The 109,166-nt window shown below is 72.2% G+C and carries 104 protein-coding genes, 6 tRNA genes and 1 pseudogene; 61 read left to right on the forward strand and 50 right to left on the reverse strand.

The window, feature by feature from the left end:
- Positions 1 to 767 (forward strand): annotated as a pseudogene (locus tag EAD89_RS22365) (type I glutamate--ammonia ligase); the annotation flags it as partial.
- A gap of 78 nt (positions 768 to 845) precedes the next feature.
- Positions 846 to 1,361 (forward strand): hypothetical protein, encoded by a 516-nt coding sequence (locus EAD89_RS22370; protein ID WP_121656893.1) that lies wholly within the window; start codon positions 846 to 848, stop codon positions 1,359 to 1,361.
- Between the two features lie 104 nt (positions 1,362 to 1,465).
- On the opposite strand, the gene EAD89_RS22375 is transcribed toward EAD89_RS22370, so the two are convergent.
- Positions 1,466 to 2,095, reverse strand: a complete 630-nt coding sequence (locus tag EAD89_RS22375; RefSeq protein ID WP_121677089.1) for a TetR/AcrR family transcriptional regulator — start codon at positions 2,093 to 2,095, stop codon at positions 1,466 to 1,468.
- 389 nt (positions 2,096 to 2,484) lie between these two features.
- Here EAD89_RS22375 and EAD89_RS22380 point away from each other — a divergent pair, with 389 nt between their 5' ends.
- Positions 2,485 to 2,814, forward strand: a complete 330-nt coding sequence (locus tag EAD89_RS22380; protein ID WP_121656895.1) for a TraR/DksA C4-type zinc finger protein — start codon at positions 2,485 to 2,487, stop codon at positions 2,812 to 2,814.
- A 50-nt stretch (positions 2,815 to 2,864) separates the two neighbouring features.
- Here EAD89_RS22380 and EAD89_RS22385 read toward each other — a convergent pair whose 3' ends face one another.
- The 4 genes from EAD89_RS22385 to EAD89_RS22400 form a co-directional block, all read right to left on the reverse strand.
- Complete coding sequence (locus EAD89_RS22385; protein WP_121656896.1) at positions 2,865 to 3,107, reverse strand: potassium transporter TrkA; 243 nt, start codon at positions 3,105 to 3,107, stop codon at positions 2,865 to 2,867.
- Positions 3,108 to 3,130: 23 nt separating this feature from the next.
- The gene (locus tag EAD89_RS22390; protein WP_121677090.1) at positions 3,131 to 3,943 is read right to left on the reverse strand and encodes a rod shape-determining protein; all 813 of its coding nucleotides are present in this window, start codon (positions 3,941 to 3,943) and stop codon (positions 3,131 to 3,133) included.
- Positions 3,944 to 4,008: 65 nt separating this feature from the next.
- The gene (locus EAD89_RS22395; RefSeq protein ID WP_121656897.1) at positions 4,009 to 4,218 is read right to left on the reverse strand and encodes a hypothetical protein; all 210 of its coding nucleotides are present in this window, start codon (positions 4,216 to 4,218) and stop codon (positions 4,009 to 4,011) included.
- 218 nt (positions 4,219 to 4,436) lie between these two features.
- Positions 4,437 to 5,015 (reverse strand): alpha/beta fold hydrolase, encoded by a 579-nt coding sequence (locus EAD89_RS22400; protein ID WP_121677091.1) that lies wholly within the window; start codon positions 5,013 to 5,015, stop codon positions 4,437 to 4,439.
- Between the two features lie 312 nt (positions 5,016 to 5,327).
- Between EAD89_RS22400 and rph the strand changes: the two genes are divergently transcribed.
- Together rph and EAD89_RS22410 are read left to right on the forward strand one after the other, a co-directional pair.
- Positions 5,328 to 7,925 carry a rifamycin-inactivating phosphotransferase gene (gene rph / locus EAD89_RS22405; protein ID WP_121677092.1) on the forward strand — a complete coding sequence of 866 codons (2,598 nt, stop codon included), beginning with the start codon at positions 5,328 to 5,330 and terminating at the stop codon, positions 7,923 to 7,925.
- Between the two features lie 168 nt (positions 7,926 to 8,093).
- Positions 8,094 to 8,780 carry a DNA alkylation repair protein gene (locus EAD89_RS22410; protein ID WP_121677093.1) on the forward strand — a complete coding sequence of 229 codons (687 nt, stop codon included), beginning with the start codon at positions 8,094 to 8,096 and terminating at the stop codon, positions 8,778 to 8,780.
- Positions 8,781 to 8,813: 33 nt separating this feature from the next.
- Here the strand turns inward: EAD89_RS22410 and EAD89_RS22415 are convergent, their stop codons facing one another.
- Positions 8,814 to 9,206 carry a nuclear transport factor 2 family protein gene (locus tag EAD89_RS22415; RefSeq protein WP_121656901.1) on the reverse strand — a complete coding sequence of 131 codons (393 nt, stop codon included), beginning with the start codon at positions 9,204 to 9,206 and terminating at the stop codon, positions 8,814 to 8,816.
- A gap of 15 nt (positions 9,207 to 9,221) precedes the next feature.
- Positions 9,222 to 9,749, reverse strand: a complete 528-nt coding sequence (locus tag EAD89_RS22420) for a DUF2231 domain-containing protein (protein WP_368666176.1) — start codon at positions 9,747 to 9,749, stop codon at positions 9,222 to 9,224.
- Between the two features lie 313 nt (positions 9,750 to 10,062).
- Between EAD89_RS22420 and EAD89_RS22425 the strand changes: the two genes are divergently transcribed.
- The 3 genes from EAD89_RS22425 to EAD89_RS22435 all read left to right on the forward strand — a co-directional run bounded on the left by EAD89_RS22425 (position 10,063) and on the right by EAD89_RS22435 (position 13,995).
- Positions 10,063 to 11,469, forward strand: a complete 1,407-nt coding sequence (locus EAD89_RS22425) for a glycosyltransferase family 39 protein (RefSeq protein WP_121677094.1) — start codon at positions 10,063 to 10,065, stop codon at positions 11,467 to 11,469.
- A 194-nt stretch (positions 11,470 to 11,663) separates the two neighbouring features.
- The gene (locus EAD89_RS22430) at positions 11,664 to 13,118 is read left to right on the forward strand and encodes an alkaline phosphatase PhoX (RefSeq protein WP_121677095.1); all 1,455 of its coding nucleotides are present in this window, start codon (positions 11,664 to 11,666) and stop codon (positions 13,116 to 13,118) included.
- Positions 13,119 to 13,311: 193 nt separating this feature from the next.
- Positions 13,312 to 13,995 carry a DUF4386 domain-containing protein gene (locus EAD89_RS22435; RefSeq protein ID WP_199733594.1) on the forward strand — a complete coding sequence of 228 codons (684 nt, stop codon included), beginning with the start codon at positions 13,312 to 13,314 and terminating at the stop codon, positions 13,993 to 13,995.
- A gap of 65 nt (positions 13,996 to 14,060) precedes the next feature.
- Here EAD89_RS22435 and EAD89_RS22440 read toward each other — a convergent pair whose 3' ends face one another.
- Both EAD89_RS22440 and EAD89_RS22445 read right to left on the reverse strand, forming a co-directional pair.
- On the reverse strand, positions 14,061 to 14,531 hold the full coding sequence (locus tag EAD89_RS22440; RefSeq protein WP_121677097.1) for a VTT domain-containing protein: 471 nt from the start codon (positions 14,529 to 14,531) through the stop codon (positions 14,061 to 14,063).
- Positions 14,528 to 15,121, reverse strand: a complete 594-nt coding sequence (locus tag EAD89_RS22445) for a CDP-alcohol phosphatidyltransferase family protein (protein WP_121677098.1) — start codon at positions 15,119 to 15,121, stop codon at positions 14,528 to 14,530. The genes EAD89_RS22440 and EAD89_RS22445 overlap by 4 nt, the downstream gene beginning before the upstream one ends.
- A gap of 140 nt (positions 15,122 to 15,261) precedes the next feature.
- Between EAD89_RS22445 and EAD89_RS22450 the strand changes: the two genes are divergently transcribed.
- Positions 15,262 to 16,368 carry a sensor histidine kinase gene (locus EAD89_RS22450; protein ID WP_147458856.1) on the forward strand — a complete coding sequence of 369 codons (1,107 nt, stop codon included), beginning with the start codon at positions 15,262 to 15,264 and terminating at the stop codon, positions 16,366 to 16,368.
- Positions 16,365 to 17,012 carry a response regulator transcription factor gene (locus tag EAD89_RS22455; RefSeq protein WP_121677100.1) on the forward strand — a complete coding sequence of 216 codons (648 nt, stop codon included), beginning with the start codon at positions 16,365 to 16,367 and terminating at the stop codon, positions 17,010 to 17,012. The genes EAD89_RS22450 and EAD89_RS22455 overlap by 4 nt, the downstream gene beginning before the upstream one ends.
- Before the next feature lie 52 nt (positions 17,013 to 17,064).
- Here EAD89_RS22455 and EAD89_RS22460 read toward each other — a convergent pair whose 3' ends face one another.
- Complete coding sequence (locus EAD89_RS22460) at positions 17,065 to 18,051, reverse strand: helix-turn-helix transcriptional regulator (RefSeq protein WP_121677101.1); 987 nt, start codon at positions 18,049 to 18,051, stop codon at positions 17,065 to 17,067.
- Positions 18,052 to 18,328: 277 nt separating this feature from the next.
- On the opposite strand from EAD89_RS22460, the gene EAD89_RS22465 reads away from it, so the two are divergent.
- Positions 18,329 to 18,856 carry a hypothetical protein gene (locus EAD89_RS22465; protein ID WP_147458857.1) on the forward strand — a complete coding sequence of 176 codons (528 nt, stop codon included), beginning with the start codon at positions 18,329 to 18,331 and terminating at the stop codon, positions 18,854 to 18,856.
- A 104-nt stretch (positions 18,857 to 18,960) separates the two neighbouring features.
- Here EAD89_RS22465 and EAD89_RS22470 read toward each other — a convergent pair whose 3' ends face one another.
- Both EAD89_RS22470 and EAD89_RS22475 read right to left on the reverse strand, forming a co-directional pair.
- Positions 18,961 to 20,493: an LPXTG cell wall anchor domain-containing protein gene (locus tag EAD89_RS22470; RefSeq protein WP_158610767.1), complete on the reverse strand. Its 1,533-nt coding sequence runs from the start codon at positions 20,491 to 20,493 to the stop codon at positions 18,961 to 18,963.
- A 200-nt stretch (positions 20,494 to 20,693) separates the two neighbouring features.
- Entirely contained in the window at positions 20,694 to 21,356 is a 663-nt protein-coding gene (locus EAD89_RS22475) for a GyrI-like domain-containing protein (protein WP_121677104.1), read from the reverse strand.
- 88 nt (positions 21,357 to 21,444) lie between these two features.
- Here EAD89_RS22475 and EAD89_RS22480 point away from each other — a divergent pair, with 88 nt between their 5' ends.
- The gene (locus tag EAD89_RS22480; protein WP_121677105.1) at positions 21,445 to 22,332 is read left to right on the forward strand and encodes a LysR family transcriptional regulator; all 888 of its coding nucleotides are present in this window, start codon (positions 21,445 to 21,447) and stop codon (positions 22,330 to 22,332) included.
- Between the two features lie 30 nt (positions 22,333 to 22,362).
- Here the strand turns inward: EAD89_RS22480 and EAD89_RS22485 are convergent, their stop codons facing one another.
- A complete protein-coding gene (locus EAD89_RS22485; protein ID WP_121656916.1) occupies positions 22,363 to 22,785 on the reverse strand; it encodes a VOC family protein in 423 nt (140 codons plus the stop codon).
- A gap of 375 nt (positions 22,786 to 23,160) precedes the next feature.
- On the opposite strand from EAD89_RS22485, the gene EAD89_RS22490 reads away from it, so the two are divergent.
- On the forward strand, positions 23,161 to 23,844 hold the full coding sequence (locus tag EAD89_RS22490; protein WP_121677106.1) for a GNAT family N-acetyltransferase: 684 nt from the start codon (positions 23,161 to 23,163) through the stop codon (positions 23,842 to 23,844).
- A gap of 25 nt (positions 23,845 to 23,869) precedes the next feature.
- Here the strand turns inward: EAD89_RS22490 and EAD89_RS22495 are convergent, their stop codons facing one another.
- The 3 genes from EAD89_RS22495 to EAD89_RS22505 form a co-directional block, all read right to left on the reverse strand.
- Positions 23,870 to 24,823: an NAD(P)-dependent alcohol dehydrogenase gene (locus EAD89_RS22495; protein WP_121677107.1), complete on the reverse strand. Its 954-nt coding sequence runs from the start codon at positions 24,821 to 24,823 to the stop codon at positions 23,870 to 23,872.
- Between the two features lie 203 nt (positions 24,824 to 25,026).
- A tRNA-Val gene (locus EAD89_RS22500) sits at positions 25,027 to 25,098 on the reverse strand.
- Positions 25,099 to 25,148: 50 nt separating this feature from the next.
- Positions 25,149 to 25,799, reverse strand: coding sequence for a TIGR02611 family protein (locus EAD89_RS22505; RefSeq protein ID WP_233578931.1), 651 nt, complete (start codon positions 25,797 to 25,799; stop codon positions 25,149 to 25,151).
- A gap of 273 nt (positions 25,800 to 26,072) precedes the next feature.
- Here EAD89_RS22505 and EAD89_RS22510 point away from each other — a divergent pair, with 273 nt between their 5' ends.
- Entirely contained in the window at positions 26,073 to 26,504 is a 432-nt protein-coding gene (locus tag EAD89_RS22510; RefSeq protein ID WP_007457244.1) for an SsgA family sporulation/cell division regulator, read from the forward strand.
- Positions 26,505 to 26,619: 115 nt separating this feature from the next.
- On the opposite strand, the gene EAD89_RS22515 is transcribed toward EAD89_RS22510, so the two are convergent.
- The gene (locus EAD89_RS22515; protein ID WP_121656994.1) at positions 26,620 to 27,396 is read right to left on the reverse strand and encodes a glucose 1-dehydrogenase; all 777 of its coding nucleotides are present in this window, start codon (positions 27,394 to 27,396) and stop codon (positions 26,620 to 26,622) included.
- Positions 27,397 to 27,605: 209 nt separating this feature from the next.
- On the opposite strand from EAD89_RS22515, the gene EAD89_RS22520 reads away from it, so the two are divergent.
- The 4 genes from EAD89_RS22520 (at position 27,606) to EAD89_RS22535 (ending at position 29,934) form a co-directional block, all read left to right on the forward strand.
- Positions 27,606 to 28,562, forward strand: a complete 957-nt coding sequence (locus EAD89_RS22520) for a helix-turn-helix transcriptional regulator (protein WP_121677157.1) — start codon at positions 27,606 to 27,608, stop codon at positions 28,560 to 28,562.
- A 43-nt stretch (positions 28,563 to 28,605) separates the two neighbouring features.
- A complete protein-coding gene (locus EAD89_RS22525) occupies positions 28,606 to 29,061 on the forward strand; it encodes an Rrf2 family transcriptional regulator (protein WP_121656930.1) in 456 nt (151 codons plus the stop codon).
- Positions 29,061 to 29,597, forward strand: coding sequence for a GNAT family N-acetyltransferase (locus EAD89_RS22530; protein WP_121656931.1), 537 nt, complete (start codon positions 29,061 to 29,063; stop codon positions 29,595 to 29,597). Before EAD89_RS22525 ends, EAD89_RS22530 begins: the two co-directional genes overlap by 1 nt.
- 157 nt (positions 29,598 to 29,754) lie before the next feature.
- On the forward strand, positions 29,755 to 29,934 hold the full coding sequence (locus EAD89_RS22535) for a DUF4236 domain-containing protein (protein ID WP_121656932.1): 180 nt from the start codon (positions 29,755 to 29,757) through the stop codon (positions 29,932 to 29,934).
- A gap of 69 nt (positions 29,935 to 30,003) precedes the next feature.
- On the opposite strand, the gene EAD89_RS22540 is transcribed toward EAD89_RS22535, so the two are convergent.
- Positions 30,004 to 30,894, reverse strand: a complete 891-nt coding sequence (locus tag EAD89_RS22540) for a hypothetical protein (protein WP_121677109.1) — start codon at positions 30,892 to 30,894, stop codon at positions 30,004 to 30,006.
- A 24-nt stretch (positions 30,895 to 30,918) separates the two neighbouring features.
- The gene (locus tag EAD89_RS22545; protein WP_121677110.1) at positions 30,919 to 31,440 is read right to left on the reverse strand and encodes a VOC family protein; all 522 of its coding nucleotides are present in this window, start codon (positions 31,438 to 31,440) and stop codon (positions 30,919 to 30,921) included.
- Positions 31,441 to 31,489: 49 nt separating this feature from the next.
- Here EAD89_RS22545 and EAD89_RS22550 point away from each other — a divergent pair, with 49 nt between their 5' ends.
- Positions 31,490 to 31,951 carry a MarR family winged helix-turn-helix transcriptional regulator gene (locus EAD89_RS22550; protein ID WP_121656996.1) on the forward strand — a complete coding sequence of 154 codons (462 nt, stop codon included), beginning with the start codon at positions 31,490 to 31,492 and terminating at the stop codon, positions 31,949 to 31,951.
- Between the two features lie 57 nt (positions 31,952 to 32,008).
- Complete coding sequence (locus EAD89_RS22555) at positions 32,009 to 33,700, forward strand: tetratricopeptide repeat protein (protein ID WP_121677111.1); 1,692 nt, start codon at positions 32,009 to 32,011, stop codon at positions 33,698 to 33,700.
- Positions 33,701 to 33,720: 20 nt separating this feature from the next.
- Here the strand turns inward: EAD89_RS22555 and EAD89_RS22560 are convergent, their stop codons facing one another.
- Entirely contained in the window at positions 33,721 to 35,085 is a 1,365-nt protein-coding gene (locus EAD89_RS22560; RefSeq protein WP_121677158.1) for a cell wall metabolism sensor histidine kinase WalK, read from the reverse strand.
- A gap of 149 nt (positions 35,086 to 35,234) precedes the next feature.
- Positions 35,235 to 35,891: a response regulator transcription factor gene (locus EAD89_RS22565; protein ID WP_121656936.1), complete on the reverse strand. Its 657-nt coding sequence runs from the start codon at positions 35,889 to 35,891 to the stop codon at positions 35,235 to 35,237.
- A 95-nt stretch (positions 35,892 to 35,986) separates the two neighbouring features.
- Here EAD89_RS22565 and EAD89_RS22570 point away from each other — a divergent pair, with 95 nt between their 5' ends.
- Positions 35,987 to 37,114 (forward strand): sigma-E factor regulatory protein RseB domain-containing protein, encoded by a 1,128-nt coding sequence (locus EAD89_RS22570; protein ID WP_121677112.1) that lies wholly within the window; start codon positions 35,987 to 35,989, stop codon positions 37,112 to 37,114.
- Positions 37,115 to 37,216: 102 nt separating this feature from the next.
- Here the strand turns inward: EAD89_RS22570 and EAD89_RS22575 are convergent, their stop codons facing one another.
- Positions 37,217 to 37,852: an SGNH/GDSL hydrolase family protein gene (locus EAD89_RS22575; protein ID WP_121677113.1), complete on the reverse strand. Its 636-nt coding sequence runs from the start codon at positions 37,850 to 37,852 to the stop codon at positions 37,217 to 37,219.
- Positions 37,853 to 38,000: 148 nt separating this feature from the next.
- Here EAD89_RS22575 and EAD89_RS22580 point away from each other — a divergent pair, with 148 nt between their 5' ends.
- The gene (locus EAD89_RS22580; RefSeq protein ID WP_121677114.1) at positions 38,001 to 40,295 is read left to right on the forward strand and encodes an ATP-binding domain-containing protein; all 2,295 of its coding nucleotides are present in this window, start codon (positions 38,001 to 38,003) and stop codon (positions 40,293 to 40,295) included.
- Positions 40,296 to 40,374: 79 nt separating this feature from the next.
- Here EAD89_RS22580 and EAD89_RS22585 read toward each other — a convergent pair whose 3' ends face one another.
- The gene (locus EAD89_RS22585; RefSeq protein ID WP_121677159.1) at positions 40,375 to 40,794 is read right to left on the reverse strand and encodes a hypothetical protein; all 420 of its coding nucleotides are present in this window, start codon (positions 40,792 to 40,794) and stop codon (positions 40,375 to 40,377) included.
- A gap of 191 nt (positions 40,795 to 40,985) precedes the next feature.
- Between EAD89_RS22585 and EAD89_RS22590 the strand changes: the two genes are divergently transcribed.
- Positions 40,986 to 43,028, forward strand: a complete 2,043-nt coding sequence (locus EAD89_RS22590) for a glycerophosphodiester phosphodiesterase family protein (RefSeq protein WP_121677115.1) — start codon at positions 40,986 to 40,988, stop codon at positions 43,026 to 43,028.
- 188 nt (positions 43,029 to 43,216) lie between these two features.
- Positions 43,217 to 43,594 (forward strand): hypothetical protein, encoded by a 378-nt coding sequence (locus EAD89_RS22600; RefSeq protein ID WP_121656941.1) that lies wholly within the window; start codon positions 43,217 to 43,219, stop codon positions 43,592 to 43,594.
- Between the two features lie 72 nt (positions 43,595 to 43,666).
- Here EAD89_RS22600 and EAD89_RS22605 read toward each other — a convergent pair whose 3' ends face one another.
- The 3 genes from EAD89_RS22605 to EAD89_RS22615 form a co-directional block, all read right to left on the reverse strand.
- Entirely contained in the window at positions 43,667 to 44,629 is a 963-nt protein-coding gene (locus EAD89_RS22605) for a sporulation protein (RefSeq protein ID WP_121677116.1), read from the reverse strand.
- Positions 44,630 to 44,894: 265 nt separating this feature from the next.
- Positions 44,895 to 45,671, reverse strand: a complete 777-nt coding sequence (locus EAD89_RS22610) for a DeoR/GlpR family DNA-binding transcription regulator (protein WP_121677117.1) — start codon at positions 45,669 to 45,671, stop codon at positions 44,895 to 44,897.
- A gap of 36 nt (positions 45,672 to 45,707) precedes the next feature.
- The gene (locus tag EAD89_RS22615) at positions 45,708 to 47,711 is read right to left on the reverse strand and encodes a beta-galactosidase (protein WP_121677118.1); all 2,004 of its coding nucleotides are present in this window, start codon (positions 47,709 to 47,711) and stop codon (positions 45,708 to 45,710) included.
- Positions 47,712 to 47,995: 284 nt separating this feature from the next.
- On the opposite strand from EAD89_RS22615, the gene EAD89_RS31145 reads away from it, so the two are divergent.
- The 8 genes from EAD89_RS31145 (at position 47,996) to EAD89_RS22650 (ending at position 55,731) form a co-directional block, all read left to right on the forward strand.
- Positions 47,996 to 48,346, forward strand: coding sequence for a hypothetical protein (locus EAD89_RS31145; protein ID WP_233578932.1), 351 nt, complete (start codon positions 47,996 to 47,998; stop codon positions 48,344 to 48,346).
- A 15-nt stretch (positions 48,347 to 48,361) separates the two neighbouring features.
- Complete coding sequence (locus tag EAD89_RS22620) at positions 48,362 to 49,324, forward strand: ABC transporter substrate-binding protein (protein WP_233578934.1); 963 nt, start codon at positions 48,362 to 48,364, stop codon at positions 49,322 to 49,324.
- A gap of 21 nt (positions 49,325 to 49,345) precedes the next feature.
- Entirely contained in the window at positions 49,346 to 50,302 is a 957-nt protein-coding gene (locus tag EAD89_RS22625) for a carbohydrate ABC transporter permease (protein ID WP_121677119.1), read from the forward strand.
- Entirely contained in the window at positions 50,299 to 51,210 is a 912-nt protein-coding gene (locus EAD89_RS22630; protein WP_121677120.1) for a carbohydrate ABC transporter permease, read from the forward strand. The genes EAD89_RS22625 and EAD89_RS22630 overlap by 4 nt, the downstream gene beginning before the upstream one ends.
- Positions 51,207 to 53,345, forward strand: a complete 2,139-nt coding sequence (locus tag EAD89_RS22635) for an alpha-galactosidase (RefSeq protein WP_121677121.1) — start codon at positions 51,207 to 51,209, stop codon at positions 53,343 to 53,345. Before EAD89_RS22630 ends, EAD89_RS22635 begins: the two co-directional genes overlap by 4 nt.
- A 104-nt stretch (positions 53,346 to 53,449) precedes the next feature.
- Positions 53,450 to 53,851 carry a YciI family protein gene (locus EAD89_RS22640; RefSeq protein ID WP_121677122.1) on the forward strand — a complete coding sequence of 134 codons (402 nt, stop codon included), beginning with the start codon at positions 53,450 to 53,452 and terminating at the stop codon, positions 53,849 to 53,851.
- Positions 53,852 to 53,875: 24 nt separating this feature from the next.
- On the forward strand, positions 53,876 to 55,204 hold the full coding sequence (locus EAD89_RS22645) for an RNA polymerase sigma factor (protein ID WP_199733596.1): 1,329 nt from the start codon (positions 53,876 to 53,878) through the stop codon (positions 55,202 to 55,204).
- 206 nt (positions 55,205 to 55,410) lie between these two features.
- A complete protein-coding gene (locus tag EAD89_RS22650; RefSeq protein ID WP_121677123.1) occupies positions 55,411 to 55,731 on the forward strand; it encodes a multidrug efflux SMR transporter in 321 nt (106 codons plus the stop codon).
- 54 nt (positions 55,732 to 55,785) lie between these two features.
- Here EAD89_RS22650 and EAD89_RS22655 read toward each other — a convergent pair whose 3' ends face one another.
- A complete protein-coding gene (locus EAD89_RS22655) occupies positions 55,786 to 57,132 on the reverse strand; it encodes a cellulase family glycosylhydrolase (RefSeq protein ID WP_121677124.1) in 1,347 nt (448 codons plus the stop codon).
- Between the two features lie 380 nt (positions 57,133 to 57,512).
- Between EAD89_RS22655 and EAD89_RS22660 the strand changes: the two genes are divergently transcribed.
- Positions 57,513 to 58,475, forward strand: coding sequence for a TIGR03557 family F420-dependent LLM class oxidoreductase (locus tag EAD89_RS22660; protein WP_121677125.1), 963 nt, complete (start codon positions 57,513 to 57,515; stop codon positions 58,473 to 58,475).
- On the forward strand, positions 58,472 to 59,317 hold the full coding sequence (locus tag EAD89_RS22665; protein WP_121677126.1) for an alpha/beta fold hydrolase: 846 nt from the start codon (positions 58,472 to 58,474) through the stop codon (positions 59,315 to 59,317). Before EAD89_RS22660 ends, EAD89_RS22665 begins: the two co-directional genes overlap by 4 nt.
- A 171-nt stretch (positions 59,318 to 59,488) precedes the next feature.
- On the opposite strand, the gene EAD89_RS22670 is transcribed toward EAD89_RS22665, so the two are convergent.
- From EAD89_RS22670 to EAD89_RS22695, 6 genes are all read right to left on the reverse strand, one after another.
- On the reverse strand, positions 59,489 to 60,298 hold the full coding sequence (locus EAD89_RS22670; RefSeq protein ID WP_121677127.1) for an endonuclease/exonuclease/phosphatase family protein: 810 nt from the start codon (positions 60,296 to 60,298) through the stop codon (positions 59,489 to 59,491).
- Between the two features lie 8 nt (positions 60,299 to 60,306).
- Entirely contained in the window at positions 60,307 to 61,797 is a 1,491-nt protein-coding gene (locus tag EAD89_RS22675; protein ID WP_121677128.1) for a phosphatase PAP2 family protein, read from the reverse strand.
- Between the two features lie 79 nt (positions 61,798 to 61,876).
- Positions 61,877 to 62,878, reverse strand: coding sequence for a YihY/virulence factor BrkB family protein (locus tag EAD89_RS22680; RefSeq protein ID WP_121677129.1), 1,002 nt, complete (start codon positions 62,876 to 62,878; stop codon positions 61,877 to 61,879).
- Complete coding sequence (locus tag EAD89_RS22685; protein ID WP_121677160.1) at positions 62,871 to 63,875, reverse strand: diacylglycerol kinase family protein; 1,005 nt, start codon at positions 63,873 to 63,875, stop codon at positions 62,871 to 62,873. The genes EAD89_RS22680 and EAD89_RS22685 overlap by 8 nt, the downstream gene beginning before the upstream one ends.
- 108 nt (positions 63,876 to 63,983) lie before the next feature.
- Entirely contained in the window at positions 63,984 to 64,562 is a 579-nt protein-coding gene (locus tag EAD89_RS22690; protein WP_121677130.1) for a Clp protease N-terminal domain-containing protein, read from the reverse strand.
- Positions 64,562 to 64,798 carry an HTH domain-containing protein gene (locus EAD89_RS22695; RefSeq protein WP_121656959.1) on the reverse strand — a complete coding sequence of 79 codons (237 nt, stop codon included), beginning with the start codon at positions 64,796 to 64,798 and terminating at the stop codon, positions 64,562 to 64,564. The genes EAD89_RS22690 and EAD89_RS22695 overlap by 1 nt, the downstream gene beginning before the upstream one ends.
- 166 nt (positions 64,799 to 64,964) lie before the next feature.
- On the opposite strand from EAD89_RS22695, the gene EAD89_RS22700 reads away from it, so the two are divergent.
- The 5 genes from EAD89_RS22700 (at position 64,965) to EAD89_RS22720 (ending at position 72,055) form a co-directional block, all read left to right on the forward strand.
- Complete coding sequence (locus EAD89_RS22700) at positions 64,965 to 65,825, forward strand: universal stress protein (RefSeq protein WP_121677131.1); 861 nt, start codon at positions 64,965 to 64,967, stop codon at positions 65,823 to 65,825.
- Between the two features lie 72 nt (positions 65,826 to 65,897).
- The gene (locus EAD89_RS22705; protein ID WP_121677161.1) at positions 65,898 to 68,291 is read left to right on the forward strand and encodes a phosphoketolase; all 2,394 of its coding nucleotides are present in this window, start codon (positions 65,898 to 65,900) and stop codon (positions 68,289 to 68,291) included.
- A 10-nt stretch (positions 68,292 to 68,301) separates the two neighbouring features.
- Positions 68,302 to 69,147, forward strand: coding sequence for a universal stress protein (locus EAD89_RS22710; protein ID WP_121677132.1), 846 nt, complete (start codon positions 68,302 to 68,304; stop codon positions 69,145 to 69,147).
- A gap of 142 nt (positions 69,148 to 69,289) precedes the next feature.
- Positions 69,290 to 70,285 (forward strand): nitroreductase, encoded by a 996-nt coding sequence (locus EAD89_RS22715; protein ID WP_233578937.1) that lies wholly within the window; start codon positions 69,290 to 69,292, stop codon positions 70,283 to 70,285.
- A 138-nt stretch (positions 70,286 to 70,423) separates the two neighbouring features.
- A complete protein-coding gene (locus EAD89_RS22720; protein WP_233578952.1) occupies positions 70,424 to 72,055 on the forward strand; it encodes a GAF domain-containing sensor histidine kinase in 1,632 nt (543 codons plus the stop codon).
- 10 nt (positions 72,056 to 72,065) lie between these two features.
- Here EAD89_RS22720 and EAD89_RS22725 read toward each other — a convergent pair whose 3' ends face one another.
- Positions 72,066 to 72,704, reverse strand: coding sequence for a response regulator transcription factor (locus tag EAD89_RS22725; RefSeq protein ID WP_121656963.1), 639 nt, complete (start codon positions 72,702 to 72,704; stop codon positions 72,066 to 72,068).
- A gap of 212 nt (positions 72,705 to 72,916) precedes the next feature.
- Between EAD89_RS22725 and EAD89_RS22730 the strand changes: the two genes are divergently transcribed.
- On the forward strand, positions 72,917 to 73,891 hold the full coding sequence (locus EAD89_RS22730; RefSeq protein ID WP_121677134.1) for a nitroreductase: 975 nt from the start codon (positions 72,917 to 72,919) through the stop codon (positions 73,889 to 73,891).
- A gap of 18 nt (positions 73,892 to 73,909) precedes the next feature.
- Here EAD89_RS22730 and EAD89_RS22735 read toward each other — a convergent pair whose 3' ends face one another.
- Positions 73,910 to 74,902: an NAD-dependent epimerase/dehydratase family protein gene (locus EAD89_RS22735; RefSeq protein ID WP_121677135.1), complete on the reverse strand. Its 993-nt coding sequence runs from the start codon at positions 74,900 to 74,902 to the stop codon at positions 73,910 to 73,912.
- 237 nt (positions 74,903 to 75,139) lie between these two features.
- On the opposite strand from EAD89_RS22735, the gene EAD89_RS22740 reads away from it, so the two are divergent.
- Positions 75,140 to 76,732 (forward strand): IPT/TIG domain-containing protein, encoded by a 1,593-nt coding sequence (locus tag EAD89_RS22740; protein WP_147458858.1) that lies wholly within the window; start codon positions 75,140 to 75,142, stop codon positions 76,730 to 76,732.
- A 127-nt stretch (positions 76,733 to 76,859) separates the two neighbouring features.
- Here EAD89_RS22740 and EAD89_RS22745 read toward each other — a convergent pair.
- Positions 76,860 to 76,934, reverse strand: a tRNA-Val gene (locus tag EAD89_RS22745).
- Positions 76,935 to 76,981: 47 nt separating this feature from the next.
- A tRNA-Gly gene (locus EAD89_RS22750) sits at positions 76,982 to 77,054 on the reverse strand.
- Between the two features lie 147 nt (positions 77,055 to 77,201).
- On the opposite strand from EAD89_RS22750, the gene EAD89_RS22755 reads away from it, so the two are divergent.
- Positions 77,202 to 77,444, forward strand: coding sequence for a DUF6458 family protein (locus tag EAD89_RS22755; protein WP_121677137.1), 243 nt, complete (start codon positions 77,202 to 77,204; stop codon positions 77,442 to 77,444).
- A gap of 305 nt (positions 77,445 to 77,749) precedes the next feature.
- A complete protein-coding gene (locus EAD89_RS22760; RefSeq protein ID WP_121677138.1) occupies positions 77,750 to 78,484 on the forward strand; it encodes a GNAT family N-acetyltransferase in 735 nt (244 codons plus the stop codon).
- A gap of 25 nt (positions 78,485 to 78,509) precedes the next feature.
- On the opposite strand, the gene EAD89_RS22765 is transcribed toward EAD89_RS22760, so the two are convergent.
- Entirely contained in the window at positions 78,510 to 79,262 is a 753-nt protein-coding gene (locus EAD89_RS22765) for an alpha/beta fold hydrolase (protein ID WP_121677139.1), read from the reverse strand.
- Between the two features lie 63 nt (positions 79,263 to 79,325).
- On the opposite strand from EAD89_RS22765, the gene EAD89_RS22770 reads away from it, so the two are divergent.
- Positions 79,326 to 79,853 (forward strand): PadR family transcriptional regulator, encoded by a 528-nt coding sequence (locus EAD89_RS22770; protein ID WP_121677140.1) that lies wholly within the window; start codon positions 79,326 to 79,328, stop codon positions 79,851 to 79,853.
- 59 nt (positions 79,854 to 79,912) lie between these two features.
- On the opposite strand, the gene EAD89_RS22775 is transcribed toward EAD89_RS22770, so the two are convergent.
- From EAD89_RS22775 to EAD89_RS22785, 3 genes are all read right to left on the reverse strand, one after another.
- Positions 79,913 to 79,987 (reverse strand) — tRNA-Val (locus tag EAD89_RS22775).
- Positions 79,988 to 80,001: 14 nt separating this feature from the next.
- Positions 80,002 to 80,072: transfer RNA gene (locus tag EAD89_RS22780), tRNA-Cys, on the reverse strand.
- Positions 80,073 to 80,106: 34 nt separating this feature from the next.
- Positions 80,107 to 80,179 (reverse strand) — tRNA-Gly (locus EAD89_RS22785).
- Between the two features lie 457 nt (positions 80,180 to 80,636).
- On the opposite strand from EAD89_RS22785, the gene EAD89_RS22790 reads away from it, so the two are divergent.
- From EAD89_RS22790 to EAD89_RS22800, 3 genes are all read left to right on the forward strand, one after another.
- Positions 80,637 to 81,239 (forward strand): TetR/AcrR family transcriptional regulator, encoded by a 603-nt coding sequence (locus EAD89_RS22790; RefSeq protein WP_121677141.1) that lies wholly within the window; start codon positions 80,637 to 80,639, stop codon positions 81,237 to 81,239.
- A gap of 91 nt (positions 81,240 to 81,330) precedes the next feature.
- A complete protein-coding gene (locus EAD89_RS22795) occupies positions 81,331 to 81,909 on the forward strand; it encodes a TIGR03086 family metal-binding protein (RefSeq protein WP_121677142.1) in 579 nt (192 codons plus the stop codon).
- A 256-nt stretch (positions 81,910 to 82,165) separates the two neighbouring features.
- On the forward strand, positions 82,166 to 85,096 hold the full coding sequence (locus tag EAD89_RS22800; protein WP_121677143.1) for a M36 family metallopeptidase: 2,931 nt from the start codon (positions 82,166 to 82,168) through the stop codon (positions 85,094 to 85,096).
- Between the two features lie 128 nt (positions 85,097 to 85,224).
- On the opposite strand, the gene EAD89_RS22805 is transcribed toward EAD89_RS22800, so the two are convergent.
- Positions 85,225 to 86,088, reverse strand: a complete 864-nt coding sequence (locus EAD89_RS22805; protein ID WP_233578939.1) for a hypothetical protein — start codon at positions 86,086 to 86,088, stop codon at positions 85,225 to 85,227.
- 150 nt (positions 86,089 to 86,238) lie between these two features.
- Between EAD89_RS22805 and EAD89_RS22810 the strand changes: the two genes are divergently transcribed.
- From EAD89_RS22810 to EAD89_RS22830, 5 genes are all read left to right on the forward strand, one after another.
- Entirely contained in the window at positions 86,239 to 86,907 is a 669-nt protein-coding gene (locus tag EAD89_RS22810; RefSeq protein WP_121677145.1) for a methyltransferase, read from the forward strand.
- Between the two features lie 9 nt (positions 86,908 to 86,916).
- Complete coding sequence (locus EAD89_RS22815; protein WP_121677146.1) at positions 86,917 to 88,107, forward strand: cytochrome P450; 1,191 nt, start codon at positions 86,917 to 86,919, stop codon at positions 88,105 to 88,107.
- A 24-nt stretch (positions 88,108 to 88,131) separates the two neighbouring features.
- Positions 88,132 to 88,980: a polysaccharide deacetylase family protein gene (locus tag EAD89_RS22820; protein WP_121677147.1), complete on the forward strand. Its 849-nt coding sequence runs from the start codon at positions 88,132 to 88,134 to the stop codon at positions 88,978 to 88,980.
- Between the two features lie 89 nt (positions 88,981 to 89,069).
- Positions 89,070 to 90,002: an ATP-binding cassette domain-containing protein gene (locus tag EAD89_RS22825; RefSeq protein ID WP_121677148.1), complete on the forward strand. Its 933-nt coding sequence runs from the start codon at positions 89,070 to 89,072 to the stop codon at positions 90,000 to 90,002.
- Positions 89,999 to 90,799 carry an ABC transporter permease subunit gene (locus tag EAD89_RS22830; RefSeq protein WP_121677149.1) on the forward strand — a complete coding sequence of 267 codons (801 nt, stop codon included), beginning with the start codon at positions 89,999 to 90,001 and terminating at the stop codon, positions 90,797 to 90,799. Before EAD89_RS22825 ends, EAD89_RS22830 begins: the two co-directional genes overlap by 4 nt.
- A 29-nt stretch (positions 90,800 to 90,828) precedes the next feature.
- On the opposite strand, the gene EAD89_RS22835 is transcribed toward EAD89_RS22830, so the two are convergent.
- From EAD89_RS22835 to EAD89_RS22850, 4 genes are all read right to left on the reverse strand, one after another.
- Positions 90,829 to 91,506 carry a response regulator transcription factor gene (locus EAD89_RS22835; RefSeq protein ID WP_121656980.1) on the reverse strand — a complete coding sequence of 226 codons (678 nt, stop codon included), beginning with the start codon at positions 91,504 to 91,506 and terminating at the stop codon, positions 90,829 to 90,831.
- A complete protein-coding gene (locus tag EAD89_RS22840) occupies positions 91,503 to 93,089 on the reverse strand; it encodes a sensor histidine kinase (RefSeq protein WP_121677150.1) in 1,587 nt (528 codons plus the stop codon). Before EAD89_RS22840 ends, EAD89_RS22835 begins: the two co-directional genes overlap by 4 nt.
- A 60-nt stretch (positions 93,090 to 93,149) precedes the next feature.
- Positions 93,150 to 93,854: a dethiobiotin synthase gene (gene bioD, locus EAD89_RS22845; protein ID WP_121677163.1), complete on the reverse strand. Its 705-nt coding sequence runs from the start codon at positions 93,852 to 93,854 to the stop codon at positions 93,150 to 93,152.
- Positions 93,855 to 94,107: 253 nt separating this feature from the next.
- Positions 94,108 to 95,244, reverse strand: coding sequence for an 8-amino-7-oxononanoate synthase (locus EAD89_RS22850; protein WP_121657003.1), 1,137 nt, complete (start codon positions 95,242 to 95,244; stop codon positions 94,108 to 94,110).
- Between the two features lie 242 nt (positions 95,245 to 95,486).
- Between EAD89_RS22850 and bioB the strand changes: the two genes are divergently transcribed.
- The 3 genes from bioB to EAD89_RS22865 are packed head-to-tail and all read left to right on the forward strand — an operon-like array spanning position 95,487 to position 97,193.
- A complete protein-coding gene (gene bioB / locus EAD89_RS22855) occupies positions 95,487 to 96,482 on the forward strand; it encodes a biotin synthase BioB (RefSeq protein WP_074318140.1) in 996 nt (331 codons plus the stop codon).
- 5 nt (positions 96,483 to 96,487) lie between these two features.
- Positions 96,488 to 96,682, forward strand: coding sequence for a hypothetical protein (locus tag EAD89_RS22860; RefSeq protein WP_121677164.1), 195 nt, complete (start codon positions 96,488 to 96,490; stop codon positions 96,680 to 96,682).
- 4 nt (positions 96,683 to 96,686) lie between these two features.
- Positions 96,687 to 97,193, forward strand: a complete 507-nt coding sequence (locus tag EAD89_RS22865; RefSeq protein WP_121677151.1) for a GNAT family N-acetyltransferase — start codon at positions 96,687 to 96,689, stop codon at positions 97,191 to 97,193.
- 24 nt (positions 97,194 to 97,217) lie between these two features.
- Here EAD89_RS22865 and EAD89_RS22870 read toward each other — a convergent pair whose 3' ends face one another.
- Positions 97,218 to 97,745 carry a DUF488 family protein gene (locus tag EAD89_RS22870; RefSeq protein WP_199733595.1) on the reverse strand — a complete coding sequence of 176 codons (528 nt, stop codon included), beginning with the start codon at positions 97,743 to 97,745 and terminating at the stop codon, positions 97,218 to 97,220.
- 138 nt (positions 97,746 to 97,883) lie between these two features.
- On the opposite strand from EAD89_RS22870, the gene EAD89_RS22875 reads away from it, so the two are divergent.
- Positions 97,884 to 98,858, forward strand: coding sequence for a hypothetical protein (locus tag EAD89_RS22875; RefSeq protein WP_121677153.1), 975 nt, complete (start codon positions 97,884 to 97,886; stop codon positions 98,856 to 98,858).
- Positions 98,859 to 98,918: 60 nt separating this feature from the next.
- Here EAD89_RS22875 and EAD89_RS22880 read toward each other — a convergent pair whose 3' ends face one another.
- Positions 98,919 to 101,615: a glycoside hydrolase family 9 protein gene (locus EAD89_RS22880; RefSeq protein WP_233578941.1), complete on the reverse strand. Its 2,697-nt coding sequence runs from the start codon at positions 101,613 to 101,615 to the stop codon at positions 98,919 to 98,921.
- 211 nt (positions 101,616 to 101,826) lie between these two features.
- Between EAD89_RS22880 and EAD89_RS22885 the strand changes: the two genes are divergently transcribed.
- From EAD89_RS22885 to EAD89_RS22895, 3 genes are all read left to right on the forward strand, one after another.
- Positions 101,827 to 102,384, forward strand: coding sequence for an isochorismatase family protein (locus tag EAD89_RS22885; RefSeq protein WP_233578948.1), 558 nt, complete (start codon positions 101,827 to 101,829; stop codon positions 102,382 to 102,384).
- A gap of 234 nt (positions 102,385 to 102,618) precedes the next feature.
- Positions 102,619 to 104,184 carry an aldehyde dehydrogenase family protein gene (locus EAD89_RS22890; RefSeq protein WP_121656987.1) on the forward strand — a complete coding sequence of 522 codons (1,566 nt, stop codon included), beginning with the start codon at positions 102,619 to 102,621 and terminating at the stop codon, positions 104,182 to 104,184.
- Between the two features lie 90 nt (positions 104,185 to 104,274).
- Positions 104,275 to 104,673, forward strand: a complete 399-nt coding sequence (locus EAD89_RS22895) for a VOC family protein (protein ID WP_121677154.1) — start codon at positions 104,275 to 104,277, stop codon at positions 104,671 to 104,673.
- A gap of 15 nt (positions 104,674 to 104,688) precedes the next feature.
- Here EAD89_RS22895 and EAD89_RS22900 read toward each other — a convergent pair whose 3' ends face one another.
- Both EAD89_RS22900 and EAD89_RS22905 read right to left on the reverse strand, forming a co-directional pair.
- The gene (locus tag EAD89_RS22900) at positions 104,689 to 105,750 is read right to left on the reverse strand and encodes a GNAT family N-acetyltransferase (RefSeq protein ID WP_121677155.1); all 1,062 of its coding nucleotides are present in this window, start codon (positions 105,748 to 105,750) and stop codon (positions 104,689 to 104,691) included.
- Positions 105,751 to 105,842: 92 nt separating this feature from the next.
- On the reverse strand, positions 105,843 to 106,547 hold the full coding sequence (locus tag EAD89_RS22905; RefSeq protein ID WP_121677166.1) for an amino acid-binding protein: 705 nt from the start codon (positions 106,545 to 106,547) through the stop codon (positions 105,843 to 105,845).
- Between the two features lie 145 nt (positions 106,548 to 106,692).
- Here EAD89_RS22905 and EAD89_RS22910 point away from each other — a divergent pair, with 145 nt between their 5' ends.
- Together EAD89_RS22910 and EAD89_RS22915 are read left to right on the forward strand one after the other, a co-directional pair.
- Positions 106,693 to 107,772: a phosphotransferase family protein gene (locus EAD89_RS22910; protein WP_121656991.1), complete on the forward strand. Its 1,080-nt coding sequence runs from the start codon at positions 106,693 to 106,695 to the stop codon at positions 107,770 to 107,772.
- Positions 107,772 to 108,992 carry an acyl-CoA dehydrogenase family protein gene (locus tag EAD89_RS22915; protein WP_121677156.1) on the forward strand — a complete coding sequence of 407 codons (1,221 nt, stop codon included), beginning with the start codon at positions 107,772 to 107,774 and terminating at the stop codon, positions 108,990 to 108,992. The genes EAD89_RS22910 and EAD89_RS22915 overlap by 1 nt, the downstream gene beginning before the upstream one ends.
- Positions 108,993 to 109,166: the final 174 nt, after the last annotated feature.

The following is a 109,166-nucleotide window of genomic DNA, read 5'->3' on the forward strand; positions in this document are numbered from 1 at the left end:
GCCAATCCGAGATCAACTACCGGTTCTCCACCCTGCTGCACGCCGCCGACCAACTCCAACTGTTCAAGTACATCGTCAAGAACGAAGCCTGGGCCAACGGCAAAACCGCCACCTTCATGCCCAAGCCGCTGTTCGGTGACAACGGCTCGGGCATGCACACCCACCAGAGCCTCTGGCTCAACGGCGAACCGCTGTTCTACGACGAGACCGGCTACGCCGGCCTGTCCGACACGGCCCGCTGGTACATCGGTGGTCTGCTGCACCACGCGCCGTCGCTGCTGGCCTTCACCAACCCGACGATCAACTCGTACCGCCGCCTGGTGCCGGGCTTCGAGGCGCCGGTCAACCTGGTCTACTCCCAGCGCAACCGCTCGGCCTGCACCCGCATCCCGGTCACCGGCGCGAACCCGAAAGCCAAGCGCGTCGAGTTCCGCGTCCCGGACCCGTCCGCCAACGTCTACCTCGCCTTCTCCGCCATGATGATGGCCGGCCTCGACGGCATCAAGAGCAAGATCGAGCCACCGACGCCGATCGACAAGGACCTCTACGACCTCCCACCCGAGGAGTGGGGCGACGTCAAGCAGGTCCCCGACTCCCTCGCACAAGCGTTGGACTCCCTCGCCCACGACCACGACTACCTGCTCGACGGCGGCGTGTTCACCTCCGACCTGATCACCACCTGGATCGACTGGAAGCGCACCAACGAGGTCCAACCCACGGCGCTGCGTCCGACTCCGCACGAGTTCGCCCTCTACTTCGACTGCTGACCCGGCCGGACGTGCGGCAGCCGCCGCGGGCCCTTTGGCGGGCAGGAAGGACAGCTCGCCGGGTGGCAAACTCTGCCCATGACCCGCTTCGGCATCCAGGACTACCAGCCGCAGTGGCTCAACGGGCGCAGCGACATCACGGCCACACACGCCCGACGCCTGGGTGGGCTGGTCGGCCTCGCCCTCCAGCACGCCTGGCTGGTCTGGGACCTCGACCATGACGAGTGGTTCACCGATGCACCCGTCCTACTCGACTTCGGAGCCGAGCAGGTTGAGATCGACCATCAGAAGTTCGACGACCTTTCCGTCACCTGGAACACCATCAACCCGTCCCGGGCGATCGAGGATCCCTACTTTCACCTCGCCTGGCGACCGGAACCATTGCCAGATCTCGTGGACCTGCCTGGCCGCACGCTGCGCCACGTCGAACTGCTCGAATGGATCGGAGGCGAGACTGACCTTGCCAACGGCAGTGTCGCGGTCGGCTTCGACTTCGCTACGGCATGGCTGACCGTCTTCAACGCCTTGGACGAGAACGGGTTCGAGCACCAGCCACCAGAGCCGGGCTACCGGCGTTACCGCATCGACCCCTGACCAGCGACGAGGAGTCTGCTCCTGCCGTCATCAACTGCTGATGGCGCGTCGGGTAGCGCCACCGCGTGGTCCCGGGGTGCTCTCCCACTCCGCGGCCGGATTCGTCATCTCGGCTTGTGGACGTGCGGCGCAGGCTCCTCAAGAGGGGTGCGCCCGGGGGCGCGTATCCCGTCGAGCAGGATGGTGACGACTCGACGCCACCCCTCGGGTCCGGCGTCCACGCCGAGGCAGTGGTCGGTGTCCAGCGCCGCCCGCGAGCAGATCAGGATGTCCTGCCAGGTCACGTCGGCACGCAGGGCGCCGGCGTCGCGGGCCCGCTCGGTGAGCCGTGCGACAGCGTCCTGTAGTGCGGCGGTCCGCTGTGCGAGCTCGGGCGACGGCGGCCGTTCGCACGTCGCGGTGACCTCGGCCAGGCCGCGGCTGTCCCGGTGCGCTCCGGCCAGCTCCATCACGAACTCCGCCAGGCCCGCCCACGGGTCCGGACGCTCCAGGCAGACCTGCGCGGTGTCGCACAACTCGTCGTAGAGGCCGAGCACCACGTGGTCCAGCAGCGCTTCCTTCGTCCCGAAGCGCCGGTACAGGGTGCCCACTCCCACGCCCGCCGCCGTCGCGATGTCCAGGGCTGAGACGTCGAGCCCGCGGGAATCGATCGCCTTTCGCGTCGCGACGATCAGCTGGCGTCGGTTGCGCTGTGCGTCCGCGCGGACGCCGTGCGCGGGGTCCCGTTCGGGCATCCGCAGAGATTATCATTAAGCGGACGCGAGTCGTCCGATTTGCGGTCGTTGGACCGCGCGATGCGGAGGTTGGTCCCGGCCAGCGGACGTTGGCTTTCGGCCAGCGCCGCCCTATGGTGGAGGCATGCCGCCGGTGACGTTCCGCTCGCCCGCCGTCACTGATGTGGCGGCATTCGGTGCTGTCCGCGTGGCGGCGGCGCACCGGATGGCCGGGATGCGGGTGCCGGTTGTCCGTGCGCTGCACATCGCGCCCACGCACAGGCTGTCGAGCCCGGCGCGAACCGGCCGAGGCCCTCCCGCGGCACCGTTGCACCCCAGAACGGCCGCCAGGGCGAAGCTATTCAGCTTCGGCCCTTTTTCTTTTTCCGGTTCCTTGTGAAGGGCAGACCATGAGCATCGATCATCGTACGGTTGACCAGAAATGGCTCGCTGATCTGCGAGCGTCCCTGGCGGACGACTTCGCCACGCAGACGGCTCGGCTGCGGGAACTGACCGAGCTCAACGCGGACACCGGCGACCCCAGCGAGGCCCACCACCGCGCCGCGCTGCTGGTGGCCACCCGCCGCAACATCGAGCAGATCACCGGTGCGCTGCGCCGGATCACCGACGGCACCTACGGCGCCTGCGAGAAGTGCGGCAAGAGCATCCCGCCGGAACGGCTTGAGGTCCTCCCGCACGCTCGCTTCTGCGTGCCATGCCAGGAAAAGCACAACGGGTGACGCCCGACGTGGCTGCCGTGCCACGCGGGTGGCACGGCAGCCACAAGCCGTTACGCGCCAGATGGTTCCGCGACGGTGACGACCTCCAGGATGCCCAAAAGCCCGGCGAGAGCCATGGCCTCGGATCGGGTCAGGGTCAGACAGCAGGTGGCGTCGGGATCGTCCGGGGACTCATAGACAAGATCCCGCCGGCCGCCGGGATGGTGCGTGACCACGCCGACGCGGCGGCCTTCGGCGGTGGTGAACATACGGCGTACCCCGATACCGGGCAGCGGGGTCAGTTCGACATACATGACGACTCCGGAAGAGAAGCGGCTCAGCGGGTCAGCAGCAGGCGCAGGCCGGCGAGCGTGGCCAGGTGTGGTTCGGCGGGCAGGGTCACCGTGCGGCCGGTCATCGCGGCCAGTCGGGCGGCGAGATCCGGATGAGTGGCACCGCCGCCGGTGAGCAACAGCCGGCGGACCGGTTGCGGTCCGGCGCCCAGACGTCGTACGCAGGCGACGATCGCCGGGATCTGATCGACGGTGTTGGTCGCGTCCGCGCGTTCGGCAGCTACGACCGTTCCGTCGGTGATGCGGGCGACCTCGGTACGCCCGCCACCCACGTCCACGGCCAGCACATCGTCCCAGTCGGGACCGGGACAGCAGGCGAGCGCCGCCGCGAGTGGTTCCTCGACTGCGGCGACCCGCCCACCGGTTGCCCGCCGAACCGCCGCGATCAGCATGTTCTTCTGTCGGATCGTGGCGGTGGCCGGGACACCGACCAGGACCGGGGATTCGTCAGCACGGGACCGGCCGGTGGCGGCGCTGAGCACGCGCACCAGGTACACGCAGGCGAAGAAGTCGTCGACCACGCCGTCACGAATCGGCCACGTCGGCTTCCCACCGCCGGAGGCGACCGCGTCGAGCGCGGCGCGACCGACGACATGCCGCCCGGACGGTCCCGGCGCGACGACGGCGGGTGCGGTGACGACCGAGCCGCGAACAGGGCTCCAGAGCCGCACGGTCGACGTGCCCAGATCGAGAGCGAGAGGATGGCGTACGCCCCGGCGGGCATACGCGCCGGGGGTCAGCATGTGCGCCGCCCCAGCGTCGGGGTGGCGGCACGTGTCGAGGGCGAAGACGGGCATGCGGACAGGCACGAGGTGGGCACGATGCTCCGAGGCGGGGACCGGCGGAAGCCGGGGCGAGTGGGTCAGGCGATGGCGCGCGCGAGGCGCGGCGGAGCACGGTCCGCCGACCAGGCAGGCACGCAGCCGGGGATCGCCCGTCGTGCGGAGCGGAACACGATGCACAGCCCGATCGACCGGGTGGCGGAGAGCACCATCACGATCACGGCAAGCACCAGCATCGTCGGCAGCGGCATGCGCTGGCCGACGCGTCGAAGGGTGCGCCGATCGTGCATGTCGCAAACCATAGCCGTCGCCCAGCGTGTCGGCCACATCCGCACCATGTGACGGCAACGGCCATGCCATTGCCCGCAACTCCGAGCGAACCGGCTCGGGTCCGGCGCGGCAGCGGCGGTGGGGCGGAGCGCTGGTGACCCTCTACATTGCCCTGATTCTGGCGACGATCGCCGTGGGCTTCGTCCTGCACGCCCGCTTCCGGTGAGCGGACCCTTCGCTATTCCCGGGCGACGGGTCCGCGGTCGTCCAGCTTGATCGCCTCCGCGACCTCGCTCAGGTCGTTGTTCAGCTGGTGGTCGCGCCCGGGCAGCCGGTGCGGCAGTGCCTGCGGGATGACGTGCGCATACAGGTCAGCATGCGACGGTGGAGCAGTCTCGTCCTGGAGTCCGTGGAACACGTGCACCGGCACGCCGTGCGGCAGCCTCGCGCCGAGGTCGTGCGGCAGCTCGAACTCGTCGCCGGGCCAGCCGCCCGCACCGACGAACGGAGCGGCGATGAGCGCGATCATCTTGAGCTCCCGCTCCGGTGGCCGCTCGGCGAGGGCGTTGATGAGGATCGTCGCGCCGACTGAATGGCCCGCGACGACCGCCCCGTCGCCCAGGGCCGCGATCTCCCGTCGGATGGCCGCGCTCCAACTGGCGTAGTTCGGGTCGTCCTCGTCGGGCATGCGCGGGTAGCGGACCTCGTACCCGTTCCCGAGCTCCCGCCTCAAGCTGTCGACCAGCTCGTTGTCCCATTCGTCGTGCGTGCCCGCGCCGCCGCCCTGGATGAACAGGACCTGTCCGATCCCGGCCATGACGGTCCTCCTTCATATCCCCGACCGCGCCCTGACACAGGCCGACGCCACCGTTTTCGAGAACGATTTCTGGCCGCAACGCGCGACAATGAAGAAAGTAATCCCACTTAAACGTATATCGCACCGGGGGACTTGCCGCAAGACCCGGGTCTTGCCGCAGAATCGTCGGCCGAAGCCATGAGCGGCCGAAGAAATGGGGCACGACGTGCGTGTGTTGGTGTCGACCTACGAGGGGCGCGATGTCGTCGAACCGCTACCGGCGTCGAGAGGACGGCAGGAAGAAATGAGGGCGGCGGCCACGGAGGTATCGCGATGAGCGAGCAGTACGTGCGGGGTCTCCAGGACCTCGACGAGACGCAGGTCGGGATCGTCGGCGGCAAGGGCGCGCACCTGGGGGCGCTCTCGCGGATCGGCGGCGTCCGCGTACCGGCCGGCTTCTGCGTGACGACGGACGCCTTCCGGCGGATCGTGGCCGAAGCCCCGTCGATCGACGATCGGCTCGATCAGCTGTCGCGCCTCAACCCGGACGACCGGGAGGGGATTCGCGCCCTCAGTGCGGAGATCCGCCGTACCCTCGAAGGAATCGTGGTCCCCGACGATGTGGCTGCGGCGATCACCCGGGCCCTCGCCGCGCTCGATGAGCGGGCCGCCTACGCCGTCCGATCCAGCGCGACGGCCGAGGACCTGCCGACAGCCTCCTTCGCCGGCCAGCAGGACACGTACCTGAACGTCGTGGGCCCGGCGGCGATCCTCCAGCACGTCAGCCGGTGCTGGGCCTCGCTGTTCACCGAGCGGGCCGTGACCTACCGTCAGCGCAACGGCATCGACCACCGCACGGTCCACATGGCCGTCGTCGTGCAGCAGATGGCCTTCCCGCAGGCGGCCGGGGTCCTGTTCACGGCCGACCCCGTCACGTCCAACCGGAAGGTCGCCCGCGTGGAGGCCAGCTTCGGCCTCGGCGAGGCTCTGGTCTCCGGTCTGGTGAACGCGGACGCCTACACGGTGCGGGACGGTGTGATCGTCGACAAGGCGATCGCCACCAAGCGGCTCGCCATTCACGCCCTGCCCACCGGCGGGACGGCGGAGCAGGCGATCAGCTCGGACCGGCAGGAGCAGCCGACGCTGACGGACGAACAGGTCGTGCGACTGGTGCGGCTGGGCCGGCGGATCGAAGCACACTTCGGCCGCCCGCAGGACATCGAGTGGTGCCTGGTCGACGATGACTTCCAGATCGTGCAGAGCCGGCCGATCACCACGCTGTTCCCCGTCCCCGAGACCAGCGACGCGGGGAACCACGTCTACGTCTCGGTCGGTCATCAGCAGATGATGACCGACGCCATGAAGCCCCTGGGCGTCTCCATGTGGCAGCTGACGGCCATGGCGCCGATGCACGAGGCCGGCGGGAGGCTGTTCGTCGACGCCACCCCGCGCCTGGCCTCGCCCGCGGGCCGCGCCGGCTTCCTGGACCTGGTGGGACGGGGTGATCCGTTGATCAGGGACGCGCTGGAAACCGTCCTCGACCGCGGCGACTTCATCCCGACGCTCCCGGACGCCGCTCCCGGCGGGCCACCGGCCAGCGGCGCGCCCGCCCAGATCGAGAACGATCCGGGCATCGTCACCGAGCTGATCGAGCGCAGCCAGGCTTCCATCGCCGCCCTACGGAGTGACATCCGGACGAAGAGCGGACCGGGGCTGTTCGACTTCCTGCTGGAGGCCTTCCAGGAGCACAAGCGAGTCCTCGCCGACCCGCTGAGCATCCAGGCGATCATGGCGGGGATGGAGGCCACCTGGTGGCTCAACGACCAGCTCCAGGAATGGCTGGGCGAGAAGAACGCGGCCGACACCCTCACGCTGTCGGCCCCCGGCAACATCACGTCAGAGATGGGCCTGGCGCTACTCGACGTCGCGGACGTGATCCGCCCCCACCCGGAGGTGGTGGCGTTCCTGCAGGAGGTCGAGGACGACGGCTTCCTTGACGAGCTGCCGAAGCTCGCGGGCGGGGGCGAAGCGCGCGACGCCATCGAGGCCTACCTCGACCGGTACGGCATGCGCTGCGTCGGCGAGATCGACATCACGAGACCGCGCTGGAGCGAACGCCCCGCCACGCTCGTGCCCCTGCTCCTCGACAACATCAAGCTCTTCGAGCCGGGCGCCGCCGAACGGCGCTTCGAGCAGGGGCGGCAGGAGGCGCGGAAGAAGCAGGAGGACGTGCTGGAACTCCTGCGGGCCCTGCCGGACGGGGAGCAGAAAGCCGCCGAGGCCAAGCGGATGATCGACCGGGTTCGGACCTTCATCGGCTACCGGGAGTATCCGAAGTACGGCATTGTCAGCCGCTACTTCATCTACAAACAGGCCCTGCTGGACGAGGCCGAGCGCCTCGTACAGGCCAACGTGCTTCGTGAGAGGGAGGACATCTTCTACCTCACGTTCCAGGAGCTGCACGACGTCGTACGCACGAACCAGGCTGACGATCAGCTCATCCAGCGGCGGAAGGAAGCGTTCAGGTCGTATCAGGCGCTCACACCGCCCCGGGTGCTCACGTCGGAAGGTGAGGGCATCACCGGGGCGTACCGACGCGACGACGTGCCGACCGGCGCGCTGGTCGGCCTCCCGGTCTCCAACGGCATCGTCGAGGGACGGGCTCGCGTCATCCTGGACCTGACCGAGGCCGACCTTGAACCAGGCGACATCCTGGTCACCGCCTACACCGACCCGAGCTGGTCGCCCCTGTTCGTCGCGATCGAAGGGTTGGTGACGGAGGTGGGCGGCCTCATGACCCACGGTGCGGTGATTGCCCGGGAGTACGGCCTGCCCGCCGTCGTCGGTGTGGAGCACGCGACCAAGCTGATCCGGGACGGGCAGCGGATTCGCGTGCACGGCACCGACGGGTACGTGCAGATCCTGTCGTGACGGGACAGCAGGCCTCGATCTTGTCGCCGCCGACGCCGCCGTGGCTCCGCCCCAACGGCGCAGGGCCATCCTGCCCGTTGGGGCGGTCGTCGATGTCGACGACGACCTCCACCGGTGGCGCCCTTCCGTCGTAGGCTGCGTCTCGCACGCGATGGACGGGAGGCTGCGGTGGCCGAGACGACGCCGAGCGGGACGACGGTGGCCGAGGTGCTGGCCGAGCTGGCCGCTCTCGAGGACCCGAAGATACGCGAGGTGAACGAGAGACACGGTGACGACCACGGTGTGCACCTCGGCAAGCTGCGCGCGCTCGCGAAGCGCCTGAAGACGCAGCAGGAACTCGCGTGCCACCTGTGGGCGACGGGCGACACCGCGGCGAGACTGCTGGCGATTCTGATCTGTCGACCGAAGGCGTTCGAGCGCGCCGAGTTGGACGTCATGTTGCGCGAGGCGCGCGTACCGAAGGTGCACGACTGGCTCGTGAGCTACGTGGTGAAGAAGAATCCGCACTCCGAGGAGCTGCGTGTGGCCTGGTCCGCCGATCCGGATCCGGTGGTCGCGAGCGCCGGCTGGGCGTTGACCACCGAACGTGTGACGAAGAAGCCGCAGGGCCTCGACCTTCCAGGCCTGCTCGACGTCATCGAGGCGGAGATGAAGGACGCCCCGGACCGCCTGCAGTGGGCGATGAACCACTGCCTGGCTCAGATCGGGATCGACCACGCCGAGCACCGCGCCCGTGCACTGGACATCGGTGAACGCTTGGAGGTGCTCAAGGACTATCCGACCTCCCCCGGCTGCACGTCTCCGTTCGCACCCATCTGGATCAACGAGATGGTGCGCCGCCAGCACGACGGCTAGGAGGTGACGCCGCGACCGGACCGATGCCTCGGGTCACGGTCCGTCCGGCGGGTTGGCCGGTTGCTGTCCTGGCCAGAACGGCCACTCCTCGAACGACCGGCACCGTCCATCCTCGGCGAATCGCATGATCCACAGGTCGCGGTACTCCTGGTCGACCGGATCGCCGTAGTGGACCTCCAGGCGCGCCACCGCGGTGTCGCCGTCCACGGCGACGATCTCCCTCGTCATCTCGAACACCTCGTCGGGGCCCCTGCGCTGCTCTTCCCACATCCGGGCGATGGCCGGCAGGCCGACGACGGGCGTCCAGTACGGCCCCTGCTGGTAGCTCGCATCCTCGGCGAAGAGCGTGCCCAGCGCGTTCGTGCCCGGCGTACGCCACGCCCGCTCGTAGGCGGCGAGCCAGTCGTCGACGTGCTTCCTGTCCACGGCGCGGCGCCGGGGTCAGGCGCCGCGTGCCGGCGCGCGGCGCAGCGAGCTGGGCGCGTTCACCCCGGCGTTGTCGCTCACGCTGATGCCCAGCCGCTCGACCAGTTCCCCGCCCAGCCAGGCGGTCACCCCGGAGAGGATGATGCCCGCGAAGCTGAGGATCAGCGCGCCGGCGTTCGGTTCCCAGTTGTCCCGGGACAGACGCACCAGCCAGCTCACCGCGAACAGGATCACGACCACCAGGTTGCCGGTGCCGTGCGCCGCGCCGATCCGCTTGGCCCGGGTGCCGGCCGGGATGGCCCGCCAGTCGATGAAGCCGAACAGGGCGGCGACCACGCCGCCGATGACACCCGCCGCGATGGTGTACGCGGCGGAGATCTGGAATCCGGTTCGGTCGGTGATCAGATACAGGATGTCGAAGATGACCGACGTCGCGAGGAGTCCCAGCGGGAACACGATCAGCATGGGATGGATCCCGTGACCCATCGCCTTGGCTCGACTCTCCACTGCAACCTCCTGTCGGGGTACCAACCGCACCCGCATACCCGGACCGGACGCCGATACACCTGGCGGACGATCCGGTTCAGCGGGCTGACCGGACGCCCGGGCGGACGTTGCCGGCACCTGCCGTTCATTAGCCGTCATGCCGGGCGACATCGTGCGCTCTTCAACGATGGCTAGCGTTCGCGCGGCCGTGGCCCGCCCTTGAAGGAGAACCGTCATCACCGCCAGTTGGCCCCTGCACCGCACCGGCGCCATCGCTGCCCTGCCCGACCTGCCTGAAGCAGCCAAGGGAGCGCAGTCGCCAGGGGCGGACGTGGCGGACCAACCCCCGCGAGCGCATACGGCGGTCGGCGTGGCAGGTCTGGCTCTGCCCGGTCTGGTCGCGGCGGCGCTGGGTCTGTGGCGTCTGACCGGTGCGGCGTTGTGGGCTGACGAACTCGCCACCTGGGGCGCTGTACGGCTGTCGTGGTCCCAGTTGTGGCAGCTCTCGGGGTCGGTGGACGCGGTGCTCACCCCGTATTACGGGCTCATGAAGGCATACACAGCCGTGGCGGGCACCTCGACCCTCGCGCTACGGCTGCCCTCCGCCGTCGCGATGACCCTCTCCACGGTGGTGGTGACCGTGCTCGGCCGGCGGGTGGGCGGGAACGCGACGGGCCTGCTTGCCGGGCTGATCTTCGCGATTCTCCCGGTGACGTCGCGCTACGCGCAGGAAGCACGGTCGTACGCCGCGGTGATTCTCGGTGCCGCACTCGCCGTACTGCTCCTGGTCATGTCGTTGGAGCGTCCCACGCGTGCTCGGCTCATCGGCTACGCCGCCGCCGTCGGTTTCGCCGGCATGCTGCATCCGCTCAGCGGACTGCTCATGATCGTCGGGCACGCCACGGCCGTGGGTTGGTGGCAGCTCGGACACCGCACCGACGGCTGGCGAACAACGCGGTGGTGGGCGACGGCGGCCTTCGTCGGCGCACTGCCAGCCCTTGCCCTGTCCGTTCGGGGCTCCGGGCAGACAGCGCAGGTCTCCTGGATCGCCCTGGTCGACCTCAGCGCCCTGCAGGAGTTCCCGGAACGGCTCTTCCACTCCGCGGCCGTCGGCGGGTTCGTCCTCGTGCTGGCGGTGCTCGGCGTACGCCGCGACTCGGCCCACGTCTGCCTGGCCACCGCGGCGTTCGTTCCGGCGGTCCTGCTGTTCCTCGTCGGCACCCAGGTCCAGGTGTGGACAGCCCGGTACGTCCTGGTGGTGCTGCCGGCAATGGCCATCCTCGCGGCGTCCGCCCTGACCCGGATCGGCCGGGCGCATTCGATCGTCGCCGTCTGCCTGGCCACGACCCTGGCCTGTCCCGCACAGGTCACCGTCCGCTCCCAGGCTGGCCACAGCCAGGACTCGTTCCGCATCGCGGCGGTCATCGGCCCCCGATACCGCCCTGGTGACGTGGTCGTCTTTCCCGACAGCCACCCGAGCATCCCCTGGTCCCCGCGGGACATCTACGAGCGCTACCTGCCTACCCCTCGCCCGCCTGATGTGCTGCGTACCGCCCGACAGCGCACCAACGGCCAGTTCTTGGCGACGGAATGCCCCGATGCGGTCTGCCTGGGCACCCCGCCCCGGATCTGGGTCGTCCGCGTCGACAACGCGACCGACCCGATGAAGGACATGGCACCTGGAAAACAGGAACGGATCCGGAAGGACTATCGGCCCGCACAGCGTTGGCAGTACGCGCTGTTGGGCATCAGCCTTCTGGAACGCATGCCGAGTTGACTGGTAACCCCACCGCCGCTCGTCCGGAACGGCCCGTGTCTCGGCAAGTGGATACGCCGCTGGCTGGCGAAGCGTGAGTGGCGCTGATTCTTCACTCCGATGTCACCAATCCATCCCGAAGGCGACGTGTCGGCGTCTGTCCGCGGGGGTTGGCTGTCATTCGTCGCACTTGCCCTGACCAGGAGCTGATCCGCGTGCCTTCCTCTCGTCGTACCTTCCTCGCCGGTGGCGCCGCCGCCGGCGTGGGCCTCGCCATCGCCGGCGGCCTGCCGTCCCTGGCGCAGGCCAAGCCGGGCCGGCCGCACCCGCCGGTCAAGGCCGGTCCCGTGCCCTTCCCGCCGCTCGTGGACGACCCCGACGGCATCCTGGCCCTGCCCGAGGGCTTCAGCTACACCGTGGTCACCCGGACGGGTGTCACCCGGCTCGACCGCGGCCAGGGCGTGACCCCGGCCGACCACGACGGCATGGCCGTCTACGACGCCGGACACGGCCGCTACACCCTGATCCAGAACCACGAGATCGACCCGGGCGCCGAGTTCGGCGTGCCGCACGTCAAGGGCACGGTGTACGACTCGGGCGCCGTCGACGCCGGCGGTTGCACGGTGATCAAGACGGACCGTGCGGGCCGGAACCTGGGTGAGTTCGTCGCCCTCTCCGGCACCATCTCCAACTGCGCCGGCGGGCCGACCCCCTGGGGGACCTGGCTCACCTGTGAGGAGACCGAGGACCGCGCGGGCGACGACTGGGAAGAGGGCGGCCGGTCCGGCGTCTACCAGAAGGATCACGGCTACGTCTTCGAGGTCTGGGCCGACGGCAGCGCGGACCCGCGGCCGATCAAGTGCCTGGGCCGCTACTCCCACGAGGCCCTGGCGGTCGACAAGGACCGGACCAGCGTCTACCTCTCCGAAGACGCCGACGGGCCCAACGGCCTCTTCTACCGTTGGACGGCGCCGCGCGGCGTCAAGCTCGGTCCCGGCGTGCTCACCCGCCTCGCACCGAACGCCGGCGTCCTCGCCGCCATGCAGATCATCATGGACGACGGCTCCGTGCTGCCGGACGTCGCCTACCTGACCTCCGCCCAGTTGGGCCGGCCCTTCCCCGTGCGGTGGATCGAGGTGCCGGACCGCGACGCGCGCCACAAGTCCGTACGCGAGCAGTTCGCCGACGGCCAGGTGACCCGCGGACGCAAGTTCGAGGGCGTGTGGGGCACCGACGAGGGCGTGTACGTGGTCAACTCCTACGCCTGGGACGAGGGTGACCTGCCGGCGGACGCGGCTCCGCACGACGGCATGGTCTGGTTCTACAACTACGAGGCCCAGACCATCCAGCTGGTGACGTACTTCCCGCACCAAACCGCCTCGGAGGAGGGGACGTCGGTCAAGTACACCGACCTCACCTTCGACGGCCCGGACAACGTGACCGTCACCCCGTGGGGAAGCCTCGTGCTCGCCGAGGACGGCTCGGGCGCCTCCCACGTGCTCAGCGCGGTCCCGGGTGGGCCGACGTACGCGATCGCCCGCAATCAGCTCAACGACTCGGAGTTCTGCGGGCCGACCTTCACGGCCGACGGCAAGGTGCTCTTCGTCAACATGCAGGATCCCGGCCTCACACTGGCCATCACCGGCCCGTGGGAGAAGTACCTGGGCTGACCGAGCCACTTCGAACGGGTGGGGGTCCGGCGATCCGCCGGGCCCCCCGCCGCTCTCTCCGACCCCACCTGATCGACCCGTTGACAGGTGTACGCCGTACACCTACCGTGAGTCCAGATGGTGTACGGCGTACACCACGACGAGAGGGTGGTGGCTCATGAGTTCCAGGAGTAGGACCGCGACTGTCGCGGGTGTGTTGTTCCTGATCACCGAGATCGCCGGGATCACCGGCCTGGCGCTGTACCAGCCCGTACTGTCCAACGAGAACTATGTCGGGGGCGCCGGGGCCGACACCCGGGTGCTGGTGGGAGCGTTCAGCGAGCTCATCGTCGTCATGGCCGTCATCGGCACCGCGGTCACGCTGTATCCCGTGATCAAACGGCAGAACGAGGGCATGGCCCTCGCCCACGTCTGCGGTCGCCTCCTCGAAGCCGCGGTTATCACCGTCGGGATCGTCAGCGTCGTGTCGATCGTGACGTTGCGACAGGACGGCGCGGGCCCGAGCACCGACGACGGCGCGCTCGCGGCGGTCGGGCAGTCGCTCGTGGCCATCCACGACTGGACGTTCCTGCTCGGTTCCAACGTCATTCTGGGCGTGAACAGCCTGCTGCTGGCCTACCTGGTGTACCGGTCCCAGGCGGTGCCACGGATCATCGCCCTCCTGGGTCTCGTCGGTGGGCCGCTCGTCACCACCTCCGCGGTTGCGGTGATGTTCGGGCTCTACAGTCCGCTCGACCACGCGATCGCCGCGCTTCCCGTGTTCGCGTGGGAAGTCAGCCTCGCCGTCCACCTCATCGTCAAGGGGTTCCGGTCCCCTCCCGCCATCCCCCGCAACACCGGCTCGGTAGCGGCGACCAGCACGCTGTCCCAAGCCTGAGAGCGGCGTCAGCGGTCCCGGGTGTTGTCTCCTCCATGCGGCGGCTGGATGTCACGCAGGCGGGGCTAGGCGAGCGCCGCCGGCAGGGCGAGGAGCGCGAAACGGATCACCCGCCCGAGGAGGCACGAGACCGCGAACTCCCAGTGTCGAAGTCCTGCGGTGCCGGCGGCGAGGCTGACCACGGCCAGCGGCGGAACCCCGACTGCGGCGGCGACGAGCACCGTCGGCAGGGCGGTGCGGCGGCGGGAGAGCCAGCGCCGGATCCGCCCGGCCCAACGGGTGGCCCGGGTCGCCGCGCGACCTGATCGAGTCCGTCGCGCGAGCTTCCGGGCCAGCCGTCCGGTTCCGCGACGCGCGGCTTCGAACAGGAGCAGTTTGCCGGCGGTCTGCCCGAGCGCCAGAGCGAGTACGGCGACCAGAGCGTGGCCGCCACGGTGCCCGGCGACCACGGCGTAGGCCTCGGCGTTGACGACCGGGACGAGGGCCGAGGCGAGACCGTACCCGAGCGCCACCACCGCCTCGCCGAGACTGCTCACGCCCGGCCGTCCCGGTTAAGCAGCCGGGCCACCGCTGCGGCTGACCACAGCTTGACCGCGACGACGGCCACGGCTACGCCCAGCGCGAGCTGGTACTGCCCGAACGCGACGGCGCCGATCACCCCGGCGGTGTTGGCGGCCTTGGCCAGGGGCGACCAGTTCAACGCCCATACCCGCCGGTCGACCAGGTGGAAGTAGTTCGGGCTGAGCACGGGCCAGCACAGGAACGCCAGCGACAGCATGGTGTCCAGCACCAGGAACGAGAGCAGGAACACCAGGGCCACGACCGCGACGTCGGGCACGAGGGAGACCAGACCCACGCAGAGCACGGCGGTGCACGCGCGGTCGCTCACGATATCGAGTACGGCCCCCGCGCGGGTCTCCTGTCCGAGCCGGCGGGCGGCCCAGCCGTCGAGCATGTCGCCGAGCCAGTAGATCCCGTACGCCACCGCCAGCAGTGCCACGGAGCCGGCGACGAGGGCGACGACACCGACGGTGACAGCGGCGACCGTACGGAGGGCGGTGATGTAGTTCGGAACCGTACGAAGAGGGCCGACGTTGATGGCGGCGCGAGGGTCAGCAAGAGTCACCTCTGCAGCGTCGTGCTGAGGGCGTTCCGGGCGGAACGTGCCGCGGTGCCGATCTGGTCGCGGCGGCGGCACCGGGGTGCCGGCCGGTCTGGTACCGGGGTACCTGGCCGATTTCCGGGCTGGTCGCCGAGACTGTGCAGGTGAGGACTGCAAACCGGGACTGGTTGCGCGACCCCGAGCGGGTGCGCCGGCTGGCGTACGGCGCGGCCGGCTTGATCGTCGCCCTGGTGGTCACGACCGCCGAGGGGGGCCTGTCCGTGCCGGCGGGTTGGGCGTGGGTGGTGCTGCCCGTCGGCCTCGCGGCCTTGACGCTGCGGCCCCGCCACCGGGCCCTGGTCTTCGCGGTCTGCGCCGGGTTCGTGGCGCTGGTGAGCACCGGAGAGTCCGTACAGTTGGGCCTCGCGGCCGGCACCTTCGTGTTCGTCTCGACCTGCGTGGACCCGGCCCGACGCCCGTGGCTGGGGTGGGTTTTCGGCTTGCTCGGCGCCGTCGGCGCCCTCGCCACCGCGCTGCTCAACCAGCGAGGGCTGTACGAGCAGCCGTTCGCCTTCGTGGCGGGCGGCTACCTCCTGGCGATCCTGCTGCGGTCGTGGTCACGCGGCCACGCCCTCACTCGGGAAACAGGCGAGCTGCGCGGCCAGGCGGCCTGGCTGGAGCAGCGCACGAACCTGGCCCGCGAGCTGCACGACGTGGTCGGCCACCACGTCACCGCGATGGTGGTTCAGGCCGAGGCGGGCCAGCTCAGCGACGATCCGGGGGCGGCCCTGCGGGCGATCGCGGACAGCGGACGCACCGCGTTGAGTGAGCTCGATACGCTCGTCGTGCACCTGCGCGATCCGGGCGCGGCGATCGTCGTGAGCGCGCCGCCCCGCCTGTCCGACATCGACGAACTGCTCGCGCAGCCGCTGCGCCACCAGGGCGTGACAGTGCGGGTGCGCCTGGACCCCGAGCCGGGCCTGGACGAGATCGGCGTGTTGGCCGTCTACCGCATCGCCCAGGAGGCCCTCACCAACATCGCCCGCCACGCCAAAGCCACGGCCGCCTGGGTCGAACTGGTCCGCATCGGCGACCGCGTCCGTCTACGGGTCAGCGACGACGGCATCGGGCCGCCCCGGGCACCAACGCGAGGCTCGGGCCTGCTCGGCATCGAGGAGCGGGTGAGCGCCCGCGGAGGGAGCTGGAAGCTGAGCCAGCGCCCCGGCGGCGGCACCATGCTGGAGGCCGACCTGCCGGTGGTGACGACGTGATCCGCGTCGCGATCGCCGACGACCAGCAGTTGGTCCGCGAAGGCTTCAGCCTGATCCTGCGTTCCCAACCCGACATCCACGTCGCGGCCGAGGCGGCCGACGGCCGGCAGTTCCTCGACGCCGTACGTCGCGACTCCCGCATCGACGTCGCCCTCGTCGACATCCGCATGCCGGTACTCGACGGCCTGCAGGCCACCCGCGAGCTGGCCGGGGTCCCGCACGCCCCGGCCGTCATCGTCGTCACCACCTTCGACGACGACGCCTACGTCCTGGACGCCATCGCCTCCGGCGCGCGCGGGTTCCTGCTCAAGCGGTGCAGCGCCCGCGACCTGATCGCCGCGGTGCGGACCGTCGCGTCCGGGGAGGCGATCCTCTCCTCCGAGGTCACCGGCGCCGTACTCGACCGGGTACGCGCTACCGGGCCCGCCACCCTCGTGGAACTGGCGGCCTACCAGCTGACCACTCGGGAGACCGACGTGCTCGCCCTGATCGGCGGCGGACTCAACAACAACGAGATAGCCGAACGCCTGCACCTTTCGATGAGCACCGTCAAGACCCACGTCACCAACGTGCTGGCCAAGACCGGCAGCCGCGACCGCGTACGAGCCGCCATCCTCGCGATCCAGGCCGGCCTCGCCCCCTGACAAGAACGCGGTCCGGGTGCCACGGCCGACTCCTGGTGGCGTGACGCCCGGGTCATCCGGCGTTCAACAGCGCCAGGCCCAGCGGGGTGAGGGTGTGGTGCACGGCGTTGCGGTCGCGGGCGCTGGTGACCAGACCCGAGGAGCGCAGTACGGCCAGGTGCCGGCTTGCCGACGGGACGCTGATGTCGAGCCGGTGGGCGACCTCCGACGTGGTCCCGCCCTCGGCGGTCAGCACCAGGATGGCGGCCCGCGTGTCGCCCACCAGCGCCGACAGGGATTTGGCCGCAGCCGCCGTCGACACCACCCGGGCGTGCGGATGGATTGAATAGATCAACACCGGTGGCAGCAGCGGATCGGCGAGCACCATCGGCTTGTCGTGCCGCTTGAAGTAGCAGGGCACGAGGAGTAGCCCCCTACCGTCCAGGTGGAGGTCACGCTCGGCGATGTAGTCGGTGATCGTCAGGACACCGCCGTCGAACCTGGCGGTCGGATGCAGGTCGTTGAGGAGCGCCGACAGGCCCTGGTTCAGCAGTCGTCGGGACCGCAACGCCCGGTCGGCGTCGAACGCGGAGCGGACCACGTTCCACAGGGGCAGGATCGCGAGCCGGTAGTAGAGCTGAAGGCCGGCCCCGAGCTGGCGCAGGGCGGTCACGTCGCCGGCCGCCAGATCCGCGACGGCCGACGAGAGCCGGATCCCCGTCGACCGGAGCGTCGCCAGGTCGATGGCGAGTCTGGCCTTGGGCGTGCGCAGCAGGGCGTCCAGTCCCGGCTCGAACCCGTCGGCCGCCTCGGTCGGGGTGAGGAAGTCCGGGAAGTAGCCCAGCGGCGGGTTGATCGACAAGGGCAACGCCACCTCGGCCCGGTGTCCGTGGCGCTGATGCAGCAAGCCGCACGTTCGTTGCCGCCACCCGGCCAGCAGCGGGTCCCGGCACCGGAGCCGCAGCCAGTGCATGCTGAGCATGCTCTCCCACAGTGGATCAGGCGTACCGGCGATCCGGGTGCGGACGAGGTCCGCGGCGGTGAAGTGGATCCGAAGCATGACGGTCCCCCGGTCGACTGGACGTGCGTCCAGTCTGACGGCCGGTCAGCCGCCACGATTCCGCCGACCGGATCATGACGACCGACTACGGGTCGGCAAAGATTCGCGGGGCTGCCGCAAACCGGCAGCTTCTAAGACGGAGGTCAATGCTTGGGCATCAACCCAAACAAGGTCGACAACTTGCCGCCTGACCAGCGCATCGGATGCCTGACCAGCGAGTTTGCAGCCCAGCGCAACGAGATCGACAGGACCCGGGCGGCCCATCGATGATCGCCCGATGAAGAGAATTTTGCGCAAGGCCGGCATCGTGGCGGTCATCGCAACGGCGGTGGCCCTCCTTGCCCCATCGACCGCGTTCGCCGTGTCGAACCTGCCCAACAACAGCGCGCTGCGGCACTATTCGGGCTACAAGGGCACGGGGAGCGTGCCCGTGCCCATGTACAACTCCAGCAACCAGAAGATCGGCGAATACCAGCTCTATGTCGAGTACTGGTACACCCCGGGGGACGGCACGTACAACGTCGAGGTGACGGCCTGCGTGTGGGACAGGCTCGCCAACGGGCGAGGCGTGATCGCCCGCGTCCTGTTGAAGTACGGATCGAACTCCAGCGAAGAGGTCGGCAGGTTCAAGGCCGCCGGCGGGTGTACTCATCAGACGGTGTTCGACGACGCCCCCGCGCCGGTCTGGGCCGTCGACGTCGACTACGGCGAGGACTGGGCCGGTGTGCCCTACCGGTACGCCGGGAACTACGACCGGTACACGTCGGAGAAGCTGCCGTACTGGCCGTACTTCGGCACCAGCTGACCGGACCAGGAGAACCGCCCGCGCCGGCGGTGACAGCGCACCACACTGTCACCGCCGGCGCTGTCCGTACCCCGATGGTCCCGCTGCGGGGCGCCAGGAGTCGATCAGGCGACGAAGCGGGTCTTGCGGCGGCGGGCGACCAGGTAGCTCGCGGCTCCGGCGACGAGCAGCAGCCCGCCGACGCCGGTGATCAGGCCGGTCGGGTCACCGGTGATCGGCAGCGTCGGGCCGTCGTCACCGCCGCCCTGACCGCCGTCTCCTCCCCCGTTGCCGGCCGCATTGACGATGATTTTCGCCGAGTCGTTCCGCGCGTTCGGGTCACCGTCCAGCTTCACGACGAGGGTGCCGGTGGCGTCCGCCACCACCTCGTCGATGCGCAGCGCAAACACGTACGGGTGCTCACCGCCCACCGCGATCTCGCTGGCGCGGCAGACGTACTCCTTGGCGCCCGGCTCGGCCCACTTCGCGTTCCCCGGGTCCCACTCCTCGCCCGGCACGTACGGCACACAGTCGCCGGATGCCTCGACGGCGGTGGTGCCCCTCGGGATGGTGATCCGGACCGGCGGCTTCTCAATCTGAGGGTCGAGCGCGGCGGGACCGAGGTTGGTGAAGCTCGGTCGTACGGCGACCACGTCACCCTTCCTGCCGCGGGCGGTGGCGCCCTTGGCTGCGAGATCCGCCGGGTTGTCGCCGGTCACGGTGACCGACGCCCGGGTGAAGTTGTTCATCCGGTCCACGTCGGTCTGCGGGGCCTTCGCCTTCGCGCCGGTCTGCTCGACCAGGCGAAGTTCGCCACCGCGACCCGGCTCGAAGCCGGGCATCGGCCACTCCCCGTAGATGCGCGCCCAGTCGTCCTTCGTCCACCAGTCGAGGGTGACCGGGAGCTCGGCGCCGGTGCGGGCCTGCTCGTGCAGCCTGAGCGGGAGATCCTCGGAGAGCTGGTAGGACGTGTTCGCCTCGAGTTGCGTGTCGAAGGTGCAGATGGCGTTCAGGTTCAGGAACGACGCGCAGTTGGAGTAGTCGCCGGCGTACGTGACGAGCCAGTCGGCCTCCAGCATGAGGACAGTTCCGTTGACCGTGGTCGCGCTGCCGTTGCGGACCCCGCCGGGCAGCTCCACCCGGCTGCGTGGGGCGCCGCTGACCTCGACCGTCTCGTCGCTCACGAGGTCGACACCCTCGGCGATCGTGATGCCGGCCGTTGCGGTGGCGGAGATGCCGCCGGACGTGACCGTGACCGTGAGGTCACCCTGCTGCCCCGGGGTCGCGTCGTCCTCGCCGGTGAGCGTGTAGTTGAACCGGGGGTGCTGGCCCCTCGGAATGTCGACCTCGCAGTGCAGCGTGCTCGACGCCGTCTCGCAGGCCCAACCGTCGGACATCGGCTCGACGGTGGCGAAATCCTCGACCTCGGACAAGTCGACGTCGAGCGTGGTCCTGCCGAACTGCCACTGATCCTCGTCGTCCCGGACGGGTTGCGCCACGAGCAATCCGTGGGTCGAGTGGCCGGGAGCGACGAGCTGGTTCGGCGCGTCAACGACGAAGGGAGGGTCGTCGGCGACCGCCGGGGTGGGGGCGGCAGCGACGAGCGCGCCCGCGACGCTCAGACCGGTGAGCCAACGCCGGGTGGAGTGCTTGAGCATGTGGGTCCTCCCGTACGCGCGCCCAGGGGTGACCAACGGATGGTAAGGATTCATCGAAGCTCTCCGCTGCCCCGGCCTGCCTTCGACCGTCAACTCCGACCGAACGGCTGACCCGGCTCAGCACCAGCTCTACCAGGTCCGGAACGACCGAGCCCCGCCGACCCGCGACCGACGCCGCGACTCGGGCACTCCGACCCGGCTTACGAAACGAGGCCCGGATCCACACTTTCCGAGTCGATGGTGACTGGCTGCCGGAGGATGGTGCGTTGCTTGTCGGGTGCGACCTTGCGGAAATCGCTGAGGTAGATCTCGTGGTGAGTTCCGGTCAGGCGGAGCCGGTTGGCGGGGATGTACTCGTGGTGCAGCTGTGCGAGCACGTCGGCCTCGTCGTCAAAGGAACCGACGTGCAGCGTCTGCACGCACCGCCCCTCGGGCAGCGTCTGGAGGCGGATGTCGTTGATACGCGCCGGTCGCTGCTTGGCGCCGGCTTGCTCGATGGCGGTGGTGACCATGGGCTGGTCGATCCAGTGGGGGACCATGAGCATCAACGTCCAGCTCCACCGGGACTTGTGTCGTGCGGTGGTGAACGCCGTCATGTCCTCGGCCCACCACAGACCTTCCAGGGGCGGGACGACGTAGTCGCGCCCGAGGGTGCGCTTGCTGGCGAACTTCAGCTTGTAGGCCGTCGGGTAGAGCGCCTCGATCGCCTGGGTGAAAGCGGGTGAGGTGTTGGGGTCGCCGTGGCCGTCAATCATCAGGTAGTGCATGTCCGGTACGCCGACCATCCGGAACCGGCCCCGTTGTGCCTGGTAGGCGTCAAGCGTCTTCTTGAAGTCGATCTTGTCGGTCGTCCTGTTGGTCATGGGGCACCTGGACTCGGGTGGCGAGCCACTGCCTTTCTGAGTAGGTAAGGTCGGATGCCAGGTAGGCCTCTCGCGAACGGGATCACAGGTGGAGCTGCGCGACATCGAGACCTTTCTGGTGCTCGCCGACGAGCTGCACTTCGGACGGACAGCGCAACGACTGCACGTCACCACAGCTCGGGTCAGCCAGGCCATCAAGCAACAGGAACGCCGCATCGGTGGTCTGCTTTTCGACCGCTCCACCCGTACCGTCCGGCTCACACCGCTCGGCGAACAGCTGCGCGACGACCTGCGGCCCGTCCACGCCGGCCTGCTAAAGAGCGTCGAGCGGGCCCGGCGGGCCGCCCAGGGCATCACCGGCACGCTCCGCGTGGGCATGATCCCTTTCAACACATACGACCTGCGCCCGTTCTGGGACACGTTCCGCCGTCGGCACCCGCAGTGGTCGTTGCAGGTCCGCCGGGCCTCGTTCGTGGACCCGTTCGCCGCGCTGCGTACGGGAGAGCATGACATCCTCGTCGCCTGGCTGCCCGTGAACGAACCGGACCTGACCGTGGGACCGGTCCTTTTCGGCGACCAGCGAATCCTGGCAGTGTCGACCGATCACGAACTGGCCCGAAGACCATCCGTGTCGCTGGAGATGCTCGCCGACTTCCCGAACGGAACGGGGCAACGCCTGCCGGACTACTGGGAAGACGCGTACCTGCCGTTCCACAGCCCACGCGGCCACACGATCGAGCGTGGCGCATTCGTCACCAACAGCGACGAACTCATCCACCTCGTCGCCCTCGGCGAGACGGTCCAGGTCTTCCCCGTCCACGTGACCGACCACTGGGCCATGCCGGACGTGCGGTGGCTGCCCATCACCGACCTGCCCCGCCTGAACTACGCCCTGGTCTGGCGCACCGAGACCGAAACCGAGATCATCCGCGCAATGGCACAGGTCGTCAACGATCTGTGCCCGCTGTTGCGCTAGCCGAGAGACGGAGAGACTCAGACGACGCCGTCACTCACCGGCCAGACCATTGTCGGCGAGCCATTGCGGGTCCGGTGCCACCATCTGCAGAACCTCCACCAGCAGCCCGTCGGGACCGGCGACCTGGAATCGGCGCTGTCCCCACGGCTCGGTCACGAGCGGCAGGACCACCTCCAACTCAGCAGAGCGCAGCCGTTCGAACTCGGCGTCAACGTCGGCGACCAGGAACGCCAGCAGCGTGCCGACCACCGCCCTGCCCCGGGTTGCCCGCGGCCACGATTCGTGGTCGCGCTGCACGAAGTCCAGGCTGACGGTCGGGTGATCAGCGTGCTGCGTGTTCACGTACCAGCCCAGGTCGATCCCGACCTTGAACCCGAAATGCTCGGCGAACCACGCCGCGCTCGCGGTCGGGTTGTCCGCCGCGACCGCCATCCCGATCAACGAGAACTGCATACGTGCCTCTCCCCTGTTCCACGGACGGTCACGTCCCTGATCTGTCCAGCGCGTGGCCCGAGACCGGCCAGCGATCTTTGCGCTTGATACCACCAGCGTCCGTCACCCGCCGGTGCGGATCAACGACGACCTCGCACACGTACTGTTAAGCCGCGATTGACAATCGATTCACTTGGTTCCCGGACGGACACCAGTCGCGGCCGCCGGCATCAGACCCGCAAGCGCCGCTCGTCGGCTCGACAGCGCGCGCCGGGCTCTACCGTCCTCGGTCACGTACTCGGAAGCCGGACGGGCGGCAGATCCGCGCACGTGATTTCGGGTACACGCGTCCCAGGGCGTGACGGGCCCTTCACGTGCAAGTGATCTAGTTGACGGGTGAGTGACCTGCGAGATCTCATCGTCCGCTGGCAGCGCGGCTGGGGCGTGGCTCGCGGGCTGCCCGTCGCCAAGGACGTCGGCGGCGCGTTGCGGGTCCGGTGCATGCAGCCCGGCCGCGACATCGAGTATGTCGCGCTCGATGCCGGCGAAGACCTCGCGTCGCTCGCCACGTTGGCTGAGCTGGTCATTGGCGAGGACGCCGTCACATGGCTGACCGTGCCCACCATCGATCCGGCGAGGGCGGCCTCGGCTCTGGCGGCCGCCGGTCTGATCGTGCTCAAGCACTCAGAACTGCTGATGACAGCCGATCTTCGCGGGCATCCGCAGAACATGCCCGTGGCACCGTACCGGCTCCTGACCCAGGTCGACGCGCGCGGAGGCGACAGCGTGGTCACGGCCACGGTACGGCACGAGTCGGGAGAGGTCGGCGCGCGCGGAACGATGGGACTGGCCGGTACGGATGGGGTCGCAGACCGGATCGAAACCATGCCGGCTCATCGCCGCAAGGGTCTGGCCAGCGCGGTCATGAGTGCACTAGCCCGTTCCGCGATCGAAGAAGGCGTCGAAGAGGGCATTCTCATCGCCAGCGAGGACGGTCAGCGTCTGTACAGGACGCTCGGCTGGCAGCCGGTGGCCGACGTGCTGATCGCAACGACGCCTGGCAACGCCTACCCGTCCTGAACGGCGGGGACATTGCGGCCGCTGGTCAGTTGACGCTCACGACGACCTTTCCGAGGGCACGTCCCTTACCCACGTGGGCCAACGCCTCGGGCGTCTCGTCGAGAGTGAAGGCCCGGTCGATGTGGATGACGAGGTCACCCGCCACGCAGAGATCGGCCACCGGTTCGAAGTGGGTCGGTCCTTCCCGGACGGCGAGCACACCCAGCCGGCGGTGGGTGAGCCGGCCGGCCGCCGCGCCGATCGTCAGGACGCGCAGCAGCGCCGAGACCGATCCGCCGACGCACCGGTAGCGGCCGCCGGGGGCCAGCGCCCGGCGGTAGGCGAACACCGATCGGTGCGCGACCAGATCGAGGATGAGATCGTACGGGCCGCTGCGGGTGAAGTCCCGGCGGCGGTAGTCGATCACCTCGTCCGCGCCGACGGACCGCATGAAGTCGAGCTTGCCCGCGTTGTCGACGCCGGTCACCTGGGCGCCGAGTCGTTTGGCCAGCTGGATCGCGAATGCGCCGGATCCTCCGCCGGCGCCGTTGATGAGGACCCGGTTGCCGGCTGCGGCGCCCGCGGTGCCCTGCTGTGCGATCACGCCCGCCTGTGGGATGGCCGACGCCTCGGCGAAGGTCAGGGCGGCGGGCTTGCGGGCCAGGACCGATTCGGGTGCGATCGCGTACTCGGCGAAACCGCCCTTGAGCATGAGGTTGTCGCCATACACCTCGTCACCGGGTCGGAACCGAGTGACGGCGGAGCCCACCGCGTCGACCCATCCGGCGATGTCCGAGCCGAGGGTCCGGCGTGCCGGGGAGCGCAGCCCACCGATGCGCGAATACAGTGGCGAACCTTGCAGGGTTTCCCAATCGCTCAAATTCACCGAGGTCGCCGCAATCTTGACGAGCACCTGTCGGGCGGCGGGAGAGGGCTTGGGGAGATTCTCGATTCGCAGCCCATCCGGGGGCCCGTACCGGTCGTACACGACTGCTCTCACCTGGTACCACCAGCCCTTCGGGAGAGTAGGCCGCAGTACCCGATGCGTTCAGGGCCAGCGCCTACGCCTCTTGGTTAGCACGGCGGGACAAGCGGCTGGTCGACACCACCCTGCTCCCAATCTGCTCCCAGGTAAGCGGCAGATACAGCGAAGCCCGTTACCGACCTATCCGGTAACGGGCTTCTGACCTGCACATACTTCGGTGGGCGATGCTGGTATCGAACCAGCGACCTCTTCGGTGTGAACGAAGCGCTCTCCCACTGAGCTAATCGCCCTCAGCGCCGTTGACTCTACCCGATCGTGGAACCAGACCGGAAATCCGGGGTCAGTGCGTCGCGAGGTACCGCATCGCCGTGGCCACCACGTCGATGCCGAGGCTGTACTTGAGTGACAGCCACACCACCACGCCCACGAAGACGAGGCCGACGGAGCCGAGCGCGATTCGTACCGGCAGTGACTGCCGTTTCGCCCAGTTGGTCCAGCCGTGCACGTGGCGGCGGGTGAAGCCGAGCAGCCGGCGGGCCCAGTGGTATTCGACGGCCCAGATGCCCAGCCCGGCGATGACCAGCAGCCAGCCCGGCCCGGGTAGCGGGATGAGGGCGATGCCGATGGTCACGACCACCGCCCCGGCGATCGCAATGAAGATCTTGAGGGTGATCCGGCCGGTGGGGTTGGCCCGGATCAGGTCGAGGGTGGTGGAGACCCGCTCCCGCCAGCGAGGGCGCCGCGGCGGGTCCGCCACGACGAGGACGCCACCGGTGGCGCCGGCCTCGTCCGCGGTGGCGCGATCCGCATCACCGCCACCAGATCGGCCGGCTGCTCGGGCACCGGGGCGGCCGGGGTCGGACGCCGGCCGCCCGGGCCGCTCAGGCTGCTCCATTGGCACTGCGCACCCCCGCTTTTCGGCTGCTCGGGCCGCGACGTTCGGCTGACCGGACGCCACTGCCGGATCCACTGAGGATCGGTTCGTGACCATTTCACCCCCCAGTGTCGCTCGGGCCCGTCACTGCAACGGCCGACTGGACGTTACCGGAGTAAGTCGACGACTGAGCCACCCGATGCCGGGCGGGATCACGCACTGGGCAGAACCGGAAATCCTACATGAATCCTCACATTCACGCGGCCTTTCCGTCCCCCTTCCCACCACTGGGTGAAGTCAGCGTATGGCGGAGCGTAGCCAGGAGTAGCACCTGAGTATGGGAAAAGCGGGACACGCGCGTTCCGCAGCGGTGCCGGGGGGAGAACGTCCATGAGTGTCATTCGACCGACGACCGTAGAGGTCGAGACGTCGCTAAGGCTCGTCGCGCCTGACGCCACCGCATTGCCGGTGCGTGCCAGTTTGCGTTACGACCCTGCTGACCCGTATGCGGTCCATGTCCTGTTCCATGCCGAATCTGCCGGCGGCGAGGCGGTGAGCTGGTCCTTCGCCCGCGAACTGCTCGTCACCGGCCTGGACGAGCCAGCCGGCATCGGAGATGTGCGGGTCTGGCCCTGGGCCACGCCGCGCGGCGACTTCGTCGCGCTGGCCCTGTCGTCACCGGACGGCAACGCCCTCTTCGAGGTGCCGCGCAGCGTCCTGGTGCGTTTCCTTCGACGGACCTACGTCGTCGTCCCGCGCGGCCGGGAGGCCGAGCACCTGGACGTCGACACGGCGGTGAACCGGCTGCTCGCCGGTCGCTGACCACCGCCCGACCGGGCAACACCGGCCAGTACGGGGCCGCGCGGATCTGCCGACCGCGCGGCCCCGGCACACCCCCGGGGGTACGCGGGCCCGCCCGCCCCGGGTCGGCCGGTGCTCAGCCGTGCGTGGTGATGCCGCCGTCGACCGGGATGACCGCGCCGGTGAGGTACGCGCCGGCCCGGGACGAGAGGTAGATGGCCGTGCCGGCCATGTCCTCCGGACGCCCGATGCGGCCCAGCGGCACCTGCTGCTCGATGCTGGCCCGGCTCGCCGGGTCGTTCAGCGCGAACGCCATCATCTTGCTCTCGAACGGGCCGGGCGCGATCGCGTTGACGGTGATCTGCTCGCCGGCCAGCTGGTGGGCCAGGCTGCGGGTGAGCATGTGCACGGCCGCCTTGGTGGCCGAGTACGCGTACACCTCCATCCACGGCACCCGGATGCCGTCGATCGACCCGATGTTGATGACGCGGGCCGGATCGTCGGCGCTGGCGGCGGCGCGCAGCGCCGGCAGCAGCGCGGTGGTCAGCCGGAAGACGGCCTTGACGTTGACCGCCCAGAGCTTGTCGAACGCGGCCTCCGGGTAGTTTTCCAGCGGGGCGCCCCAGGTCGCGCCGGCGTTGTTGACCAGCACGTCGAGGCGGTCGAAGCGCTCCCGCACGGCGGCGGCCAGCGACTCGGCCCCGGTGTCGGCGCCCAGGTCGGCCGGGATCGCCTCGCAGCGCCCCTCGGCGGAGAGTTCCTTGGCGACCGCCTCGCAGACGTCCGCCTTGCGGGACGAGATGAGCACGTGTGCGCCGGCCCGGACGAAGCCCTGGGCGATCATCAGACCGATCCCCCGTGACCCGCCGGTGACCAGGACCGTCTTGCCTTCGACCGAGAACAGCTGCGTCATGCCCATCCCATCGCGAGTCGGCGGGTCCGCCGGTCCGGCGGCCGGCCAGCGGGGCGCCGGGCGGACCGGGGACCGGGCGGCGCTACCGCCGGGTAACGTAGCCCGGCCGCCGGGACCGCGACAAGCCCGTGGCGGCGCGGCGGATCCCCTGCGACGAGCACCGGCGGTCGGGATGCGGTGACCTGCGCTTCGAGCTACCGTCGCAGGCGATGGTCTCCACCGGTCCCCTTCCTGCGGCAACGATCGGAACGGCGCCACCCGTCCCCGACGAGATCGCCACGTTCGCGCTGGCCGACCTGGCCCGTGACCGGGGCTGGCGCCGTCCGGTGTTCGTCGAACGGGAGCTGCTGATCCTCACCACCCGTGGGCACGGCGACGCCGAGCTGGATTTCCACCTCCTGCCGTGCCGGCCCGGCACGCTGCTGCGGGTCCGCGCCGGTCAGGTGCTCCGCTGCGCCGGCCCGCAGTTCGACGCCACCGTGGTCGGCTGGGATTCCGAGGCGCTGCGCGGTCTCGACGTCGACCCGGACGCGTCGCCGACCTGGCGGCAGCTGGCCGGCGAGGACGAGGACGCCGTGATCAGCGAGGTGAGCCAACTGGCGGTTGACTGCCAGCGGCATCGCGACACGCCCGCCGGCCGCGCTCTGCTCCGCCACCAGCTCGCCGTGCTGCTGCTGCGGTTGGCCCTGCCCGGCGGGGACCGGTCGGCGGGCCGGCCCGAGGTGGAGACGTTCCACCGGTTCTGCCGGGAGGTGGAGCACGCCTACCAGCACACCCGGCGCGTGGAGGACTACGCCGCCGCGCTCGGCTGCTCGGTCCGCACCCTGACACGGGCCTGCCTGGCCGTCACCGGGCGCAGCGCCAAGCAGGTCATCGACGAGCGGGTCGCGTTGCAGGCCGGCCGGCTGCTCGCCGCGACCGACGAACCGATCGCCCGGATCGGTCGGGAGCTGGGCTTCTCCGAGCCCACCAATTTCGGCCGCTTCTTCACCCGCGAGGTCGGGCTCAGCCCCGGCGCGTTCCGGGCCGCCCGGGACCAGCCGGCCGCCGCCCGGGTGGTCCGGCCCCGACCACCGGCCGAGGCGGCGAACGCCAACGCGGGCCGGTTCCGCCCCGGCACCCCCGGCGAGCCGACCAACGGCGGTCACGCGACCCGACCCGGCTGACCCGCCGGACCAGCGAGCGGCGCCGGCCGGGCATGATGGCAGGGTGCAGATCTCCGCGCGCGGCGACTACGCGGTACGGGCGGCGCTGAGCCTCGCCACCGCGTACCCCTCGCTGCGGTCCACGCAGGCCATCGCCGCGGAGCAGGACATGCCCCGCAAGTTCCTGGAGGCGGTCCTGGCCGATCTGCGCCGGGCCGGCATCGTCCGCGCCCAGCGCGGCGCCGAGGGTGGCTACACCCTCGCTCGCCCGCCGCGCGAGGTGACCGTCGGCGCGGTGCTGCGCGCGGTGGAGGGTCCGCTGGCCGGGGTACGCGGCCTGCGCCCGGAGGAGACCCGGTACGACGGCGCGGCGGAGAACCTCCCCGGCCTCTGGGTGGCGGTACGCGCCGCGGTCCGTCGGGTGGTCGACGAGGTGAGCCTCGCCGAGATCGTCAGCGGTCGGCTGCCGGCCCACGTCCGCAAGCTCACCGCTCTGCCCGACGCCTGGGAGCCCCGCTGATGCCCACCCCCACCCTGCGCACCGACCGTCTTCTGCTGGAGCCGTACCAACCGGCCGACGCCGAGGATTTCGTCGCGCTGCTCGCCGACCCGGAGGTGGGCCGGTTCATGGGTGACGGGCCGCTGACCGTGGCGGACGCCACCGACCTGTTCGGGCGGGTGTTCAGCCGGGTCTACGCCGACGACCTCTTCGACGTGTGGGCGGTCCGCCGGGACGGCCGCTACATCGGGCACGCCGAGATCAAGCGGACCGACGACGTCGAGGGTCACGAGCTCGTCTACGCGCTGGCCCGGCCGGCGTGGGGAGGTGGCCTGGGCACCGAACTGGCCACCGCACTGGTCCGGTACGGCTTCAACCGTCTCGACCTGCCCCGGGTGTACGCCACGGTCGCCGACGCCAACCACGCCTCGCTCGGACTGCTGGCCAAGCTCAACTTCGTCCACCAACAGGACGTGACCGAGGCCGACGGCAGCGTCACCCAGGTCCTCGCGCTGGACCGAGACACCGACCCGGCCGGCTCACCGCGCAGCTCCTGAGTCGCGCGTCTCCTGAATGGAGACCCCGACTGAATGGAGACCCCGACGCCGCACCGGGTGACCGTCCAGGCCGGACACCGACTGGGTTTCGGATTTCATCGGTTCGGGAATGTTCGATCTCGACACGGCAGGGAACGGTGACGAGGGGAGTCCTCCGATGGGCCTCATGTTTCGCAAGCGCAAGAAGATCGGTCCGATCATCCTGAACTTCACCGAGAACGGCTTCTCCTCGTGGAGCATCAAGATCGGCCGCTGGTCCTGGAACTCCAAGGCTCGGGCGCACCGGGTCGACCTGCCGGGTCCGCTGTCCTGGAAGCAGGACAAGTCCCGGTCGTAGCGTCCCGGGAGTCGAACGGGGTGCCGGTGATTCACCGGCACCCCGTTCGGCGTCCGTGACCCGGCACGGTCATCGCGTCGCGGTGATCATTTCGTCGCCGGCCAGGCGACCGGCCTCGCGCTCGCGCCGCACGTCGCCCGCGTCGAGCAGCCCGTCGAGCGCCCGGATGGCGTCGGAGGCCCGGTAGACGGTCGCGGTGAGGGCGTGCCGGCGCAGGTCGGTGACCGGCCGCGGTCCGCTGCGGCGCAGCTCGGCCAGCAGTTCGCGGGCCAGGGGCTCCGGATCGGGATCGCCGGTCACGTCGACCGGTGCGCCCGCCGGGTCGGCCGGGTCTTCCAGGCGCACGTCGAGGTCCGCGCCGACGGCCCAGAGCGCCTCGCGGACCGCCTCCAGGCTCCGGTCCGAGCGGCTGCCGAACGCGACCACGCCGGCCGCCGCGCCGTCCCGGAGCACCGGCGTCACCTCGGCGACCAGGGGGAAGCCGGCGGCGACCAGCGCTTCGCGGGCGCCGCTGCCGGCGTGCAGCAACACCTCCCCCGTGCGGCCGTTGCTCGCGGCGGTGAGCAGCTTCGGGGTCACGGCGCCGGGTAGGTCCACAAAGCAGAACAGCGGGGAGCCGGCGGCGCCCGCCGCCTTCACCGCGACCGGCAGCCGATCCGGTACGCCCGGCAGCAGGTGCACGGTGACCTCGGCGGGCAGCTCCGCCTCGACCGGGCCGAGCCGGGTCGGCAGGTCAGCCGCGCCGTCGGCCAGCACCAGCACGGTCACCCGCCGGCCGCGCACCTGGTCGGCGTGCCCGGCGACCACCCGCAGGGCGGCCTCCGCGCCACCGGCGTCGTCACCGGTCCAGGCAAGGGCGATGGTGGCCCGCCGGGAGCGGTGCAGGGCCGCGGGCAGCCAGGTCGTCAACTGGCGGACCAGCAGCTCGCGGAGGAAGTCGGTGGTCCGGTCGGTCGACATCGGTCCGTTCTACCCTACGGCCGGTCAGGCCGGGACGGAGATCCCCACCCCGCCCCGGGTCTGCCCGCCGTAGCGCTGCCGCTCGGCGGCCAGGTCGAGCCGGCCGATGCGTTTGCGGGCGGCCAGCGCGTCGTCGTCGAGCCGGTCGGCCGGGACCAGCCAGACCACCTCGAACTCCAGGCCGTCCGGGTCCTGCCCGTAGAGGCTCTTGGTGGTGCCGTGGTCGGAGGTGCCGACCAGAGCGCCGGCGGCCGAGAGCCGCTCGGCGGTGGCGGCCAGCTCGTCGAGGGTGTCCACCTCCCAGGCCAGGTGGTAGAGCCCGACGGTGGCCCGGCCGGCGGTCGACCGCCCGGCGCCGGCGCCGATCTCGAACAGACCGAGGTCATGGTCGTTGGTCGAGTCGGGCGCCTGGAGGAAGGTGGCGCCCCGGAAGCCGTCCGGGGTCATCAGCACCGGGCGGAAGCCCAGCACGTCGCCGTAGAAGGCGACACTGCGGGCGAGGTCACTGACGTAGAGGACCGCGTGGTTGAGCCGGTGGATTCCCATGACCCCAGACTAGCGCGGTTTAGTTGAGCCCTCAACTATCGCGGGTATGATGACGGTCATGACCCGCTGGCTGGACTCCGACGAGCAGCGCACCTGGCGGGCGTTCCTCACCGCCTCCCGCGCGCTGATGGACACGCTCGACCGCGAGCTGCAACGCGACGCATCGATGCCGCACGCCTACTACGAAATCCTGGTCCGCCTCTCCGAGGCCCCCGACCGGCGGCTGCGCATGAGCGACCTGGCCGAGGCGACCGGCTCCTCGCGGAGCCGGCTCTCGCACGCCGTGGCCCGACTGGAGGCGGCCGGCTGGGTCCACCGCGAGGAGTGCGCCACCGACCGGCGCGGGCAGGTCGCGCTGCTCACCGACGCGGGCTTCGCCACCCTCGCCGCCGCCGCGCCGGGCCACGTCGAGGGCGTACGCCGGCACCTGTTCGACGCGTTGAGCCCGGCCCAGGTCGACCAGCTGCGCCGGATCAGCGAGACGCTGGCCGAGCACCTGAGGAGATCCTGACCGATCGACACCGGCGCGGGTCTTGTACTTACCGTCGTCGGATGAGCACGATGGGGCGTGCCCTCCGGCTTCGGCGAACTGACTGATCAGGCGCACCACCTCGTGTCCGCCGGCGACCTGGCCGGCGCGCAACGGTTGCTCTCCGAAGCGCTCACCGACGCCGACCCCCGCCCGGCCAACGCCACCCCCGAGCTCGCCGAGGCCGCCAGCCTCCAGGCGCGGGTGCTGGTCGCGCTCGGCGAGCCGCACTCCGCCCGGGGTTGGGCCGCCTTCGCGTACTCGGCCACCACCCGGTTGCACGGCCGCTCCGACCCGCGCACGGTGGCCGCCGCGGCGACCCTGGCCGCGGTGCTGCACCGGGTGGGCAGCCACTCCCGGGCCGCCCGGCTCTACCAGGAAGTCATCATCGAGCTGACCGCGCAGGACGGCCCCGAGTCGCTGCGGGTGCTCGCCGCGCACGCCGATCTGGCCACCGTGGAGTACGCCCGCGGCCAGTGCACGGTGGCCCGCGACCGGCTCCAGGACGCCTGGGAGCTGCACCGCGAGGTGTACGGCGACGGGCATCCCAGCGGCATCAAGATGCTGGCCCGCCTCGGCGCGATGCAGCGCGACTGTGGGCAGTTCGCCGAGGCGCACGACAACCTGGCGCTGGCCCGCGAGCTGTGCCGGCAGCACCTGACCGCCGACGACCCGCTGGCCGCACAGGTGGCGGCGCTGGCCCGGGCGGCGGCCAACCCCGACCACGTCTGCGCCGACGAGACGCCCCGGGACAGCCGGGTGGTACCGGCCGCCCGGACCCCGTCACACGCCGACGGGCCGGTCCAGTCCGGCTATCACCCGCCGGACCCCCCGCCGCAGCACGTCGACCCGACGACGGCCGGCCCCGAGATCGACGACGATGAGGCCCTGGCCGGTCATGGAGCCGTGGCCGGCGGCGGCGCGGTGCCGAATCCACGGTCGCCGGCCGACGAACCGGGTGGATCGGTGGGCTTCGCGTGGCCACCCGGTCCGGCGGACGAGCCCGCTCGGCACACCACCGACACACCGGTCCCCCCGTCCGTGGTCGGGCTCACCGGCGGCGCGGAGGAGTCGCCCGGGGTGTACCGGCTGCACCGCCCGGGCACGCCGGCCGAGCCGGGAACGCCGGCCGAGCCGTACGGCGCGTACGCGCCGCCGGATCCGTACGCGCCGCCGGATCCGTACGCGCCGCTTGAGCCGTACACACCGTCCCGGCTGCTGCCGGTGCCCGTACACCGGGCCTCGGCGCCGCGGCGCAACCGGCTGGTGCCGGTGCTGGTGGCCGGTGTGGTCGTGGTGCTGCTGGGCACCGCGGCCGTGATCGCCGGGGTGGCCCGGGTCGGGGACGATCAGCCTTCCGGCCCCGGTACCGGCTCTCCCCGCACCGGCCCGACCGGCACGGGCACGCCGGCCAGCGCCAGCGCCTCGCCGACCGGCGCGGCACCGCCCGCGGCCGCGCCGGGCACCCCACCGGGCGCGGTGGCCCTGCGCGACAACCGGGACAACATCGCCCTGCGGTGGACCTACCCCGCCGGCGGCGAGGGACCGGTGGTCGTCTCCGCCGGCCGGGCCGGCCAGGGCAAGAACGCCATCGCCACACTGCCCGCCGGTGCCACCAGCTTCGTCGTCTACGCGCTCAACCGCGCCAACGACTACTGCTTCACGGTGGCCGTCGTCTGGTCCACCGACACCGTGGCCAGCGCCGACGAGGTCTGCACCCGCCGCCGCTGAGCGTGCTGGGCCACGACCGGTCAGCCGCCGTCCCGTGGTTCCTCGTCGACGGGCAGTGCCGGCAGCAGCAGACGTACCTGGAGCCCGCGCTGGTCGTCGCCGTCGGTCAGCGCGATGCGTCCACCGGCCCGGCGCACCAACTCCCACACGATGGCCAGGCCGAGGCCGGCTCCGCCGTCGTCGCGGGCCCGCCCGTCGTCCAGGCGGGTGAACCGGCCGAAGACCCGCTCCCGGTCGGCCACCGGAATCCCCGGGCCGTCGTCGGTCACCGTCACCAGGTGGTACGCCGCCTCCGGGTGCCCGGCCGGTGTCGCCTCCACGGCGAGCAGCACGGCGCCGTACGCGTGCCGCACCGCGTTGTCGACCAGGTTGGCCAGCACCCGGCGCAGCTCGTCGGCGTTCCCCACCGTCCACAGCGGGCCCGGCGGCGGCGCCACCCGCACCGGCGGCGACGGGTACCGGGCGGCGACCTCGGTCAGCAGGGCGCCCAGCTCCACCGGGCCGGTCCCCCGGGCCGGTGGCGTCTCGTCCAGTCGGGCCAGCAGCAGCAGGTCGTCGACGAGTCGGCTGAGCCGGTCCGTGTCGGCGAGCAGGTTGGCGGTCACCGCCGTCCAGTCCGTCCGGCTGGCGAGGCGCTGGGCCACCTCCAACTCGGTCCGGATGTTGGTCAACGGGCTGCGCAACTCGTGTGCCGCGTCGGAGACGAACGCCCGCTGCCGAGCCCGGGCGGACTCCAACCGGTCCAGCATCCCGTTGAGAGTGACCGCCAGCCGATGGATCTCGTCGGCCGAGGCCGGCACCGGCAGTCGTCCCGTCCCGGCCCTCCCGGTGATCTCCTCGGCGCCCCGGCGCAGCGCCTCCACCGGCCTCAGAGTGGCGCCCACCACCCGCCAGGCCACCGCCGCCAGCACGGCGACCAGCAGCGGGAACGCCACCAGCAGGATGGTCCGGACCACGTGCGTGCTGTGCCGCACGTCGGCCATCGAGCGGGCGACCAGCACGGTGAGCGGGTCGGCCGCGGTGCCGGCGGGCACGGCGACCACCCGCACCGGGCCGGCGAGCCCGGCGCGCTCCGCCGGCACCTCCAGCCGCTGCCGGCGGTCCCCGTTCAGCCGCTCCGGGCGGACCATCGGGACCAGCCGGTCCGCGTCGATCGAGGCAGCCCGGATCCGCCCCTGCGCGTCGATGACCTGGACGCGGACCTGCCCGCCGGCCACCGGCAGCGGGTCGGGCAACGCGTCCTCGGCGGCGAGCAGGGCGACGGCGTCGGCGGTCCGGAACGCCTCGGTGTCCACGGTGCGCTGGAGCACGTAGCCGAGCGCGCCGAGCAGCACCACCCCACCGAGGGCCAGCCCCACGGCGAGACCGAACACCCCGATCGCCATGAGCCGGCCACGCAGTCCGAGCACCGGCAACCGGCTGCGCCAGGGCCGCCCCGCGGGCCCCGGACCGGCGGAGGTCGCCGGGCGGTCGGCGGTCGCCGCGGCGGCTGCGGGCGGCTCGCCGGTCGTCAGGTCGGCCGGCGCATCCGTGCTCACGTCGCCAGCCGGTAGCCGGCACCCCGGATTGTCTCCAACCGGTCCCGGCCAAGCTTGCGACGCAGGTAGCCGACATACACCTCGACCGCGTTCGGCGCGGTCTCCACGCTCGCGTCCCAGACATGGTCCAGCAGCTCGATCTTGGAGACCACCTGGCCGGGCCGGCGCATCAGGTAGTCCAGCAACGCGAACTCCCGCGCGGTCAGCGCCACCTCGGCGTCGGCCCGGGTCACCCGCCGCCGGGCCGGGTCCAGCCGCAGGTCGCCGACCGCCAGCACCGCCGGGCGCTCCGGCGCGCCCCGGCGCAGCAGCGCCCGCAGTCGGGCCAGGAGCACCACGTACGAGAAGGGCTTGGTGAGGTAGTCGTCGGCGCCGCAGTCCAGGCCGTCGGCCTGGTCGTACTCGCCGTCCTTCGCGGAGAGCATCAGCACCGGCAGCCAGTGCTCCTCCGCCCGCAGCCGCCGGACCAGCTCGTAACCGGAGAGGCCGGGCAGCATCACGTCGAGGATCATCGCGTCGTACCCGCCGTGCCGGGCGGCGTCCAACCCGGCCGGGCCGGTCGAGGCCACGTCGACCGCGAACCCCTCCGCCTGCAACCCGCGCTCCAGCGCGGCCGCCAACCGGGCCTCGTCCTCCACCACCAGCAACCGCACGCCTCAAGGGTGCCACCTGGTTCAAAGCCGGCGGATCGGCGTCCTCAGCGTGTTCACAGCGCCGAGCGGGCAGGATGGTCGCAGGAGGTGCCCACATGTCCGTTCTGAGAAGCCGTCCCGTCCTGCGCTGGCTGGTCCCGGCGACCGCCGCCGTCGCCGTCATCGGTGGCGGCGCGGCGATCGGCACGTTCGCCGCCGAGGCCGAACCGAGCCTGCCGCCGCGCACCGCCGCCCAGCTCCTGGTCGATCTGCAGACCTCCCGGCTGGAGGGGTTGTCCGGCACCGTCGTACAGCGCGCCGACCTCGGCCTGCCGCCGCTGGTCGGGCTGGTCCCCGGCAACGACCTGACCACCCTGTTGACCGGCACGCACACCCTGCGGGTCTGGTATTCCGGCCCGGAGCGGCAGCGGGTGGCGCTGCTGGACACCCTCGGCGAGCGGGACATCATCCGCAACGGCCGGGACGTGTGGACCTGGGAGAGCCGCGGCAACACCGCCAAGCACGCCACGCTGGGCGACGTCATGGCCGAGAAGCCGGCGCCCGAGGCGGCGCCGAGCCTGCCGGCCACCCCGCAGGAGGCGGCCGACCTGGCGTTGCGGGCGATCGACCCGAGCACCGAGGTCAGCGTCGGCCGGTCGGCGACGGTCGCCGGTCGGGACGCGTACGAGCTGGTGCTCCAGCCACGCGACAAGGACTCGCTGGTGCACCAGCTGCGGATCGCCATCGACGCCAAGCAGCACGTGCCGCTGCGCTTCGAGGTGCTCGCCACGGGCAGCGACCAGCCGGCGTTCGAGGTGGCCTTCACCCAGGTCGACTACCGGCGTCCCGACGCCGACCAGTTCACCTTCAACCCGCCGCCCGGTGTGACCGTGACCGAGGAGTCGGCCGAGCGGCCGCCCGCGGTCAGGCCCGGCCATTCCGAGCCGGCCGGTGATCCGCAGGTGCGCGCCGTGGGCACCGGCTGGGCCACCGTGCTGGTCGCCCGCCTCGACGGTGCCGTCGGCGGCAGGCCGGCCGTCGAAAAGCCAGCCGGCGACAAGCCGGTCGGTACGCCGGACGTCGACGTGTCGAAGCTGCTTGGCGGGCTCGAGGCGGTCAAGGGTGACTGGGGCAGCGGCCGGCTGCTCACCAGCAAGTTGTTCAGTGTGCTGCTCACCGACGACGGCCGGCTGCTCGCCGGCGCGGTGACCCCGGAGCGGCTCTACCAGGTCGCCCGCGGCTGATCTCCCGGTGTTGTGGCGCCGGGTCGACCCATCGGTCGGCCCGGCGCCGCCGTGTGCGGTGGGCGCCACGGTCGAGCGGAGCGGACCGTCAGCGGGCCCGGGTCAGGGCGTGGCGGTCACGCCGAGGGCGGTGAGGAACGCGTCGGCGAGCACCGCGTGGCCGGGCAGGTGCGGATGCACCCGGTCGTCGGCCCAGCGCTTCGCGGGGCTGACCGCGAGCACCCGGTCGAACGCGGCCTGGGTCGGCACGTGCACCGCGTCGAACTCGGCGACCAGCGCGGCGACCACCGCGCAGTACCGGTCGGTGTCGGCGCGCTGCGGATCGTTGCGGTCGGTCTCGATCAGGAACGGGTCGGCCAGGACCAGCCGGCAGCCGGTGGCACCCACCGCGCGGCGGAGCAGGTCACGCAGGGTGCGCTCGTACTCGTCGATGGGGACGGCCTCGTCGGGCCGGTCGCCGTAGCCCCGCCAGATGTCGTTGATGCCGATCATGACCGAGAGCACGTCGGGACGCTCGGCGACGGCGTCGTCGTCCCAGCGGGCGGCCAGATCGCGGACGGTGTCCCCGCCCACGCCCCGGTTGATCCACTCCACGTCCAGCTCGGGGTGACGGGCGCCGACCAGGGCACGGACGAGGCTGACATACCCGGCGCCGTAGGGCCTGGCGGTGTCCCGCCGGCCGCAGTCGGTGATGCTGTCGCCGATGAAGACCACCCGTTGCCCGGTCCGCAGGATCATCCGCCGCCACCTCGCGATCACCGGGCGCGCCGACTCGGCCAGCTTGGTCGAGGCCAGCGGGACGCGCTATCTTCAACAGTTCGAGGGCACAAAAAAGAACGGCTACAAAGCCGTTCCTGCAAGAGATTCTAATCTTTAGGGAGACGGCTTGTCAAGGCACTCCGGCGGTTCGGGCGAATTGCCGCTCGACGACGAGATCGGTCGCGAGCAGGAGTACGTCTCGATGCTCTACGACCGGCTGGACGGACTGCGCGAGCAGGCCGCCGAGCGGCTCACCGGCGAGCTGCGCAACACCGGCGGCACCCTGCAGGACCGCTCCCAGCGCGACAGCTCGGTACAGATGTACGCCGACCAGGTCGAGCAGTTCTCCGCCGTGGAGAACGGTCTGTGCTTCGGCCGCCTCGACGGCGACGACGGCGCGCGCCACTACATCGGCCGGATCGGCATCTTCGACACCAGCGGCGACTACGACCCGCTGCTGATGGACTGGCGGGCTCCCGCCGCCCGCCCGTTCTACCTCGCCACCGCCGCCAACCCGCAGGGCGTACGCCGCCGCAGGCACCTGCGCACCCGGCAGCGCAAGGTGACCGGCCTCAACGACGAGGTGCTCGACATCTCCACCGCCGCTCCGGGCGCGCACGAGGAGCTGACCGGCGAGGCGTCGCTGCTCGCCGCGCTCAACGCCGGCCGGACCGGCCGGATGCGGGACATCGTGGAGACCATCCAGGCCGAGCAGGACCGGATCATCCGCGCCGATCTGCCCGGGGTGATGGTCGTCCAGGGCGGCCCGGGCACCGGCAAGACCGCGGTCGCGTTGCACCGGGCGGCGTACCTGCTCTACACACACCGGCGGGAGCTGTCCAGCCGTGGTGTGCTGCTGGTGGGCCCGAACGCGACGTTCCTGCGCTACATCTCCCAGGTGCTGCCCACCCTGGCCGAGACCGGCGTGCTGCTGCGTACCCAGGGCGATCTCTTTCCCGGGGTCAGTGCGCAACGGACCGAGTCGGCCGAGGCCGCCGCGCTCAAGGGCCGGGCGGTGCTGGCCGAGGTGCTGGCGCTGGCCGTACGGGACCGGCAGTGGGTGCCGGACGAGCCGCTGGAGATCGAGGTCGAGCGGGAGACGCTGACCCTCGACCCGGAGATCGTGCGGGTTGCCCGGGACCGGGTGCGTCGCGTCGACCGTCCGCACAACCTGGCCCGGGCGCTGTTCGACGTGGAGATCGTGCACGCGCTCGCCGACCAGGTGGCCGAGCGGATCGGCGCCGACCCGCTGGGCGGGGACAACCTGCTCGACGAGGCGGACCGGGCCGAGATCCGCCGGGAGCTGCGCGAGGAATCGGAGGTCCAGGCGGCCCTCGACCGGCTGTGGCCGGTGCTGACGCCGCAGCGTCTGCTCGCCGACCTGTACGCCGACCCGGACCGGATCGCCACGGCCGCGCCGATGCTCACCGACGACGAGCGGGCCCTGCTGCACCGCGAGCCGGGCGGGTGGACGCCGGCCGACGTGCCGCTGCTCGACGAGGCCGCCGAGCTGCTCGGCGAGGACGAGCGGGCCGCCGCCGCCCGGCGGGATCGCATCCGGATGCTGGAACGGGAGTACGCCGAGGGCGTGCTCGAAATCGCCCGGGGTTCCCGCTCGATCGACGTCGAGGACGAGGCCGAGGGCGGCGAGATCCTGGGCGTGACCGACCTGATCGACGCGGACCGGCTGCTGGAGCGGCAGGAGGAGGCCGACCGCCTCACCACCGCCCAGCGGGCCGCCGCCGACCGGACCTGGGCGTTCGGCCACGTCATCGTGGACGAGGCGCAGGAGCTGTCGCCGATGGCGTGGCGGCTGCTGATGCGCCGCTGCCCGAGCCGGTCCATGACGATCGTCGGGGACGTGGCGCAGACCGGCGCGCTCAGCGGCACGCCGTCCTGGGCGGACGCCCTCGCGCCGTACGTGGCGCAGCGGTGGCGGCTGACCGAGCTGACTGTCAGCTACCGCACCCCGGCCGAGATCATGGCGGTCGCCGCCGACGTGCTGGCCGAGATCGACCCGGCGCTGCGGCCGCCGCGCTCGGTGCGGGAGAGCGGCGTACCTCCGTGGGACCGCACGGTGCACGACGACCAGTTGGCCGCGGAGCTGGTGACGGCGGCCACCCGGGAGGCAACCGGACTGGCCGAGGGCCGGCTCGGCGTGATCGTGCCGGCCGGCCGGGTGGACGCGCTCGGCGCGTCGTTGACCGCGGCGCTGCCGGAGGCCGCCGTGGGCGAGCATCCGGAGCTGGAGAGCCGCGTGGTGGTGTTGACCGTCGCGCAGGCCAAGGGGCTGGAGTTCGACTCGGTGCTGGTGGTCGACCCGGACCGGATGGTGGCCGAGTCACCGCGCGGGCGCAGCGACCTGTACGTGGCGCTCACCCGCGCCACCCAACGCCTCGGCATCCTGCGCCCCAGCCGCTGATCCGAGCGGCCCGGAGCCACGCCGCCCCCGCCGACCTGCCGGTCGGCGGGGGCGGTGACGGGCGGCCGTGCTCCGCCGGTCAGTCTCTGGCCGTGTCCTGGATGGATTTGCTCGGACCGGTCGCGGACGTGGACTGGTCGCTGGTGCCGCCGCCCATCGGGGTGCTCAGACCACCGGTGGTGGCGTCGCCGGTCGTCGTCGGGGCGACCTTCCCCTGGTGCCGCTCCGGCTGCCGGGCGACCCGCCGCGCACTGGCCGGGCCGGCGGTGCCACCGGTCGTGGTCACCGCGCCCTGCCCCCCGACCGGGCCGCCGTCGCGCAGGACCTGCGGATCGACCCGCACCTTCGCCGGATCGTCCGGGTCTTCGCGCTGGATCTGGCTCTCCACATCGGTGCGGGGCACCGTCACCTCGTCGAGGGCGCCCTCGCCGTACACGCCGCCGGCGATCCGGTCCTCCGCCCGCCGGGCGGCCTCCTGCCGCATGTCGTCCTCACGCACGTCCATCACCTCGCAGAAGCTGTGGAACTGACTGCGTGCCCGACCGCCGGCCGACCAAACCCGCCGGGCCCCGCAGGTCGTCCACACCGGTTCACCGTCGCGCCGTCCGCCGGCCGCCTGCCGGCCGTCCCCGGTGTCCATGCTGTCCGGCGACCGGTGGGAGACGCCCGCCGGCAGGAGGGGATGACAGCGTGCGCAGAGTACGCCGTACCGCCATCGCGGCCCTGGTGGCCGCGACGGTGACGACCGGGATCGCCGTGCCCGCACAGGCCAAGCCTCGGCCGGACCGGACATTCGACGTGCAGGCCCACCGCGGCGGCCTCGGGTTGCGGGTGGAGAACACCCTCGCGTCCTTCGGCAACGCCCTCCAGCTCGGGGTGAGCACCCTCGAACTGGACGTGCAGATCACCGAGGACGGCCAGGCCGTGGTCACCCACGACCGGAAGGTCACCGGCGCCAAGTGCGTCGACACCGCCCCGGTGACGCCCAATGACCCGGAGTTCCCGTACGTCGGTAAGTACGTCAACACCCTGACCGTCGCTCAGGTGCGCAGCCTCGACTGCGGTTCGAAGACGCTGCCGGACAAGCCCGGCCAGCTCGCCGTGCCGGGTGCCCGGATGCCGCTGCTGCGTGAGGTGTTCGCGCTGGTCAACCGGTACCAGGCGAAGGACGTGAAGCTCAACGTCGAGACCAAGGTGGAGGCCGGCGCGCCGACCGAGACCGCGCCCCGCGAGCAGTTCGTCCGGGTCACGGCCGCCGAGGTCCGCGCCGCCGGCCTGCTGAAGCAGGTCACCATCCAGAGCTTCGACTGGGGCGCGCTGATGCGGATGCGCCAGGTCGAGCCGAAGCTCCCCCTGGTCGCGCTGACCAACTACGACTTCCTGCAGACCGGCCAGCCGGGTGCCTCGCCGTGGCTCGGCGGGCTGGACATCGACGACTTCGGCGGCGACCCGATCCGGGCGATCCGCAGCTTCGGCGTCAGTGCCTTCTCCCCGGTGCACGGCTCCCCCCAGAACGGCACGGTCACCGAGCCCGGCTACAAGCCGTACGTCACCAGGGAGATGGTGGCCCGGGCGCACCGGTACGGGATCAAGGTGATCCCGTGGACGGTCGACGACCTGCCGACCATGAACAAGCTCATCGACGACGGCGTGGACGGCATCATCACCGACTACCCGGACCGGCTGCGCGGCCTGCTGGCGCAGCGCGGTTACCGGCTGCCGAAGGCGTACGCGGCGCCGTTCGACATCCAGGCGCACCGCGGCGGTCGGGCGACCCGCCCGGAGAACACCCTGCCGGCCTTCGCCAACGCGCTGGCCAACCGGGCCATCTCCACCCTCGAACTGGACACCGGCGTGACCGCCGACGGCGCGCTCGTGGTGCTGCACGACCGCACGGTCAACGGCTCGCACTGCGTCGACACCGCCCCGGTGCGCCCCGGCGACCGGCAGTTCCCGTATGTGGGCAAGCCGGTGCACGAGCTGACCCTGGCGCAGCTCAAGACCGTGGACTGCGGCACGAAGACGCTGCCCGAGCTGCCCGCGCAGGTGCCCGCGCCGGGCGCCCGGATTCCCACGCTGGACGAGGTCTTCGCCCTGGTGAAGGCGAGTGGCCGCAGCGACATCGGAATGAACATCGAGACGAAGATCAGCCCGGTGGTGAACGACACCGAGCCGTACCGCAGCTTCACCCGCAAGCTGGTGGGGGCGATCCAGCGGGCCGGCTTCACCGACCGGGCCACCATCCAGTCGTTCGACTGGCGCACCATCACCTACGCCCGGCAGCTCGACCGCCGGATCGGCACGGTCGGCCTGGTCTGGCAGTACGGCCCGGCCGAGTGCGCCACCCTCGCCGACGAGTGCTCCCTCGAGGCCGTGTACGGCGACCGCTCGGTCAAGAGTCCGTGGACCGGTGGGCTGGACTGGTGGAAGTACCAGGACCTGGGCAAACTGACCCGGGCCGCGGGCGCCGGCACGGTGTCGGCGAACTGGCAGGTGCACGACCCGCGCCAGGGCACGGTCGCCTCGCCCGACTGGTACCTGCGGGAGAACCCGGCATACTTCCACGGACCGGACGTCCGGACCCTCCAGACGCGGGACGACCTGAAGGTGATCCCGTACACGGTCGACGACGCGCAGGTGATGCAGCGGGTCATCGACCTGGGTGTCGACGGGATGATCACCGACGACCCGGACCTGTTGGTGAGCGTCGCGATCCGCAACGGCCTGCGCTGACCTGCCCTGATCTGCGCTGACCACCCGACCGCCGGCCGGATTTCCGGCCGGCGGTCGGTGTTACCTGCTCGGGGGGCGCGGGTAGTCGGGGGTTGTCCCCGCCGTGAACACGAACCGTGCCGTGGCCGAAACGCGGTAGCGGGGCGAGGGAATGCAGGTACGACTCATCGCATCCTGAGGAGGACCAGATGAGCACGCAGGCTGCTTCCACCCGGCCGACGAACCGGCCGGCCTCGGACGTGCAGAACCCGGCGTCGATGCAGAACACGCAGACTCGGCAGATGCCGGTCATGCAGGACGGGCGTCGCAACGACATGCAGGCACCCGGTACGGAGACCAAGCAGGCATTCAAGACCACCGAGTTCTGGATCTACCTGATCGCGGTGGCCGCCGTACTGGGCGCTTCGCAGGTCGTCGGGAAGAACTCGGCTGGGGTGGACATCTTCCGCGCCGACAACGCCTGGTTCCTGATCACCCTGCTGACGCTGGGCTACCTCGGTAGCCGAGGCCTGGCCAAGGCCGGCAGCAATCACCGCAGCGGTGAGGAGCGCAAGGCCCGGCACTGACCGGGTACACGGCTCCACATCGAACAGTGGCCTCCGGGAGAACCTCCCGGAGGCCACTGTCGCGCTGGGCGACTACTCGCCGAAGTCGCCACCGAAGTCGCCGCCGAAGTCACCCTCGAAGGCGTCCTCGATCATCTCGCCGGCGATCATGCCGCCGGCCACGCCGAGCGCCGCTCCGGCCACCATGCCGCCCATCCCGTGCCCCCGGCCGTGGCCGCGCCCGTGACCCGGCCCGAACCCGCCCTGGGAGCGCAGGCTGCCGTAGCGGGAGGTGGTCTCCCGCAGCCAACCGTCGACCACCTGCGCCCAGTCGACCCGGTCGGCGTCGGCGTGCGACACCTGGTACCGGCCGAAGGCGTCGTGGCCGGCGCTGAGGAAGCCGCCGCGCTTGTCGCACTCCAGGATCACGTCCACGCCGCGCTGGCTGGTCACGAAGGTCAGCTCGACCTCGCGGATCGTGCTGGCGTACTGCGGCGAGGCGAAGAACTCGATCTCCTGGTAGAACGGCAGCGTCTGCTGGACGCCCCGGATGTGGCCGCGCTCCAGGTCGGCGTGCTTGAACCGGAAGCCGAGCCGCTGGAACGCCTCCAGGATCCGCTCGTGCACCGGCAGCGGGTGCACCGCCACCTGGTCCAGGTCGCTCTTGTCGACCGCACGGGCGATCGCCAGCTCGGTACGCAGGCCCATCGTCATGCCGTGCAGGCGCTGGCCGTACACGTCGGTGATCGGGGTCTCCCACGGCACCGGCAGCTGGAACGGAAGCGACAGTTCCTGCTTCGGCGCGAGCTGGAGCGGGCCGCTCACGGCCATCCGGTGAAACTCCATGGTGCCCGCGTACTCGGTGTCGTGTCCCTCGACCTCGACCCGCGTGACCAGGCCGATCACCACCTGCTCGATGGCCGCCGGGCTGTCACCGCCGACGAGGTTGACCTGCCCGTCGAGGGTCAGGCCAGGCCGGGTGTTGGGGTTGGTCAGCACGGTGTCCACGCTGGGACCGCCGACACCGAACGCGCTCAACATCTTCTTGAAGACCATCGGAACTCCTGTGCGACAGCCGACCGCTCCAGGATGGAGTCGGACGTTGACTCGAAGGGCACCTTATCCAGCAGCCCTGTGAGGTGGCTGTGAAGTGCGCCCCCTGCTCACGGTGTGTTTCCGCAGGGATGCGCTGGGTCGCGCCAGCGGCTCACCCGTCCCACCCCGTTGATCAAGAGATCTGCGTCAGGAAACGCGTTCCCGGTGACGCGAACCTCTTGATCAACGTCGGAAGGCTGGCGGCGCTGAGCTGTGGCGCCTGCCGTCAGTCGGCCTGGACGACGACCAGCTCGCCGACCTGCTCGCCGATCTCGGTACGCGCCTCCGCCGACAAGCCGAGGTCGGTGATCAGCACGTCGGCCGCCTCCAGCGGGGCGATGGTGGCGATGCCGATGGTCTCCCACTTGGTGTGGTCGGCGAGCACCACGAGCCGGCGGGCGGCGCCGATCAGGCAGCGGTTGACCCCCGCCTCCAGCAGGTTGGGCGTGGTGAAGCCGGTCCGTGGGCTGAGCCCGTGCACGCCCAGAAAGAGCAGGTCGACGTTGAGCGCGCTGATCGCCGCCTCGGCCACCGGCCCGGTCAGCGCGTCCGACGGGGTACGGATGCCGCCGGTCAGCACCACCGTCTGGTCGGCGCGCGGATTCTGGTAGAGCGCGTCGGCCACCGGGATCGAGTTGGTCACCACGGTCAGCCCTCGTACGTCGGAGAGCAGCGTGGCCAACGCGGCGGTGGTGGTGCCGGCGGAGAGCGCGATGGCCATCCCCGGCTCCACCATGGTCGCCGCCCGCTCGGCGATGGCCCGCTTCTCCGCCTGCTGGCGGATCGACTTCGCGGCGAAGCCGGGCTCCTCGGCCGACCCCGGCCCGGCCAGCGTCGCGCCGCCGTGCACCTTGTCCACCAGGCCGCGTTCGGCCAGCACCTCCAGGTCGCGCCGGATCGTCATGTCGGACACGCCGAACCGGCTGACGAGCTGGCTCACCCGTACGCCGCCACGCTGGCGGATCAGATCGAGAATGGCGGTCTGCCGCTGCTGGGCGAGCACCTGGGGAACCTCCTTCGCGCCGTGACTGTCACCGGGTCAGACCGGTCCGTCGGCCCGGTCCTCCCGGACCACGGCCACCTCGCCGGCCGGCACTGTCAGCTCACCGGCACACTCCGTACCGGTCAACAGCTCGGTGCCGGTCACCGTGAGCCGTACCTCGCTCTCAGTGTGGTTGATCGCGAACAGCCAGCTTCGCTCGCCGTCGCGGCGCCGGACCACCTCCACCCCGGTCGGCGCCTGCGCCGCCGGACGGACACCCGCCTCGTCGACCAGCCGGGCGACCAGCCGGTCGGTGGCCGGCTCGTCCAGCCGGGTGCCGACGTACCAGGCGGCGCCCGCGCCGACCGGGTGCCGGGTCAGCGCCGGCACGCCGGGCAACGGCCCATCGGTGTACGCGGCGAGCACCTCGGCGCCCTCCGGGTGCAGCCACTCGGTCCACACGTCGGCCGTGCTGTCGTCGTCCAGCCGCACCTGCTCGCCCTCGCGCAACGGAAAGAACTCCTCGGTCCGTACGCCGAGCAGCTCCCGGAACGCGCCCGGGTAGCCGCCCAGCCGGATGTGGTCATTCTCGTCCACGATGCCGCTGAAGTAGGTGATCGCCGCGGTGCCACCGGCCTGGACGAACCGGCGCAGCGCGTCGACGTCAGCATCGCGGACCAGGTAGAGGGTGGGTGCCAGGACCAGCCGGTAGCCGCTGAGGTCGGCGGACGGGTGGACGATGTCGGCGGTCACGCCGGCCCGCCACAGCGCGCCGTACAGGGCGGTCAACCGGTCGGCGTAGCGGACGTCCACACTGGGGTGCGAGTCCAGCTCGACACCCCACCACGCCTCCCAGTCGAACAGGATGGCCACGTCCGCGTCGACCCGGCTGCCGCGTACCTCGGCGAGCGCCCTGAGGTCCGCGCCCAGCTGGCAGACCTCCCGGAACACCTTGGTCTCCGGCCCGGCGTGCGGCACCAGCGCGGAGTGGAACTTCTCGGCGCCGGCCCGGGAGGCCCGCCACTGGAAGAACAGCACCCCGTCGGCGCCGCGGGCGACGTGCGCCAGGCTGTTGCGGCGCAGCTGGCCCGGCAGCTTCGCCACGTTGCGCGGCTGCCAGTTCACCGCGCTGGTGGAGTGCTCCATCAGCAGCCACGGGTCGCCACCGGCGACGCCGCGGGTGTGGTCGGCGGAGAGCGCCAGCCCGAGGTGCGCCTGCGGGTCGGCGGCGGTGAGGTAGTGGTCGTTGGAGACCAGGTCCACGTCGTCGGCCCACGAGTGGTAGTCCATGTGCTTGATGCCGGTGCCGATCATGAAGTTGGTGGTGACCGGCTGTCGGACCAGCGTCTTCAACAGCTCGCGCTCGGCGCGCAGCTGGGCCCGCTGCTCGTCGGAGGAGAAGCGCAGGAAGTCCAGCTGCTGGGTGGGGTTGGCGAAGGTCGGCGCGGTGCGCGGCGGGTTGATCTCGGCCCAGTCGCCGTAGCGCTGGCTCCAGAACGCCGTGCCCCAGGCGTCGTTGAGCCGGTCCAGGTCGCCGTAGCGCTCGCGCAGCCAACCACGGAACGCCTCGGCGCTGACGTCGCAGTAGCAGTGCACGTTGTGGCAGCCCAGCTCGTTGGAGACGTGCCACATCACCACCGCCGGGTGCTCGGCGTACCGGCCGGCGACCGCTCGGACCAGCTTCAGCGACCGATCGCGGAACACCGGCGAGCTGGGGCAGTACGCCTGCCGGCCGCCCGGCCACAGGATCGCGCCGTCGGCTCGGCGGGGCAGCGTCTCCGGGTGCGCGCGGGCGAGCCACGGCGGCGGGCTGGCGGTGGCGGTGGCCAGGTCGACCTGGATGCCGCCGTCGTGCAACAGGTCCAGCACCCGGTCCAGCCAGCCGAACTCGAACCGGCCCGGAGCGGGCTCCAGCAGGGCCCAGGAGAAGATGCCGACGGAGACCAGGTTGACCCCGGCCCGACGCATCAGCTCGACGTCTTCCGACCAGGTCTGCTCGGGCCACTGCTCGGGGTTGTAGTCGCCGCCGAAATAGATGCCGTCACCCTGCCATCGCCGCATGAGAGCTGAGGGTGCACCCGGCGGAGCGCGCAAGTCAACAGGTTCCAACATCGATTTCTTTTCCAACGTTTACCGCGTAACGGCCGTGTCACGACCGGATTATCGGCGGCGAACTGCCCTCTTGACAGCGCCCTCGGGACGGGTAGCTTGAGGCCCCAATGGCCGTTCGTGTTCGCCAATGTGGATTCTCGGGGGATCCCGATGTGTGATCACGACGCCGGATCTGCCTTCACCACCCCTGACGACCCTTGGGCGTAGCACCTCTTCATCCGTAGGAGGCACAGATGTCCCGTCCCCGATCCCAAGCCGAATACCTGGCTCGGCTCGTACCGCCCTCCGTAGCCGGCATCAACCGACGCTCGCTGCTCGCCGGCGCCGCCGGCACGGGCGCGCTGCTCGGCACCGGCCTGCTCGCCGGCTGCGGCGACTCCGACTCCGGCGGGTCCGACTCCAAGGAGGTGTCGCTCGGGTCGAACCAGTCCGACCCGAAGCCGAAGGACGTGGTCGCCAAGGTCGTCGACGGGTTCAAGACCTCGTCCGGCGTCCAGGTCGCGGTGAACACGGTCGACCACAACACGTTCCAGGAGAACATCAACAACTACCTGCAGGGCAAGCCGGACGACGTGTTCACCTAGTTCGCCGGCTACCGGATGCGCTTCTTCGCCCAAAAGGGACTGGCCAGCGACATCAGCGACGTGTGGGGCAAGCTCTCGGGCTACTCCGACGCCTTCAAGAAGGCGTCGACCGGGGACGACGGCAAGCAGTACTTCGTCCCGGCGACGTACTACCCCTGGGCGGTCTTCTACCGCAAGTCGGTCTGGCAGCAGCACGGCTACCAGCAGCCCAAGACCCTCGACGATCTGACCGCCCTCGCCGCGCAGATGAAGAAGGACGGGCTGACCCCGATCGCCTTCGCCGACAAGGACGGCTGGCCGGCGATGGGCACCTTCGACATCCTCAACCTCCGGATCAACGGCTACCAGTTCCACGTCGACCTGATGGCCGGCAAGGAATCCTGGACCTCCGACAAGGTCAAGAAGGTCTTCGACACCTGGGCCGGCCTGCTCCCCCTGCACCAGCCGGACAGCCTCGGCCGTACCTGGCAGGAGGCGGCGCAGTCGCTGCAGCAGAAGAAGAGCGGCATGTACCTGCTCGGTCTCTTCGTCGGCCAGCAGTTCAGCAACGAGGAGCAGAGCGACCTCGACTTCTTCACCTTCCCGGAGATCGACCCGGCGATCGGCGCCAAGGCCCTGGACGCCCCGATCGACGGCTACATGATGGCCCGCAAGCCCAAGAATGAGGACAGCGCCCGGAAGCTGCTGGAGTACTTCGGCGGCAAGGCCGCCGCGGACATCACCGTCAAGAACGACCCGGCCACCCTGGTCGCCAACAGTGGCGCGGACGTCAGCGGCTACACCGCCCTGCAGAAGAAGGCGGCCGAGCTGGTCGGATCGGCCACCGAGATCGCCCAGTTCCTCGACCGGGACACCCGGCCGGACTTCGCCTCCACGGTGATCATCCCGGCGCTCCAGCAGTTCATCAAGAACCCCAAGGACATCGGCGGGCTCACCTCGAGCATCGAGAACCAGAAGAAGTCGATCTTCACCGACTGACGGCGGAAGGGGGAGGACATCGTGTCCGACCTGCCCCTGATCCAAACGGATCGCGCCGTGCCGCCGCCGGCCGCGACCACCTCCACGGGTGGTCGTCGCCGGCGGCTACGGCTCCTGTCCCGCACCGACCGCGTGGTCATCACGCTGATGGTGCTCGTCCCGCTGCTGCTCGTCACGGGTTTCGTCTGGATGCCGGCGGTGGCCACCGTGCTGCTCTCCGGCACCAACTGGGACGGCATCGGCCCACTGAACGAGATCGAGTTCGTCGGCGCGCGCAACTACAGCGACGTGGTGAACATCTACCCGCCGTTCGTGCCGGCGGTCCAGCACAACCTGCTCTGGCTGGCGGTGCTGTTCCTGGTGGCCAGCCCGTTCGGCATGTTCCTGGCCGTCCTGCTCGACAAGGAATTGCGCGGCAGCCGCTTCTACCAGACCGCTCTCTACCTGCCGGTGGTGCTCTCGCTGGCGCTGATCGGCTTCGTCTGGCAGCTGCTGTACTCCCGCGATCAGGGTCTGATCAACGCCGTGTTCGGCAGCAACGTCGACTGGTACGGCGACTCGAACGTGAACATCTGGGCGGTCATGGTCGCCTCCGGCTGGCGGCACGTCGGCTACATCATGCTGCTCTACCTGGCCGGGCTGAAGGGCGTCGACCCGTCGCTGCGGGAAGCCGCCGCGGTCGACGGCGCCTCGGAGAGCCGGGCGTTCTTCCGGGTGGTGTTCCCGGTCATGCGGCCGATCAACATCATCGTGCTGGTGGTGACGGTGATCGAGTCGCTGCGCGCGTTCGACCTGGTCTGGGTGGTCAACAAGGGCCGCAACGGGTTGGAGCTGATCTCCGCGCTGGTCACCCAGAACGTCGTGGGTGAGGCGAGCCGGATCGGGTTCGGCTCGGCGCTGGCAACCATCATGCTGGTCGTCTCGCTGGTCTTCATCACCATCTACCTGGCGACCGTGATGAGGGAGAACCGGCAATGAGCACCGCGACCGCGACCCGGCGTACCGAAGACGGGGTCGAGGCCCCGGCCCGTCGCAAGCTGACCCCGGCTCGGCTGCTCCTGCACGGCTTCCTTCTCGCCGTCGCGCTGACCTGGCTCTTTCCGATCGCCTGGGCGGTGCTCACGTCGCTGCGTTCCTACGAGTACACCGCCGCCAACGGCTACGTCTCGTTCGGCGGCTGGACCGTCGACAACTACGTCACCGCCTGGCAGACCGCCGAGTTCGGCAAGCACTTCCTCAACTCGGTGTACATCACCGTGCCGGCGGTGCTGCTCACACTCTTCCTCGCCTCCTGCGTGGCGTTCGTCATCGCCCGGTTCAGCTGGAAGCTCAACCTGGTGCTGCTGGGCATCTTCACCGCGGCCAACCTGCTGCCCCAGCAGGCGCTGCTGATCCCGCTGTTCCGGCTGTTCACCGAGGTGCCGTTGCCGGAGTTCATGAGCGACTCGGAGCTGCTCTACGACAGCTACTGGGGGCTGATCCTGATCAACGTGGCCTTCCAGTGCGGGTTCTGCGTCTTCGTGCTCAGCAACTACATGAAGGCGCTGCCCCGCGACCTGTACGAGGCGGCGATGGTCGACGGGGCGAGCATCTGGCGGCAGTACTGGCAGGTCACCATGCCACTGTGCCGGCCGGCCCTGGCCGCGCTGGCGACCCTGGAGGTGACCTGGATCTACAACGAGTTCTTCTGGGCCACCGTCCTCATGCGCACCGGCGACAAGTTCCCGGTGACCAGCTCGCTCAACAACCTGCGCGGCGAGTTCTTCACCGACAACAACCTGGTCTCGGCGGGCAGCGTGCTCGTCGCGATCCCCACTCTGGTGATCTTCTTTATGCTCCAGCGGCACTTCGTCCGGGGCCTGACCTTGGGAGCCTCCAAAGGATGACCATCCTGCACCTGCGCCGCGCGCGGACCAGCCTGGTGCTCGACGCGCGCGGCCCGGGGCTGCCCCGGGTCGCGCACTGGGGCGGCGACATCGGCGACCTCGACGACGACGGCCTGCGCCAGCTCGTCGACGCGACCGTGCCGCCGGTGGTGCCGAGCAGCTTCGACGAGCCCACCGTGCTCTCCCTGCTGCCGGAGCCGAGCGCCGGCTGGAGCGGCCGGCCGGGGCTGGCCGGGCACCGCGACGGCGCCGGCTGGTCCACCGCGTTCCGCCTGGACGGCCTCGACGTCGACGCCTCCGGGGACGAGGGCTCGGCGCGGGTGACCGTGCGGGCCAGCGACGCGGCCGCACAGCTCTCCCTGACCATCGAGATCGAGGTGGACCCGACCGGGTTGCTGCTGCTGCGCCACCGGCTGCGCAACGACGGCGACGACGCGTACGAGCTGCGGGAACTGACCCCGGTGCTGCCGGTCCCGGCGGTCGCCACCGAACTGCTCGACCTGACCGGCCGGTGGTGCCGGGAACGGTCCCCGCAGCGGCACTCGTGGCAGCAGGGCAGCTGGGTGCGCGAAGGCCGGCACGGACGCACCGGGCACGACGCCACCCTGCTGCTGGTGGCCGGCACCGCCGGGTTCGGTTTCGGCCACGGCGAGGTCTGGGCGGTGCACACCGCCTGGAGCGGCGACCACGTCACCTTCGCCGAGCGCCGGCCCACCGGCGAGTCGACCCTCGGCGGCGGCGAGCTGCTCGCCCCCGGCGAGGTCCGGCTCGGCCCCGGCGAGTCGTACGCCACTCCCCTGCTCTACGCGGTCTGGTCCGACGACGGGCTGGACGGGCTCAGCGACGTGCTGCACACCCACCTGCGGGCCCGGCCCGGTCACCCACGCTCCCCGCGCCCGGTGACCCTGAACGTGTGGGAGGCGGTCTACTTCGACCACGACCTGGACCGGCTGCGGGCGCTGGCGGACCGGGCCGCGCAGATCGGCGTCGAGCGGTTCGTGCTCGACGACGGCTGGTTCCGCGGCCGGCGCGACGACACCGCCGGGCTCGGCGACTGGTTCGTCGACGAGGGCGTCTGGCCGGACGGCCTGCAACCGTTGATCGACCACGTGACCGGCCGGGGTCTGGAGTTCGGCCTCTGGGTGGAGCCGGAGATGATCAACCCCGACTCCGACCTGTTCCGTGCGCACGCCGACTGGTTGCTGGCCGTGCCGGGCCGGCTGCCGGCGCTCTGGCGCAACCAGCAGGTGCTCGACCTGGGCCGGCCGGAGGCGTACGACTACCTGCTGGACCGGCTCGACAACCTGCTCACCGAGCATCCCGGCATCAGCTACCTCAAGTGGGACCACAACCGGGACCTCACCGAGGCCGGGCACCACGGCCGCCCCGGAGTGCACGGGCAGACCCTGGCGGTCTACCGGCTCCTCGACGAGCTGCGCCGCCGCCACCCCGGGGTGGAGATCGAAAGCTGCGCGTCCGGCGGCGCCCGGGTGGACCTGGGCATCCTCGCGCGCACCGACCGGGTCTGGGCCAGCGACTGCAACGACGCCCTGGAACGGCTCAGCATCCAGCGGTGGACGGGGCTGCTGCTGCCACCGGAGCTGGTCGGCACGCACGTCGGCCCGGAACGCTCGCACACCACCAACCGCGTGCACGACCTCGGCTTCCGGGCGGCCACCGCGCTCTTCGGCCACCACGGCATCGAGTGGGACATCGCGTCGATCAGCGCCGCCGAGCAGACCGAGCTGGCCGCCTGGGTCGCGCTGCACAAGCGGCTGCGCCCGCTGCTGCACGCCGGCCGGGTGGTCCGGGTCGACCATCCGGACCCGGCCGTCTGGGCGCACGGCGTGGTCGGCCACGACGGCACCGGAGCGGTGTACGCGGTGGCCCGGCTGGCCACCTCGCTGGCGCAGTCCCCGGGCGCCCTCCGGCTGCCCGGCCTCGACCCGTGCCGGCGTTACCGGGTGCGACCGGTGTCGGACGTGCCGGCCCCGGCGACGATCGACCGGGCCGCGCCGGCCTGGCTGGCCGGCGGCGTCACGCTCAGCGGGGCGGCGCTGGCTCGGGTCGGGGTGCAGCTGCCCGCGCTGCACCCGGAGCAGAGCCTGGTCCTGGAGGTCACGGCCGCCGGCTGAAAAGATTCGGGAAATCTTCGGCCGGAGTGTCGAGAACGGTGTCTCCTGCTTCTACCTCAGGGTGAGAGCACCGAAGATGGTGCGCAGGCGTGAGGAGCGAAACCATGAAGTACATGCTGCTGATGCAGTTCAGCGCCGCCGGGACCGACTTCCCGCCCATCGACACGTGGACCCCCGCGGAGGTCCAGGCACACATCGCGTTCATGGGCGAGGTCAACGCGAAGCTCGCCGCCGCCGGGGAGTGGGTCGACGGGCAGGGCCTCGGCGGCCCGCAGCAGGCGCGGATCGTCCGCGCCGGCGAGGGCGGGGCGCCGGTGGTCACCGAGGGGCCGTTCGCCGAGACGAAGGAGTTCCTCGCCGGCTTCTGGATCGTCGACTGCGACACCCCGCAGCGGGCGGTGGAGCTGGCCGCGTACATCTCCACCGCGCCCGGCCCCGGCGGGCGGCCGCTGAACATGCCGATCGAGGTGCACCCGGTCATGTCCGCCCCACCTGAGGAGCTGTGAGGGCTGACCACCACCGATCCCCGCATCGAGGACCTGCTGCGCGAGTTGGCGCCGCAGGTCCTCGGTGTGCTCGCCCGCCGGTTCGGAGACTTCGCCACCGCCGAGGACGCGGTGCAGGAGGCCCTGTTGGCCGCCGCCACCCAGTGGCCGGCGGACGGGCTGCCGGCGAACCCGCGCGGCTGGCTGATCCAGGTCGGCTACCGCCGGATGATCGAGCTGGTCCGCGGCGAGCAGGCGCGGCGCCGCCGCGAGGACCTGGTCGCCCGCCGGGACCCGGACGACCGGCAGCACGCACCCGCGGCGGACGAGGAGCTGACCGCCGAACGGGACGACACCCTGGTCATGCTCTTCCTCTGCTGCCACCCGGCGCTCACGTCCGCGTCGGCCGTCGCGCTGACCCTGCGCGCCGTCGGTGGGCTGAGCACCGCCGAGATCGCCCGCGCGTTCCTGGTGCCCGAGGCGACCATGGCCCAACGGATCAGCCGGGCCAAGCAGCGCATCCGCTCCTCCGGGCTGCCGTTCCGGATGCCGGAGCCCGCGGAGCGGGCCGACCGGCTGGCCGCCGTGCGGCAGGTGCTCTACCTGATCTTCACGGAGGGGCACACCAGTACCGCAGGCCCGGACCTGCGCCGGGTCGACCTGGCCGTGGAGGCGATTCGGCTGACCCGCGCGCTGCACATGCTGCTGCCCGGCGACAGCGAGTCGGCCGGCCTGTTGGCGTTGATGCTGCTCACCGAGGCGCGCAGCCCGGCGCGGACAGGGCCGTCCGGTGAGCTGATCCCGCTGACCGACCAGGACCGCGCCCGCTGGGACGCGGCGGCGATCGCCGAGGGCGTCGCGCTGGTCACCCGGGCGCTGCCACGCGGGCCGGTCGGCCCGTACCAGGTGCAGGCCGCCATCGCGGCGCTGCACGACGAGGCCCCGAGCGCCGAAGCGACCGACTGGCCACAGATCCTGGCGCTCTACGGGGTGCTGGACCAGCTCGCCGGCAGCCCGGTGGTGGCGCTCAACCGGGCCGTGGCGGCCGCCATGGTGCACGGGCCGGCAGCCGGTCTGGCCGCTCTCGACGCGCTGGCCGACGACCCGCAGTTGGCCGGGCACCACCGGCTTCCCGCCGCCCGCGCGCACCTGCACGAGATGGCCGGCGACCGGGCCCGCGCGATCGCCGACTACCGGGCCGCCGCCGGGCGGACGAGCAGCCTGCCCGAGCAGCGCTACCTCACGATGCGGGCGGCGCGGCTCGCCGCCGAACCCGGCCCGACCACCGCCCAGGTCGGACCTGCCGCCGCCGAACCCGGCCCGATCGCCGCCTCGACATCGGTACCTGGCCGTGCCCAGCGGGGCGAAGGCTGACGGCGCTACCGGTCCGGACCGGGGTCGGAACGTTGCTGCGAAGCTCATCTCTGAGGGCCGGGATCGGAAACGGTTGCTGGACCGGGGGCCACTTCGGACCGGGACCGGCGCGAGGGCTCGCACCCGTCGTGGACCGCGAGATCCCGCGAAAGGGTGGCGCTAGCCTGACCATCGACGACCCACGAGCGCTGAGGACTGAGGACCGCATGGCGTACGTGCTGCTGGGGATCGCCATCGCCGCCGAGGTGGTGGCGACCAGTCTGCTCAAGACCACCGCCGGGTTCACCCGGCTGGGGCCGACGGTGGCCTGCCTCGGCGGTTACCTGCTGGCGTTCATCCTGCTGGCCCAGGCCGTGAAGGAGATCCCGGTGGGTGTCGCGTACGCCCTCTGGTCCGGTCTGGGCACCGCGACCATCGTGGCGATCGGCGCGGTTTTCCTCGATGAGCCGGTCGGGCTGGCCAAGCTCGCCGGCATCGCGCTGATCATCGCGGGGGTGGTCATCGTGAACCTGGCCGGGGAGCACTGACCACGACCGGCACGGTGGCCGAGCCCGGTGCGGGCCCGGCCACCTGCCCCTCGGTCAGCTCGCGGCGCAGCTCACCGCCGGCCTGGCGTTGCTGCCGTTCCAGCCGCCAATGAAGCCGAAGCTGGTGCTGGCACCGGCGGCCAGTCGGCCGTTGTAGTCCACGTTGCGCGCGGTCACCGCGGCGCCGCTGCTGGTCAGCGTCACGTTCCAGGACTGGCTGACGCTCTGGCCGTTGGCGAAGGTCCACCGGACGGTCCACCCGGTGATCGCGGTGGCGCCGGCGGTCACCCGTACCTCGCCCTGGAAGCCGCCCTGCCACTGGTTGGCGACCGTGTACGTCGCCGTGCAGCCACCGGCGGGCGGAGGCGTGGTTGGCGGCGGAGTCGTCGGCGGCGGTGTGGTGGGCGGCGGAGTGCCACCGAAGACGCTGGCCTCCCGGGCGGTCTGCCGGATGCCGTTGGCGCCGTTGAACAGCCGTTGACCCCAGCTGGTCAGGTTGGCCGGGTTGAAGGCGGTGGCCAGGTCGAGATATTCCACGCCGCCGCCGTTGCCGCTCCACGACCAGCCCAGCCAGCCGATTCCGTTGGCCTGGCTGTAGGCGAGGATGGTGTCCTCGTCCGGGTCGCCGTCGGAGTGGTTGAAGCCGAACTCACCGACCACGATGGGCAGGCCGGCCGCCCGGAAGCGACCCAGGTAGTCGGTGATCTCCGCGGCGGTGTCGAAGACCCCGTACATGTGGATGGAGAAGACGGTGTTGCGGGCCGGGTCGGCGGCGAAGACCGAGGCGGCGTTGTCGCGCATGGTGAACGACCAGTCCTGCCCCCAGTTCGGCGCGTCCACCATGATCGTGTGGGTCAGACCGCCGGCGCGCAGCCGGCCGATCGCGTTGGCGTTGTCGGTGGCCCACGAGGCGTAGTTCTGGTTGCCGTACGGCTCGTTGCCGATGTTGACGATGACGTACTTCTCCTGGCCGGCGAGGACGTCGGCGAGACTGAGCCAGTAGTCGACGGCCCGGGCGAGGGTGATCGCCCCGCTCTGCTCGCCGTAGCCGGTGGTGTCGTGCACCTCCAGCACACAGATCAGCCGGTTGGCCTTGCACAGCGAGATGACGTTGGCGACGTCGGCGTTGGTGTTGCGGGTCCACCGGTCGCCGCTGGAGAGCACGACCCGGACGGTGTTCGCGCCGAGCGCCTTCACGTCGGCGAACGAACTGGTCTGCTGTGGATACCAGGTGTGCGCGTGGTTGACCCCGCGCATGATGAATTCGGTGCCGTTGGCGTCGTACAGCTTGCCGCCCGCGACGGTGAAACCGGCCGCGGCCTGCGCCGGTTGGCCGAACGCCAGCACGGCGACGAGCAGCGCGAGCAGCGCCGCGCCGGCGGCGGAGAGTCGAGTCTTCATGGCCTTCCTCAGGGAGGACCCCCGATGCCCGACAGGGGTGGGACGTGACAGGGGGAAGGCGGCTGCAGCCCGACAGCCGCCGCCCGGATCCCGGCGGCGCACGCATCAGCGTAGGGCGATGGATCGATGGGCGCAACCGGTTCAGTGACCGGGTCGCGGGTGGCGGACAGCCGTGACGGCCCACGCGGACGCGGGCCGTCACGGGGCGGTCATCCCCACCACAGGATGTGCGCCACACCGGCGCTCTTAACCGGTTAAGAGCGACGGTAGGCAGGTCGCGGTCATCCGTCAAGCGTCATCCGCTCGAACCGGACGCGAGGGTTGACGGCTGCTGACCTGGGTATCCCGGGACGATCCGTCGGCGGGAAGGAGAAACCAGAATGGTCAGCGTCGGCTACACCCTGATGTGCGAGCAGGCCGGTCCGAAGCAGCTGGTCGACCACGCGGTACGGGCCGAGGCGGCGGGCTTCGACCAGCTGGTGATCTCCGATCACTACTACCCCTGGCTGGACGCCCAGGGCCACTCCCCGTACGCCTGGTCGGTGCTCGGCGCGGTCGCCCACGCCACCTCCCGGGCCGAGCTGATGTCCTTCGTGACCTGCCCGATCCGCCGCTACCACCCCGCCGTGGTCGCGCAGAAGGCCAGCACCATCGGAGCGCTCTCGGACGGCCGGTTCACCCTCGGCCTCGGCGCCGGCGAGAACCTCAACGAACACGTGGTCGGCGGCTGGCCGCACGTGCAGCAGCGGCACGAGATGTTCGAGGAGGCCCTCCAGATCATCCGGCCGCTGCTCAACGGCGAGTCGCTGACGTTTTCCGGCAACCACTTCGACGTGCCCGACGCCTACGTCTGGGACCGGCCGGACCAGCCGGTGCCGATGGCCGTCGCCGCCTCCGGCCGACAGTCCGCCACCCTGGCCGCCGAGTACGCCAACGGCATCATCGCCACCGAGCCCGACCGGCACATCATCGAGATGTACGACGACGCAGGCGGCGCCGGCCAGCCGCGCTACGGGCAGGTGGCCATCTGCTACGGCCCGGACGAGGCCGAGTGCCGCAAGATCGTGCACGACCAGTTCCGCTGGTTCGGGCTGGGTTGGAAGGTCAACGCGGAGCTGCCGGGCCCGGACTCCTTCGCCGCCGCCACCCAGTTCGTCCGCGAGGAGGACGTCGCCGAGGGCATCCCCTGCGGGCCGGACGTGGACGCGCACGTCGAGGCGTTCCGGAAGTTCGTCGACGCCGGCTTCACCCACGTGGCGATCGTTCAGGTCGGCGGGGAGACCCAGCCGATGTTCCTCGACTGGGCGCAGGAGCAGTTGCTGCCGCGCCTGCGCGCACTGTGAGGCTCACCCCCGCCGGGCGGTTCAGCCTGGGCGAGTTGCGGCTCGCGCTGGCCGCGCCCCGGCCGGCCGGCGGGCTCACCAGCGAGTGGCGGACGGTCGACGGGCTGCGGACGCACACCCGGCGCGGCACCGATCCCGGGACCGGAGCGCCACCGGTCGTGCTGGTGCACGGCCTGGCGGTCTCGCACCGCTATCTCACCCCGCTGGCCGTCGCGCTCGCCGCCACCCATCCGGTGTACGTGCCGGACCTGCCCGGCTTCGGGCTGACCGAGCACCCCCGGGGCGCGTACGACGTGCGCGCGCACGCCGACCACCTGGCCGCCTGGCTGGCCGCGTACCGGCTGCCGCCGGTCTGCCTGCTCGGGCACTCGTTCGGCGCCGAGGTCGTGGCCGCGCTCGCCGCGGCGCACCCGGACCTGGTCCGCGCGGTGGTCCTGGCCGGGCCGACGAGCGACCCGGACGCCCGGTCCCGGCGAGGTCAGTTCGGCCGGTGGCTGGTGGACACCCTGCGCGAGGCGCCGTTGCAGGCGCCGATCCTGGCCCGCGACGTCTGGGACGCCCGGCCCTGGCGGGTGGTCGCGACCCTGTCGCACTCGGTCCGCAACGCCATCGAGGCGGACCTGGTCCGGGTCGACGCGCCCACGCTGGTGGTCACCGGCGGACGGGACCCGGTGGTGCCGGCGACCTGGCGGGACCAGGTGGCCCGGCTGGTCCCCGACGCCCGCCCGGTGGCCGTGCCCGGCGCCGCCCACAACGTCGCCACCACCGCCCCGGCGGCGGTCGCCGACGCCGTTCGCCATCTCCTCGCTACCGCTCCCACTCCCGCACTCCTGGACAGGTGAAACCCCATGCGCTTCGGCAACACGGAGATCCGCCCGCTCGGCGGTGGCCTCGGCTGCCTCCTGATGATTCTCTTCTCGATCGTGGCCTCGGTCGTGCTGACCGTCCTGCTCAACCTGGTCCTCTGACCCCGCCCGCCCGTGCGCCCCGGTCGGAGGGCGCACGGGCCCGGCTCAGGCCGGGTCGAGGTCCAGCTCGGCGACGACCGGGTAGTGGTCGGAGGCGGTCTCGGCGCCCCCGTCGCGGACCACCCGGACGGAACGGGTCCACTCGGCCACCGCCGGAGTGCCGAACAGATAGTCCAGCCGCATCCCCGCGAACTCCGCCCCGCCGAACCGGGTGGGCACGGTGAGGCCGTCGCCCTCCGGTGCGCCGGCGGCGCAGGAGAGCCAGAGGTCGACCAGGCCGGCGGCCAGCAGCCGGGCGACCGCACGGGTGTCCACGCTGTCGCTGCCCCGGCGCAGGTGGCGCCGCCGGTAGAGGGCGGGCATCCCGGCCAGGCGTGCGGTGTGGTCGACGGTCGGGTCGAGCGAGTTGAGGTCACCGGTGACCAGCGTCAGCCGGCCCTGGGCGCGTCGCACCGCGGCCGCCAGCCAGTCGACCTCCATCCGACGCCGCCCCCCGGAGTACGGATGGAGGTGGGTGCCGAACACGGTCAGCGGGCCGGCCGAGGTGGCCACCACGACACGGGCGGCGGCGTGGTGGAACGGCCGACGCAGCGCCCCCGCGGCGTCGACCCGCAGCGGCGGCCGGACCAGCACCGCCACCGGCTGCCCGAAGCAGGACCGGGCCAGGTGTGGTGTCATCCCCACCCGATCCGCGATCTCGGCCATGAGTCCGCCGCGGTCGAAACCGCGCAGCTCCTGAAGGGCCAGCACGTCCGGCGCCTGCGCCGTGATGACCCGGACCACCTGGCTCAGCCGGTCGGGGCCGCCCCGGTCCCGACCGCCGGTGCGGATGTTCCAGGTCATCACTCGCAGCACGGCGGCTCTCAGTCGGCCCGGCCGGCCCGGGCCAGCTCGTCGTCGAGGGTGTCCACGTCCTCCGACTCGATGGCCGGCTGATTGCCTTCCTTCAGGTCGGCGTTCGGCCGGACGACCAGGTAGAGCAGCCCGATCCAGAGCGCGGAGAGCAGGATCGCGCCCATAAAGTCGGTCGGGTGGTGCATCCCCCGGTACATCCGGGAGGTCGCCACCCCGACCGGCATGATCACCGCCAGCGCCACGAAGACCCAGCGCCACCAGCGGTCCGTACGCGGCAGCACGATGACAGTGATCGCCAGCCAGACGCAGATGGTCGCCGCGATGTGCCCGGACGGGAAGGAGGAGGTGGGCATCGGCCCGTCCAGGTTCTCCACCGGCGGGCGCGGCCGGTCGACCGCCCGGGCGGAGGCGAGGAAGAGGGTCAGCTCGCCGACCATCGCCAGCGCCACGAAGAGCACCGGCCGCCACCGTCGCCACACCGCCAGCACCAGCGGGCAGAACACCAGCGAGATCAGCAGGATGGCGTGCGTGTCGCCGAACTTGCTCCACCACCAGCTCACGTCGGTCAGCACCTCGGTGTGCCGGTCGGCGAACCAGCGCGGCACCTCCGTGTCGAGGGTGTCGAAGAAGGTGCCCTTGGCGTGGAAGCTGACGTACATGCCGAAGGCGTACAGCGCACCGAAGACCAGCACCCAGCCGACCAGCAGCTCGGCCACCGCCGAACGGGGGTGGGCCAGCACGTGCTCCTCGTCGGGGGCGGGGGCGATGTCGTGCCCGGCCTCCGGTTCCAGGCCCTCGGTCAGCGGCGGCACCGCGCGGCCCCGCTCGCGCCGCCACAGCCGGAACGCGTACGCGGTGACGCCCAACCAGGCGGCGCCGAGCAGCCAGCCGGCCAGCACGTCGGAGACGAAGTGCACGCCGAGCGCGATCCGGGTCAGCCCGACCAGCGCCACCAGCACGGCGACCCCGGCGATCGCCGGCTTACGCCAGCGTGGCGCCATCGCCGGCAGGAACACCAGCAGCAACGCCCCGTACGCGACGAACGAGCCGAGCGCGTGCCCGCTCGGGAAGCTGTTGCCCGGCGCGCTGGCGATCGGCACGTCCACCACCGGGCGGAGCCGACCGACCAGCGTCTTCAGGGACGGGTCGAGGATCAGGCCGCCCACCCCGGTGATGATCAGATAGACGGCCAGCCGTGGCTGCCGCCGGATCAGCAGTCCGACCACGGCGATGGTGACCAGCCAGATGAGGATCGGCCGGCCGCCCAGGTCGGTCACCGCCTGGAGCACGGTGACCAGCGCGTGGTGCGGGGCGACGAGACCGTTGAACCACTCCGCGACGGCGTGGTCGGCGTCCTGCAACGGGCTCCACCGCACCCGGACGAGCAACAACAGCAGCCCGAACGCCACCCCGGCGCCGGTGACGGCCGCCAGGCCGGCGATGCTCCGCTCGGCGAAATGCCCGATCGGACGCCGCGCCACCTCTTTGACCGCGGTCACCCCGCACCTCCCTTGTCTACTGGCGAGGCGCTTTACCCGATCGGCGCCGCGCGTACACGCGGGTGACCGGCGGGGTCGGTCAGAGGGCCGTCATGTCCCCGGTGTCGTGGAGCTCGACGCGGTCGGCCTCGGGCTCCCACAGATCCGGTTGGGCCGGCTCCCGCACGCCGATGCGCAGCGCCTCCAGCTGGGCGGCGAAGGCCAGCCCACCGAAGAGCGCCATGCCGGTGAGGTTGGCCCAGAGCAGCAACGCCATCATCCCGGTCAGCGCGCCGTAGGTCTGCCCGAAGCCGTCGCTGAACCGCACGTACGCGGCGAGCAGCAGGCTGGCCAGCCACCACAGCGCGGTCGCGATGCCGGCGCCGAAGAGCAGCCAGGACAGGCCGGGTTGCCTGCGGCGCGGCGCGTGCCGGAACAGCACCGCCACGGCGAGCACGGTCAACGCGAGGCTCAGCGGGAAGCGGACCACGGTCCAGATGTTCCCGGCGACGTCGCCCCACTCGTAGTGCTCGCGCACCGAGTCGCCCACCGCGCCGCCGCCGACCAGGATCAGGAAGCCGGCGAGCGCGGGCAGGCCGGCGGTGACCGCCAGCACGGCGGCACGGACGTACTTCCACAGCGCCGGGCGGTCCCGCTCCACGCCGTAGATCCGGTTGGCGCCCCGTTCGATCTGGGCCATCGTGGTGGTCAGCGCGACCAACCCGGTGAGCAGACCGAGGGTGAGCGCCAACTCACCGGCGTCCTCGACGCGTTCGCCCTCGCCGAGCAGCTCGGCCACCATCTGCTCGCTCTGGCCGGGGGTCAGCGCCAGCACGGTGTCGGCGACCACCCGGCCACCCTCCTCGACGCCCAGCTCGCTGATCAGGCCGGTGAGGGCGATCAGGAACGGCACCACGGCCAGGCACAGTTGCAGCGCGAAGGCCCGGGAGTGGCTGAACCCGTCGCCGTAGCGGAACCGGATGAAGGCGTCCCGCAGCAGGTGCCAGCCGCCCTGGCGGCGCAGGGTGTGCCAGGCGTCGTCGGCGGACAGCTCGTCGTCGGCCATCAGCCGGGTCTCCGGCACGATCCGGGTGCTACTCACGGCGCGCTTCCTCGATCAGCTGCTCGCCTCGCTCCCCGGCGCTCTGCGCGTCGACGGCCAGGTCGGGGGCTTCCTCGGGCTGTGGCACGCAGAGCCAGAGCGCCTGGGGCCGGACCTCGGCCCGCAGCTGCCGGCTGGGAGCGATGAGGTCGCCGTCCAGCTCCCGGGGCTGGGCCCGGTTGCTGGTGACCACGACGCGACGGCCCCGGAACACCTCCATCTGCGGCACCCGGCCGTTGCGCCGGATCACCGCCCAGCCGAGCGCGAGCCAGTGCCGCAGGTTTCGCGGGGTGAGCACGGCGACGTCGAGCCAGCCGTCGTCCGGCTCGGCCTCGGTGAGCAGCCGTACGCCGCCTTGGAGCCGGCCGACGTTGGCGATCAGCACCGAGCGGGCCCGACGGCGCACCGGCGGCCGGTCGTCGATGCGGATCTGCACCCGCATCGGCCGGTCCCGCAGGTGTCGTGCGGCGCCCATCACGTACGCCGGCCAGCCGATGCGGGCCTTGGTGGTCTCGGAGGTGGCGGCGAGCATCTGGGCGTCGAAGCCCATGCCGGCCATCACGGTGAAGTACCGGTCCTCGACGGCGCCGACATCGAGCAGCCGCCGGCCGCGATCGATGGCGACCTGGAGCCCGGCGGCCATGTCGGTGGAGAGACCCAGGTTGGCGGCGAGCAGGTTGCCCGTGCCCTGGGGCAGCACGGCCAACGCCACGTCCGTGCCGACCAGCCCACTGACGCAGGACATCACGGTGCCGTCGCCGCCGCAGGCGAAGACCAGGTCGACGCCGGCCTTGACGGCCTGCTCGGTCTGGCCCCGGCCGGGGTCGTCGACGGTGGTCTCGTACCACTGCGGCTCGGGCCAGCCGGCGGCGGTCAGGGCGTCGTTCACGGTGCGGCGCAGGTCGTCGAGATCGGCGACCTTCACCGGGTTGACCACCACGGCGGAGCGCAGCCCGCCGTCGCCGCCCGAGGGTCGCCTGTCCTGTCCAGGATCCACGGCGCCAGTGTGCAGCACCGGGGCGGCTTCAGCGAGCCCGCGAGCGGCCGGCGTCGGAAGTGCCACAGACAGGTTTCAACGCGCCCGCCGCCGTTCCGCCCGCCGCTGTCAGGCTGTGGCCCGCAGCGCGCTCTCCACCCGTCGGCGCAGGTCGTCGAGGTCGGCCCCGGCCTCGGTGAGCACCAGCGCGCCCAGCCCCTGCCCCTCGCGGAGCACCCCGAGCAGGATGTGTTCGGTGCCGATGTGGTGGTGACGCAGCCGCAGGGCCTCGCGCAGCGACAACTCCAGGGCCTTCTTCGAGCGGGGCGAGAAGGGCCCGCCCAGGAACCGTCGGCGGCCCCAGCGGCGACGCGGCGCCGGCACGGCCTCGCGCAGGGCGTCCGGGCCGAAGGACTGTTCGATGCGGGCCACGATCGCGGCCAGGTCGATGCCGATCTCCCGCAGCGCCGCCGCGTCCGCGTCGCCGAGGCCGGCGCCGCCGGTGGCCGTGTGTCGGCGGATCCGTTCGCGCAGGTCGTCGGCGCGTACGCCGGCGTCGGCCAGCACCCGGCTGGCCAGACCCGCCTCATCGGCCGTCAGGGCGAGCAGCAGGTGCTCGGTGCCGACCGGGCGCTGCCCCTCGACCCGTGCCTCCTCCAGCGCCCGCCGCACGACGTCCCGCGCCCGGTCGGTGAACCGTTCGAACATCACGCCTCCCAGGATTGATTGACCGCCGGCCGCCCGGCGTGCTTCTTGTGGACCGCCTGCCGGCTGACCTCGAGCGCGTCGGCGATCTCCTGCCAGGACCAGCCCTGTCGACGGGCGTTGTCCACCTGGACCACCTCGAGCCGCTCGAGCAGCCGGCTCAGCGCGCGGACGGCGCGCAGCCCGACCCGGGGGTCGGTGCTGCCGGCTGCCGCCGCGAGTTCCGTCGCCTGACTCATGTCGTCAACATACGTTGACAGCGCCACTCGTGTCAACCCCGGTTGACGAGCCGCCATCATGGCCGGCGGCCCGGCCCGATCCGGCCCGCCACCGCTACCGTCCGACTACCCTCGGTCAGGGACAGCGTGGTCGTGCCCGGGCGCGACGCCCGGGAGGTGATGTCGGATGGCCGCATCCGCCGATGCAGCGGTGCTGGTCGGCCTCGGCTCGGACCACGACCTCCCGGTCGTTCACCAGGCCGCGCAGGAGGCCGCCGCGCACGGCCGGCAGCTGCACCTGCTGCACACCTTCGACTGGCAAGCGGCCTTCGCCGCCGACACCGTCGCCGCGCCCCGGGACCGCGCCGAGGATCTGATGACGCGGGGCGCCCAACTGGCCCACGGGATCGAGCCGGAGCTGACCGTCCGTGGCGAGATCGTCGAGGGCGGGATGTTGCCCATCCTGATCCGTCGATCGGAGACGGCCTTCCTGCTCGCGGTCGGCGACAGCGGGATGGCCGGCAGCGGCAAGTGCATCCCGTCCGACACGTCCGCCGTGCAGCTGGCCGCGCGGGCCGGCTGCCCGCTGCTGGTGGTGCGCCAGCAGCCGCCGCCGCAGGGCCCGGTGCTGGTCGGGGTGGACGGATCGCCCAGCTCGACCCTCGCCCTGGAGTGGGCCTTCGAGTGCGCGGCACGGCGCTGCACGCGGCTGCTCGCGCTGCGCGTGGTGGAGCCCGACGAGGACACCGGTGCCGTGACCGACCAGCTGACCGAGGTCGTGACCCGGTTCTCCGCCCGTCGGACGGAGGTGCCGGTCGAGTGCCGCGTCATCCGTGGCGACCCCGGCCAGGTGCTGGTCGACGTGTCCCGCTCGACGCAGGTCGCGCTCGTCGCCGCCCGGGGCGACGAACCGGGCCGCGGGATGCTGGGCGCGGTCGCCCAGTCCATGCTCTACCACTCCCCGGCCCCCGTGATCGTCGTCCGCGGGCTGGCCGAGGCCCCGCTCACCGGGCCCGACGCCCGCCCGAACCGGGACCAACGGCCCTGACCTCGGGGCGCAGGCGACGGCGAGGCTGGACGTCGGATGCCCCACTCCCCGATCTGCGAGAGGCTCAGCATCATGGACACCGCACTCGATCCGAACCGGTCGATCACCGACGACGAGCTGCGCCGGCTGCACGCCTACTGGCGCGCCGCCAACTACCTCACCGTCGGGCAGATCTACCTGCTCGACAACCCCCTGCTGCGCGAGCCGCTGACCCGCGACGACATCAAGCCGCGGCTGCTCGGCCACTGGGGCACCAGCCCCGGGCTCAACCTGATCTACGCCCACCTCAACCGGGTGATCGTGACGCGTGACCTGAACGCCATGCTCATCACCGGCCCCGGGCACGGCGGCCCGGCCATCGTGGCCAACACCTGGCTGGAGGGCACCTGGTCGGAGCGCTACCACGACGTGTCGCGCGACGAGGCCGGGATGGCCCGGCTGTTCCGCCAGTTCTCCTTCCCCGGCGGCATCCCCAGCCACGTGGCGGCGGAGGTGCCGGGTTCGATCCACGAGGGCGGCGAGCTGGGGTACGCGCTGAGCCACGCCTACGGCGCCGCCTTCGACCACCCGGACCTGCTGGTGGCCTGCGTGATCGGCGACGGGGAGGCGGAGACCGGACCGCTGGCCGGCAGCTGGCTGTCCAACGTCTTTCTCAACCCGGCCCGCGACGGCGCGGTGCTGCCCATCCTGCACCTCAACGGCTACAAGATCGCCAACCCGACCGTACTGGCCCGGATCCCCGAGGCGGACCTGCTCGGCCTTCTGCGCGGCTCCGGCTACGAGCCGTACGTGGTGGCCGGTGACGACCCGGCCCAGGTGCACCGCGCCCTCGCCGCCACGCTGGACCGGTCGCTGGACGAGATCGCCGCGATCCAGCGCAGGGCCCGCTCCGGCGGGGTCGTCGAGCGTCCCCGCTGGCCGATGATCGTCCTGCGGACGCCGAAGGGCTGGACCGGCCCCCGCGACGTCGACGGCAAGCAGGTGGAGGGCACCTACCGCGCACACCAGGTGCCGCTGTCCCTGGTACGCGACAATCCCGCGCACCTGGCCGAGCTGGAGCACTGGCTGCGCAGCTACCGGCCGGAGGAGCTGTTCGACGCGACCGGCGCGCCGGTGGACGAGCTGCGGACACTGCCGCCGCGGGGCGACCGGCGGATGAGCGCGAACCCGGTCACCAACGGCGGCGTGGTGCTCCGCGACCTGAGCCTGCCCGACTTCCGCGACTACGGCGTGGAGGTCCCCCACCCGGGCGAGCCGATGGCCGGCGCGACCGGGGTGCTCGGCCCGTGGATCCGGGACGTCATCGCCGCCAACCCGCAGACGTTCCGGCTGTTCGGCCCGGACGAGGTCGCCTCCAACCGGCTGGACGCCGCCTTCGAGGTGACCGACCGGGCCTGGGTGGCGGGCACGGTGCCGGGCGACGACCACCTCTCCCCCGACGGCCGGGTGATGGAGGTGCTCTCCGAGCACCTGTGCCAGGGCTGGCTGGAGGGCTACCTGCTGACCGGCCGGCACGGCGTGTTCACCAGCTACGAGGCGTTCATCCACATCGTCGACTCGATGCTCAACCAGCACGCCAAGTGGCTGAAGGTGACCCGGGGCATCCCGTGGCGGCAGCCGCTCGCCTCGCTGAACTATCTGCTGTCCAGCCACGTCTGGCGGCAGGACCACAACGGCTTCTCCCACCAGGACCCGGGCTTCATCGACCACGTGGTCAACAAGAAGGCCGAGGTGGTCCGGGTCTACCTGCCGCCGGACGCCAACACCCTGCTCGCCACGATGGACCACTGCCTGCGCAGCCGGCACTACATCAACGTCGTGGTGGCCGGCAAACAGCCGGCGCCGAACTGGCTGACGATGACCGAGGCGATCCAGCACACCCGGCGTGGCCTGGGCATCTGGGAGTGGGCCAGCAACGACGGCGGCACCGAGCCGGACGTCGTGCTCGCCTGCTGCGGGGACGTGCCCACCCTGGAGGCCCTGGCCGCCGCCGAACTGCTGCGCCAGCACCTCCCGGAGCTGAAGGTGCGACTCGTCAACGTGGTGGACCTGATGCGACTGCAACCGGACACCGAGCATCCGCACGGTCTGACCGACACCGAGTTCGACACCATCTTCACCGAGGACCGCCAGATCATCTTCGCGTACCACGGCTATCCGTGGCTGATCCACCGGCTCACCTACCGCCGTACCAACCACGGCAACCTGCACGTACGCGGCTACAAGGAGGAGGGCACCACCACCACCCCGTTCGACATGGTGATGCTCAACGACCTGGACCGCTTCCACCTGGTCATCGACGTCATCGACCGGGTGCCCGGGCTGGGCGTCCGCGCCGCCCACCTGCGCCAGCGGATGGTCGACGCCCGGCAGTCGGCGCGCGACTACACCCGCCGGTACGGCGAGGACGACCCCCAGGTCGCGGAGTGGCGCTGGGTCCGCGAAACCGACCCGACCAACCGCTGAGGAGGACGACGTGCGGGACGCGGAGATCCTGATCGGCTACGACGGCTCCACCGACGCCTCGGTGGCTCTGGACTGGGCGCTGGACGAGGCCGAGCACAGCGGCCAGCCGGTGCGACTGGCGTACGTCTTCGAATGGCTGACCGTGGCCGGCTGGGTCGGTCCGGGCGTCGCGCCCGGCGTCTGGCCGGACGACACCGCACGGCGGCAGGTCGAGGAGCTGGTCCGCAAGGCCGCGGCGGACGCCGCCACCGCGCATCCCGGGCTCACCGTCACCGGCGAGGTGTACGACGGCCCGCCCGCCCTGGTGTTGCAGGAACGCTCGGCCGAGGCCGGCCTGCTGGTGCTCGGCAGCCGCGGCCACGGCGGGTTCGGCGGGCTGCTCGCCGGGTCGACGGCGGTGGCCGTCACGGCGCACGCGCACTGCCCGGTCGTGGTGGTCCGGGACGGGGCCGTCAGCGGGCCGACCGGTCCGGTGGCGGTCGGCGTGGACGGCTCGGAACCGTCGCTGGTGGCGCTCGGCTTCGCCGCCGAACGGGCGGCGCAGCGGCAGGTGCCGCTGCGGGTCCTGCACGCCTGGACCCCCGGTCCCGGCGGGGCGGCCGGGGTGCCCGACGAACGGGAGGCGGTGGAGCAGGCGCTGGAACCCTGGCGGCGGACGTACGCGGAGCTGAGCATCTCCGTCGACCTGGTCCCGGGCAGCCCGGCGGCCATGCTGATCGAGGCGAGCCGCGACGCGCGGCTGGTGGTGGTCGGCAGTCGGGGCCGGGGCGGGCTGGCCGGAACGCTGCTCGGCTCGGTGAGCCAGCAGCTGATCCAGCACGCCCACTGCCCGGTCGCGGTGGTCCGGGAACGCTGACCCTCGGGGGCCAACGGCCCGACCTGGCCGGGACCTTCGGCCCCTGCGCACTGCCGCCGGATGCCGCAGGATGGAGCGGCAAGCCAGGGCCGAGCGCCGACGGACACGGCACCGGACCGGCAGAGACGGAAAGGTCGTGACCATGAGTCAGGAAGGCCAGCTGACCACCGCGCTGGCGGAGGCCGCCGCCACCGCCGGCCACGCCCCCTCGGTGCACAACACTCAGCCGTGGCACTGGCGGGTGCTGCCCGACGCGCTGGAGCTGCGCTCGGTCGCCGACCGGCAGCTCGCCGCCACCGACCCCGAGGGCCGACTGCTCGCGATCAGCTGCGGCATCGCCCTGCACCACGCCCGGCTCGCGCTGGCGGCCGAGGGGTGGCGCGCCGTGGTGGAGCGGCTGCCGGACCCGGGCGACAGTGAGCTGCTGGCCCGGCTGACCGACCTGAGCCGGACCGCGGCGGACGCGGACGCCATGCGGATGGTGCAGTGCATGCAGGTCCGGCACACCGACCGGCGGCCGGTGAGCGACGAACCGGTGCCCACCGCCGCGATCGGGGAGATCACCCGAGCGGTCACCGCGGAGGGCTGCCGGCTGCAGATCCTCGACCGCGACCAGGTGCTGGAGGTCGCCGCCACGGCCGCGCACGCCGACACGGTGGAGGCCGAGGATCCGGCGCTGAGCGCCGAGCTGGCGTACTGGACCAGCCGGGCCGGCACCGGCACCGGGCTGCCGCCGGAGGTGCTGCCCGCGCAGCCTCCGCAGACCACCGTGCCGGGGCGCGACTTCGGCCGTCCCGGCAGCCTGCCGGTGGGTCCGGGCCACGACCGCATGGCGGTGTACGCGATGCTGCACGGCGACGAGGACGAGCGGGACAGCTGGCTGCGCGCCGGGGAGGCGCTCTCCGCCGGCTGGTTGACCGCCACGCGGCTCGGCGTGTCGGTGGTGCCGCTCAGCGCGGTGGTGGAGGTGCCGGGCACCCGGCAGACCCTGCGTCAGCTGCTCTCCGGGATCGGCTTCCCGTACCTCGTGCTGCGGTTGGGCATCGCGGACCCGGCGCACGCGGGCCCGCCACACACCCCGCGGCTGACCACCGAGCAGGTGGTCGACACCTCCGCGGTCCGCGGCGAGCGGGGCTGACCGGTCCGGCACCATGGTCATCGGCGATAGCATCGCGCCGTGACCAGCACCCCGCAGCCCCGCAAGGAAGCGTCGACGACCCCGTCGCTCGGGCTGAGCCCGCTGTCCCGGGTCCACCTCGACGAGCTGCTCCAGGAGATGCTGGACCGGGTCGGCGAGGTGGTCACCAGCCGGGAGCGGTTGCGTGCCCTGCTCGACGCGGTGGTCGGCATCGGCACCAACCTGGACCTGCGCACCACTCTGCAACGCATCGTGCAGGCGGCCTGCGAGCTGGTCGGCGCCCGGTACGGGGCGCTCGGCGTGGTCGGCCCGGACCGGTTGCTGTACGACTTCATCGTGCACGGCATCACCCCCGAGCAGCACGCGCAGATCGGCGACCTGCCGCACGGGCGGGGCGTGCTGGGCCTGCTCATCGACGACCCCCGCCCGCTGCGGATGCCGGACATCACCCAGCACCCCCGCTCCTACGGCTTCCCGGCCAACCACCCGCCGATGCACAGCTTCCTGGGCGTGCCGGTGCGCATCCGGGAGCAGGTCTTCGGTAACCTCTACCTCGCCGAGAAGCAGGGCGGCGCGCAGTTCACCGAGGACGACGAGGAGATCGTGGTCGCGCTCGCCGCCGCGGCCGGCGTGGCCATCGAGAACGCCCGCCTGTACGCCCTGGCGCACCGACGGGAACGGTGGCTGGCGGCGACCGCCGAGATCACCACGGTGCTGCTCGGCGAGGTCCGCCGCACCGACGCGCTGGCGCTGGTCGCCCGCCGCGCCCGGGAGGTCGCCGAAGCCGAGATGGCGCTGGTCCTGCTCTACGACGCCGAGAGCGAGCAGTTCACCGTCGAGGTGGTCGACGGCGCCGACGAGCAGACCCGGGCGCTGGTCGGCACGGTCCTGCCGGCCGCCGACACCAGCTTCGGGGCGGCGGTCGCCGAGGGCCGGCACGACCAGGTGGACAACCTCGCGCACGCCGCCCCCTGGCCTGCGCTGCTGCACACCGGCCCGGCGGTGATCTCGCCGCTGGCCACCGCCGAGACCCTGCACGGCGTCCTCGTGGTGGCACACCGGCCCGAACGCGGTGGTGGCGCCAGCGAGGACGACGTCGCCCTGCTGGGCAGCTTCGCCGGGCAGGCCGCGCTGGCCATGGAACGGGCCCGCGGCCAGGAGGAACGGGAGCTGCTGGTGGTCCTGGAGGACCGCGAGCGGATCGCCCGCGACCTGCACGACGTGGTGATCCAGCGGCTCTTCGCCACCGGCCTGCAACTGCAGAGCGCCGCGCCGATGATGACCCGCCCGGAGGTGGCCAAGCGGATCAACGCCGCCGTCGACGATCTGGACGCGACCATCCGGGACATCCGCCGGACCATCTTCGAGCTGCGTACGCCGATGACCGCGGCTCTGCGTACCGAGATCCGTGAGGCGATCGAGGTCGCCGCCGAGTCGCTGGGCCACAAACCCCACCTGGAGCTGGCCGGGCCGGTGGACAGCGCCGTCCCGGACGCGGTCCGCCCGGACCTCACCGCCGTGCTGCGCGAGGGGCTGTCCAACGCGGTCCGCCACGCGCGGGCCACCCAGGTCACCGTCGGCGTACGCGTCGACGCCGGCCACGTCACCGTCACGGTCACCGACGACGGGGTGGGCTGCGACCCGGCCGCCGCCCGCGGTGGCCTGGTCAACCTGCGCGAACGCGCCGAACGGCACGGTGGCACCTTCACGATCCGCCCGGTCGAGCCGCACGGCACCGAGGTGAGCTGGTCCGTGCCGCTGCGCGACTGACCGGGCTGGGTCAGGGGGTCTTGCCGAGCAGTCGGGTGGCCAGGACGGCGGCCTGGGTGCGGCGCTCCAGGCCGAGTTTGGCCAGCACACTGGAGACGTAGTTCTTCACCGTCTTCTCGGCCAGGAACATCCTCGCGGCGATCTCCCGGTTGGTCAGCCCCTCCGCCACGTACTCCAGGATCCGCCGCTCCTGCTCGGTGAGCGACCTCAGCTCGCGCGGCTGCTCGACGCCGTTGCGGATGCGCTCCAGCACCCGAGTCGTGATCGCCGGGTCGAGCAGCGACTGCCCGGCCGCCACCCGGCGCACCGCGTCGACCAGGTCGGTGCCGCGGATCTGCTTGAGCACGTACCCGGCCGCACCCGCCATGATCGCCGCGAACAGCGCCTCGTCGTCCTCGTACGAGGTGAGGATCAGGCCCTTGATGGACGAGTCGACGGCGCGCACGTCCCGGCACACGTCGATGCCGTTGCCGTCGGGCAGCCGCGCGTCGAGGATCGCCACGTCGGGTCGCAACGCCGGGATACGGCGGGCCGCCTCCGGCGCCGAGCCGGATTCGCCGACCACCTCGATGTCGCCGCTGCTCTGCAACAGGTCGGCCAGGCCACGGCGGACGACCTCATGGTCGTCGAGGAGAAACACCCGGATCATTCCTCGTTTCTACCCGGGCCCCGTGTCGGGCGCACGGGCCGAAGGTCCCGACCGGGACGGTCCGGCGCCCGAGTCCGGGCTGGAGCCGGCAGGGGCGGTCGGTCCCGACGGACCGGGACGTCCGGCCCTGCCCGGAGCGCACCCGGCGGACGGACGGTAGGGGTGCGTCGACTGCCGCACCGGCGGCAGCCCACCGGAAAGGAGCAACCGCCATGGACATCAGCTACACCGCGGAGCACCTGCGGGCCGCCGCCGTCGCCGCGGTCCGGGCGCCGTCGATGCACAACACCCAGCCGTGGCGGTTGCGGCTGCGCGACGGCGGGATCGAGGTGCTGGCCGACCCGGCCCGGCGGCTTCCGGCGACCGACCCGAGCGGGTGGGGTGTCCGCCTCGCCTGCGGCGCGGCGCTGTTCAACCTGCGCATCGCGTTGGCCGTGGCCGGCATACCGGCCCGGGTGCGGCTGCGCCCCGACCCGGCCGAGCCGGACCTGTTGGCCCGCCTGGTCCCGGACGTTCCGCGCCGGCCCACACCCGACGAGCAGAGCCTGTACGCCGCCATTCCACGCCGGTTCAGCAACCGGATGCCGTTCTGGCCGAACCCGGTGCCGGCCGACGCGCGGTGGCGGCTCGGCGAGGCGGCCCGCGCCGAGCAGTGCTGGCTGGAACTGCTGATCGGGGTGAGCGCGGTCTCCGCGTTCGGCGAGATCGCCCGCAGCGCGCACCGAGTGCTGGAGCGCGACCCCGCCTACCGGTCGGAACGCGAGCGGTGGCTCCGGCAGGAGCCCGCGCCGGACGGCGTGCCGGCCTCGGCCGGCGGCCCGCAGAGCGAGCCGCAGGACGTGCTGCCGGCGCGCGGCTTCGGCGGACGCGACCGGGCCCCGGGGCGCGACTTCGAGCCGGAGCCACTGGTCGGGGTGCTCGGCTCACTGGGCAACACCGCCGTGGACCAGGTGGTCGCCGGGCAGGCCCTGCAACGGGTGCTGCTCACCGCCACCGACGCCGGGCTCAGCGTGTCGATGCTCTCCCAGCCGATCGAGGTGCCCACCGCGCGCGAGCAGCTCCGGCTGTCACTCGGCCGGTTCGGCATGCCGCAGATGGTGCTGCGGATCGGGTACGGCCAGCCCGGCCGACCGACCCCGCGCCGCAGCGTCGGCGAGGTGCTGGACCTGCCGGTGGTGCCGGCCTGAGCCGGCGCCACCGCCCGTTCACGCGGTGAGCAGCGCGACCTCCCGCGCCGGGTCCAGCCCCACCGTCACCCGGCGCTGCTTGCCGGCGCGGGGCGGCACGGACCCCACCGCGCCCAGCCAGCGCCACGTGTCGGCGACGGTCTCGGTCACCGGGCGGCAGTTCAGCCCCGCCGCGTACGCCTTCTGCACGCCCCGCTCCTGCAACCAGCGGAACTCGTGCCGCGGCGGAATCCAGATCGGCAGGTCGTTCCAGGGCACGACGCCGGCGTCCAGGATCCGCTCCGGCTCCGTCCAGCGCAGCGTGGCGCCGGAGCCGGTCACCGCGAGGACCGAGTCCAGCAGCTCACCCATCGTGGCGTGCCCCGGTCGGCTGGTCACGTTGAACGCACCGCCGATCCCTTCGGCGGCCCGGTCCAGCGTCCACCCGACCAGGTCGCGCACGTCGATGTACTGCAGGGGGAGGTCCACCGGGCCGGGCGCGAGCACGTCACCGCCCTGGGCCACCCGCTGCAACCACCAGGGCAGCCGGCCGATGTCCTCCCCCGGCCCGAGGATCAGCCCGGCGCGCACCAGCAGCGCCCGCTCGCCGTAGACCTCCGTCGCGGCCAACTCCCCACCGGCCTTGCACTGCGCGTAGTCCCCGTCGACGGCGTCGGCGGTCGCATCCACAGTGGTCGCCTCCTCGCCGACGTGCGCCGGCACCGGCGGGGCGTAGACCGACCCGCTGGAGATGTAGGCGTAGTGCGGGACGGTCCCGACCAGCGCGCGGGCCGCGTCCCGCACCGCCCGTGGGGCGCTGTCCCAGGTGTCGACCACCAGGTCCCACGCACCGCCCGTCAGCGCCGCCAGGCCGTCCGGCGCGGTCCGGTCACCCCGCAACCGGTGTACGCCAGACGGCGTCGACCCGTGCAGCCCTCGGTTGAACACCGTCACCGACCAGCCCCGGCGGACCGCTTCGGCGACCGTCGCCCCGCCCACGAAACCCGTCCCACCCAGCACCAGCAGTCTCATGCGGTCCACCCTGCCGGGTGGTGGCGACGGGCGGCACCCGTGTTCACCGGCAGCGGATCTCCCCTCAGCAGAACCGGCCGCCTCGACGATCCAGGGCAGACACTCAGTGTAGCCATACCGTAACTCTGTGCGTTTGTGGTCGTTCAGTCGGTGACGGGCAGCCTCAGACCGGCTGTGCCCGGTCAACTCCAACGAACGGGGGAAGCGGTGCGTTCTGTCCTACAGAGATTCGGGGCGGTGTCGACGGCGACATTGCTCGGTGCGATGGCCAGCGTGGGCTTCGCTGCGCCAGCGCAGGCGCAGCCGGGCAGCGCCAACGCCAGAGGCGTCGTCGTCGACCTGTCCGCCGAGGTCCTGGACGTGGCGGTGATCAGCGCGGGGGCCGTCATCGGCACGGCGACCGCGCCGGCGGGCGGTGGCACCGACACCTCGACTCTGCTGGCGATCTCGGTGCCGGGCGCGGTGGGAGTCAGCGCGAGCGGCACCGTCGCGGAGGTCACGGCCACCCGGGCGCCGGGCGTGTCGTCCGCGCTTTCGCGGGTGAACGGCCTCAGCCTCGATGTCCTCGGTGTCGACGTGTTGGACGCCGCCGAGGCGTCGGCGAGCGTGTCGTGCCCTCTCGTCGGCCCGCAGACCGCCGACACGACGCTGGTCGATCTGGAACTGTTCGGCTCCGCGGTCACCCTGGTGGCCAACGGCCCAGCCGTGAACGCGAGCGCGGCCGTGACGGTGGCAGGCCTGGCCGGCGCCACCCTCAACGCCTCGTTGACCCGTACCGAGGTCACCACCGCACTGGGTGCCACGGCGGCCGCCGTGCGGGCCACCCTCACCCTGTCCGGCACGATCCTCGGAGAGCCGGTGACCATTCCGGTCGGGACCGTGATCGTCGCCGAGGCCACCTGCGAGCGCCCGTCCATTCCCGCCCCGCCGACGGCGGCGACGATCGTGCCGGATGAGGGCCCGCAGTCGGGTGGGCACACCGTGACCATCACCGGCACCGGCTTCGTACCCGGTGGCACGACAGTCACGTTCGACGGAGCGCCGGCCACCAACGTGGTCGTGGCCCCGAACGGCACCTCGCTGACCGCCGTGACCCCGCCCGGAGCAGTCGGGCCCGCCTCCGTCGCCGTCACGACTCCCGGCGGCACGGCAGCGCCGCTGGCGTACACCTACCTCGCCGACGGCAGCGACGCGGTCATCACCAACCTCACACCCACCACCGGACCAACCTCCGGCGGCACCACGGTGACCATCACCGGCACCGGCTTCACCGGCGCCACCCAGGTCACCTTCGACGGCGTACCCGGCACGAACTTCACCGTCAACCCGGCCGGCACCACCATCACCGTCGTGACCCCACCCAACACCGCCGGCCCCGCCACCGTCGAACTCGTCTTCCCCGCCGGCGAGGTCACCGCACCCACCTTCACCTATGAAGCCGTCCCACCGGCCCTCGACACCCTCAGCCCGGGCCAGGGGCGCACGGCCGGCGGCACCACCGTGACCGTCGGCGGCTCAGGGTTCGCCCCCGGCCAGACCACGGTCAGCATCTGCGGACGGACCATACCGACGAATGAGGTGACGGTGGCCGCCGACGGACGCTCGTTGAGCTTCCGCACGCCAGCCTGCCGTGCCGGCGACACCACCGTCACGGTGACAACCGCGGGCGGGGTGTCGAACGGGCTGACGTTCCGCTACGTCGGGCAGATCCTGCCCGTGACAGGTGACTCCCTGGGCACACCGCTCACCTTCGGCGCGATGCTGACAGTCCTCGGCGCGTTCCTGCTGCTGTTCAGCCGTCGCCGCAAGCACAACAGCGCGTTGAAGTGACGACCGCACCCGTCCGGTCGGGGCCCCACGGGGCACCGGCCGGACGGGACGGTCACTGACGTCGACGCCACGAGTCGACAGCGCGGAACGGCTCGTTACCGGTGTTCCGGTAACGAGCCGTCTTCGTTGGTGGGCGATACTGGGTTTGAACCAGTGACCTCTTCCGTGTCAAGGAAGCGCGCTCCCACTGCGCCAATCGCCCGTGGTGACCACCCGAACCGGCGGTCAGGCCCCGTGGGGCGGATCGCGAGCGGACGACGGGATTCGAACCCGCGACCCTCACCTTGGCAAGGTGATGCGCTACCAGCTGCGCTACGTCCGCACGTCCCCGGTGTGCGCCGGCGACGAGTGAACTCTACCCGACCGCAAGATCGCTCGAAGCGCCACCCTGGGCGGTGGCGGTTGCGCTGGTCGGCGCCGGGGTACTGAAGGGCTCGACAGCGCACCACATCCCCCTAAGGAGGCTGTCGTGGGTATCGGCACCAGCATCTTCCTGATCGCGCTCGGCGCGATCCTCACCTTCGCCCTGGACGCGAGCGTCGGCGGCATCAACCTCGACGTGGTCGGCTGGATCCTGATGGCGGCCGGTGTGCTCGGCCTGATCATGACCACGCTGATCTGGGGCCGCCGCCGCGAGGTGGTCACCACCAGCGAGCAGCCGGTCGAGTACCGCCGGGTCGAGGAGCGGCGGGACATCGCCCCGCCGCTGTGACACGACCACCGGCCGTGGCCGGCGCATCACGCGGTGCCGGGCCGGCCGCCTCGATCGAGGCGGCCGGCCCGTCGTACCCGTGACCCGGCCCGTCGCCGCAGGCGCCGCCTCCCCGCGCGGCGCGACCCTCGCGCGCGGCCGGGCGCTGCTCAGCGCCCGCACCGACCTCGCGGAGGCGCTGCTCTCGGCGACCGGGTAGGCCGGCCGAGCGTCCGGTAGGGACGGCGCCGGACCGCGCACGGATCACCGCCGTGCGGGCGTTGTCGCTGGTGAGCGCGTTGCGACCCCCGCGTTAAGATCCGCACATGGAGGCCCTCGACACGGTGCTGGCCGCGCACCGCGCGTACCTGCTCGGTTGGAACATCGGCGCAGCCGGAGGTCCCGACCTGCCGACCTATCGCAGCGACGTGCCGCACGCACCCCTCAACGGCGTGCTGCGCGTGGCCGGGCGCACGCCGCAGGACGCGCTCGCCGAGGCCCGGCACCGCCTCGACGGCGTACCTCGCATCTGGTGGGTCGGCCCGGACAGCGACGCCGGTACGGCCGACGCCCTGGCGTCCCTCGGCGCCGTCGAGGTCGCCCGCATGCCGATCATGACCGTGGCGCTCGGTGCGGCGGCCGACGTGCCGATCCCGGCCGGCCTGCACATCCGCGAGACCACCGACCTGGACGCGTTCGTCTCCGCCTACGCCCGGGTCTCCGGAATCGCGTCGGACGGCGTGGCGACGGCGATCGAGCGGGAGAAGGCGTTCACCGGCGACGGCACGGTGATCAGGCTGGCCGGCCACCTCGACGACGGCAGGATCGTCGGGACGGCCGTGGCCTGGCTCAGCCACGGGCTGCTCACCCTGTACTTCGTCGGCACCCAGCCCGAGGAGCGGCGGCGGGGCATCGGCGCGGCGCTGACCAGGGCCGCGCTCGACCTGGCCGGCGAGCGGGGCGTCCGCACGGCGGCACTCACCTCGACCCCCATCGCCGAGCCGGTCTACGGCCGCCTCGGCTTCCGCACCGTGGGCACGTTCCGGCTGCTGACCTTCTGAACCGACCCGGGGCCGGGCGCGTGGCCTACGCCCGCAACGCCGCCGCGGTGGCGGTCACGAAGCCATCCGGATTGTCCAGCATGATGTTGTGGCCGGCGTCCGGCACGGCGACCACCCGCACGCCGGCGTCGATGAGGGCGCGCGCGCCCTTCGGCTCGCTGTCGGCGGGGTGGAGGTAGGTGCGCGGCACCGGCAGGTCGAGCAGCAGGTCCCGCATGGTGGGTGTGGTGCCGCGGCCGAGGTGCGCCGCGGTGCGGTAGAGGGCCTCCGCACCGGTGAGCCGCATCGTCGCCGCCCAGGCCGGCCCGACACGGTCGAGCGTCTCGGATCGTCCGTCGCCGTGCAGGAACTGCTCCTCGGTGTAGCGGGCACGGATGCCGACGCCCGGAGGCTGCGGGTCGAGGGTCGCGTCGACGAGAACCAGTGCCGAGACCAGGCGCGGGTGGCGGGCGGCCAGGACGATGGCCACGGCGCCGCCCATGCTGTGCGCGATCACCTCCGCACCGCTGACCCCGGCCGTGGTCAGCGCTGTGGCGAGCAGGTCGGCGTGCTCCTCCAGGGTGTAGGAGGCATCGGCCGGCCGGTCGCTGATGCCGTGCCCGAGCAGATCCATCATCAGCGTGCGCCGTCCGGCGAGCGTGGGGTTGGTCGCCACCGCCGCGAAGTACACCGGCGAGGAGGCGCCGAGCCCGTGCAGGTAGACCCGGGTGGGTTCGGCGCCGGGCAGCTCCACCCAGCGAATCGTCGTGCCGTCCGGCCGCACCTGGGCGCCGCGCATCACGTACCTCCCTGACCAATACCTCGATTCCGAGGTATAGCGTTGTGGAGGTAAGCTAACACGGTGTTGGAGTTCGCGATACTGGGCTTCCTTGCCGACGCCCCGCTGCACGGGTACGAGCTGCGCCGGCGCGTGGCCGCGCTCACCGGCCACGTCCGGCCGATCGCGGACGGGACGCTGTACCCGACGATCAAACGTATGGAACGTGCGGGCCTGCTGCGTCGCGAGGTGCAAACCGGCCAGGTGGCGGCGCCACGGCACGTGCTCACCCTCAGCCCCGCCGGTCAGACGGAGCTGCTGCGCCAGCTCCGCACCCCCGACGACCTGTTCATCACCGACGAGAACCGGTGGTTCACGCTGCTGGCCTTCCTGCGCCACCTGGACGACCCGGCCGGCCAGGCCGCCGTGCTCCAGCGGCGGCTCGATTTCCTCACCCAGCCGGCGAGCTTCTTCTGGGACGGCGACCGACCGCTGCGCGCCGACGACTTCCCCGACGACCCCTTCCGCCGGGGGCTGTTCCGCATCGCCACCGCCACCAGCCGCACCGAGATCGCGTGGCTGCGGGAACTGCTGACGTCGCTTCCGCGGTGAGGTGGCGAGCAGATACGGAAAAGCTCGTTACCGGATTCCGGTAACGAGCCGTTTCCTGCTGGTGGGCGATACTGGGTTTGAACCAGTGACCTCTTCCGTGTCAAGGAAGCGCGCTCCCACTGCGCCAATCGCCCGTGCCTTGTTGCTGAGGTGGGGACGGGATTTGAACCCGCGTACACGGCTTTGCAGGCCGTTGCCTCGCCTCTCGGCCACCCCACCGAGGTTGCCCCCGTCGTACGTGGCGGCAGCTCCGAGCGGACGACGGGATTCGAACCCGCGACCCTCACCTTGGCAAGGTGATGCGCTACCAGCTGCGCTACGTCCGCACGCCCCCGGCTGTTCCCGGGTGACGGATGAGAACTTTAGCCGAGCCGGTGAACGACTGCCAACTCGGGGTGGGCGTCGGCGCGTCCTTCCACACCGCGCCCGCACGGTTCGCGGTGATCGACTCCGGGGCCCCCGATGTCGGGGCCGCTGCCGCCGGGTACACCGGAACGTCGTCGACGTCGAGTCGGTCACCGCCGGCCAGCTTCCTAGGGGGCTGACCTGGACCTCACTGGCCGTCACTGCCCCGGGCCACCGAGCGGTGGTCGTCCGCGGCGGCCTGGGCTGCGGTCGACGGGCTTCCGGGCCCGCCGGCCGGTGCCAGCGGACCTCGACGAACACCCTCAGAAGAACGACGGAAGGCACCGTCTGGAAGTGTCCGGCTTCCGACTGTCGCATCGCGGATCGGACGGTGGCGGTAACTGTTCGTGTTCGGTCGGATGGGCTACGGTAACGGTCGTGACGAGACGTGCGGCCGAGATCCGCCTGGATGCCCTGCTGCGCACCGCCTGTGACGTGATCGTTGAGCGCGGTCTGGCCAACACCCGGACGGCGGACGTGGCGCAGGCCGCCGGGGTCAGTCAGGCCCTGGTTTTCTACCACTTCGCCACCAAGGAACGGTTGCTCGCGCAGGCGTTCGCGTACGCGGTCGAACAGGATCTGGCCCGACTGGACGCGGTGACCCGGTCCTCGGCCCCGCCGCTGACCAAGCTCCGCCGGATCCTCAAGCTCTACACCCCGGCCGGGCGGGCCACCTCCTGGTCCATGTGGATCGACGGCTGGTCGGAGTCGCTGCGCACCCCCGAGCTGGAGAAGGTCTCCCGCCGGCTCGACCTGCGCTGGCGGCAGGACCTGGCCGCGGTGATCTCCGCCGGTGTCGCCGACGGCACCTTCCAGTGCGCCGACCCGGACGGGGCCGCCTGGCGGATCAGCGCGGTGATGGACGGCCTGGCCGTGCAGCTCGCGGTGCACGACCGGGTGATCTCCCGCCGGCAGTTTGGCGAGTGGGTCCGCCTGGTCACCGCCCGGGAGCTCGGCCTTGACCCGACCGACCTGGACTGATCCGTTGGAGGCCACCCACCGGCGGGCGGATCACCCTGCCGGGGCGGGCAAAACGGCTCGGCCCACCACGCCGCCCGGAACAATCGGCAGCATGGATCTGCTGGAGGCGTACCGCCGGAGCCTGGCCGAGTTCGTCGACCGGGTGGACCAGGTCGGGCCCGGCCAGTGGTCCGACCCGACACCCTGCCCGGACTGGGATGTCCGCGCGCTGGTCAACCACGTGGTCGGCGAGGACCGGTGGAGTGTGCCGCTGCTCGCCGGCCGGACCATCGACGAGGTGGGCGGCCGGTTCGACGGCGACCAGCTCGGTGCCGACCCGGCCACGATGGCACGGGAGGCGGCCGCGCAGGCCGAGATCGCCGCCACCCATCCCGGCGCGCGCGACCGCACCGTGCACCTGTCCGCCGGCGACACCCCGGCCGACGAGTACCTCCAGCAACTCCTCGCGGAACACCTGGTGCACGGTTGGGACGTGGCGGTGGCGATCGGGGCCGAGCCGCGCCTGGACCCGGACGTGGTGCAGGTGTGCGCCCGGTGGTTCGCCGGCCGGGTCGACGACTACCGACGCAACGACCTCGTCCGGGCCGCGGTGCGGCCGCCCGGCGACGACGAGCAGGACCGTCTCCTCGCCGCCTTCGGCCGTGACCCCGACTGGGCGCCGGGCGACTGAGCGGGACGCTTCGGCACCGCGGCGCAACCAGCCAGGGCCAGCACTCGGGGCTCACGGCCCTCTGTCGAGCGCGGCCGACGGCACGCTCATTTACAACCCAGCGTGCCCTGTAAAGTCGAATTATCTCGATCCATCGGCGCGTCGCCGTGCCTGGACCTTGCCGCCATCCCGACCGGCTGATATCCACAGATGCGCATGCGTTACCGCGCAGCGTCGGCCGGCGGCCGCCGGCCATCCGCTCCCACGAGGAGGTCCCGTGCCACAACCGGAGTGGTCACCCCCGATGAGTCGGCGTCGACGCCGGCTCATCGCCGTCCTGGCGTCGACGGTGACGGTCGCCGCGCTGCTTCCCACCGGCGCGAGCACCGCGGCCCCCGCCGGCGGCGCGCCGTCGGCCGAGCACCGGTCCGGGCCGTTCGCCGAAGGGCACCAGCCCGCCGACGTCGACAACCGCCGGGGTACGGCGGCACCGGACGCCCGCCAACGCGGGCTCGCCCGCGCCAGCGACCCCGACGTGCGATGGAACCGACTCGGCACCCCGCAGGCCCTCGGCCCGGGCCGCGCCCCGCTCGCCACCGGGCTGCCCACCGAACCGGAGGCCACCGCCCGCGCCTACCTGGCCGCCAACCGGGACCTGTTCGGAATGGACACCGCCGCGGTGGCCGACCTGGAGCGGGTGCTCGTCCGACCGATCGGCAGCGGAGCCGTGGTCACCCTGCGGCAACGCTTCGGCGACCTGCCGGCCGGACCGGACGGCCTGGTCACCGTCGCGGTCACCGGCGGCACGGTGCTCTCGGTCAGCTCCTCGCTGGCCCGCACCACCGGCGCACCCGCGCCGGCCACCCGCACCGCCGAGCAGGCGTACGCCGCCGCGCTCGCCGACGCCAAGCTGGACGCGAGCGCGGTGGCCAGCCACACCGTGCGTCCGGTGGCCGTGCCCACCCCGCTGGACGGGCCCCGGGCGGCGTACGAGGTGACCCTGATCGGCGCGAACACCGACCAACCGACCGCGTTCACCACCTACGTGGACGGGATCACCGGGCAGGTGCTGGTCCGCGAGGACCTGGTGGACTTCGACTCCGACAACCCGAGCTGGGCGGTCTTCCCGGCCACTCCGCCGCGTGACCTCGGCCCCGGGCAGGACCCGCGGGTGCGGTGGTGCGGCGACCCGGCGCCGGGCTGCCAGGCCGCCTACCGCGACCCCGCCACCGGCCAGCCGTGGGATGTCGACGCGGCCACCGGCACGCCCACCTTCACCTCGCGCGGCAACTCGGCCAACACGGTGCTCTCCTGGGGTGCCGGCACCCCGATCGTTCCGGCCACCCCCAGCACGGACCGCCGTTACGAGTACCCGTTCACCGACCAGTGGCACCAGGCGAAGTGCAACCCGGAGGTGTTCACCTCCGCCCAGCGCAACGACGCGGACGCGTCGATCGCCAACCTCTTCGCCATGCACAACCGGATGCACGACTGGTCGTACCAGTTGGGCTTCACCGAGTCGGCGTGGAACCTCCAGGCGGTCAACCTCACCCCGTCCGGCCTGGGCGGTGACGCCGAGCAGGGCCGCGCTCAGCAGGGCGCGCTGACCGGCAACCGGAACAACGCCAACCAGGGCACCCCGCGCGACGGGCTCCCGCCGACCACCAACATGTACCTGTGGCAGCCGCAGGCCGGCGGGCCGTACCCGCCGTGCGTGGACGGCGACTACGACATGACGGTGATCGGTCACGAGTACACCCACGCGATCACCAACCGGATGATCGCCGGCCCGGACAGCGGGATCGGCGGCCACCAGGGCGGGTCGATGGGTGAGTCGTGGGGCGACCTGCTCGCCGCGGAGTACCTCTTCCAGAACGGATTCCGCGCGCCCGGTGAGACGCCCTTCATCACCGGCGGGTACGTCACCGGCAACCTGGTCAGCGGCATCCGCAACTACGACCTCAGCCGCAGCCCGCTCAACTACTCCGACATCGGCTACAACACCGCCGGTCCGGCCGTGCACGCCGACGGGGAGATCTGGGGCGCCACCAACTTCCGGGTCCGGTCGGCGCTCGTGAAGCGGTACGGCCTCGGCACCCCCCAGCGGCAGCTGGACTGCGCGCAGGGCAAGGTCGCCGCCGACAAGTGCCCCGGCAACCGGCGCTGGTCCCAGCTGGTCTTCGACTCGTTCCTGCTCCAGGCGGCCAGCCAGGTCAGCATGCTCGACATGCGGGACAACATGCTCACCGCCGACCTGCTCCGCTTCGGCGGCGCCAACCAGGACCTGATCTGGGCCGAGTTCGCCCGCTCCGGGATGGGCCGCGACGCCGTCACCAACGGCGCCGCCGACACCGACCCCACGCCGAGCTTCGCCTCGCCGAGCGGCGGCAACGCGACGCTCACCCTGCGGCCGCGTGGGGACAGCGCCGAGGCGCCGATCCGCGTGTACGTCGGGCAGTACGAGGCACGCGCGGTGCCGGTGGCGGACACCGACCCGGCGACGCCGCTGCCGGACACCCTGGAAATGGTGGCCGGCACCTACGACCTGCTCGCCGTGGCGCCCGGCTTCGGGCACCAGCGGCTCAGCGTGGTCGCGAAGGCCGGTCACGAGGGGTACGTGGACCTGCGGATGAGCCGCAACCTCGCGTCCACGGCGTCCGGCGCCACGATCAGCGGCGACGGGGTCAACCTGGACCGGGTCGCCGACGACACCGAGGCGACGAACTGGGCCTCGCTGGACGGGGTGGCCGGCCGGCAGCTCACCGTGGCGCTCGCCGGGGACGCCCCGCAGGTGGTCAAGCGGGTGAACGTCAGCGCGATGCTGCGCCCGGCGATCGCCGGGGACGCCGACACCGGCAGTCAGAACGCGCTCAGCGCGCTGCGTTCGTTCGCGGTGTCCGCCTGCAACGCGAAGACCACCGACTGCGCGGATCCGGCGCGCTGGCAGCGGATCTACACCAGCGCGGGCGACGCGTTCCCCGGTGGGGCCTACCGGGCGTACAGCCGGGACATCAACCTCCGGACGTTCGCGGTGCCCACCACGCTCGCCACCCACCTGCGGGTGGAGGTGCTGGCCAGCCAGTGCACCGGCGGCCCGCACTACGCCGGTGAGCAGGACAACGACCCGGCCACCACGACGGACTGCGCGACCGCCAGCCCGGCCCGGGACCAGGTCAGGATCGCCGAGTTCCAGGCGTTCTCGAAGTGACACCGTCGGGGCCGGCGGACCTCCGCCGGCCCCGACGGCCCCCGATCAACACGACCCTCGATCAACAGGGCCCCGTCACCGGCAGGGCCCTCCGGCCAACGCCGGGCAGCTTCCGGGCGGCGACCCGATCAGCGGCGAGCCGGCCGCCAACGGTCCGCCGGGGGTCGCTCCCAACGCCGGTCCACGGGTGGCTCGTCCGCCTCGATGGTCGCGGTCCGCGTCAGATGGCGCAGCCGCAGCAGCAACCCCAACCCGAGCGAGAGCAACAGCCCACCGAGCAGGAACGCCGCCTGCGTCACGCCGAAGCCGCCGGACTGCGACAACGGGCGGCCGGGCGCCGGTGGCGCGGCGTCCACCGGTTGGTCGTCGACCGGCTCCGCACTCTCCTCTTCCGCCGCGATCGCCGGGTCGCTGGGCGCCGCCGTCACGGTCGGCTTCGCCGCCGCGCTCGGAGTGCCGCCCGCTCCCACCACCGAGCGGGTGGCCGTCTGCCGGGCCAACAGGCGCAGGTTCGCGTCGTACGCCTCCGCGGCGAGGGTGACCCGTCCGTCGGTGGCGTCCTCGGCGAAGGCCAACCGGTAGCGGGCGGTGACCGTGCGGTTCGGGCAGAGCGTCCCGGGGTCGAGTTGCCGGTCGGTCAACCGGGCCACGTCGCCGTCGGTCTGGATCTCCAGCGGGAAGTCGCCGGTCTCCTCCACCCGGTCCATCTTCACCTGGTCGAGTCGGATGCCCTGCACGCTGAGCACCATCGACCAGCGCACCTTCACGCATCCACCGCGCCGGTCCGTCCGGGAGACCACCGCCGAGACCGTGCGCACCTGGTCGCCGGCGGTGAACCGGGCCGGCAGCCCACTCAGCTCGGTGGTGAACGCCGCCTGCGCCGGAGCGGCGAGCACCAGCTCCACGCCGCTCAGACAGGCCAGCACCACCCCGAGCCTCAGCGCGTACCGCCACACCGTCACCACCGCCGTCCTCCGTTCGGTCGTCCCCACCCCGCAACGCTAGGAGCGCGGCCTCGACCCGACCAGTCGGGTGTGTTCGCACCGGGCGGCAAGCGCGGGGCGGGTTTTCACCAACGGTGGTGAACCGGTCACTCCTCCCCCGCGACACGCCGGCCGCCGGGCCGCTGGGACAATTTCCAGGTGTCCGAACTCTCCAGCACGTTCGTCCGGCTGCACGCCCGGCTCACCCCGGTCGCCTTCGTCCCGGAGGTGCGGCTGCACCAGGCGGACGAGCCGATCGGGCTGTGGGAGCTGACCGAGGGCGAGTTCAGCAGCGACCGGCCGCCGCCGTTCTGGGCCTTCGCCTGGGCCGGCGGTCAGGCCCTCGCCCGCTACGTCACCGACCATCCGGAGCTGGTCGCCGGCCGCCGGGTGCTCGACCTCGCCTCCGGCTCCGGGCTGGTGGCCATCGCCGCCGCCCGCGCCGGCGCGGCGTCCGTGCGGGCCGTCGAGGTGGACGAACTGGCCGTCGCGGCGGTCGCGCTCAACGCCGAGGCCAACGGGGTACGCGTCGACGCCGAGTTCGGCGACATCCTCGACGGCGACGCCGGGGACGCCGAGGTGGTGCTCGCCGGGGACGCCTTCTACAGCGAGGCGATGGCCCGCCGGATGCTGCGGTTCCTGCTCCGCGCCGCCCGGGCCGGAGCCCTGGTGCTCGTCGGGGACCCCGGTCGGGCGTTCCTGCCCCGGGACCGCTTCGACGAGCTGGCGCACTACGACGTGCCGGTGCCGGAGGCCCTGGAGAGCGTCCGGGTGAAGCGCACCACCGTCTGGCAGTTGCGGGCCGGCCTGCCGGGAACTGCCGGCTAGCGTGTCGACGTGCTGTTCCGGAGCTGGGTGTCCCCGGTCGGGGCACCCTGGCCGGACGTGGCCACGGTGGCCGACCACGTCGGCGTACGCCATCTGGTGGTCACCCGCCACGCGCTGGTCCGCCAGGTCCTCGCCGACCCGGTGACCTACCGGCCGGACAACGCGCTGGACGCGGTGACCCCGATGCCGGTGACGGCGCTGCGGGTGCTCGCCGGGCACCGGTTCCGGCTGCCGCCGACCCTGGCCAACAACTCCGGCGCCAGCCACCCGGCCATCCGGTCGATCGTGGCCGACGCGCTGCACCCGGCTCGGGTCGCCGCCCAGCGTCCCTGGCTCACCGCGCTGGTCCGGGACCGGGTGGCCCGGCTGAGCGCCACGCTCGACGCCGGCGCACCGGTCGACCTCTACGCGGAACTCGCCGCCGATCTGCCGCTGCTGGTGCTGGCCCGACTGGTCGAGCTGCCGGACGCGCCGGTCGACGCGGTCAAGAAATTCGCCCGGGCCGCGCTGGAGCTGTTCTGGGCGCCGCTGGACGCCGACCGGCAGGTGGCGCTCGCCGCCGAGGTGGGCCGGTTCCACGGTGTGCTGCGCGACTTCGCGGCCACCGGCGGAGGGTTGGCCGCCGAGCTTCGCGCGGCCGGGCACGCACCGGACGTCGTGGTCGGCGCGCTCTTCTTCCTGCTCGTCGCCGGTCAGGAGACGACCTCGCAGTTCCTCACCCTGCTGCTGCACCGGCTGGCCGGTGAACCCGCGGTACGGGCCGGGCTCCGCACCGGCGAGGTCGCGGTGGCCGACGTGGTCGAGGAGGGGCTGCGGCTGGAACCACCGATCGTCACCTGGCGTCGGGTGGCGGCGGCGGACAGCACGCTGGGCGGGACCGAGGTGGCGGCGGGCACCAGCCTCGTCCTCTGGCTGGCCCGCGCCGGCCGGGACCCGGCGGTCGTCGAGTCGCCGGACGAGTTCCGCCCGGGCCAGCGGGGATCGCGCCGGCACCTGGCGTTCGGGGCGGGCGCGCACCGCTGCGTCGGCGACGTGCTGGCCCGGATGGAGGCGGCCGTGGTGGTGGCCGAGGCCGGGCCGCTGCTCGACGGGGCGACCGTGGTCCGCCCGCCGTGGTGTCCGGACAACCTCACCTTCCGGATGCCCGACGCCTTCGTCGTCCAGCGCTCTTCGGGAGCACACCGCCTGACCGGATCCTGACATCACCTCGGTAAGTTTCCGGGCGTGTCAGCCACCCCTGCTCGTCGGATCCGTGTCGTCGTCACGCTTCTGGCCCTGCTGGCGCTGAGTGCCTGCGCAGCCAGCGCCGGCCACACGGCCCACGCCCGGCAGATCGCCGCGGGCCAGCCGATCCCGTCCACCCCGCCCCCGACACCGTCGGCCTCGCCGTCCCCGACGGCGAAGCCCGCGCCCGGGAGCTTGGAGTGGTACGTGTCCCAGGTGCCGACCTTTCCAGGGGCGCCACCACCGCAACCGGTGCTGTTGCCCGCGACCGGTACGGCCGCGTTCTGGCACCGCCTGCCGACCGACCAGAAGGTCGCCTTCATCACCATCGACGACGGTGGGCTGGCCCGTCCGCCCGCGGTGGCCGAGTTCGTCTGGCGGGCCCACATCCCGGTCACGATGTTCCTGAACTCACCGGCGGCCGAGGAGCACGACGTCTACTTCCGGCAGATCCAGGTGGCGGGCGGGGTCGTCGAGAACCACACCATCAACCACACCTCACTCGCCGGCCGCTCGTACGGCTACCAGAAGCAGCAGATCTGCGGTGCGGCGGACAAGCTGGAGGCGCTGTTCGGCAAGCGGCCGACGCTGTTCCGCCCACCGTTCGGCGAACATGACTCCACCACGTTGCAGGCCGCACACGACTGCGGCGCGAAGGCGGTCCTCCACTGGACCGAGACGGTCCACGAGGGGAAGGTTCGTTACCAGACCCCCGAGAAGGTGGTACGTCCTGGCGACGTCCTGCTCATGCACTTCCGGCCGGCACTGATGGACGACCTGCTCGCGGCGCTGAAGGCGATCCACCGGGCAGGGCTCACCCCGGCCCTCCTCACCGACTACATCCAGTGACCGCGCCGCCGCCGACCTGACGAAAGTCAGGGGCGGGTGGTGCCGTTCGGGCGCGGTGCGGGGGCGGCCGACACGCCTACCGTCATCGCATGATCACTTTACGTGGGTTGACGAAACGGTTCGGGGCGACCGTCGCGGTCGACGCGTTGACCGTCGACGTCGCGCCCGGCCGGGTCACCGGCTTCCTCGGCCCGAACGGCGCCGGCAAGTCCACCACCATGCGCATGATCCTCGGCCTGGACCGTCCCACCGCCGGGCAGGCGTTGATCGGCGGCCGGGCGTACCGGGAGCTGCGGCGGCCGCTGCACGAGGTCGGCGCGCTACTCGACGCCCGCGCCATCCACCCCGCCCGGGCCGGTCGGGCGCACCTGCTGGCCATGGCCCGCAGCAACGGCATCCCGGCTCGCCGCGTGGACGAGGTGCTCGACACCGTCGGGCTGGACGGGCGCGCCGCCGCCAAGCCGGGCCGGACCCTCTCCCTCGGCATGGGCCAGCGGCTCGGTATCGCCGGCGCGCTGCTCGGCGACCCGCCGGTGCTGATGTTCGACGAGCCGGTCAACGGCCTCGACCCGGACGGGGTGCGCTGGGTGCGGCAGCTGATGCGCTCGCTCGCCGACCAGGGGCGGACCGTCTTCGTCTCCAGTCACCTGATGAGCGAGATGCAGCTCACCGCCGACCAGCTCGTGGTGATCGGCCGGGGACGGCTGCTCGCCGACGCGCCGATCGACGACGTGATCGCCGGCAGCGCCGTCGCCGTCCGGGTCCGCAGTCCGCACCCGGACGGGCTGGCCACCCTCGCCACTCGCCTCGCCGCCACCGGCGCCACCGTCGAGCCGGCCGGCCCCGACGAGCTGACCGTCACCGGGACCACCGTCGACCGGGTCGGTGACCTGGCGTACGAGCTGGGGGTGCGGTTGCACGAGCTGAGCCCGCACGGCGCGTCGCTGGAGCAGGCGTTCATGGAGTTGACCGCCGACAGCGTCGAGTACGCCGGCGGCCCGACCGGAAGCGGAGCACGATGAGCACGAGCACCCTCCCCGACACCCGTCCCGCCCCGGCCGCCTTCCGCGGCGCGGTGGCCGCCGAGTGGACCAAACTGTTCTCGGTGCGGACCACGTGGTGGACGGCGCTGGCCGGGCTGCTGCTGATGGCCGCGAGCGCCGGGCAGCTCGCCATCTACGCCGCCAACGACAACACCAACGACGACCCGACCGACGACCGGGGCATCGTCGCCGTCGGCAGCGTGCTGATCGACTCGGTCGAGCTGACCCAGTACGCGGTGCTGGCGTTGGGCCTGCTGGCGATCACCGCCGAGTTCACCAGCGGCACCATCCGGACCACCCTGCAGTGCACCCCGTCCCGCGGTCGGGTGCTGCTGGCCAAGGCCGTGGTCGCCGGCACGGTCACCTTCGCCCTCGGGCTGCTGCTCGGCGGCGTCGGCGCGCTCATCGCCCGACCGGTGCTCGGCGAGTGGGGCCGCGCGCCGGCCGGCGACACGATCGCCGACATCGTGGCCCTGGCGACCTACCTGGCGCTGGTCAGCGTGCTCGCGCTGGGCCTCGGCGCGGCCCTGCGCAGCGCGGTGCTCACCCTCACCGTGCTCTTCGCCACCCTGATGATCGTGCCGCTGTCACTCCAGGAGCCGGACATCGCCGTGCTGAACCGGATCGCCGACGTGTTCCCCGGCGTGGCCGGTACGCACTTCCTGGCCGGCGACACCGAGCCGTACCCGGGCGCGGTCGGGCTGCTGCTCCTCGCCGGATGGGCCGGCGCGGCGCTGCTGCTGGGCCGGGCCGCGCTGCGCCGCCGCGACGCCTGAGTGCCGAGCGGGGGCTTCCGGGCCCCCGCTCAGCCGTCGACCAGCCCCGCCTCGTACGCGAGGATCGCCGCCTGCACCCGGTTACGGACGTCCAGCCGGGTGAAGATGCTGGTCAGGTAGCTCTTCACGGTGCCCTCCACCAGGTGCAACCGGCGGGCGATCTCCGCGTTGGACAAACCCGCCCCGACCAGGGCCAGCACCTCCCGTTCCCGCTCGGTCAGCCCGGCCGTCCGGTCCCGCGCGGCGGGCCGACGGGCCAACCGCCCGGCGTCCAGCTCGATCACCCGGCGGGCCACCCGCGGCGACAGGTACGCCCCGCCCTCGGCGACCGCGTGCACCCCGGCGATCAGCTCGCGGGGGTCGCCGGCCTTGAGCAGGAAGCCACTGGCACCGTGCCCGAGCGCCCGGGCCACGTGATCGTCCTCGCCGAAGGTGGTCAGCATGAGCGTGGCGGTGTCCGGCGCCACCCGGCGGATCTCGGCCGCCGCGGCCAACCCGTCCAGCCGCGGCATCCGGATGTCCAGCAGCGCCACCCGGGGCCGGTGCGCGCGGACCAGTTCCACCGCCGCCCGCCCGTCACCGGCCTCGGCGACCACCTCGATGCCCGGGTCGGCGGCGAGAATGGCGCGGACGCCGGCCCGGATCATCGCCTCGTCGTCGGCGAGGACCACCCGAACCGGCGTGGCGGTGAAAGTCTCGACGGTCATCCTGCGATCCGCTCCTTGCTGACCAACCGGCCATCGGTGAAACAGAGCCGCCAGGTCGGCTCGGCGAGGGGGAAGTTGCCGTCCGTGTACCACTCGCAGCCGGCCTCCTCCGCACCGACCGGCGGGGGAAGCGCCCGACGGGGCAACCCGGCCAGGTCGGTACGCGCCGTGCCCGGCCGCATCCGGTCGAACGACGACTCGTCCAGCACCGTTCCGGCCGTGGCGAACGAGTAGTAGACCAGCGACAGGGCCAACGCCAGCCCGGCCGGGGCGGCGAGCGCGGTCAGCAGGCTGCGTCGTACCCGGCGGCGGGCCTCGAGCAAACGCCGCTCGGCGTCGACCGGCTGCTCCGCGCCACCACCGTCGACCGGACCACCGTCGGTCGCCGCACCGGGCCCGTCCACCGCCGCCGACCACTGTTCGGACGGAACGACGCCGGCCAGGTCGGCGGACAACGGCAGCCGGGCCCGTACCGCGAAGCCACCGTCCGGGCGGGGGCCGGTGTCCAGGACCCCACCGGCCAGCCGTACGCGCTCAGCGAGAGCGAGCAGGCCGCTGCCGGAGGACGGCGGGCTGGGCAGCGGGCCGGCCGGTGGTGGCCCGTTCCGCACCCGCACCTCGACCTCGTCCCCGCAGGGGGCGAGCGTGACGGTGACCGGGGCGCCCGGCGCGTACCGGGCCGCGTTGGTGAGCGCCTCCCGGACCACCCCGTGCGCGGCCGGGCCGGTGATCCCGGGCAGCTCGACGGCTCCGTCCGGAGCGTCCAACCGCACCGCCATCCCGGCATCCCGAGCCCCGTCCACCAGATCGGCGATGGTTTCGCCGGCCGGTCGGAGCCCCGCCGGCCCGCCCTCCTCCCGGAGCACCCCGATGATGCCGTGCAGCCGTTCCGTGGCGGCCGCGACGCTGGTTCGCAGCTCCCCCACCGCCGCCCGGTGCCGGGGGTCGAGGTCGTCGGCGAGCTCCAACGCGGCGGCGCGCAGCGCGATCAGGCTCAGATCGTGGCCGAGTGAGTCGTGCATCTCCTCGGCGATCCGGGCGCGCTCGCGCAACCGGATCCGCTCGGCGGCACCGCGCCGCTCCCGCGCCAGCGCGTCGGCGTGCCGGCCCCCCGCGTCGGCCAACTCCTGCTGCTGCCGGCGGTACCGGCCGACCAGCCACGGGAACACACCGGCGAACAGCAGCACCGAGGCCAACAGGAACCAGGTGCCCGCTCCGGTACCGAGCAACCCCAGGTTCAGCACCGTGCCACCGACCGCGATCGCGCCGAACAGCACGGCCGCCGGAGCCGACGAGGCGCTGCGCCGTCCGGTCAGATAACTGAACACCGGGATGGCGAACACGAAGTTGCCGTCGACCAGTGACCCGAGCACCACCAGCAGCAGGCCGACCAGCGGCCGACGCCGACCCAGCGCCACCGCCACGGCCAGCACCGTCAGCCCACCGACCAGCAACTCCAGGTTGTGCCGCGGATGCGGCGGGGTCAGCCTGGCGTACCCGATCGGGGCGGCGAGCACCGCCCAGAGCAACGCGTCCGGCAGACCCCGCCGCCGCGCCGGCCCATCCGCCCGCCACCTCGCCATCCTCACGGCGGTCAGGCTACCCACGCCCGACCTGCGCGGACACTGACGAAAGTCAGGTGTTCAGCCGATCTCCTCGGCCCAGGCACGCCAGTCGTCGAGCACGCCGTGCAGGGACGGGGTCAGCCACCCCGGCGCGGAGCGCCGGAACACACCCGGATCCATCGCCCCGGCACCGGCGGGCACCGCGCCGAGCAGGTTCGGCACCAGGTCGGTGAGATTGGTCCAGTGCACCAGCTCTGGCGTGGTCGGCCAGGCGCCGATGACCACACCGGCCGGCACGGCCCGGCGGTCCAGCGCCTCCAGGGTCAACGCGGTGTGATTGAGGGTGCCCAGCCCGGCACGGGCGACCACCACGGCGGGCGCGCCGAGCGACACCGCCAGGTCCGCCATCGTCCACGGCTCACCGGACGGACGCAGCCCCATCGGAACCAGCAGCCCACCGGCACCCTCGACCAGCACCAGATCGTGCTTGTCGGTCTCGTCACGGACCGCGTCCACGGCGGTGTACAGCTCCAGCGGCGGCAGCTCGGCGACCCGGGCGGCAGCCAGCGGGGCGAGCGGGTCCGGATAGCTGGCCAGGGTACGGCCGGTGAGCGGGGCGGCCAGCCGGTTCACCGCCTCCACGTCCCCGGGTTCACCGCTGGCCGTACCGGTCTGGCCCGGTTTGACCACGGCCACCCGCAGGCCGGCGGCCTGCGCGGCGGCGGTGATCGCCGCGGTCACCACGGTCTTGCCGACCTCGGTGTCGGTGCCGGTGACCAGCACCACCCCCTGCCACGCGCTCACGGGGTCAGCTCAGTTCGCGACTGCGGGGCTCGCAACACCGGCTCACTCCTCGCGCTCACGGGACCAGCTCAGTTCGCGACTGCGGGGCTCGCAACACCGGCTCACTCCTCGCGCTCACGGGACCAGCTCAGTTCGCGACTGCGGGGCTCGCAACACCGGCTCACTCCTCGCGCTCACGGGGTGACCTTTGCTCGCGACTGCGGGGCTCGCAACACCGGCTCACTCCTCGCGCTCACGGGGCGGTCTCGACGATGACGTCCAGCGCCCGCTCGAAGGCCGGCCGGGACACCCCGGCACTGACCGTGAGCCGTAGCCGGGAACGGTTGTCCGGCGTGGACGGCGGCCGGAAGCAGCCCACCGCGACACCCCGGTCCCGGCAGTCGGCGGCCCAGGTCGTCGCCGCCTCCGGCCCGGGAGCGGTCACCGAGATCACGGCCGCGTCCGGCGCGGAGACGGTCAACCCCGCCGCACGCAGCCGGTCGACCGCCAGCGCCACCCGCTCGGCCAGTTCGGCCCGCAGGTCGTCACCGCCCCGGGCCAGCCGCAGCGCGGCGTGCACACCCGCGGCGACCGCCGGCGGCAACGCGGTGTCGAAGATGAACGTACGGCCCGTCTCGACCAGGTGCCGGACGAACTCGGCCGGGCCGGCGACCACCCCGCCCGCGCCACCGAGCGCCTTGGACAGGGTCGCGGTGACCACCACGTCCGGTTCCCCGGCGAGCCCGGCGGCGGCGACCGCCCCGGCGCCGGCCGGACCGGTCACGCCGAGCGCGTGCGCGTCGTCGACCAGCAGCAGCGCCCCGTAGCGGCGGGCCACCGCGTGCAGCTGGGCCAGCGGGGCGAGATCGCCGTCGACGGAGAAGACCGACTCGGTGACCACCACCGCCGGTCGGCCCGGGGCCACCGCGAGCGCGGCGGCCACCGCCGTCACGTCGGCGTGGGCGGTGACCACGGTCTCCGCCCCGGAGATCCGGCAGCCGTCGATCAGGGACGCGTGGTTGTGCGCGTCGGAAACGAGCAGCGTGCGGGGTTGGACGAGGGCACGCAACGCACCCAGGTTCGCCAGGTAGCCGGAGGAGAAGACGAGCGAGCGGTCGGTGCCCAGCCACTGCGCCAGCTCGTCCTCCAGCGCCTGGTGCGCGTCGGTGGAGCCGCGGACGAGGCGCGACCCGGTGGCCCCCAGCCCGTACGCCGACAGCGCCGCCGCGGCGGCGCCGATGACCTCCGGGTGCGTGGCCAGACCCAGGTAGTCGTTGCCGGCCAGATCGGTCATGCCGTCGGCGGCCGGACGCGGGTGCAGCCGCCGGGTCAGCCCGGCCTTCGCCCGCAACTGCGCACGGCGGTCGAGCGCCGCCAGCCAGTCCGCCACCGTCACCCCTTCGCCGCCGTCCGCGCCGGTCACGCCGACTCCCGCCGGGCGAAATTACCACCCGCCACCACCGGCCCGACGGATCCACTCGGTACGCGAGGTCGACCTGAACCGAACTCCAGCTTCACGGCTGTCCGTTGCGACGACCGCTGCCACCGCCGGAGCCCGACCACACCGGCCGCCCCGCTCCACCGGACGGCGGCCCGTTCCCGCTGATCGGGAGGCCTTGTAGGGTACGAGCCATGCCAGAGATCCTCGACCAGGCCCGGACGCAGGTCCTGGGTGACGGTGTCGGCCTCGATGAGGCCGGCGTCCTCGCCGTGCTGAACCTGCCCGACGAGCACCTGCCCGCCGCCCTCCAGCTCGCGCACGACGTGCGGATGCGGTGGTGTGGTCCGGAGGTCGAGGTCGAGGGGATCGTCTCGCTGAAGACGGGCGGTTGCCCGGAGGACTGCCACTTCTGCTCGCAGTCCGGCCTGTTCACGTCCCCGGTGCGCTCGGTCTGGCTGGACATCCCGTCCCTGGTCGAGGCGGCGAAGCAGACCGCGAAGACCGGGGCCACCGAGTTCTGCATCGTGGCCGCCGTCCGTGGCCCGGACGCCCGGCTGATGAAGCAGATGCGTGAGGGCGTCGCCGCCATCAAGGCCGAGGTCGACATCCAGGTCGCCGCGTCGCTGGGCATGCTCTCGCAGGAGCAGGTCGACGACCTGGTCGACATGGGCGTGCACCGCTACAACCACAACCTGGAGACCTGCCGGTCGTACTTCCCCAACGTGGTCACCACGCACTCCTGGGAGGAGCGCTGGGAGACGCTGCGGATGGTCCGCGACTCCGGCATGGAGGTGTGCTGCGGCGGCATCCTCGGCCTCGGCGAGACCGTCGAGCAGCGGGCGGAGTTCGCCGCGCAGCTCGCCGAGCTGAACCCGCACGAGGTGCCGCTGAACTTCCTCAACCCCCGGCCCGGCACCCCGCTGGGTGACCGTCCGGTGGTGGAGGGCAAGGACGCGCTGCGGGCCATCGCCGCGTTCCGGCTGGCGATGCCGCGCACCATCCTGCGGTACGCGGGCGGCCGGGAGATCACCCTCGGTGACCTGGGCACCCGCGATGGTCTGCTCGGCGGCATCAACGCGGTGATCGTCGGCAACTACCTGACCACGCTGGGCCGGCCGGCGACCGCCGACCTGGACCTGCTGGACGAGCTGAAGATGCCGGTCAAGGCCCTCTCCGCCACGCTGTGACGGCCATGACGACGACGGAGTTGTGGTGCGACCGGTGCGGTGACCCGGCGCCGGCCGGCACCGCCCACCCGGGCTGCGCGTCGGCCCGCGAGCTGGAGCCGCCCCGGTACTGCCACCGCTGCCGCCGTCGGATGAAGGTGCAGGTGCTGCCGGTCGGCTGGTCGGCGGTCTGCGTCGAGCACGGCGAGATCCGGGGCTGAGCCGATGCTGCGAGGGCGGGCGGTGACCCTGCGACCGGCGATGGTCGCGGACGTGCCGGCCCTCGCGGCGATCCGGGCCCATCCGGAGGTACGCCGGTGGTGGCGGGGCGGCGACGACCTGGCCGAGTCCGTTCGCGCCGACCTGGCCGACGACGAGCTGACCCTGTACGCCATCGAGCACGACGGCCGCGTGATCGGCGCGATCCAGTTCTACACCGAGCCGGACCCGGACTACCGGCACGCCAGCCTGGACATCTTCCTCGACCCGGCGGTACGCGGCGCCGGGCTCGGCGTGGACGCCATCCGCACCCTGGCCCGGCACCTCATCGAGGAGTACGGCCACCACCGGTTCACCATCGACCCGGCCGCGGCGAACAGCGCCGCCATCCGCGCGTACGCCAAGGTTGGTTTCCGGCCGGTGGGGGTGCTGCGCCGCTATGAGCGCGGCGCGGACGGCCGCTGGCACGACGGCCTGTTGATGGACCTGCTCGCCGACGACCTCGTGGACTGAGCCGTCCCGCGTCGGCCGGACGCCTCAACCGTCCCAGCACAGGTGACCGTCGGGGAGCCGGCGGGCGCCCTCGGCCGCGCGGTGCGGGCTGAGCCGTCCGTCCGGCATCAGGTGCGCGACGGGCGTGCCGCGACCCAGCACCGCGGCGTCGGCGACGAGCCGGCGGTGGCAGCGCCACCAGAGGCTCTCGCTGCACATGACCGCGGTGGTCCGCCGGGCCGCGTCGGCCAGCACCTCGGTCAGCGCCGCGTCGAACTCGGACGTGCGGGTGTACGCGGCGTACGCCCGGAATGCCGCGACCGTCCACCAGGTGTCCGGCTCCGGCTCGCCGGCCGGGACGTGCCGGCGGCCACCGAGCCGCGGCTCCCAGCGGTAGTCGATCCCGTACTCGGGCAGCCACCGCTCAAGTTCCTCCCGCCGGACGTCCGGGTTGGTGCGGCTGGCGGGGTACCGCCGCACGTCCACCACCAGGGCCACGCCGGCCCCGGTCAGCAACTCCCCCAGCCGCACCCGGTCGGCTGTCCCGTGCCCGACGGTCAGCAATTCCCGCACCACGCTGGCTTGCCCCGAATCCCGCCGGGTTATCCCTCGCCGCGCGGCTCCAGATCTTGGACAGTTACCGTTCCGCCCGAACGGTAACTGTCCAAGATCTGGTCGCAGGATGGTCGCGCGGCGGCCAGACTCCCGGGAATGCTGCCCGCCGACGACGCCGCCGAGCTCGACTGGCTCGCTTTCGAGCAGTCGGGCGTCCTCACCACCGCGCAGGCCACCGGGCTGTTGAGCGAGGGCGTGGTGCGCGGCCGGATCCGCTCCGGTCGCTGGCGGTCGATCTGCCGGGGGATCGTCCTCACCGGCAACGGTCGACTCACCCGCGACCAGCAGCTCTGGGTGGCGGTGCTGACCGTCGGTCCGGGTGCGGTGCTGGCCGGTGTCACCGCCGCCACCGAGGCCGGGGTACGCGGACTGCGGCGAGATCCTTTGCACGTGCTGGTGCCGGCCGCCCGCCGGGCCGCGCGGACGACCCTGCGACGGCTGCCGATCGACATGCCCGCGGTCCGGGTGCACCGGGCGTCGATCCTGCCGCCGGCGCACGTCCAGCGGGCCCGGCCGCCGCGCACCACGACGGCGCGGGCGCTGGTGGACGCGGCGGGCTGGGCGAACGGCGTGGACGAGGCACAGTCGCTGCTGGCGGCCGGCTGTCAGCAGCGGCGGGTGCTGCCCGAGGAGCTGGGCGAGGTGCTCGACGTCCTGCCCCGGGCGCCCCGCCGTCGGCTGATCCGGCAGACGGTCAGCGACATCGCGGGCGGCGCGCAGGCGCTCTCCGAGATCGACTTCGTGCGGCTCTGCCGCCGGCACCGGCTGCCCGTTCCGACCCTGCAGGAACACCGGGTCGACGCGGCGGGCCGGATCCGCTGGCTGGACGCGTACTGGCGGGAGTGGCGGGTGCAGGCGGAGATCGACGGCGCGCACCACATGGACGTCCGGCAGTGGGCGGCCGACATGCGCCGGCAGAACGATGTCTGGACCAGCGGCGACCGGATCCTGCGGTTTCCGGCGTGGCTGGTCCGCGCCCGTCCCGACGAGGTGGCCGAGGCGATCCGCCGCGCCCTCATGGCAGCCGGCTGGACCCCGGCACCGCCCCGGAGCGCGGTTCCGCGCGGCTGATCTTGGACAGTTACCGTTCCGCGCGAACGGTAACTGTCCAAGATCTCGACGCGGCGGGCGTCAGCCGAGGGCGCAGGCGACCCCGTTCACGGTGAAGGCCGTCGGTCGCGGGTTGCTGCCGGTGTGCGTGCCGTTGAAACCGAAGCTCACTGACGCCCCCGGCGCCAGGGTGCCGTTGTAGGAGAGGCCGGTCGCGGTCACCGCCGTGCCGGCCTGCGTGACCGTCGCCGACCAGCCCTGGCTGACGGTCTGCCCGCCGGGGAAGCTGAACCGCAGCGTCCACCCGTTGATCGCGGTGGTACCGGTGTTCGTGATCGTCACGGCGGCGGTGAAGCCGGTGCTCCAGTCGTTGGTGGCGTACCCCACCGTGCAGGCGCCGGTGACCGGCGGGGGCGCGGTGGTCACCGTGACCGGCGCGGACGCCGCGGAGGTGTTGCCGGCCGCGTCCACGGCCACCACGTAGAACTGGTACGCCGTCGAGGCGGTCAGCCCGGACACCGCCAGCGTGGCGCCGGTCGACGAACCGACGAGGGGGTCGGTGGCGCCGGCCTCCCGGTGGACCCGGTACCCGGTGACGCCGACGTTGTCGGTCGACGCCGCCCAGCTCAGGGTGAGCCCGGTGGCGGTGACCGCCGAGGCGACCGGGGTGCCGGGCGGGCTGGGCGCGGTGGTGTCCGGCACGACCGGCCCCGGTTCGTCGCCCCAGACGCGGGTGGCGCCGGAGTAGAGCGGCACCTTCCGGTTCGGCCCGGCGGTCGCCTGGTACGACGGGTCGTTGGTCGGGTCCCAGGTGCCGCCCTCCGGCACTCCGATCTTGAACTGGACCTCCATCCGGTGTTGCGACTGGCCGGCCGGGGCGATGGTGTGCCCGGTGCAGTCCACCTCGACGTACCAGATGTCGCCGCTGAGCTGCCGCGCCGTGGTCGGGGACGGGCAGCCCTGGGTGTAGCCGGCGGTGACCTGCACTCCGCCGGTGCCGTCGGGCCGGAAGTAGTACCGGAACCGGCCGTCGGTCAGCGCGCGGGCCGGGAACGCCGACTTGTTGTAGATCATCACCTTGAGCCCGGTGGCCCTCGGCTCGGCCTGCATCACCGTGGTCTCCACGGTCAGCTCGTCGAGGTCCGGCGTCTCGGCGACCGGGAAGTTGGCCAGCGGTGTGCCGCCGTACTCGGAGGTGAGCCGGACCAGCGCGGAGGTGAAGCCGGCGTTGTAGTCGGTGGCCACCTCGTTCATCACGTAGTCCGACCGACTGTCGGTGTACGCGTCGTTGGCCGCGGACGGCCCGCCGACCAGCGCGCCGTAGAGGGTGTGCCGGGTCTCGACGGGCACGGTCTGGCTGTCCCACCAGGAGCCGTGCGCGGTGCGGTGGTGCGGGTTCCGCGGTGCGTTGGCGCCGAAGCCGATGACGTAGCTGGAGTTGCGCGGGTTGTCGCCGAGCGCGTAGTTGATCTGCCGGACGGCGAAGTCGTGGTAGCGCGCCTTACGCGTCGTATCGGTGGTCCTGTCGCTGTAGACCAGCGCGGCGAAGGAGGTGTTGGCGGCGTAGCGCAGGGCGCCCCAGGAGTCGAGCACCGCCATCCCGCCGGGCGAGTACGGCACGCGCTGTCCGTCCACTCCGACGGTCCAGTAGTCCAGCCAGCGGTTGGCGTCGTCGACGTACTTCTGCTTGCCGGTCAGGTTGGCCAGCAGCACGTACGCGCCGAACTGCTTGTTGTCCCAGGCGATGGTCCACTTGTAGGAGCGGGTGGTGGACTGGTTCTCGGTGCCCAGCTTGTCGTACTCGCTCTCGGCCTTGGCCAGGTAGCTGGCCTCGCCGGTGGCCCGGTGCAGCCAGATCGCGGCCCAGACCAGCTCGTCCTGCCAGCCGCTCCAGGAGCGGTAGAAGCTGGTCGCGTCGGTGATGCACTCGTGGTAGGACTTCCGCACCGTGTCGGCGAACGTGTAGAGCTGCCGGGCGTGCCCGAGCAACCGGTCGGCGTAGGCCGCGTCGGTGGGCCGGAACACCATCGAGGAGGCGGCCATCGCGGCCGCCGTCTCCCCCGCCAGGTCCGCGCCGCCACAGCTCGCATCGATCTTGTACGCGGGCCGCGCCATCGGTAGCACCTCGGCCGGGCCCCACCACTTGTGGTCGTCGTCGCCCTTGCCGACCTGTCCGTACAGGACGTTGGCCGACGGGTGCGCCCTGATGAAGTAGTCGTTGACGAAGCGCAGGTTGTTGAGCAGGTGCGGCAACTGCCCGGAGGCGGTGTAGCCGCTGCGGTACTCGACCGCGCCCCAGGCGAGCATGGTGGCGCTGAACGCCATCGGGAAGCCGAATTTGACGTGGTCGCCGGCGTCGTACCAGCCGCCGGTGAGGTCCAGGCCCGCGTCGGCGCCGTCGGTGAGCGCGCTGTCGCCGCGCCAGGAGACGCGGTTCCAGTCGGGCAGCCGGCCGGACTGCTGCGCCTCGTAGAAGAGCAGCGACTTCTGCAACGCCTCGGCGTAGTTGAAGGCCGCCGGCGCGGCGGAGGCGGGCCCGGACGGCGGGGCGGCGACCGCCAGGGCGAGCCCGATGAGCAGGGCGACGCCGGCGGCCAGCAGCCGGCGCGGCCAGGGCTGATCGGTGGTGGCCAGCAGCCGCCGCGGCCAGGGTTGGTCGGTGGTGGCCAGCAGCCGGCGCGGCCAGGACTGGTCGGCGGCCAGCAGTCGGCGCGGCCACGGTTGATCGGTGACCGGGGGCCGGTAGCGGCCGGGGACCGGCCGGGTGTGGTGGCGCATGGCGGTCTCCTGTCGGAGGCGGCGCCGGCCGTCGCACCGGCGCGGGACGGCGTCGGGCGGCACGACCACCGGCGACGGGTGGCGGTGTGATCAGAGGTGGCCACCATGGAAGCGCTCCCATGGATAATCGACAATGTAATGCTCGTCGGACTGCTTGGGAAGCGCCCAGGCGTCGACAGTGGCCGGTCGCCGTCGTTGCTACGGTCGCCGCGTGGATGCCCTGGAACCCGCCCGTACCGCCATCGTCCTGATCGACCTCCAGCGGCGGATCGTCGCCCAGCCTGTCGCCCCGCACTCCGGCGCGGAGGTCGTGGCCCGGTGCGTGACGCTCGCCGACGCCGCGCGGGCCGGCGGCGCGCTGGTCGTGGTGGTCCGGGCCGAACGGCCGGGCGTCGACGCACAGCCGGCCGGCAGCGAGCTGGTGCCGGAGGTCGCGCCGAAACCGGGGGACCTGGAGATCGTCAAGCACACCTGGGGCGCGTTCCAGGACACCGGCCTGGACGCGGCGCTGCGCGAGCGGGGTGTCGACACCCTGGTGGTGGCCGGTCTGGCCACGAATTTCGGGGTGGAGCAGACCGCCCGGATCGGCGACGAGACCGGTTACCGGGTGGTGCTGCCACAGGACGCCATGAGCGGCCTCGACGCGTACGCGCACGACTTCGCGGTGGACTACGTCTTCCGGCGACTGGCACGGTCTGCACCACGGCCGACGTGGTGGCCGCGCTGGCGGGTTGATCCGCTCCGGGCGTTGATCCGTACTGACGGGTAACCCGGTCGACGACGCCCGGAGCTAGGTCACATCATCGATGATCACTGATGTACCTGTCGGCATTCCCCCAGCTGGGACGGCGTGCCTCCGCATTGGATGCCGGCTCGTTCGGGCACGACCACCGCCAGCCAGACAAACGTACTGTTGCTGACCCGCTACCCGGCGCGGGACAGTACCGATCACCAGCGGTGCCATCGACGCCGCCGCTCCCCGGTCAAACCTGAGGAGAACGCGATGGCACTACGACTCGCCGAAGGCACCGCGTGGTCCGACGTACTCGCCCGCGCGGTGGCCGCCACCCCCGAGGCGTTCGGCGCCGAGGTCGACGGCGTCACCACGCTGCACAACCTGGTCGAGGGCGACTGGCGGGCGGTCGGCCGCCCCGCGCCGTCCCGCACCCCGGTGGACAACACCGTCGTGATCAACCTTCCCCGACTCGACGCCGACACCGCCCGCGCCGCCGTCGCACATGCCGCGAGCGCGCACCGGGCCTGGGCCCAGACTCCGCTCGCCGACCGCAAGGCGCGGGTCATCGAGGCGCTGGACGCGCTCACCGCCCACCGCGACCTGCTCGCGCTGCTGCTGGTCTGGGAGATCGGCAAGCCGTGGCGGCTGGCCTGCGCCGATGTGGACCGGGCGCTGGACGGCGTCCGCTGGTACGCCGCCGAGATCGACCGGATGCTCGCCGAGGGCCGCGAGCCGCTGCCCGGCCCGGTCAGCAACATCGCGTCGTGGAACTACCCGATGAGCGTCCTCGTGCACGCCGAGCTGGTCCAACTGCTGGCCGGCAACGCGGTCATCGCCAAGACCCCGTCGCAGGGCGGCGCGGTCTGCCTGACCGTCGCGCACGCGCTGATGCGCCGGGCCGGGCTGCCCGCCACCCTGGTCTCCGGCGGCGGCGAGGAGCTGTCCGAGGTGCTGGTCCGGGCACCGGAGATCGGCGCGGTGGCGTTCGTCGGCGGGCGCTCCAACGGGGGCAAGGTGGCCGCCGCGCTGCTCGACAGCGACAAGCGGCACTTCATCGAGCAGGAGGGCCTCAACGCCTGGGGCATCTGGAACTTCTCGCAGTGGGACCTGCTCGCCGCGCACCTCAAGAAGGGCTTCGAGTACGGCAAGCAGCGCTGCACCGCGTACCCCCGGTTCGTCGTGCAGCGTGACCTGGTGGACGAGTTCCTCGACATGTACCTGCCGGTGGTCCGCTCGGTTCGCTTCGGGCATCCTCTCGCCGTCGAGGAGACCTGGCGGGCCGGCGACCCGCTGCCCGAGCTTGACTTCGGGCCGCTGATCAGCGCCGCCAAGGCCGAGGAGCTGCACCGCAAGGTCGACGAGGCGGTCCGCGGCGGCGCGGTGCCGCTGCACCGGGGCAAGCTGACCGGCGCGCCGTTCCTGCCCGGGCAGGACACCTCGGCGTACGTGGCGCCGTCCGTGCTGCTCGCTCCGCCCGGCCGGTCCCGGCTGATGCACGCCGAGCCGTTCGGGCCGGTCGACACGATCGTCGTGGTGGACACCACCGACGAGTTGCTGGCCGCCATGAACGCCTCCAACGGCGCGCTGGTCGCGTCGCTGGCCTGCGACGACACCGACGAGGCCGGCAAGCTCGCGGTCGACCTCCAGGCGTTCAAGGTGGGCATCAACAAGCCACGCTCACGAGGCGACCGCGACGAGCCGTTCGGCGGGCGGGGCGCCTCCTGGAAGGGCGCGTTCGTCGGCGGTGACCTGCTGGTGCAGGCGGTCACGGTCGGCGGCGACAGCCGGCTCTACGGCAACTTCCCCGACTACAGCAGCTACCCCACCACCTGATCTAGCGGGTGCGGAGGGGCCCCTTGTCGACGCCCGACGCCGGGCAGGGGGCCCCTCTCCACACCGGACCTGCCGGCGTACGGTCGAGAGATGGCGATCATTGAGCAGCTCTCGCTGGGCGTGTCCGACGCCGAGCGGGCGGCGACGTTCTGGGCCGCCGCCCTCGGCTACCGCCGGCGGGCGCCCCGGTTCGAGGGCGACGACTGGATCGTGCTGGAGCCGCCGCCCGGAACGCCGGGCACGGCCATCGCGATGGACCTCAGCGAGAGCCCGGTGCAGGAGTTCCCCCGGCTCCACCTGGACCTGGACGCCGGCGAGCGCACCCTCGACGAGGAACTCGACCGGCTGCTCGCCCTCGGAGCCCAGCGGGTGGACTGGCGGCACTACCCCACCGACCCGCACCCGACCGAACCGCCGTACGTGGTGCTCGCCGACCCCGAGGGCAACCGGTTCTGCGTGTCCGGCCACCGCGAACCCCCAACGCGTTGACGCACCCTCCCCTTCCTATCCGCCAGGCGTCGAGAGGGTGCTGGTCCGCTGGGCCGTCAGCGGGACGGTGAGGCTCAGCAGGGTGCCGTCGCGCTCAGCCGAGCTGGGCCGGTTCAGCCGGCGCAGGGTACGCAGCATCGGGGTGTTCTCCGCCTGGACGTGCAGCACCAGCGCCGCGTACCCCGCCCGGTCGGCGTGCCGGGCCAGTCGGCGCAGCAACGCCGAGCCGAGCCCGCGCCGCTGCCAGTCGTCCCGCACCAGCAGCGCCACCTCTGCCTCGTCGCCCTCACCCAGCAGGTTCGCCATCGCGACCACCGACTCCGCGCCGTCGTCGTCGGTGGCCGTGGCGATAAGAGTCAGCCCACGGCTCGGCTCCAGGAGCCGGCGCAACCGGGCCTGCCGCGGCAGCGCCGCCCCGCTCAGGTAGCGCCGCTGCCGGCTGCCCGGCGAGCACCCCTCGTGCAGGTCCAGCACCGCGGACAGGTCGTCCGCGCAGGCCGGTCGGACGGCCAGCTCGGCGTCGTCGGGCAGCACCAGGGTGACCTGTTCGGCCGCTCGGCGCGCCACGGTGGCGGCCAGCTCGACCAGGGCCTGCGCCCGCGCGTACTCCGCCGGGGTGAAGGCGGGCGCGGCCCGGCGCAGCGCGAACGAGCCGCCCGCCGGGTCCGCCAGCAGCATGCTGGCGCCGATGATTCCTCGGTCGACGCTGGTCGACGCGGGCCGCCAGCGGACCGAGTCGGCGCCGAGCAGGGTGGACAGCGCCTCGCCCGTCGCGTCCGGGTCGCGCACCAGCCGGTTGGCCAGAGCGAGCACCCGGGTGGGCTGGTCGGCCAGGCCACGCGCCTCGCTGCGCGCCACCCAGCAGTCCCGGCCCCGACCCCGCTCGACGGCGGCGATCAGCTCGGTCTCGTCGAGCGCGTCCGGCGCGTCGACGAGGAAGTCGTCCACCGCGCCCCGCTCGGTGGGCTGCACCTGCACGGTGAGGATGTTGACCCCCCGCAGCGCGAGGCTCGCCGTGAGGACCGACAGGTAACCCGGCCGGTCGTCCACGGTCGCTCGGATCCGCCACAACGTCATGGTTGGCTCCCTTCCCCGCTACGAGCCTCGTCCCCGGCTGTTGCCGCCCGGTTGCTCGCCGGTGACGGCCCGGGAACTCCTCCGGCCGCCGCTCAGGGGCCGGCGACCACCGGGGGGGCGCCGACCAGGTCCAGCCGGTCCCCGAGAATCACCGCGCTGGCCCGGACGAGCTGGGTGAGCCGGTCCACCTCGGTGCTGTGGAACGCGGCGGCCGAGAGGGTGTCGCTCTGCTCGCGGGCCACCACCAGCACCAGGCCGGCCCGGCCGAACGGCGCGATCGCGTGGTGGGTGCCGTCGGGGGTGGTCATCGACCGGCCGCGCAGCGGGGTCACCTCCGGCAACCGCAGCGGTACGGGGGCCCGCCAGCTGGCGTGCCCGACGGTCGCCGCACCGGTGCCCCCGGCGCGCGATGCCCAGTCCACCGGCACCACGGCGGCGACGGCCCAGTCCGCCGCCAGCAGCCCGGGTACCGCGTCGACCAGCGTGGCCAGCCCGTCGGCCGGGTTCGCCGCGACCTGGGCCAGCAGCTCCGCGTCCTGACCGGTGGTGGTGGGCGCGCCGATCGCCCGCCACACGCCGTCGACCCGTACGCCCGGGATCGCCGCGAGGCCGGCCAGCAGCCGCTCCACCCGGGCCGCGCCCGGCCAGACCACCGTGAAGTCGTCCACCGCGCGCCCGCCGAGCCGCTCCAGGACGACCACCTGGACGATGTCCGCGCCGGACACGCCCAACGTACGGGCGACCTGGCCGAGGGTGCCCGGACGGTCCGGCAGGGTGACCCGAACTCGCAGCAACATGTCTGTCCCTCCGCTCGGCGGGCCGGCGACCGCCGGCAGGCTGGTCACAGCCTGGGCGTTGGCCATTTCGTCCCTGTTGCAGAGGCATGTCCCGAGGGGAAAATCTGACCTTGACAACGTGAGCGGGCTGCCATCAACTAGTCGAATGACCGATCCGGCCGTCGATGCGCTCCGGCCGGGGGCCCTTCCGGCGTCCCCCGCCGGTCTGGACCTGGACCGGCTCGCCGGCTACCTGGCGGAACACCGCCCCGACCTGGCCACCGGGCCGCTGCGGGCCCAGCTGATCGCGGGCGGCAAGTCCAACCTCACCTACCTGCTGCACCTCGGCGACCGGGAGGTCGTGCTGCGCCGGCCGCCGCTCGGGCACGTGCTGGCGACCGCGCACGACATGGCCCGCGAGTTCCGGGTCATCTCGGCGCTGGCGCCGACCGAGGTGCCGGTGCCGGGCGCCCTGCTGCTCTGCACCGAGCCCGAGGTCATCGGCGCGCCGTTCTACCTGATGGAACGGATGCCCGGCGAGGTGTTCCGCACCCGCGCGCAGACCGACCCGCTGGGCGACGAGCGACGCCGCGCGCTGGCCATGGCGATGATGGACACTCTCGCGGCACTGCACACCGTCGAGCCGGCCGCGGTCGGGCTGGGCGACTTCGGCCGTCCCGAGGGCTACCTGGCCCGGCAGGTCCGCCGGTGGGCCGGGCAGCTCGACCGCTCCCGCAGCCGCCCCCTGCCCGGCATCGACGAACTGCGCGACCTGCTCGCCGCCACCGCGCCGGAGGGCGCGAACGCCGGCCGCGTCGTGCACGGCGACTACCGCTTGGACAACCTCCTCGCCTCGGCCGACCCGGTGGCCGTGCACGCGGTGCTGGACTGGGAGATGGCCACCCTCGGTGACCCCCTCGCCGACCTGGGGCTGCTGCTGACGTACTGGGACGTGCTCGGCGGCAGCGAGACGGCCGCCGGCAACCCGGTGGCCGACGGCCTCGGCCCGCGCGCCGGCTTCCCCACGGGCACCGAGCTGATCGACCGGTACGCCGGGCGCAGCGACGTCGACGTCGGGCCGCTGCACTGGCACGTGGCGCTCGGCTGTTTCAAGCTCGCGGTCATCTGCGAGGGCATCCACTACCGCCACACGCTCGGGCAGACGCTCGGCGAGGGCTTCGACCGGATCGGCGAGATGGTGGCACCGCTGGTCGCGCACGGGCTGACCGCCGCCAGGGAGCGGTGATGGACTTCTCGTACGACGCCCGGACCGAGGAGCTGCGCGACGAGCTGACCCGGTTCCTGACCGACCACGTCTATCCGGCCGAGGCGGTGCACGCCGAGCAGGTGGCCGCCGGCGACCCGTGGTCGCGTACCCCGGTGCTGGCCGAGCTGAAGGCGGAGGCCCGCAAGCGCGGCCTGTGGAACCTCTTCCTGCCCGACCCGCGCTACGGCGCGGGCCTGACCAACCTCCAGTACGCTCCGCTCGCCGAGCTGACCGGGCGCAGCCCGCACCTGGCGCCGGAGGCCGTCAACTGCGCGGCGCCGGACACCGGCAACATGGAGCTGCTGGCCGAGTTCGGCTCGCAGGCGCAGCGGGAGCGCTGGCTGATGCCGCTGCTGGAGGGCGAGATCCGCTCCGCGTTCTGCATGACCGAGCCGGACGTCGCGTCCTCCGACGCCACCAACATCGCCACCCGGATCGTCCGGGACGGCGACGAGTACGTCATCAACGGTCGCAAGTGGTGGTCGTCCGGTGCGATGGACCCGCGGTGCGAGATCTTCATCGTGATGGGCAAGACCGACCCCGGCGCCGACCGGCACCGCCAGCAGAGCATGGTCCTGGTCCCCCGGGACACCCCGGGCGTGACCGTGCGCCGGGGCATGACCGTCTTCGGCTACACCGACGGTTCGCACGGCGGGCACGCCGAGATCGACTTCACCGACGTCCGGGTGCCGGCGGAAAATCTGATCGGCGCCGAGGGCACCGGCTTCGCCATCGCCCAGGCCCGGCTGGGCCCCGGCCGGATCCACCACTGCATGCGGCTGATCGGAATGGCCGAGCGGGCGTTGGAGCTGCTGTGCCGCCGGGCCAACGAGCGGATCGCGTTCGGCCGTCCCCTCGCGGAGCAGGGCGTGGTGCGGGAGTGGATCGCCGAGTCGCGGGTGCGCATCGAACAGTCCCGCCTGCTGGTGCTCAAGACGGCCTGGCTGATGGACACCGTCGGCAACAAGGGCGCGCACACCGAGATCCAGGCCATCAAGATCGGCACCCCGGCGATGGCGGAATGGGTGATCGACAAGGCCATCCAGGGGTACGGCGGGGCCGGCGTCAGCCAGGACACGCCGCTGGCCGCCCTGTGGGCGCAGACCCGCACCCTGCGCCTCGCCGACGGCCCCGATGAGGTCCACCGCTCCTCCCTGGCCAAGCGCGAACTCCGCCGCTGGACCCCCACCCCTGCCTGACCCACGCACCCCTCGCGCTCGACGCAGGACGTAGTGCCCAAGGGCACTCCCGACACCACGACAACCAGGACCGCGCGATCTTGCACGCAAAACCTGTTGATCATGAGGTTAGCGATGCAGTATGCCCGAATTGTTCCCGCTAACCTCATGATCAACCGCGAGCCGGGCCGGGGG

It is taken from the genome of Micromonospora sp. BL4 (assembly GCF_003667505.1).
GTDB lineage: Bacteria > Actinomycetota > Actinomycetes > Mycobacteriales > Micromonosporaceae > Micromonospora.

Coding starts and splice junctions, on each gene's coding strand:
- EAD89_RS22900 (WP_121677155.1), bottom strand. CDS start 105,750: ATGACGTTGTGGCGGATCCGAGCGACCGTGGACGACCGGCCGGGTTAC.
- EAD89_RS22520 (WP_121677157.1), top strand. CDS start 27,606: ATGGTCTCCACCGGTCCCCTTCCTGCGGCAACGATCGGAACGGCGCCA.
- EAD89_RS22840 (WP_121677150.1), bottom strand. CDS start 93,089: ATGGCGAGGTGGCGGGCGGATGGGCCGGCGCGGCGGCGGGGTCTGCCG.
- EAD89_RS22860 (WP_121677164.1), top strand. CDS start 96,488: ATGACGACGACGGAGTTGTGGTGCGACCGGTGCGGTGACCCGGCGCCG.
- EAD89_RS22735 (WP_121677135.1), bottom strand. CDS start 74,902: ATGAGACTGCTGGTGCTGGGTGGGACGGGTTTCGTGGGCGGGGCGACG.
- EAD89_RS22650 (WP_121677123.1), top strand. CDS start 55,411: ATGGCGTACGTGCTGCTGGGGATCGCCATCGCCGCCGAGGTGGTGGCG.
- EAD89_RS22400 (WP_121677091.1), bottom strand. CDS start 5,015: ATGGCCGGGATCGGACAGGTCCTGTTCATCCAGGGCGGCGGCGCGGGC.
- EAD89_RS22825 (WP_121677148.1), top strand. CDS start 89,070: ATGATCACTTTACGTGGGTTGACGAAACGGTTCGGGGCGACCGTCGCG.
- EAD89_RS22660 (WP_121677125.1), top strand. CDS start 57,513: ATGGTCAGCGTCGGCTACACCCTGATGTGCGAGCAGGCCGGTCCGAAG.
- EAD89_RS22470 (WP_158610767.1), bottom strand. CDS start 20,493: ATGCTCAAGCACTCCACCCGGCGTTGGCTCACCGGTCTGAGCGTCGCG.
- EAD89_RS22505 (WP_233578931.1), bottom strand. CDS start 25,799: ATGGTCACGAACCGATCCTCAGTGGATCCGGCAGTGGCGTCCGGTCAG.
- EAD89_RS22715 (WP_233578937.1), top strand. CDS start 69,290: ATGAGTCAGGAAGGCCAGCTGACCACCGCGCTGGCGGAGGCCGCCGCC.
- EAD89_RS22375 (WP_121677089.1), bottom strand. CDS start 2,095: ATGCCCGAACGGGACCCCGCGCACGGCGTCCGCGCGGACGCACAGCGC.
- EAD89_RS22725 (WP_121656963.1), bottom strand. CDS start 72,704: ATGATCCGGGTGTTTCTCCTCGACGACCATGAGGTCGTCCGCCGTGGC.
- EAD89_RS22720 (WP_233578952.1), top strand. CDS start 70,424: ATGCTGGACCGGGTCGGCGAGGTGGTCACCAGCCGGGAGCGGTTGCGT.
- EAD89_RS22475 (WP_121677104.1), bottom strand. CDS start 21,356: ATGACCAACAGGACGACCGACAAGATCGACTTCAAGAAGACGCTTGAC.
- EAD89_RS22570 (WP_121677112.1), top strand. CDS start 35,987: ATGTCCGTTCTGAGAAGCCGTCCCGTCCTGCGCTGGCTGGTCCCGGCG.
- bioB (WP_074318140.1), top strand. CDS start 95,487: ATGCCAGAGATCCTCGACCAGGCCCGGACGCAGGTCCTGGGTGACGGT.
- EAD89_RS22890 (WP_121656987.1), top strand. CDS start 102,619: ATGGCACTACGACTCGCCGAAGGCACCGCGTGGTCCGACGTACTCGCC.
- EAD89_RS22705 (WP_121677161.1), top strand. CDS start 65,898: ATGGACACCGCACTCGATCCGAACCGGTCGATCACCGACGACGAGCTG.
- EAD89_RS22765 (WP_121677139.1), bottom strand. CDS start 79,262: ATGCGCGGCGCCCAGGTGCGGCCGGACGGCACGACGATTCGCTGGGTG.
- EAD89_RS22530 (WP_121656931.1), top strand. CDS start 29,061: ATGCCCACCCCCACCCTGCGCACCGACCGTCTTCTGCTGGAGCCGTAC.
- rph (WP_121677092.1), top strand. CDS start 5,328: ATGAGCGAGCAGTACGTGCGGGGTCTCCAGGACCTCGACGAGACGCAG.
- EAD89_RS22540 (WP_121677109.1), bottom strand. CDS start 30,894: ATGTCGACCGACCGGACCACCGACTTCCTCCGCGAGCTGCTGGTCCGC.
- EAD89_RS22620 (WP_233578934.1), top strand. CDS start 48,362: ATGCGCTTCTTCGCCCAAAAGGGACTGGCCAGCGACATCAGCGACGTG.
- EAD89_RS22380 (WP_121656895.1), top strand. CDS start 2,485: ATGAGCATCGATCATCGTACGGTTGACCAGAAATGGCTCGCTGATCTG.
- EAD89_RS22535 (WP_121656932.1), top strand. CDS start 29,755: ATGGGCCTCATGTTTCGCAAGCGCAAGAAGATCGGTCCGATCATCCTG.
- EAD89_RS22640 (WP_121677122.1), top strand. CDS start 53,450: ATGAAGTACATGCTGCTGATGCAGTTCAGCGCCGCCGGGACCGACTTC.
- EAD89_RS22795 (WP_121677142.1), top strand. CDS start 81,331: ATGGATCTGCTGGAGGCGTACCGCCGGAGCCTGGCCGAGTTCGTCGAC.
- EAD89_RS22420 (WP_368666176.1), bottom strand. CDS start 9,749: ATGCGGGTGCGGTTGGTACCCCGACAGGAGGTTGCAGTGGAGAGTCGA.
- EAD89_RS22760 (WP_121677138.1), top strand. CDS start 77,750: ATGGAGGCCCTCGACACGGTGCTGGCCGCGCACCGCGCGTACCTGCTC.
- EAD89_RS22545 (WP_121677110.1), bottom strand. CDS start 31,440: ATGGGAATCCACCGGCTCAACCACGCGGTCCTCTACGTCAGTGACCTC.
- EAD89_RS22370 (WP_121656893.1), top strand. CDS start 846: ATGACCCGCTTCGGCATCCAGGACTACCAGCCGCAGTGGCTCAACGGG.
- EAD89_RS22655 (WP_121677124.1), bottom strand. CDS start 57,132: ATGAAGACTCGACTCTCCGCCGCCGGCGCGGCGCTGCTCGCGCTGCTC.
- EAD89_RS22390 (WP_121677090.1), bottom strand. CDS start 3,943: ATGCCCGTCTTCGCCCTCGACACGTGCCGCCACCCCGACGCTGGGGCG.
- EAD89_RS22460 (WP_121677101.1), bottom strand. CDS start 18,051: ATGCTTCGGATCCACTTCACCGCCGCGGACCTCGTCCGCACCCGGATC.
- EAD89_RS22630 (WP_121677120.1), top strand. CDS start 50,299: ATGAGCACCGCGACCGCGACCCGGCGTACCGAAGACGGGGTCGAGGCC.
- EAD89_RS22515 (WP_121656994.1), bottom strand. CDS start 27,396: ATGACGCAGCTGTTCTCGGTCGAAGGCAAGACGGTCCTGGTCACCGGC.
- EAD89_RS22560 (WP_121677158.1), bottom strand. CDS start 35,085: ATGGCGATCGGGGTGTTCGGTCTCGCCGTGGGGCTGGCCCTCGGTGGG.
- EAD89_RS22905 (WP_121677166.1), bottom strand. CDS start 106,547: ATGTTGCTGCGAGTTCGGGTCACCCTGCCGGACCGTCCGGGCACCCTC.
- EAD89_RS22465 (WP_147458857.1), top strand. CDS start 18,329: ATGAAGAGAATTTTGCGCAAGGCCGGCATCGTGGCGGTCATCGCAACG.
- EAD89_RS22510 (WP_007457244.1), top strand. CDS start 26,073: ATGAGTGTCATTCGACCGACGACCGTAGAGGTCGAGACGTCGCTAAGG.
- EAD89_RS22730 (WP_121677134.1), top strand. CDS start 72,917: ATGGACATCAGCTACACCGCGGAGCACCTGCGGGCCGCCGCCGTCGCC.
- EAD89_RS22385 (WP_121656896.1), bottom strand. CDS start 3,107: ATGTATGTCGAACTGACCCCGCTGCCCGGTATCGGGGTACGCCGTATG.
- EAD89_RS22615 (WP_121677118.1), bottom strand. CDS start 47,711: ATGCGGCGATGGCAGGGTGACGGCATCTATTTCGGCGGCGACTACAAC.
- EAD89_RS22485 (WP_121656916.1), bottom strand. CDS start 22,785: ATGCAGTTCTCGTTGATCGGGATGGCGGTCGCGGCGGACAACCCGACC.
- EAD89_RS22830 (WP_121677149.1), top strand. CDS start 89,999: ATGAGCACGAGCACCCTCCCCGACACCCGTCCCGCCCCGGCCGCCTTC.
- EAD89_RS22865 (WP_121677151.1), top strand. CDS start 96,687: ATGCTGCGAGGGCGGGCGGTGACCCTGCGACCGGCGATGGTCGCGGAC.
- EAD89_RS22915 (WP_121677156.1), top strand. CDS start 107,772: ATGGACTTCTCGTACGACGCCCGGACCGAGGAGCTGCGCGACGAGCTG.
- EAD89_RS22700 (WP_121677131.1), top strand. CDS start 64,965: ATGGCCGCATCCGCCGATGCAGCGGTGCTGGTCGGCCTCGGCTCGGAC.
- EAD89_RS22690 (WP_121677130.1), bottom strand. CDS start 64,562: ATGTTCGAACGGTTCACCGACCGGGCGCGGGACGTCGTGCGGCGGGCG.
- EAD89_RS31145 (WP_233578932.1), top strand. CDS start 47,996: ATGTCCCGTCCCCGATCCCAAGCCGAATACCTGGCTCGGCTCGTACCG.
- EAD89_RS22635 (WP_121677121.1), top strand. CDS start 51,207: ATGACCATCCTGCACCTGCGCCGCGCGCGGACCAGCCTGGTGCTCGAC.
- EAD89_RS22880 (WP_233578941.1), bottom strand. CDS start 101,615: ATGCGCCACCACACCCGGCCGGTCCCCGGCCGCTACCGGCCCCCGGTC.
- EAD89_RS22695 (WP_121656959.1), bottom strand. CDS start 64,798: ATGAGTCAGGCGACGGAACTCGCGGCGGCAGCCGGCAGCACCGACCCC.
- EAD89_RS22895 (WP_121677154.1), top strand. CDS start 104,275: ATGGCGATCATTGAGCAGCTCTCGCTGGGCGTGTCCGACGCCGAGCGG.
- EAD89_RS22605 (WP_121677116.1), bottom strand. CDS start 44,629: ATGGTCTTCAAGAAGATGTTGAGCGCGTTCGGTGTCGGCGGTCCCAGC.
- EAD89_RS22910 (WP_121656991.1), top strand. CDS start 106,693: ATGACCGATCCGGCCGTCGATGCGCTCCGGCCGGGGGCCCTTCCGGCG.
- EAD89_RS22575 (WP_121677113.1), bottom strand. CDS start 37,852: ATGATCCTGCGGACCGGGCAACGGGTGGTCTTCATCGGCGACAGCATC.
- EAD89_RS22550 (WP_121656996.1), top strand. CDS start 31,490: ATGACGGTCATGACCCGCTGGCTGGACTCCGACGAGCAGCGCACCTGG.
- EAD89_RS22395 (WP_121656897.1), bottom strand. CDS start 4,218: ATGCACGATCGGCGCACCCTTCGACGCGTCGGCCAGCGCATGCCGCTG.
- EAD89_RS22835 (WP_121656980.1), bottom strand. CDS start 91,506: ATGACCGTCGAGACTTTCACCGCCACGCCGGTTCGGGTGGTCCTCGCC.
- EAD89_RS22600 (WP_121656941.1), top strand. CDS start 43,217: ATGAGCACGCAGGCTGCTTCCACCCGGCCGACGAACCGGCCGGCCTCG.
- EAD89_RS22875 (WP_121677153.1), top strand. CDS start 97,884: ATGCTGCCCGCCGACGACGCCGCCGAGCTCGACTGGCTCGCTTTCGAG.